Genomic DNA, 87,089 nt, shown 5'->3' with positions numbered 1-87,089 from the left:
TGTAGTTGGAGAAGGTCGAGGTGCCCATGTAGTGCAGGATCGGATCGCCATCGAGCGTGGAGAAGCGCGACGAACCGTCGGGCATCAGGCCCTGGCCCTGGGTGACGCGGATCGACTGGCACAGGTTGGTCTTCGGGTTGAGGCAGTATTCGCAGGTCCGGCATTCGGGCGTGTAGAGCGGAATGACATGGTCGCCCGGCTTCAGCGTGGTCACGCCGGGTCCGACTTCCACGACGACGCCGGCGCCTTCATGGCCGAGGATCGCCGGGAACAGCCCTTCCGGGTCGGCACCCGAAAGCGTGAATTCATCGGTATGGCAGATACCTGTGGCCTTTATCTCGACCAGAACTTCAAAAGCCTTGGGGCCTTCCAGCCTGACTGTGGTGACCTCAAGCGGTTTGCCCGCTGCGACTGCGATGGCTGCGCGTGTTTCCATTACGACCTCCGGCAATATGACTAAATGAGTGAATCTCGGAATCGGTCCCTGTGATAGACCAGACGCCCAGCCGAGGAAAGTCGCCTTGCCGCAAATTCGCATGCCGTCGTAGCGGGAAAATCGGCGCCGGGAGCGACCGGCCGCCGCATGTCGCAAATAGGCTATCTTGCGACTGAAAACCGTCATGCGATACCGCCCCGCCTTGAAATGATACCGCCAACGGACAGCGGCGCGCACCTTGTTTTATGGATTCGACCGCTCTACCGCCGAATGGTTCGGATCGTCTGCCGGAAAAAGACCGGTCGCCGGTCCGTTTTCTCGATGCTCGGGGCGTTGCTGCATGGCGCGATATTCATTTCTGGAACTGGCGAAAAACGCGTTTTCCGCCCACAAGAACTGGGGCCGCCAATGGCGCGCGCCAGAGCCCAAGGCCGAATACGACATCGTCATCGTCGGTGCCGGGGGGCACGGTCTGGCCACGGCCTATTACCTGGCACGCGAACACGGCCTGAAGAACATCGCGGTTCTCGACAAGGGCTGGCTCGGTGGAGGCAACACGGGCCGCAACACCACCATCGTGCGCTCCAACTATCTCTGGGAAGAAAGTGCGGCGCTCTACCAGCACGCACTCGACCTTTGGGAAGGCCTGTCCCAGGAACTGAACTACAACGTCATGTACTCCCAGCGCGGCGTCATGATGCTGGCGCACACGGTTCACGACATTCAGGTGTTCAAACGCCACATCCACGCCAATCGCCTCGCCGGCGTCCAGAATGAATGGCTATCGCCTGAGGAAGCGCGGGATTATTGCCCGCCCCTCAACATTCAGAAGAACATCCGCTATCCCGTCATGGGCGCGGCCCTCCAGCGGGTCGGCGGCACGGCCCGCCATGACGCGGTCGCCTGGGGCTATGCCCGCGGCGCCGACAGCCTCGGGGTCGACATTATCCAGAATTGCGCGGTGACCGGCATTCGCCGGGGCGCGGATGGCGCGGTCGAAGGTGTCGAAACTGCCAAGGGCTTCATCAAAGCGAAGAAGGTCGGAGTCGTGGCGGCCGGCCACACCTCCGTGCTGATGGAAATGGCCGGTGTCCGGGTCCCCCTGGAATCGAACCCGCTTCAGGCGCTCGTCTCCGAGCCGGTCAAGCCCGCCTTCCCCTGCGTGGTCATGTCCAACACCATCCACGCCTATATCTCCCAGTCGGACAAGGGCGAACTGGTGATCGGCGCAGGCACGGACCAGTTCGTTTCCTACAGCCAGACCGGCGGCATCCACATCACCACCCACACCATCGACGCCATCTGCGAGCTGTTTCCCATGTTCCGGCGCATGCGCATGCTGCGCAACTGGGGCGGCATCGTCGATGTGACGCCGGACCGTTCGCCGATCATTGGCAAGACGCCGGTACCGGGGCTCTACGTCAATTGCGGCTGGGGCACGGGCGGCTTCAAGGCAACGCCCGGCTCGGGTCACGTCTTCGCACACACCATCGCGAAGGACGAACCACATCCGATCAATGCACCTTTCACCCTCGACCGGTTCCGCACCGGCCGGCTGATCGACGAGGCGGCAGCCGCCGCCGTGGCGCACTAGGAGAGATCATGGCACATGAAGCCGTAAACCTTGCGGATCGGCTCTCCACCTTTTCCGAGTTGTGGACGCCCAAGATCGTCAGCGCCTTCAACGGCCATGACGTGATGGTGGTCAAGGTGAACGGGGAGTTCGTCTGGCACTCCCACCCCGACACGGACGACCTGTTCTTCGTGCTCTCCGGCAGGCTCACCATCCAGATGCGCGACGGCGATGTCACCCTGGGCCCGGGCGAACTCTACGTGGTACCGAAAGGCGTCGAGCACTGCCCGAAGGCGGAAGAAGAAACCCATCTCATCATCATCGAACCGGCGGGCACCCCCAACACGGGTGATCCGGACACCGCCGCCGTGAAGACGACCATTTAAGGCCACCGCCATGCTGTTGATCCAATGCCCCTATTGCGGTGTCGAACGCCCGGAACTGGAATTCCACTGCGGCGGCGAGGCCCATATTGCCCGCCCGGAAGATCCGTCGACCCAGACCGACCAGCAGTGGGCAGAGTTCCTCTACATGCGCACCAACACCAAGGGGATCTACGCCGAACGCTGGCGCCATATTCATGGCTGCGGCCGGTTCTTCAACGCGGTCCGGGACACGGTCTCCGACAAGTTCCTGAAGATCTACAAGGCCGGAGAGCCGATGCCCGATCTGTCCTCCCTTGAGAAGGAGGCAGGTCAATGAACCAGCCTTTCCGCACCGAAAAAGGCGGACTGATCGACCGCGACCGAAAGATCTCCTTCACCTTCGACGGCGAACGTCTTGAAGGCTACGAAGGCGACACACTCGCCTCGGCCCTGCTTGCCAACGGCGTCCATCTGGTCGGCCGATCGTTCAAGTACCACCGCCCGCGCGGCATTCTGACGGCAGGATCGGAGGAACCGAACGCGCTGGTCGGCGTCTACCGCAAAGGCGACCAGACCCCGAACCTGCGCGCCACCCAGGTCGAGCTCTATGAGGGCCTCGAGGCCATCAGCCAGAACCGCTTCCCGTCACTCTCCTTCGACGTCGGCGCGGTCAACGACCTGCTGTCGCCGCTGTTTCCTTCCGGCTTTTACTACAAGACCTTCATGTGGCCGAAGGCCTTCTGGGACCGGGTCTATGAACCGGTGATCCGCGCGGCCGCAGGCCTCGGCAAACCGCCGAAGAACCCGGACCACGACCGCTACGCCAACCTCTATGCCCATTGCGACGTATTGGTAATCGGCGCGGGTCCCGCCGGTCTCGCCGCCGCCCTCGCCGCTTCTGAAACCGGCGCACGGGTGATCCTCTGCGACGAGCAGGCATGCCTCGGCGGATCGCTGCTGAGCGAAACCGCTGCCACCATCGACGGCAAGCAGCCGGCGGACTGGGCGGAAGATACGGTCACAGAACTGGCCGCAAGGGACAACGTCACCCTGCTGCCGCGCACCACCGCGTTCGGATATTACGCCCAGAATTTCGTGGCGCTGGCCGAGCGGGTCACCGATCACATCGCCGATCCCGACCCGGCCCTGCCGCGCGAACGCTTGTGGCAGGTGCGCGCGAAGGAGGTCGTGATCGCCGCCGGCAGCATCGAGCGGCCCATGGTGTTTCCCGAAAACGACCGGCCCGGCATCCTCATGGCCGGCGCGGCCCGCACCTACCTCAACCGCTACGGCGTCAAGGCCGGACAGAAGGTGCTGGTGACGACCGCCTGCGACACCGCCTGGCAGGCCGCCTTCGATCTCGCCGATAACGGCGTCGAAATCGCCGCCATCGCAGATACCCGCAAGATCGTTCCCGAAGCCCTGGTGACCATTGCCGAAGCGCGCAACATCAAGGTGCGCACAGGCTGCGTCGTCACCGGTACGAACGGCCGCAAGCGTGTCTCCGGCGCGCTGCTCGGCCACGTTTCCAGCACCGGAGCCGTCAGCTCCGCCGGTGACGTGACCTGCGACGCGCTCCTGATGTCCGGCGGCTGGACCCCGACCGTCAGCCTCTATTCCCAGTCCCGCGGCAAGGTCGTCTGGGACGAGGCGAACGGAAACTTCCTTCCCGGCGCCCATCCCCAGAACGAACGCTCCGCCGGCGCCTGCCGGGGGCTTTACGGTTTGAACGCGGTGCTTGGAGACGGGTATGCGGCCGGGGAAGACGCCGCGAAATCCGCAACAGGAAAAAGCGCGAAGCTCACCTATGCGGTCGCGACCGGGGCCCATGCCGGCGAAGGCGGCACCCTCGGAGACCTGCCGCACGATCGTGATGCCTCCCGCGTCAAGGCCTTCGTCGACTATCAGAACGACGTCACCGCCAAGGACGTGAAGCTGGCCGTGCGGGAAGGCATGCATTCCATCGAGCACATCAAGCGCTACACCACCACCGGCATGGCGACCGACCAGGGGCGCCTGTCGAACATGAACGCGTTGGCGATTGCCTCCAGCGCCCTGGACAAGCCCCTGCCGCAGGTGGGTCTGACCACCTTCCGCCAGCCGTTCACACCGACCACCTTCGGCACCTTCGCCACATCATCGCGCGGCGACTTCTTCGATCCCGTCCGCAAGACGCCGTCCCACCAGTGGGCGGTCGACAATGACGTCGTCTTCGAGGACGTCGGCCAGTGGAAACGGTCGCGCTATTTCCCCAAGGACGGCGAGGACATGCATGCGGCCATTGCCCGCGAATGTCAGGTCGTACGGGAAAAGGTCGGGCTCTTCGACGGCTCGACCCTGGGCAAGATCGAGGTCGTCGGCCCGGATGCGGCGGAATTCCTGGAGCGGATGTACACCAACCCGTGGAAGGGTCTGAAACCCGGCCGCTGCCGTTATGGCCTGATGCTCAACGATGCCGGCTTCATCATCGACGACGGCGTGATCGGCCGGATCGCCGAAGACCGGTTCCATGTGACGACGACGACCGGCGGCGCCGCCTACGTCTTCGCCACCATGGAAGACTATCTGCAGACCGAGTGGCCGGATCTCGACGTCTGGGTCACCTCGACCACCGAGCAATATGCGGTCATCGCCCTGCAGGGGCCGCTCGCCCGCGATGCCATCGCACCGTTCATCTCCGGAATAGACCTGTCGCCGGAGGCCTTCCCGCACATGAGCGTGGCGACCGGCACCTTCTCCGGCGTGCCCTGCCGCCTGTTCCGGATTTCCTTCACCGGTGAGATCGGCTTTGAAATCAACGTGCCGCGCCGCCACGGCACCATGGTCTGGGAGACCATGGCCGCGGAAATCGAAAAGCTCGGCGGGGTCGTCTACGGCACGGAAACCATGCACGTACTGCGCGCCGAAAAGGGCTACATCATCGTCGGGCAGGAAACCGACGGCACCGTCACCCCGGACGATGTCGGCATGAGCTGGGCAATCGGCAAGAAGAAGTTCGATTTCGTCGGCAAGCGCGGGCTCGCGCGGCCCGATCTCGTCGCCGAAGGCCGCAAGCAGCTTGTCGGCCTGCTCACCAAGGATCCGCGCGTCGTTCTGGAAGAAGGCGCCCAGGTCACCAAGGTGCCGGATCCGGCAAAGGGCACGTCCGCGGAAGGCCATGTGACCTCCGCCTATCACAGCCCGGCCGCCGGCCGTTCCATCGCGCTTGCCATGGTCAAGGACGGCCGCGCGCTTCATGGAAAAACACTTTACATTCCCATGCCCGGCGGCGCGATCGAGGTCGAAGTGACCGAACCCGTCTTTGTCGACAAGGAAGGAGGCCGCCTCAATGGCTAATCCCCTCTACCAGCCCGATGCAGCCGAAGAACCGGTTCTGGGCCTTGGATCCGTTTCGATCTTGCGAGCCGCTCCGCTCGGACGTCTCTCCTTCCGGGGACGCACGGCGGCGCAAGAGGTGGCCGGCAAAGCCCTCGGTTTCGACCTGCCGAAACAGCCGCTCACAGCAGCCACTGGCCCGGACCGCGCCGCACTCTGGCTCGGACCCGACGAGTGGCTGCTGCTGTCTTCAGAGGACGGCTTCGACGCGCTGCATACGGTCCTGACTGAGAAAATCGGCGACGAAGCGCATGCGCTCGTCGATATTTCCCACCGTCAGGACGCGGTAATCGTCACGGGCGAAAAGGCGGAATGGCTGTTGAATTCCGGTATTCCGATCGACCTGGCGACCGGCGCCTTTCCGGTCGGCATGGTGACACGCACCCTCTTCCACAAAGCACCCGTCATGCTCTGGCGCATTGGCCTTGACAGCTTCATCGTAGAGGCTTGGGGATCGTTCATGGACTATGTCTCAGGCCTGCTCAAGGAGGCCGCACGGGAGCTGTAAAGCTTTCAAAAGCTTGTCCACTCGGAGCGATCGTTTCGGGCACGCGTGGCCGCGATTCTGGAAATGCGTTCTGGTCTCCATAGGCAAATCAGAAATCGACGGAGATCATGTATCCCGCTCCGCGTCTTCGCGGATTGGCAGCTGTGGCACGATAGGCCAACGTACAAAAATTAGAGTTATAGCCAACCGGAAGCTCAACGCCCTGGCTTGCGATCAGTTGCACCTGCAAGACGGAGTTTGGCACGTAACTTTCCGAAAACGGCACATACCGCACAGACCAGACCGGTTCCATGAGAAAAGATGAGACTGGCGATGCAATCGCCTGCCAGCCGTTCTTTATGCCCCCCAAAGAAAAATGCTCAGGCATAACGTCGGCACTCCCGAAGTAAGGATCGGTTTATTTCATATACGCCTCGCCTTGATGCTTGATGTTTTCTTGCATGGGGTACGCACTCTCACAACCACAACAAAAAAATGCATACCCTAATGACATAAATCACAATACACTATATTTACACGATTAAAATACTTTTTTAAATCCAAGGTTGCATAATTCATATTTAATACTATTTTTACCGTACGTCGGAATTATATTGCTCTCCATTTATTCTGAAAAATATCGAATTTTAATCGAAATCCGTGCTGTATATTGGTTTTTTGTTATATTTATTGACGAATTATACGTATTGTTACTTATAAAAATCCAACATCCACGCCTAACACAACCGCTTCCGGAGCACCCCCACCTCAAGAAGGTTCGATACACCGAAATTTAAATTGAGAAAAATGAGACTCCATCGATATTGGATATAATATTTGGAAAATAATTTGACCTTCTGCAAACAAATCAAAATATACTTCTGAAGCTATATTAAATTAAAATAATATTAATATTAGTATATTTTCGCTATTCTATTTGTTTAATCGAGAAACAGTTGAAATATTTATTCATGCAGTCAGACCTGAGCGGGAAATGCTTGAAAAGCGTGTTCAGGAGCAAAGCTTGCTTCAATCGGCACACCTAAGGCCGCTCAAGCGGCCTGCAGCGCCTCATGTAAAGGCGCAGACAGAGATGTTCCGGAGAGCCATCGAGGACTTACATTCGGTTGCGGAATGCAAGTTGCAACCATCCGGCGGCTTCAATCATACAGACAACAGCCCGCCGAATTTGCTTCAGATTTCAGATCGGAAAATTCCGATTGTCACCGGACGTTAATTGCAAGCAGGTAGAGCTTGAAAACTCCTGTTCCTGCTTGTCAAATTCGGACCCTGTTGAAGATCGGTTCCTACAATATCCAGAAAAGTATCGGACTGGACGCGCGCAGGCGGCCTAGGCCTAGCCTCCTAGTTCCCGAGCGTGAAAGCGATCGACCTGGGAAGGGTCCGCCACCGGTACGTCTTCACCCAGACGTCGGTTGCCGCGTCATCGAACGAAAAGCCGGACCGGCTTCCCAGTGACTTGTCCGAAATGGCTTTCAGCGTCTCACCGAACAGCCCTTTGGTATCCGCCCCCCGGCTGCCCTCCTCCTCGCCAAAGCAATTTTCGATCTGCCCCTCCAGATTGAAGCTCTCCGTATTCCGGCGCACCTTGCTCGCAATGAAATAGACGCGGTCGTACCCGGCAGAATACTGGTTGTTCGGCGGACAATCGGAACAAACCACCGTTGGCGCGCCGACCGGCTGCTTCCGGTCGCTGCCATCGACCAGTTCGTACTTTGGATGAATGCAGTATTGCGCGTCGATATGGATCCGGTTGAGGTCCAGCGCGTCCTCGAACTTGCCTTGGGCCGTGAACTGAAGCATGTCGCACTGCTTGAGATCCTGCCCGCTTTGCAGGGGCACGGACTTGCTCGGGTCCATTTTCCGGTAAGCCGCCCGGCACTCCCGCTTTGCCGAGATCTTGCGCCCCGGCGGCGCCAGGACACGGATATCGCTGGAGGAGAGATTGGCTTCGATTTCAAGCGGCGCCTCGCTCAGAAGCGAAGGTTCGGTTTCCAGGGAATCCATCGCCTTGGCGAACAGTTCCGCTTTCAGGATACGAAGGAGCACGGCAGAAAGCTTTTGCCGGTTTTCCGGATAAGGCTCGACGAGCTCGAAAGACAAGCCCGCGGGCTCCCGCTCGATATGCGCCTGGGGACCGAACCACAGCGTCTTGCCGTCCAGAAGAACCTGCACGTCATAGGTCCCCTCCACCTGTTCACCCGCAATACCCGCGCGTTTCGCAACCTCCTGCAAGGTTGATTGGACCAGCGCCGCCACGGGGGTATCAGTTGCGACCGGCGCGCCGGTCCTGAAATCGAGAACCGGCGAAAAGCGGATGATCATATCCATTGGACGGGCAACGATTTCACCGAACCGTGCATTCTCCGGAAGATTGCCTTCTGCTTCGCAGAGTTCCTGTGACGTCGGCTGGCAACTTTCCGCGACAGGACGAAGGTAAGCGACCCGTGGCTCGGCCTCTTCGACCTGGGCAAACCCCAGGAAGGTCCGTTTCGTCAGATCGCCGTCCAAAAGGCCGATCAGGGTTCCCGGCCGGATGCCCTGGATCAGTCCGCCATCGATTTCATCGCCGTTGACCAGAAAGCGATGGACGCCTGCGCTCATCTCTCCGCCGAAGACAGCCCCATCAATCAGATTTCCCTCCCAGGACGGGGTCTGCATCCCCATCTGGCCCAGCTCGGGATCATTGTTGATGTCGCTGAGCATTGCCTGAAACAACTGGCGATAGGAAAGGTCCGGATTCTGTTCGAGGCGGCGCAGAAGCACGGAGGTGAACAGACCGTACCAGCCCTCGTCGCCTTTCGCGGTGCCCTTGCTGAAGTCGATCTCCCGGGCGACCTCCGTGGAGCGGGCCGCATAAAAGGCAAGATAGTTTCCCATCTCGCCCGACTGTGCGACCGGCGCATCGAACGGCTCCATGTCCCGTTTCCGGCTGCCCGAGCGAACCGAGGTATCAATGCCGAATACGTCCGGTGTCACATTCCGGCTGAGAGAATAGCTGGAGGCGTCGCGCATGCCGCTTCCCGAATGGCAGCTGTCGAGAACGAACCACACATCCGCCCCCTTGCGCCGCAACGCGGTAACAATCTCACCGATCTCATCGTCGACCAGGGCATTGGGGACCTGGTTGGCGCCCTGCTCGGGCTTCCCGATATCGGAGGGAAGGAAGATCTCGTCCAGGCCATCGCGTTCGTCGTTGTTCATATCCAACTGGCGCGACCCGTGCCCGCTCATGTGGATATAGATGAAGTCCCCTTTGCCTGCGTCTTCCGCAAGCTTCCTGAAGCCTTCCAGAATATTCTGCCGCGTGGCCTTGTGTTGATGGTCCAGGCTGTCCTGATAGATCCGAACATCCGTGACACCGCGTTTCTTCAAAAGCGCGGCTATCGCTTCGATGTCGTTCCTGGGGCCTTTGAGATCGGGAATGCCGAAACTGTTGTCGTAGTCGAAGGCCCCCACGAGCATCGCCCGCGTCTCTGCGCTGGCGCTCACCGTCAGCAGAAGCGAGATGAAGATACCGGCAATCACAGTCCAGCGCATATAGAGGTCCCCGTTGCATTGGTTTCAATCATGCGGCGAATGATCGAGCGAATGGCAAATTATCGTTGTTCAACAGAAACATGTAGAGTTGCCACCCTTGGAGTCTAACGTCTATTCTGCCGCTAGGTCAAAGTTTGATACGGGTTTGTTTCATGCATTTTCTTGTCTATCCGCTTTCCCTGTTGATGCTGATTGCGAGCCTGACCGTGTCTCTGGCGCAAGCGCCCGTGCCGGATACCGGAACCGGTGCTTTCAATCCCCTCGTATTCGGACTGCAGCTCGCTCAGGAACCGGATCCACAGCAACGGCTGCAGCTCATCGACGGCGCCCTGGACCGGCTGCAGGCGCAAACCGATCCGGATCCCAAGGTCGTCCTCGACCTGCTTCAGGAAAAAGTCGACCTGTTGCTGGAACTCGGCAAAACCGGGGAAGCCGCCGGGCTGCTGGCCGGCATGGCGTCCTTCGCCGACAAGAACCGGGACGCCCTGGATGTGAACATCGCCGCCTTGCTGCACAAGGCCGCGGAACTGAACGAGCAAAACGGCAACCTCCGCCAGGCTTCCAGGCTCCTGGAACAGGAACTGGAAGAACGCCGGTCGGGAATGCAGTTCGGCGAAACCGTTGCCCGCGTCATGAACGACCTCGCCCGCGTCGCTCAGAAACGCGGAAACACCAAGGCGTTCCAGCAGTACACGACGTCGGCGGAAACCGTTCTGACGATGGATGGGCCAGGCGCACCCGGCGGCACCAAGGCGGCCAACAATGAAGGCGGCTTCCGGGAAGTGGAGATCTATTACGCCACGGACCGGGCGCGTTCCGGGAGCAGCGATCCGGGCGAATACTACGGCTATGACCGTGGTCAGCTCGAATATGGCGTCGTCACCGTCTCCATCCCGGACATTCACGTGCCCGGAGCCATCGAGGCCCCCTCCATCTGGCGACTGGAATTCGGCCCGGACGCCAGCAAGCACGTGATGGTCCAGAGGGTCGAACCGAAGGACGTGTCCGCCTTTTACGCCAGGATGAACGAGGATCTGGAAAAGCATTCCAGCAAGGAAGCCTTTGTCTTCATCCACGGCTACAATGTCACCTTCGACGCCGCCGCCAAGCGAGCCGGCCAGCTTGCCTATGACATGAACTACGCCGGCCTGCCGATCCTCTATTCCTGGCCATCCGCCGGAAAGACCACCCGTTATATCGGGGATGAGGCGGTGGTCCGGCTCAGCGGCCGCCGCCTTGCCAGGTTCCTGGAGGAGCTCCGACAGAAATCCGGCGCCGAAACCATCCACATCGTCGCCCACTCCATGGGGAACCGGGCGCTGACGGACGCGCTTGAGATCCTGGCACTCAAGAACACCGGAACACCCGCCGAACTGCCGCTGTTCGGTCAGATCTTCTTTGCGGCCCCCGACGTGGACGCAGACCTGTTTGCGGAAATGGCAAAGACGTTCCATCCGGTCGCCCAACGCCTCACCCTTTACACGTCCGAAGAGGACTGGGCCTTGAAGACTTCGAAGGAACTGCACGGCAGCGCCACGCGCGCAGGCCTCGGCGGCGACAAGCAACTGGCCTCCAGCGACTTCGACACGATCGACATGACCGGGCTGGGAACAGACATGCTGTCCCATTCCTATTTTGCCGACGACAGTTCCGCGCTTGCCGACATGCTGGCCCTGCTGTGGCGCAATCCCGCCCCCGGCAAGCGGTGCGGTCTTGCGCCTCACAAGAGCGACGGCGACAAGCCGACGACCTGGCGCTACATGAAGGACGTCTGCCACGACCGCGATCTGCTGGCACTTCTGGCGCAGCTGAGAGGCTATCCTCATCCGGATCCGGCCACGATCCGGAAAGTCGTCGAAGCGAATGTTTCCGACAAGGACCAGATCAGCCAATGGGAGACCCTTTTGCTCGGCATGACCGGGCAATAGCGGTCGGATCCATTTTCCGAAAAACCAGGCTTCAGGGGACGTCAGCCAGTGCCTTCCGCCAAATTCGCATCGATGCTCGTGGTGAAAGCGCTGGTGGTTCTGGCCGCACTCCTGCCTGTATGCATATCGGCGGCCAGTACTCAGGAGGCCGCCGCCGACAAATTCGTCTATATCGGGTCGGTGCCCCACGAACACATGTCGGTAAGGGCGCTGGCCTTCGATCCGGACGATGCCTTTTTATGGGCGCAAACCGCCTACGGCCTGTCGGCGACGCGCGTTTCCAGGTTTTCGATCGCCTCCGGAACGGAGACGTTCAGCTTCGCGCTCGATGCCGAACTTGCCGGCCCGCCTGTCCTTTTCGACATGGACTCCGGATCTATCGTCCGCCGTGACACCAAAGGCTTTGAGCGGATAGCACTTGATACCGGAAAGAGATTGTGGCGCTACGATACGAAAGAGCCGTTTGACGGCTTCAGCACCCCCGTTTTGTCCTCAAACGGAAAACGGGCTCTCCATGTTCAATTGGCCGATGAATTTGCAACGCTGTTCGACCTGGAAAAGCAGGAACCGATCCGGGTTTACGACAGCCAGAAACTGCAGCCCGATCTGGCATCCTATCTGTCGGGTTTCCATGCGCCTGCCGTCAGCAGCGGCGACGGACGCCACACCCTTGCGACGTTTGACACCCTTTATCTTTTCTCCGTTGCCGGTGACGTCATCTGGAAGCACAAGGAAGACGAGATAGTAAGCTCTGCCCGCCTCAGCCACGACGGGCTCCGGCTGGTCACCGGGCCGCATAAACGGGAAGACGGCTCCGAATATCTCGCCCTTCGCGAGATCGAAAACGGCAACATCTCCGAGCGCTTCTATGTCGCAGAGCTTGACGATTTTCTGTTGTCCCGCGACGGCCGGTTTCTTCTCGCCCTGGACCGGAAGAAGTCTCGGATACAGGTCTGGAACCTCGACGTCCCTTCGTCCGCCCTGACCTACGAGGGCGGCCGGAAGCGCATCGGGTCCGCAGCCTTTTCAGACGACGGTGAGCGGCTCGTGCTTGCCCTGGAACGCAGTGACGGCCGACAGGGCGAATTCGCCTTTTTCGAACTGGGCGGCACACCGCCGGATGCTCTGCCTGATGAAGAGGAAAGCCGGCGTCTGGTGACCAACACAGGGCATTCCGCCCTGGTCACCGCCAGCACGGTCTCTCCCGACGGCCTTCTGATGGCCTCCGGCGACAGCGAAGGATATCTGTGGCTGTGGCATGTTCCGACCCGCCGCGCCATTCGCGGGAACGCCCTGCCCGGCCAGTCGATCAGCGACCTCACCTTCCTGGACAGCAAAACCGCGCTGATCGCGGGCTCTCAAGGGATCTATCTCTGGGACGCCACCACGGGCAAATTATCGCCCTTCGACCCGGTGGAGTATAACCGGCTGCCGGTCGCGAAGTTTCAAAAGGCGGGCGATTTCATCTGGTTCTGGGACAATGCCGATATCGCGGTGCTCGACCGGAAAAACGAGCGGCTGCGTTTCGAGAGCATCGGGTTTCATAGCGATTACGGCAGTCTGATCGAAACGCTTCGCGTGAGCCCGGACGGCCGCGAATTCGCCGTTGCGGCCAGTAACGACGATGTTTACCGCTTCGATGCACAGACCGGCCAGTTCCTTGAGCGCCTTCAGGGCCAGACGGGCGAGATCTTCAAACTCGCCTATGGCGCGGACGGAAAGGAACTGTTCGCCGTCCTGTCAGAGGATGAGCCGGCCGGGGGCAAGAAACAGCACATCGTCGCCTGGCGGCTCTCCGGGCCAGACGCGGCAACCGGCAGCTCGAGCCTCCTTTACAAGACCGCCATCGGCGATGAATTTCTCTCCGACATCTGGCTCGCGACCGACGGACACCATCTGGTGGTCACAGGCGGCAACGAGAAATACTGGCTTGTCGATCCTCTGACCGGTGACATCGCGGCAGAGCGCCGCTGGTTTCCGGCGGAAGCCGGCCTGAAGGCGATATACGGCGTCAAAATCAAACCGGTTCCAGGCTCGTCCCGGGCGATTGTCCAGGCAGGTGCCCTGCCCTTTCAGCTCAGCGCCATCGACTTTGACAGGGGCGAATGGATCGGGGCTTTTCGTACCGAAGTCAGTCCATTCCAGGCGGTCCGGTTCTCGAAGGACGGCAAGAGCCTGATGTTCAATGCTCCGGGCTACGTCCACCTCTGGTCGCTGGAAGAAGGCAGGGAGGTCAAGCGTCTGACGAACCTCTCCCGCAATCCCGCCTTCGACAACCTCGCGCCGGACGAACGGGGACTTCTCACCCTCGACTATCAACAAGGCGCTTCAAACAACGCCCTTGCAACCGATATCAGGTTCTGGAATCCCCGTGTCGGGAACCGGACGGTCATGACGATCCCGACCACGGTCCAGGATCCGTCCAACGGCCGTTTCGCAATGAACGCACCCCAAAAGGTCCGCTTCTCCAACAGCGGCAATCACATATCGTTTCTGGGAAGCGGTTTTCTGGCGGTCTGGGATATCAAAAGCGGTGCGACGAGACTGACTGCTTACGATGCGTTTCCCGTGGCCGGTGACGGCATCCTGTTTTCTCCCGATGACCGTCTGGCGACCGCCCCGCTGGAAATGGCGGACGACGGGTTCGCGCGCCTGGCGACCTGGGATCTGGAAACCGGTCAGGAACTGTGGCGTACAAAGCTCCCGGTGAAGGTAACAGCGTCTGTCAGCTATATGTCGAATACGGATACGCTCCTGGTCGGCGATCAACTGGGCGGTGTCTTGTGGACCTACAACGCCCGCACCGGCGAACAGCTCGGAGAAATCGACCTGCGGCGGTACGGACAGCCCGTCCGCGTCGCAAATGCGGGCACAGGCAAGGCGGATCTCATCGCCTCAAGCTGGCTCGGCCACGCAGCTTTGGCCAGGTCTGACGATCCGGATCAGGTCATCGAGTTCGCCGGCCAGGCGCAGATTATCGCGGCGGCCTATTCCAACGACGAAACATGGCTTGCGACCGGCGACGACAGGAACCATGTGGTCCTTCGGGACGCTGAGACCGGAGAAGAGCTCGCCCGGTTTGCCGCCCAGGCCGCCCGGGGCAACACCATCAGCTTTTCCCCCGACGATTCCCTGCTTGCCGTGGTCGAGACCGACGGGTCGGCCACTTTGTGGAACACGCTCACGGGCGAAAAGCTCGTGAAGATGATGTCCCTGCAGGAGGACGGCGGATGGCTGACCGTAGCGCCGGACGGGCGCTATGATGCGAGCGATCCGGGCGATGTGGCTGCCCTTTCCTGGGTGCGCAAAAGCGACCCGCTGACGCCCTTGCCCGTCTCCGTGTTCTACCGGGACTACTACGAACCGCGCCTTCTGCCCCGCCTGCTCGCCCTCGACGATTTTCCGGAAATCAGGGACATTGCCGACATCAATATCCATGTTCCGGGAGTGACAATCGACAAAGTGGCCGAAACGGCGCGCGGTCTCCTCTCGGTCACGGTGTCGGTCGAAGAGACCATGCGAGACATCGCCGATGGCGGCTTCTCGCTGAAACTGTTCCGCGACCGCCAGCTTGTCGGCCAGTTCCCGGATCCTTTCGGCCAGGAACACGGGACAAGCGTTCAATCGGACAAAGCCGGAAAGTCCCTGATCACCTTTTCGGGAATCAAACTGCCGCTCTCCGATAAAGCCGATGATATCCGGACTTTTTCCGCCTACGCCTTCAATGCCGATGGTGTGAAGGGAGAACGGGTCTCGTTCAGCTATCGCTACAACGCGGAAACCGGCGTCCGGACGCCCAGAGCCTATGTGTTGACCATAGGCGTGAACGCCTATCAGAACCCGGCCTGGAACCTGCGCTATGCGGTCGCCGACGCGGATGCCTTGCGCTCGACATTGGCCTCAAAGCTCGGATCTGAAACGGCGCAGAGCTACAAGGACATCGTTCCGATCGCACTCGTTGCATCCGGAGACGACGGCCGGCCGGTGACGGCGACACGCAAGCACATCAAGGCCGTCATCGATGTTCTGGCCGGCCGCACCGCGGACCCGGACGTGCTGGCGGAGATCGACGGCGCGCAAGAGCTGCGTGCCGTGAACCCGGAGGATCTGGTGGTGCTGACCTTTTCCGGACACGGCTATGCCAATCCGGACGGCAATTTCCATCTCTTTCCCTGGGATATCGGCGCGGGCAACGATCGTTCGCTGACACCTGAGCTTCTGGACCGGACGATCACAAGTGCGACCCTTGCCGACTGGCTATACGCCATGGACGCAGGCCGCACGGTGATCATCATCGATGCCTGTAACTCAGCCGCCGTCGTTGAAGCCAACGGCTTCAAACCCGGTCCGATGAACAGCCGGAGCCTCGGACAGCTCGCCTATGACAAGGGAATGCAGATCATCACCGCGAGCCAGGCGGAAAACGTCGCGCTGGAAAGCGAGCTGGTGCAGCACGGCCTGCTCACCTACGCCCTGGTCTCCGAGGGGCTTGAGAACCTGGAAGCCGATTTCCAGCCCGCCGACGGGCAGATCACCCTTTCGGAGTGGCTGGAATATGGAACCGGGCGGGTGCCTGACCTCTACCGTCAGGTCCGCGAGGGGCAATTGGAACCCCTCACCAAAGGCGCCGTCGATCTGGGCACGATCATCCGCTACGACGACGAGGATGCCAACGTCCAGCGGCCGAGCCTGTTCGACTTCCTGCAACGGCGATCCGATATCGTCATCGAGACGAGTTCCAACGCACGCCCCTGACGCGACCGGGGCGGCGCCGAGACGTCAGGGCTGGGGAAACGCCGGCCCAATCATACGGGGATATACTTATTTAAGGACTGTGTGCTTGCCTTGGATTGAAGATCGAACCTTGGGAAGCCGATGTCCAACCCTGTTCCGGCGCACAAGATCAGGCTCTCCGAACTCCTCGGAGCCCTCAGTCATGCCCTGGATATCACCGAAGGCCAGCCGCGCGGGCATTGTGTCCGGTGCTGCTGGATCGGCTTTCACATCGGCAAGGCCTATGGCCTCGATGACGCGCAACTCGTCGATCTGTACTACACGATCCTGCTGAAAGACCTTGGCTGTTCAAGCAACGCAGCCCGGATCTGCCAGCTCTATCTGGCCGACGACATTTCCCTCAAACAGGACTTCAAGCTCATCAGCGGCAGCCTGTCGGAGGCCCTGCGGTTCGTTCTGTCCCATACAGGGCTTCAGTCCGGGCTTGCAGAACGGTTCCGCGCGATCATCAACATCCTTCAGAACGGAGGCGAGATCACTCGCGAGCTGATCGAGACCCGCTGTCACCGGGGCGCCGACATTGCCCGGCAGATGCATTTCTCTCAGGCTGTCTGCGACGGCATCTACCGCCTGGACGAACATTGGGACGGCAGCGGCAAGCCGGATGGAATTTCAGGAGATGACATCCCGGTCTTTTCCCGGATTGCCCTTCTGGCGCAGGTCATCGATGTCTTCCGGACCAACGCCGGCCCCGAGGCCGCCATCCGGGAAGCTCGTGCGCGCGCGAACACCTGGTTCGATCCCCGCTTGACGGATTGTTTCGAAAGAGCCGCGCGCGAGCCGGGCTTCTGGCAGGTCCTCCAAAGCGAGGACCTCGCCGCGCAGGTGTATGATCTGGAGCCGGCGCGGCTGGTTCGGACCGTGGACGAAGACCAGCTTGACGACATCGCCGCCGGCTTTGCCCAGGTCATTGATTCCAAAAGCCCCTATACGGCCGGTCACAGCGAGCGAGTCACCCTGTTCGCCGATCTGATCGCGGAACAGCTCGGCTACAGCGAGCCGGATCGCAGGAAGCTGAAACGCGCAGCCCTTCTTCACGATATCGGCAAGCTCGGCGTCAGCAACATGGTCCTCGACAAACCGGGAAAGCTGGACGATGACGAGTGGCGGGCCATTCGCCAGCATCCGGTCTTTTCCGACCAGATCCTGTCGCAGGTTTCGGCATTTGCGGATCTCAGTCCGATCGCACGCGGCCATCACGAACGGCTCGACGGCAAGGGCTACCCGGACGGGCTGTCGGGAAATGAAATTGGCATGGAAACCCGGATCGTCACCACGGCGGATATTTTCGATGCCTTGACCGCCGACCGTCCCTACCGGGCGGCCATGCCCATCGAGAAGGCTCTGAACATCATGAGTGGAGACCTCGGCACCGCGATCGACGAAACCTGCCTCGATGGACTGCGCGCGGCGCTTGAAAAACTGGGACGCATGCAGGCCGCATGACGCCCCGCCACACCTTCCCGTATCCGTTTCACGCATCTTCGTCTTGATCCCTTAACCTTTCGCGGGGCAAATTCGGAACATGCTGAAGATCGGTTCCTACAATATCCAGAAAAGTATCGGGCTGGACGCGCGCCGGCGGCCGGAGCGCACGCTCAGGGTCATTTCCGAAATGAATTGCGACGTGATCGCTCTGCAGGAGGTGGACAAGCGCTTCGGACCGCGCGAAGCCACCCTCCGACCAGAAATGATTGCGGAACTGACCGACTATAAGCCGGTCCCCCTGGCCATCCGCGAAGGCAGCATCGGCTGGCACGGCAACGCCATTCTGGTGCGCCGCTCCATCGGCATCATCGACTTCCGGCGGCTGGAGCTGCCGACACTGGAACCGCGTGGCGCGGTGATGGCGGATCTGAAGATCAACGGACAGCAGATCCGCGTGGCCGCCATGCATCTGAGCGTCGTTGCGACCTTCCGCAAGCGTCAGATTGCGTCGGTCATGGCCCAACTTCACTCCCGTCCCTACGACCTGCCCACGATTCTGGTCGGCGACCTCAACGAATGGTGGGATACGGCCAAGAGCCTGAAGATGTTCAACCCGCATTTTCAGGTTACGACACCGGGACGCAGCTTCCCCTCGCCCATGCCGGTCGCAAGCCTCGACAGGATTATCACCAGCCCGGAATTTGCCGTTCAGAACACCGGTGTGCACCGGTCCGATACCGCCAGAATCGCTTCCGATCACCTGCCTGTGTGGGCAAGCCTCCTGCTCGAGCACAAGGCGCGCCCGACCACATCCGCGGATGAAGCGACCACGGTCTGACTTTTCCGGCCGTTTACCTGTCCACACACACGCCCCATCGACCGTCGGGCGGACATGCGCGCTGCAAATTTCCGAAAGGCTGTTTTTCCGAGAAACGGGAACAGGCCTCTTTTGTCGTGCAGAATTATCAGTTACGCTACCATCGGGAGAATAATCGGGAATTAAAGACAGAGTATGCAGGATTTTGCGCACAGCTTCACCCTGGCCGGCGAGTTGATCGTCAGTGGCAACGAAGACTTGGCCGAAATTGTAACGCTGTCCCTGCGCGTGACTGCGACTGCGCTCGGCATTTCCGCGCTGATCGGACTGCCTTTTGGTGCAATCCTTGCTGTTTCCCGCTTTCCCGGACGCGGCGCGATTACCGTGCTTGCCAATGCACTCATGGGCCTGCCGCCAGTGGTGGTCGGCCTGATGGTCTACATGCTGCTGTCGAACGCGGGGCCGCTCGGCCCCCTGCAGCTGCTTTATACGCCGACGGCGATGATCATCGCACAGGCGGTCCTGATCACCCCGATCATCATCGCCCTGACCCGCCAGGTCATTGCCGATCTGAACGCGGAATATGCCGACACCTTCCACTCGCTCGTCGTCCCCTGGCACACGGCAGTCGGCGCGCTTTTATGGGATGCCCGCTTTTCCCTGATCACCGTGCTGCTTGCCGGGTTCGGCCGCGCGGTGGCGGAAGTCGGCGCGGTCATGATTGTCGGCGGCAACATCAACCACGTGACCCGGATGATGACCACGGCGATTGCGCTGGAAACATCGCGCGGCGACCTGGCACTGGCCCTCGCCCTCGGAATGATCCTGCTGCTGATCGCCCTGGCGGTGAACGGCGCCGTCGCGCTTCTGCGCGGGACGGAACGGAGTGCGGCCCATGCATGAAGTCGTCAGCATGACCGCCCATTCCGAATTCCGCTTGAAAGCCGCGCCCTCTCCAATGCCGCTGCAAGTTCGCAACCTGACCTTTGCCACGGACAAGACGGAAATACTCAAGGGCATTGACCTGGATCTCTCCACCGATCGCCTCACCGTCCTGATGGGTCCGAACGGCGCCGGCAAAAGCGTGCTTCTGCGCCTGCTGCACGGCCTGCTTCAACCGACCAACGGGGACGTCAGGTGGTCGGGTCAGCCGTTGACGAAGTCCATACGCAAGGACCAGGCGCTTGTATTCCAGAAACCGGTGCTGCTGCGCCGCTCGGTCAAAGCAAATCTGAATTTCGCCCTGGGACTGCGCAAAGTCCCGGACCGGACGGCCCGGCTGAAGGAAGCGCTCGCGGACCTTGGCCTTGATGCACTTGCCAAACGCCCGGCGCGGGTCCTGTCCGGTGGGGAACAGCAACGACTGGCCCTTGCCCGTGCGCTGATCCTGAAACCCAAGGTCCTGATGCTGGACGAACCGACGGCCAATCTCGACCCGGCCTCCACCTTGCTCATCGAACAGGCGATCTCCAAGGTCCGGAGAGCTGGCGTAAAGGTCATCATGATCACCCACGCGCCGCACCAGGCCCGCCGCCTCGCTGAAGAGATCGTCTTCCTCCATGCCGGACGGATCGCCGAGCATACGCCGGCGAAAGCCTTCTTCGACCGGCCGGAATCCGCTGCTGCCCGCGCCTATCTGGCCGGCGAGATCCTGATTTAACAATTCATAAGGGAGAGAACAGACATGAGCCTTTTCAAACGCCTGGCCGCCGGGGTTCTGGCCATAGGCCTGACCGCCGGAGCCAGTGTCGCCGCACTTGCCGCTGACACTTTCATCGTCGTCCAGTCGACCACCTCGACCCAGAACTCCGGCCTGCTCGACTACATTCTGCCAATGTTCAAGAACAAGTCCGGCATTGAGGTCCGCGTCGTGGCGGTCGGAACCGGCCAGGCGTTGAAGAATGCCGCAAACGGCGACGGTGACGTTCTGCTCGTCCACGCCAAACCGGCCGAGGAGAAATTCGTCGCCGACGGCTTGGGCGTGAAGCGCTTCGACGTCATGTACAACGACTTCGTCATCGTCGGACCGAAGAACGATCCGGCCGGCATCAAGGGCATGACCGATGCCACCGCAGCGCTGAAGAAGATCGCGGACAGCGAAGCCATCTTCGCGTCCCGCGGCGATGACAGCGGCACCCACAAGAAGGAACGCGCCCTTTGGAAGCAGGCCGATATCGACCCGACCGCTGCCTCCGGCGCCTGGTACCGGGAAACCGGCTCGGGCATGGGCGCCACGCTGAACGCTGCTGCCGGCATGGGCGCCTACACCATGTCGGACCGTGCGACCTGGCTTGCCTTCAAGAACAAGGATGCGCTTGAAATCCTGGCCCAGGGCGACGATCGCCTGTTCAACCAGTACGGCGTCATCCTGGTCAATCCGGAAAAGCATCCGAACGTGAAGGCCGAGGCCGGTCAGGAATTTATCGACTGGCTGATCGGAGCGGAAGGACAGAAGGCGATCGCTTCCTACAAGGTCGGCGGCGAACAGCTGTTCTTCCCGAACGCCAGCGGGTCCGCCTCCAACTGATCGGGCGCGGGTTGATCGCACCGCAGAAAACCGAAACGGGGGCACAAGCCCCCGTTCTTCATGTCTAAAACGATGGACGCAAGGATCAGCCCATCAGGGGCCGCAGGACGAAGAACAGCACGCTCGACAGGACCGCAGCGGCCGGCACCGTGACGACCCAGGCTGCAACGATCGTCATGAAATGAGCCCGGCGCACCAGCATGCGCCGGTTCTGCTCTTCCCGGTTCCGGACCGGACGCACCCTTTTTTCCTTGAGCTCGTTGTTCTTGTTCAAAAAATCCATCCGGCGTTTTGAACGCTCCGTGTACCATTCCCGGAAGAAGCCGACACCGAAGACCGCGCCGACGGCAATATGGGTGGAACTGACGGGCAGTCCGAGTCCGGAGGCAACGATCACGGTGATCGCCGCAGACAGGGCGACGCAATAGGCCCGCATCGGATTGAGCTTCGTAATCTGCTGGCCGACCATGTTGATCAACTTCGGTCCGAACAGCAGAAGCCCGAAAGAGATCCCGAGCGCGCCGACCGCCATCACCCACAAGGGAATGGCGACTTTCGAGACAACCTCGCCAAGCGCGGCCGTATGCACGACGGCAGCCAGCGGTCCGACCGCATTGGCGACATCGTTCGCGCCATGGGCGAAAGACAGAAGGGCTGCCGAACAGATCAGCGGTAGCGAGAACAACTTGCGCAGGGACTGGTTCCGGTTTTCAAGTCCCTCCGACTGCATGCGGATGAGCGGCCGGACCGCTGCCCAGGTAACAAGGCCGATGGCCAGGCCCCCGGCCAACGCCTGCGGCAAGCTGATCTTGACCAGATGCTTCAGCCCTTTCATCGCCAGATAGGCCGCAAAACAACCGGTCATGATCGCGATCAGAACCGGAACCCAGCGCCTTGCAGCCGCGATCTTGTCGTCCTGATAAATGATGAAGGTCTTGATGATGGCCAGAAAGAAGGCGGCGATCAAACCGCCCAGTAAGGGAGAGATGACCCAGCTCGCGACAATACCGCCCATTGTCGGCCAGTTGACCGAGGAAATCCCGGCAGCCGCGATCCCCGCTCCCATGACGCCGCCGACGATCGAGTGGGTCGTTGAGACCGGTGCGCCGAGCCAGGTCGCCAGATTGATCCACAGGGCCGAAGACACCAGAGCCGCCATCATTGCCGCCATGAAGACCGCAGGATCGTTGACCATTTCCGGGTTGATGATCCCTTTGGAAATCGTTCCGACCACATCGCCGCCAGCGATCAGCGCACCCGCGCTTTCAAACAACGCCGCGATAATGAGGGCCGTCACCATGGTCATGGCGCGGGACCCCACGGCGGGGCCGACGTTGTTCGCCACGTCGTTGGCGCCGATATTGAGCGCCATATAAGCGCCGATGGCTGCGGCAGCCATGATAACCGCCGCTCCATGGGTGCCGGTCATATAGATACCGGCTACGGCACCCGACAGAATAATAAAGAGAAAGGCAAATCCGGGAGCGGCGAGCCCGCGACCGACATTTGTGGTAGCCTCCTCGATATAGGTGAACTTATCGAGATCCTTGTCGAGGGTCGGCTTCTTGTAGCTCTTGTGAACGTCCATGCACCTCGTTCCCGGGCTTTGGGCCTCCGGGCCCAAGAGCCCGCTCGTTCGCAGGATGCAGGGATAAACAAATACTGCCAGAAATCAATTCCGTCGGCGCGCCGATCCATAGATTTCTTAGCCATCTAACAGAGAACGGGTCTGCCTATTGATAATTTGGACAAGTAGAACGCTCAACGACGTTTGAATTCTGCCTCAAGCCTTTTCAAAATCCGGTGCAATCCCGGCTCGTCGGTCATTTCAATCGCCTTTGAGACCGGCACCCAAGCGATATCCCTTTGACCGTTTTCCGGGAAGTCCGCGAGTTGTTCCTCGGCCTTGATCAGGTAAACATCGACGCGGGTCCGTAGATTCAATCCGCCGTCCATCCCCTTGTGGGACCGGAAATGGGCGAACGGTTTGTTTTCAGCCGACCCGACAACACCCGCCTCTTCATAGGCTTCCGTCGCTGCGGTCTCATGGCCGGCTTCCTTCAGCTCCGGCCAGCCCTTGGGCAGGATCCATCGTCCGGTTCCGCGGGACGTCACCAACAGAACTTCCAGTCCTTTCCGCGACTTCCGATAGCATAGGGCAGCGATCTGAAGTCGAGGCGGCCGCTTGAAAATGCCGACGAGGGTCTGCAGGAATATCGATACTGGGGGCGATGTAAGAGCTGTTGTCGTCATCCGGGTCTATATGGAATCAAGCTAAGGAATTTCACGTAGTGTGCATACGCCCTGTAGAGGAGCATGTCTAGAAATAAGTGCACAATGTGCGCATTTTGTGAAATCTTGCCAGATTTTTATGGGAATGATCATCGATGGGATCTTTAGCCGGCTGTCCCGATAATTGCGACGTGCCCCGCAGACCAGGACCCCGGCCAGACCTCCGCCGAACCGCCGCGAAGGTTTCGTAGTTTCTCTACCGGAACCCGTGCAAGCAGGAACGGCTCCTCGCCTTTCTCCCCTCCGGTCGGAGCGATTTCGCCGCCGATACCGGTGAAGCCCAACTCTTCCTCGCAGGGCAGAAACAGGGATGTGCCGGAAACGTTGGTCAGCATTTGAGTTGTGCCCTTGGCCGCACCGACAGTCCCGCAGACGGCGACAGCCGTCATCAGTTCCACCGCACGCGCCTTCGCGCAGCCGAAGACCCGGTGATAGCCGGAGAGCTTTTCCGTCATCGACGGCACCAGCAGCAGATCGAGCTTTTCCGGAGCCAGCAGGCTGGAGAGCGCAGGCATCTCCACGTCGAGGCAGATCAGGATCGCCATTTTCAGACCGTCGAGATCGAAAGTCTTCAGGGTTGTTCCGGGCGTCAGCTGCCAGCTCTCCTCGTCCTGCTCGCCGGGTGTCAGGGACAGTTTATCCTGCCGGATTTCCCGGCCGTCGACGGTCAGAAGAATGGCGGTGTTGGTATAACCGTCCGCACAGGCAACCGGCATGGAGCCGCAGAGGAGTGAAATACCGTGGCGCTCCGGCAAGGGCTTCAGCAACTCCAGCAGGTCCGACCCCGCCCTCGCGAGAAAGGCCATTTCCTCAGTTGCCGGTAAGCCTGCCGGTTTCCAGGCAAGCGCTGCCTCGATCGCGTATTCGGGAAACATGACGAGACGCGCGCCCTGACGGGCAGCTTCCACCATTTTGTCCTCGATATGCGCAGCGAAAGCCGCTGGCGACGCGGGCGCGAAGCCGAGATTGAGCGCACACAAGGCGATGGTGTAGTCCTGCATCGAACGAAGCTCCGGGTAAGGTGAAACGGGTTCCACCTCTGCCCGATATTTCAGGACACGTAAAGAGGATGCTCTAGGCTCCGCGGCTGAGCCAGAGCGCCATCAGCGAGGCCAGCGCGCCGAGAAAGGCCGCCTGCACTGCTGCCATCTGACGGTTGCCCGGCAAGGCCTCCAGCTTTGTGGTTGCCCTGACCTTCCGCAGACCGGCAAGCGCCCGGTCGCTGGATTGTTCGATTTCGATGAAAAGGTTCTTCAGCTCTTCCTGAGCGTGCATGTAAGCCCCCGGCGATTCCTTCTGCCTTCGAGAAGGCTAGGCCGGGGACGTTGCCAATTGGTTAACGGCGATTAAGCATAATTAACAAGGCGATCAGATCCGGACCTTTTGCGGGTCCGCGACGTCGAGGATGCGAAGCTGCACCTTCGGACTGCCCTGCCAGGTATCGATGGACAACGTTCCGGCCACATGCAGGTTCCGGCCCCGTCCCTCCAGCAGCACCTTGCCATGCGGCTTGTCATCCGCCTTGAAGGAGATCGCCTTGAGAGTTGTTCCGTCCGGCGCGGCAATGCTTGCACGCACATGCCCCTTGCCGACAACATCGGCAAAGGCGACGCGGTGGGCAGGAAAGGCGAACACCGGCTCCGGATGCCCGGCACCGAACGGTCCTGCTCGTTCCAGTTTTTCCATCAGGTCCAGCGTGGCTCCGGCCGCCGTCAGCGCGCCGTCAATCTTCAGATCGCGTTTCGACGCGGCATCTTCCACATCCTCAGCCAGCGTTTCGTTGAAATAAGCGGTCAGATCCTCGAGCTTGTCGCGCATGACCGTCAGGCCGGCCGCCATCGCATGGCCACCGCCCTTTTCCAGGAGCTTGAGGTCGACCGCCTGGCGCACGGCCTTGCCGAGGTCGACCCCCTGGATCGACCGACCGGAGCCGGTCCCCTTACCTGTTTCGTCGAAGGCGATGGCGAAAGCAGGCCGGCGGTGGGCCTCCTTCAAACGGGAAGCGATCAGTCCGACGATACCCGGATGCCAGTCCTCGGAGCCGGTGATCAGCACCGCCGGGTCGCTCCGATCGAGCGCGATAACGGCTTGGGCACCGGCCTGTTCCAGCATCACCGCTTCCATGGCCTGGCGTTCGGTATTGAGCTGATCGAGCCGCGCGGCAATCTCGCGGGCCTCGAATCCGTCCTCGCAGGTCAAAAGCCGCGCACCCAGCGCCGCGTCGCCGATCCGGCCGCCGGCGTTGATCCGGGGACCAATCAGAAAGCCCAGATGATACGGTGCAGGCTTTCCTGCCACCCGCGCCGCATCGGCGAGCGAAGCCAGTCCCGGATTGAGCCGCTTGTGCATGACCGCAAGGCCGCGGGTGACATAGGCGCGGTTGAGACCTTTCAGCGGCACCACATCGCACACGGTGCCGAGAGCGACCAGGTCCAGCAGCCCCATCAGGTCCGGTTCGCCCCGTCCCTGGAAGCCATGCCCCTGGAAAAAGCCCCGCCGTCGGAGTTCCCGGTTCAAGCCGACCAGGAACAGAAACGTGACGCCGACCGCAGCCAGATGCCCCTGCCCCGACAGATCGTCCTGCCGGTTCGGGTTTACCAGCGCCCGAACCTCGGGCAGTTCCTCGCCGACCTGGTGATGATCGATGACGACCACTTCAAGGCCCAGCTTTTTGGAGACCTCGAAGGCCTCGAAGGAGGTGCTGCCGCAATCGACCGTGACAAGCAGTCCCGCCCCGCCTTCCTTGAGTGCCTCGATGGCGGGACCATTGGGCCCGTAGCCCTCGATGATCCGGTCCGGAATATGGATGACCGGATCGAGCCCCAGCCAGCGCAGGTATTTGGCGAGGATGGCAGAAGACGTCGCCCCGTCCACGTCGTAGTCGCCGAAGATCGCGATCTTCGTGCCGCTTTGCACCGCATCGGCCAAACGGGCGACGGCAGCATCCATGTCGACCAGCAGGGATGGATCCGGCATCAGCAGCTTCAGCGAGGGAGCCAGGAAATCTTCCGCCCCTTCCGGCTCCACGCCGCGTGCCGCCATGACCCGCGCCAAAACGTCCGGCACGCCGAGCCGCTGGGCGATCGTCATGGCATTGAGCGCCTGCGCCTGGTCGAGCCGTTCGCGCCACGCGTTGTCGTTGGCCGAACGGGCAACACCCAGAACGAGACGGCCCGAACCGTCACTGCCGGTCGGGCCGTTCATGGGATCTTCTTTCCTGTCGGGAGCAATCCGCCCAACATCAATTGCCTGTCCTCAATCGAGGTGGAATTTTTCCAGCTGGTTGTGCTGCGCCTTCAGATAACGCACGGTGCCGGTAGAAGAGCGCATGACGACCGTATGGGTCGTGATGCAGTTCCGGCCGAAGCGCACGCCCTGCAGCATGTTGCCGTCGGTCACGCCGGTTGCGGCGAACAGCACGTCCGGGCCCGCCATTTCCTCAAGGGTGAACTTGCGGGAAATGTCGTCGATGCCCATGCGATGGGCGCGTTCCACCTGCTCGTCACGGGTGATGACGAGACGGGTCTGCATCTGGCCGCCGATGCAACGCAGCGCGGCCGCCGCAAGAACGCCTTCCGGCGCCCCGCCGATACCCGCATAGATGTCGATGCCGGTTTCATCCGGATCGGTGGTATGGATCACACCGGCCACGTCGCCGTCGCCGATCAGGCGGATGGCGGCACCGGTTGCGCGAATGTCCTCGATCAGGCGGGCATGACGCGGACGGTCGAGCACGCAGGCCGTGACCTCGTTGATCTTCACGCCCTTTTCCTTGGCCACCGCGGCCAGGTTTTCGGCGATCGGTGCGTCCAGATCGATCAGGCCGGCCGGATAGCCGGGTCCGATGGCGATCTTGTCCATGTAGCTGTCCGGCGCGTTCAGAAGATCACCGGCCGGCGCCATGGCGATCACGGCGAGCGAATTCGGCAGGTTCTTGGCGCAGATGGTGGTGCCTTCCAGCGGATCCAGCGCGATATCGACCTTCGGGCCCTTCTTTGTGCCAACGTTCTCGCCGATATAGAGCATCGGTGCTTCGTCGCGTTCGCCTTCGCCGATAACGACGGTGCCATCGATCGGCAGGCGGTTCAATTCGCGCCGCATGGCATCCACCGCAGCCTGATCGGCCGCCATCTCGTCACCGTGGCCGCGCAGGCGCGCAGCCGAAACCGCGGCACGTTCGGCAACGCGTGCCAGTTCAAGCGTCAGAATACGATCCAGCGCAGCGCTTCCGGCAGCATCAGTTTTCGACATCAAAATCTCCAGTCCCTCTGTCCCTAAGGGCGCGCTCGAAGCGCCAGCCCGCATAAAGCAATCGTTATTTCAGCTTTTCGATGCGGATCATCTGCGGCTTGTCGGCGACCACGCCCTTCGACATAATCACTTCAAGCGCCTCTTTAACCGCAACTTCGGTCGTTTCATAGGTAATAAGTATGACAGGCTGAGGTGCGACCTCCCCGGCAGTATGATCTTCATCGCCTGGCGCCGGATGGCGACGCTGAACGATCGACTCAAGCGAAATCCCCGCATCGGCCATGCAACGCGCGATTTCGGCAAAGGCTCCCGGCCGGTCGTAAACCGACAGGCGCATATAGTAACCGCCCTCATGCAGGCGCATGCGGGCGCGCTTGTATTCCTTCAGATCCTTCGCCGGCATCCCGAGAACCGGAGTTTCGTCGCCGCGGGCAATATCCGCGATATCGGCGACGACGGAGGATGCGGTCGCATCGCCGCCGGCGCCCGGGCCGACAAGAACGATTTCACCGACGAAGTCGCCGTCGATGGCCACCGCGTTCAAAACGCCGTCGATACGGGCGATGGCGGAGGATTTCGGCACCATCGTCGGATGTACCCGCTGCTCGATACCGGTATCTGTCCGCTGGGCCACGCCCAGCAGCTTGATCCGGTAACCGAGTTCGTCCGCGGCCTGGATATCGGCCGTGGTAATGGAAGTTATGCCTTCCATGTAGATATTGTCGTCGGCGATTTCCGTGCCGAAGGCCAGGCTGGTGAGGATGGCGAGCTTGTGCGCCGTATCATTGCCTTCAATGTCGAAGGTTGGGTCCGCCTCGGCGTACCCGAGCCGCTGAGCATCGGCGAGACATTTCTCGAAGCTGATGCCTTCGGCTTCCATCCGCGTCAGGATATAATTGCAGGTCCCGTTCAGGATGCCGTAGATGCGCGACACCTCGTTGCCGGACATGGATTCGCGGAGCGTCTTGACTATCGGAATACCCCCGGCCACCGCGGCCTCGTAATTCAGGCAGACGTCATGTTCCTCGGCAAGCTTCGCCAGGTCCACGCCGTGGCGGGCAAGCAACGCCTTGTTGGCCGTCACCACGTGCTTGCCATTGGCAAGGGCTGTGCGGACGCTGACTTCCGCCGGCCCGCTGTCGCCGCCGATCAGTTCGACGAAGACATCGATATCGGCCTTTTCCGCCATTTCCACTGCATCGGTAAACCAGTCGAGGTCGGAAACGTCGATCCCCCGGTCGCGGCTCTTGTCGCGCGCGCACACGGCGGTCACTTTCACCGCACGACCGCTCTTGCGGCCAATCATGTCCCCATGCTTGGCGAGCAGCCGGACCACGGAAGCTCCTACGGTTCCAAGGCCGGCGACCCCGACTTTCAAAGCATCTGCCATATTTTAGGAATTCCAGTTCGTATCAGAAATCAGCGGGAAGCCCCGAGCGGGACCACGTTTTGCAATGTTTCGTCCGCGGTTTCAAGGAACCGGCGAATATTCCGCGCAGCCTGACGCAGGCGCTGCTCATTCTCGACGAGACCGATGCGGACGAAATCGTCTCCGTATTCGCCGAACCCGATGCCCGGCGCAACGGCGACTTCCGCCTTTTCCAGAAGAAGCTTGGAAAACTCCAGACTGCCGAGGGAACGGAATTTTTCCGGGATCGGCGCCCAGATGAACATGCTGGCGTCCGGCGCCGGGATCTCCCAACCGGCGCGCGAGAAGGAATCGATCACCACGTCGCGACGCTTCTTGTAGATCGCCCGCGTTTCGACAATGCAATCGTCCGGCCCGTTGAGTGCCGCCGCCGCTGCGACTTGGATCGGCGTGAACGCGCCGTAGTCAAGATAGGACTTCACCCTGGCCAGGGCTGCGATCAGGCGCTCGTTGCCGACCGCAAAGCCCATGCGCCACCCCGGCATGGAGAAAGTCTTGGACAGCGAGGTGAATTCCGCGGTCACGTCCATGGCGCCCGGAACCTGGAGCACCGACGGCGGCGGCGTGTCGGTGAAATAGATCTCCGAATAAGCCAGATCCGACAGGATGAAGATCTCGTGCTTGCGCGCGAAAGCGACGATATCCCTATAGAAATCCAGATCCGCGCAATAGGCGGTCGGGTTCGCCGGATAACACAGGATGATCGCGATCGGCTTGGGCACCGAATGTATGACGGCGCGCTCCAGGGCGTGGAACACGTCGGGACCCGGCTCGGCCGGGATCGCCCGGATCGCGGCGCCGGCCATCAGGAAGCCGAAGGTGTGGATCGGGTAGCTGGGATTGGGGGCCAGCACCACGTCACCCGGCGCGGTGATCGCCTGGGCCATGTTGGCAAACCCTTCCTTGGAACCCAGCGTGGCGACCACTTGGCTGTCCGGATCGAGCTTCACGCCGAACCGTCGGCCGTAATAGGCCGCCTGCGCCTTGCGAAGACCGGGAATACCCTTGGAGGCGGAATAGCGATGGGTACGCGGGTTCTGAACGGTTTCCGTCAGTTTTTCGACGATGTGCTGCGGCGTCGGCAGGTCCGGATTGCCCATGCCGAGATCGATGATGTCCGCCCCCGCCGCGCGCGCCTTCGCCTTGAGCCGGTTGACCTGTTCAAACACATAAGGCGGAAGCCGCCGTGTCTTGTGAAATTCCTCCATGGCGCGGGTCCTCGTGGTCCTCAACTCTCATCGTTTCTGCCTGGCCGGCAAACGGACTGCCGTTCGGCTGCGCTCTTTTAGCAGCATGATTTCAGTTCCGCATCCGCCTAATAGCGGTAGCCGGCTAATTTTGCGCAGCATTTGCGCCGGAAATCTCCGATAGTGCGGTATTGCCGTGGGTCGCCTGAATCCGCTTCAGCTCGGCAACGGACGTCGAAAGCGAACGCCCCTGTCCATCCTGATTGGTAAGCGCAAGCGCCTTCAGATGTTCCATGGTCGCTGCCCGTTCTTCTTCTTCGCTCAAAGTCGAACCTCCGGCCTCCGCGGCTCTTGCCGCGGTCACTGACGTCGGCTGTGCCGGTCGATCCCGCTGAACGGAAGGCTCAGCCCACTCGGTTTCCGCATTCAGGGCACCGACAAGCGATGTTTCGTCGCTCATGGCGCACCCGGACACAAAGCCTCCCAGACAGAAGCAAAACACCACCGATTGCCAGGTCACCTGCAATTCCTATTCGACGTCACGGCACTATGTATGTCATAAATGACTGATAATGCCGGGGACCGGCGCAAGCAATCGTTCATTGCGCCAACAAAAAGATAAGTTCGGAGGATACGCGCGCAGATGGCCGACGACCGCCAGCATCCCATGCTGCAGTATATCATCAACAACCCCGAAGCCTTTGCCCAGAACCTCGCCAAGACGCTCGAAAATGCCGGAAAGGCACTGGCCGCCTACATCGAGCCGCGCGAGAAGGGCGAGATCAAGCACGACTCCACGGACGAGTTGACGGGCGTCATCAAGACGCTTGCCCAGGTGAGTGAATACTGGATCTCCGATCCGCAGCGCGCGGTTGAGGCCCAGTCGCGCCTTTGGTCCGGCTATATCGAGCTTTGGAATTCGTCGCTGAAGCGGATGATGGGCGAAACCGTGGCGCCCGCCGTCACCGCGCCGCCGCGCGACAAGCGCTTCGCCGATCCGGACTGGAACGAAAACCAGTTTTTCGACTTCATCAAGCAGCTCTACCTGATTACCAGCAAATGGGCCGAGGACATGGTGCTGGAGGCGGAGGAGCTCGATGAGCACACCCGCCACAAGGCCGAGTTCTACGTCAAGCAGATCTCCAACGCGATTTCGCCGTCGAACTTCGTCCTGACCAACCCGGAGCTCCTGCGCCTGACCCTGGAGAGCAATGGCGAGAACCTGGTCAAGGGCATGCAGCACCTGATGGAGGACATCAAGGCCGGCCGCGGCGACGTGAGGATCCGCCAGACAGACCCGACCAAGTTCGAGCTCGGCGTCAATATCGGCACCACCCCCGGCAAGGTGATCGCGGAAAACGACGTCTGCCAGGTGATCCAGTACTCACCGACGACGGACGAGGTCCTGAAGCGGCCGCTGATGATCGTGCCGCCCTGGATCAACAAGTTCTACATCCTCGACCTGACCCCGGAAAAATCCTTCATAAAATGGGCGGTCGACCAGGGTCACACGGTATTCGTGATTTCCTGGGTCAATCCGGATGAGCGCCAGGCGCAAAAGAGCTTCGAGCACTACATGAAGGAAGGCATCCTCAACACGCTCGATATCATCAAGCGCGCCACCCGGCAGGAGGAAGTCAACGCCATCGGCTATTGCGTCGGCGGTACGCTGCTCGCCGTCACCCTCGCCTACATGGCCGCCAAGGGCGACGAGCGGATCAAGACGGCGACCTTCTTCACCACCCAGGTCGATTTCACCCATGCCGGCGATCTGAAGGTCTTCGTCGACGAGGAGCAGATCCAGGTCCTGGAAAAGCGGATGGCCGAGCGCGGCTATCTGGACGGCAGCAAGATGGCCTCCGCCTTCAACATGCTACGGTCCAACGACCTGATCTGGTCCTATGTGGTCAACAACTATCTTAAGGGTCAGGACCCTTTCCCGTTCGACCTGCTCTACTGGAATTCCGACAGCACCCGCATGCCCGCGGCCAACCATTCGTTCTACCTGCGCAACTGCTACCTGGAAAACAAGCTGTCCAAGGGTGAAATGGTGATCGATAACCAGAAGCTCGATCTGAAGAAGGTCAAGATTCCGATCTACAATCTCGCCACCCGCGAGGACCATATCGCGCCGCCCAGGTCGGTTTTCGTCGGCTCGGGCTGCTTCGGCGGTCCGGTGGAATACGTTCTGTCCGGTTCCGGGCATATCGCAGGCGTCGTCAATCCGCCTGCCAAGGGCAAGTACCAGTACTGGACCAATGGAAAACCGCAAGGCTCGCTCGAGGACTGGCTCGCCAAGGCGAAAGAGACACCCGGCTCCTGGTGGCCCAATTGGGACGCCTGGATTCGCAAGCAGGACGACACCCTGGCCAAGGCCAGGAAGCCCGGTGCCTATCGCATGAAAATACTCGGTGATGCGCCGGGAAGTTACGTCGCAAGACGGGTCTGAGACCTTGTTCCGGCCTGCGCGGCCAGTTTGCTTTCCAGCTGTGCGGCGGAAACGGGACGCCCGAGATAGAAGCCCTGGACCTTGTTACAGCCGATGGATTTCAGAAAATCCAGTTGCTCGGCCGTTTCAACCCCCTCCGCCACCACATCGAGATCCAGGACCTGGCCGAGAGAGACGATCGTCCGGGCAATACCGCGCGATTTTTCGTCGAATGACGTCTTTTCGATAAACGCCCGGTCGATCTTGAGCCGGTTCAGCGGAAACTCGCTGAGGGCACTCAGACTCGAATAGCCGGTGCCGAAATCGTCGATGGCCAGCCCGACGCCAAGCGCTCGAAGCTGCTCCATGACCTGGACGGCGTAGAACTTGTCCTGGATCAGATGGCTTTCGGTTATCTCCAGTTCGAGGAACCGCGGCTGCAGGCCGCTGCTTTCCAGAGCCTTCAGCACATCGGCGGTCCAGCTCGCATCCCGGAACTGGCGCGCGGAAACATTGACCCCGACGGTCTCGATTTCATAACCGGCATCCAGCCAGGATTTGATCTGCCGGCAGGCTTCGTTCAGCACCCAACGCCCCAGCAGCTTGATACTGCCCGCATCCTCCGCAAGGGGAATGAACTGTCCGGGCATCATCCGGCCGAAATCGGGATGTTCCCACCTCACCAGCGCCTCGACACCACAGATCCGGCCGGAGGAAAGGTCCAGTTGGGGCTGGTATTCGAGCACGAACTCGTTGCGTTCGATACCGCAGCGCAGATCCTCCAGCAGGCGCATCCTGGACGGCCCGTCCGAGGACATGCTGTCCTCGTAATAGCAGAACGTGTCCCGGCCGGATTCCTTTGCCTGGTACATGGCATTGTCGGCCCAAACCAGCAAATCGTCGGATACGACACCGTCCTCGGGACACCGCGCAATTCCCATGCTGCAGGTGACATGAAACGCCTGTTCATCGCAATGGATGGGAAGCGCGACAAGCCGGCCGATCTCGCACAGCAGCGCGTCCAGCCCGCATTGTTCTGACCGCTCCCCCTGTATGACGATGACGAATTCGTCTCCGCCAAAGCGGATGACCTTGTCATCGGGAGCAAGACAGTCCCGGATCCGTTCGGAAACGGTTTTCAGCACCATGTCGCCGACCGCATGGCCGAAGCAGTCGTTGACGGTCTTGAACCGGTCGATATCGAGGAAAATCAGGGCGAACCGGTCCCCGTCGGACGAAATAAGCCGATCGAGCTGAAACGTGAAATCCCGACGGTTCGGCAGCCCCGTCAAACTGTCGTGATGGGCGATGTAGCGGATCTGCGCCTCACTCCGGTAGCGCTCGATCGCAATGGATGCAATTCGGGTCGTGTCCCGGATGAGACTGCGCTCACGATCGCCGGGCGCGGCGGCGCTCCCCGTATACATGGCGAAAGTGCCGAGCACCTTGCCATCGGGAGAGAAGATCGGCGTGGACCAGCAGGAGCGCAGACCGAACGGAAGCGCTACTTCCTTGTAATCCGCCCACAGGGGATCCGTTGCGATGTCTTCCACGATCACCGTCTTGCCGAAAAACGCCGCGGTGCCGCAGGAGCCGGCAACCGGACCGATCTCGGCGCCGTCGATCGCCTGCGTGTAGGCCATTGGCAGAGAGGGAGCAGCGCCATGGCGCAAATGAACGCCGTCTTCATCGAGCAGAAGGATGGAGCCCCAAACACCGAAAAGCTGGGATTCCATGAGGGTAACGAGATTTTCCAGGATTTCCGGCAGTGGGGCGCCGGCAGCGATCATTTCCAGAATCCGGCTGTGCCCCTTGACCAGATCCTCAGCCTGGCGCCGGACCGATACGTCCCTGCAGATCCCAAAAACTCCGACGATCTCGCCGGAAGCCGACCGCAAGGGAAATTTGGAGGACGCAAGCCACCGGCGACGGCCGTCCTTGAGAAAGACAAACTCCTCGTAGTCGACCTTCGGCTTGCCTGTGCGCATGATTTCCTGCTCGTCGGCATGGAATTTTTCGGCAAGCGCCTTCGGGTGCAGATCGAAATCCGACTTCCCCAGAAGATCCTCCGGAGACGCGACTCCCATGTCGGCGGCAACGGTCCTGTTCGCCATCACGAAACGGGACTGGCGATCCTTGATGAAAAGATAGTCTGAAACCTGGTCGAAGGTCCTTCGTAACCAGCCATCTTCCAGCATCATCCGGTCGAACGGAATTTCAGGTGCGGCAACTTGTCCGTCGGCCGGCTGGATCCGGGCGATAAAATCGCTGATGATCATATCGGCATGATCGTGCCTGCCGCGATCTGGGAAGGCTCTCCTCATGGGAATGAGGCCTCCTGGAAGTTGTCACATATGTTCGATTTCGCAGAAGTTTAGGTCTGCAAACATTTATATCAGGATAACATGGTAAGATTTATGGATCCGCACTTTGGCCGAGGCGTGATCCATGAAAGCCGATTATAACCTTGCGCATTACGGAGCGAAACATTTGGCGTTTCATCACAAGGATTCCCATGTCGGAAATTGCGATAAACAGACAGAAGCGTTAAGTTGAGCCTCCGGCACGACAACGGAGCGGATAATCCGAACCAACGCAATGAAGCAGGCGCAACAGATCCCCATGCCTCGCCCGAGGCAATATCAGACAATGCCTGCCGGACAGATCAGGGCGCTCGGCATGTCCCCGAAAGTCTGGAACCGCCACGCGTCTCCGCTCAGCGTCTACTCGCGTATGGCGACGCTTCCCCTGCTGCTTCTGGCAATCTGGAGCCACGTCTGGATCGGCGCCGGCCTTGCCGCACTTGCCACGGGCCTTGTGGTCATCTGGCTCTGGCTCAATCCGCGCCTGTTTTCTCCGCCCTCCTATCTGGGTTCCTGGGCCGCCAAGGCCACCCTTGGCGAACGCATCTGGCTCAACCGGATGCTGGTTCCGATCCCGCAGGAAGATGCCAACAAGGCTCTGCTGCTCTCCGTGGTTGCCGGCGTCGGTTTTATCGTCGCCGTTCTCGGCGCCGTGGAAACACACTTGTGGCTGACGCTCTCGGGAACGATCGTCACCTATGCCGGAAAGCTGGTGTTTCTGGACCGAATGGTGGCCCTCTACGAACGCATGCACGATGCACACCCGCTCTACCGGTTCTGGACGTCTGTTCCGGACAATGACAACAGGCAGCGGCGCAAGAACACGTGCGGCTTGCAGATGTAGTGCCTCGCAAGCGTCGCGACATCACGTCTCCTTTATCGCTCGCCCGGTCGGTGGCATGATAGGCGCATAAGATTGAGGCAGGCGGACCCTCTCCCATGGCAGGCGTGACGGCCCTTCTGAAAGCGATGTTTCAGAACCGGTTCCGCACCGGGCTTTTCCTGGTTCTCGGCACCCTTCTCATCTTTCTTCTAGCGCGCGGACCGCAGCAACAGGCCGCAGAAACCGTAGACCCGGCGAACCCCGGCGTCACCGTTCACGTCTTCTATGCGCCCGGATGCCCACACTGCCGCAAGGAACTGGCCTTCCTGGACAGGATCAAGCCCGACTATCCCGAACTCCACCTTGTCACGCATAACATCAATCTGGACGAGGAGCTGGACCTGATGGTCCGCTTCATGCGGGACCACGGCCTGCCGACCGATCGGATCGGCACACCGCTGCTGTTTATCGGCGACAAGCATCTGCTCGGCTTCCATGAGGCGGAAACGACCGGCGCCCTTATCGAGATGTGGATCCGGCAGGCCCTTTACGGAACGGAAAACTCCGAAGCCGTCGCCGGACCGCCCCCCGGCAAGGAAAAGCTGAATTTGCCGGTCATCGGCCAGATCGACCCGTTCAAACTGTCCCTGCCCGCCCTGGCCGTCGTGCTCGGCGTGATGGACGGCTTCAACCCTTGCGCCATGTGGGTGCTGGTCTATCTGATTTCGCTGATCATCGGGATAAAGGACCGGTCCCGGATCTACATCCTGATCGGTACCTTCCTGTTCGCCTCAGGCGTCCTTTATTTCCTGTTCATGACCGCCTGGCTGAACGTGTTTCTGCTCCTCGGCTATATCCATGCGCTGACGGTGCTCATCGGACTGGCGGCCATCTATTTCGGCGCCCTTAGTCTGGAGGAATTTGTCCGGAGCGGCGGCCAGCTGGTCTGCGCGGTCGGGGATCTCGACAGCCGTCAGAAGACACGGATGAAAATCCGCCATCTGGTTACCTCGCCATTGGGTCTTGCGAGTTTCGCCGGCATCGTCGGCCTGGCCTTTGCGGTGAACTCGATCGAGTTCATATGCTCCTCCGCCATGCCCGCCCTGTTCACCCATGTGCTGTCGGTCGCGGATCTTTCGGCTCTCTCCTACTATCTCTATATCCTGCTCTACGTACTGTCCTTCATGCTGGACGACCTGATCATCTTTCTCGCCGCCGCCTTTGCCGTCGACCGGTTCGCGGGCGAGAAATACGCCGGGTTCTGCAAGTTTGCCGGCGGTCTCCTGATGATCGGACTGGGCGGTCTTCTCGCGTTTTATCCGCAGTTGCTGCGCTAGGCCGTACCCCTTCCAAAATGCTGAATGCCTGCTGAACGGCCGGTTCAAGACCGGTTCAAGAGCCCCCGCCTATTGTTGCTCCCGTCAACACGACATTGATTTCAACAAACTGATTTGGAGTATTCAAAATGAAAAAGATTGCACTTGTCGCAGCCACAGCCCTGATCGGCGGCCTTGTCTCCCTCTCCGCACCGGCTCTGGCCAGCAGCAACGGCGGTGGATCGGAAGACGCCTGCGCGGGCCAGACCTGGCCGAACCTGTCCGACGACTGCATCAAGCAGATTGTCACCGATATCTGCAAGGCCGGCGGCGGCGGCGACACCTGCGACGAAAGCGCGTCTTCTTCCGCGCGGACGACCAAACTGGCGCCGCGCATCACGAAGCAGCAGTTCGAGCGCTACCAGCCGAAACGGGCCCGTTAAACGCCTGCCGCATTCCCCCTGGACGAAGGGCGAGGCCTCTACGGAGCCTCGCCTTTTGTCGTTAGTGCTCCTGCTTCGCGCGCCGCTCGGCCAGAAGGCCGATATAGGTGAGCGCCACGGACGCGCCGGCAATCGAGGTAATGTCCGCATGATCATAGGCAGGTGCCACCTCGACCACATCTCCACCGACGAAATCGATCCGGCCCAGCCCGCGCAGGATGGCCAGCGCCTCTCGCGACGACAGCCCGCCGGAGACCGGCGTGCCCGTGCCCGGCGCAAAGGCCGGGTCGAGGCAGTCGATGTCGAAGGTCATGTAGGCCGGCCCAACGCCGGTGCGGGCCTCGATCTTCTCGATCACCCCCTGGATACCGAGCGTGTCGATGTCGTAGCCATGGATGATCTCAATGCCGAACGTGTCGGGCGCATGGGTGCGGATGCCGATTTGAATGGACCGTTCCGGATCGATGATGCCGTCGCGAACCGCCCGGCCGACGAAACTGCCGTGGTCGATCCTCCCGCCGTCGTCGTCCCACGTGTCCTGATGGGCATCGAACTGGACGAGCGCCAGCGGGCCGAACTTCGCCGCATGCGCCTTGAGCAGCGGCCAGGTGACGAAGTGATCGCCGCCGATGGAAAAGAGATGGGTGTCCGCGTCGAGGATCTCGGTCGCCTGCCGCTCGATATGGCCGGGAATTTCCGCATGGAGGCCGTAATCGAAAACGCAGTCGCCGTAGTCGACGGCCGCAAGCGTCTCGAACGGATCGATATGGAACGGATATTGCGGATCGCCGCAGAAGATCGCCGATGCCCTACGCACCCCCTGCGGACCGAATCGCGCGCCCGGCCTATTGGAGACGGCCGCATCGAAGGGAATGCCCCAGACAGCCAGATCGACGCCGTTCAGATCGCGACTATACCGGCGGCGCATGAAACTCAGCGCGCCGGCAAATGTCGGCTCATGGGAGCCGCCTTTCAGCGATTTCCCCAGAAAGGCGTTGTCGATCGGAAGCGGGTATTTCGTATCCATCGATAGCTCCACAGGTCCGGATACTTCAGGTTCCCAAGCCGTAGCCCGTTTGCGAGATCCGGACAAGCCGTTAGACGGCTCGCCCGCGCCTACCCGCCAAAGATACCAGAAGGGCCGCCGCGGCCATGACGGCAAGGATCAGACAGGTGCCGGCAAAGGTCTCCCCGAACCCCACGCTTTGGGCAATCGGGGTGCTGACCAGGGGCGATATGAGCTGTCCTGAAAACATGCCCGTGGTGATGATGCCGGACACGAACCCTCGGCGCCAGGCAGGCGCCGCCCTGAGCGCCTGAATGATGAAATTCGGCATGACCAGCGCATAGCCGCCGCCGATCGAGGCGGTTGCCGGCACAAGCAACTGCGACGCCGTGCCCGCCGACAGCAGGCCGAAGCCCAGGGCCATCAACGCATATCCGAGTGCGTAGGTAAGGGCGAGCCCCAGCGTGGCAAGGATCCGGCTGTGCGCCAGCGCCACGAATCCTCCGGTCAGTGTCAGAGTTCCGAGTGCGGTCGCCGTCCAGGATGCGCTGTCCAGTCCCAGGGACTCCGTGAAGAACGGAAGCTGGGTCGGCATCATGAAAAACAGCATGACCGTTGCCAGCGTCAGCGCCGTCACGCCGGATATGCCAAGCCCCCACCTGTCACGACCTGCCTCCGGCCGGTCCTGCGGCCGGGACGCATGCGCCGCGCGTATCGGCTCCCGGGTCACGGCTATCCACGCAACGGGTAGGCACAGGGCGGCAAGACCGTAGACGGTAAACGGCAAGCGCGGCGACACACCTGCCAGCATGCCGGCAAGCACGATAAAGAAAAAGCCGCCGAAATTGGTCGCCGCCACCTGCCAGCTCAGGAACGTACTGCGCCGGTCTCCGTAAAAATAGTCGCCAATCAGGGCCGTCTGCGCGGTGGTCACGACCGCAACTGCGACGCCGAGAACGAGACGGCTCCCCAGGATCGACGGCAAGTCGGGAAGATAGAGCCCAGAGGTCCCGGCAAGGACAAACAGCACAATCCCGGAAAGAAGAAGAGGCCGGCGGCCGAAGCGGTCCGCCAGAAGCCCCGCCACCGGCGCGAGCAGGATCACCGACAGCGAAGGAGCCGGAACGAGCAGCCGGGTCAAAAGCCCCGCGTGGGCCGTCGCGGCGAAACTCGCCGCCAGCCCCGCAAGCGCGGGACTGATCGTGGCATTCGCCATGATCTTCAAGGTACCGACCATCAGCAGAGCCACGGCGCGCAAATCGCGCCAAAGGGGTATGGAAGCAGTTATTTCTGAACCGGACACGAGCGGTCTCTCCTCTTGTGAAAAACGCGAAGTTTGACTAGCCTACAAATTCAGGTCGACTTGAGGTCAAGAAATGAAATTGCTCGATATTTCCGAGGTTGCAGCGCTGAGCGGAACGAAGGCTTCGGCCTTGCGTTACTACGAGGAACAAGGCCTGATCGCCTCGGCGGGCAGGCGCGGATTGAAGCGTCTGTTCGAGCCGGAAGTTCTTCAGCAGCTCGCCTTCATCACGCTCGGAAAATCCGCCGGTTTCTCGCTGGAGGAAATCGCCGCCATGCTCGGCCCTGGAGGCACGCCGCGCGTTTCGCGGGAAAAGCTTCACGCCAGGGCCGACGAACTTGATCAGCAGATAAGGAGACTGACCCATCTCAGGGATGCCATCCGCCATGTCGCGGACTGCCCCCACCGCTCCCATATGGACTGTCCAAAATTCCGCCGTCTGCTCGACCTGGGGACCCGACGAAAGAAAATCCGTACGAAGACAGCTCCAAGAGCGCTTCAGGCATAAAAAAACCCGCTGGATCGCTCCGGCGGGTTTCTTGAACTTGGAACCAGTAAGTCCAGCGATTAACGCTTGGAGAACTGGAACGACCGACGAGCCTTGCGCTTACCGAACTTCTTACGTTCGACGACGCGGCTGTCGCGGGTCAGGAAGCCGTTCTTCTTCAGAACGCCACGCAGTTCCGGCTCGTAATAGGTCAGAGCCTTGGAAATGCCGTGACGCACCGCGCCGGCCTGGCCGGAGAGACCGCCGCCGGTCACGGTGGCGATGATGTCGTACTGGCCGTCGCGCTCGGTGAGCATGATCGGCTGACGCAGGACCATCTGCAGGACCGGACGAGCGAAATACTCGGTCATGTCCTTCTTGTTGACGATGATCTTGCCGGTGCCGGGCTTTACCCAGACGCGTGCGATGGCGTCCTTACGCTTGCCGGTGGCATAGGCGCGGCCAAGAGAGTCCAGTTTCTGGACATGGACCGGCGCTTCGGGGGCAGCGGTTTCGACAGCGCCACCCAGTTCTTCCAGGGATTGCAGCTCAGCCATATTCAAGCCCTCTTGCCGTCGTTCTTGTCGTTGAGGCTCTTGACGTCGACCAGGACCGGCGACTGAGCTTCATGCGGATGGTTCGGACCAGCGTAGACCTTGAGGTTCTTCAGCTGCTTGTTGGTCAGCGGACCGCCCGGCATCATGCGCTGCACGGCCTTTTCCAGGACGCGCTCCGGGAACTTGCCTTCGATGATGGCGCGCGCGGTGCGCTCCTTGATGCCGCCCGGATGGCCGGTGTGCCAGTAGTACTTCTTGTTGTCGTACTTGCGGCCGGTGAACACCACCTTGTCGGCGTTGACGACGACAATGTTGTCACCGCAATCGACATGCGGCGTGAAGGTCGGCAGATGCTTGCCGCGCAGATGGTAGGCGATGTAGGCAGCCAGACGGCCGACGACCATGCCTTCCGCGTCGATCAAGATCCACTTTTTCTCGACCTCAGCCGGCTTGGCAGAGAAGGTCTTCATGAGTTTGATCCGTTCTTGGTCTTGAAACAAAAAAGCCCGGCGCGCCTGTTTGAAGGCGACGGACGGACTTTCACATTCGTCGGCGCAGCTTATACGCCGGCACAAAAAGCCGGTCAAGCACGTTTATTCGGAAAATGACCGTATTTTTCGATTAAAAACAATGAGTTATAAAAAAGGTATTATATTACCTCATCTCAGCGCTTTAACCTCCGGCACAACGGCATTGTATGCTGACGTCGTCAGCGAAAAAAACCGGCGCCCATTTCCCCACACTCAGCAAAAGCCGTTACAGCCAGCTGCACTGTCTCGGAACGTTTCGTGATTTGGATCCACCGACACACCTTATCTTGCGGCCGCAGGAGTGCCGGCCCGTCTTTACTTGCCTATAGTCAATATTCTCGCTCGTCCAAATTGAGTAGCTCGCTTTGGTAGCACTGCTTGGGCATTGAGCGGCATCAACACTCGAAACACCAAAAACAATCACTGCAAATGATGCAACAATATAGCAGACAAATTTACGCATAAAGCACCCCATGATAAATTTTTAACCTCACTCTGACAAGATTATACAAAATAATATATCATATTCAATAAATAAATTTTCATAATATCGGTTCAATTATTTTATAATAAAAATAATCACAAAAGTAGAAATATTACATACTCTCACAGCAGCTGCAATGAATAAGCTACCGTTGCGTGGGTGACATAGTCCCCCTCCCCTCGTCGCCGGTCCCCTATCCGGTTACCAAAAACTGATTTCCGGACTTCAAAATCTTACCACCCAAAAAGTCGCCTTCTCAATGAAGATTCCGCTTGCCGGAATGCCACCGAGAGGAGGAGAATGTGCCTGCCGAACCGGATGAGCCGTGCGGCGGAATTCAGGTTCCCGACCCCTTGTGACGGAACCCACGCATCCGCCTGAAGGCCCCGGCCGGGAGCTTGGCGCGAAGGCATATCGCGTATCGGGCATTTGCCCTTTGTGGACCCTCAAAAAAATGGTTTCCGCTTCTCCCGTCCTGTCCCTCGTGGAGGCAGGCGCCGCCTTTGCGGCCGTTATTCTCCTGTATCTCATCCTCAGCGAAGTCTACCGGTCGACCCGTCTCCCGGCCTGGATGAACGGCGACGTGGTGCCCCAACTCCTCTGCGTCGTATTGACCGGCGCGGTAGTCGGCATCTTGATCGGTATCTTCACGGCCGCCATGGGACTGCCGTTCGGCACCATGAGCGACGCCGCCCTGGCAGCCGGCATTCTCGCCGGAGGTGCGGTCACGGCTTGTGTCCTGATGCGGGTGATCCGCAGCGCAATCCATCTGCGCCATCAGGCCTGACGCTTTGGGCTGATCCGGACTTAGCGCGGCGGCACCGAATAGGTTGCCGTCGCGTGGGCGACGTATTCCTCTTCGCCCTCCCCGCCGATGCCGCATTCGGTGACCGCCAGCCGCTTGCCGAGCTTCAGAAGCTTGCAGGTGGCGACGAGATCGCCCGGCTCCGGCTTGCGCAGGAAATTGATGTTGAGGTTGGTGGTGACCGCTAGCGCCACCGGGCCGATATGGGCCAGGATCACCACATAGGCGGCAAGATCGGCAAGCGCCATCATCGACGGACCGGATACCGTGCCGCCAGGGCGCAGGTGCATCTCGTTGGCCGACAGGCGGACGACCGCCTCGCCCGGAAAAATCGCGTCGATGGCATAGACCCGCCCGCCCGCATGGATCTGCGGGAATTCCCGGTCCAGAAATTCCGATATCTCCTCGACACTCATCACCGGCTGCATTCATCCCTCCCGCTCGGAACACGGTCCCGGTTCCGCTTTGCTTTTGCAATTTCCATTTACGTAAACGTCAACCACAGAGGAATGCAAGCGCGAACGTGGCTGGCCACGGATCGTGCTGCCCGGACCGGGGCGGAACCGAGCTTGTGCTCACCGGCCGTGACCGAGATCCGCCAGAAGTTTCTTCGCCCGTGCCTGTTCCCGCTCCACCGCGGCCTCGAACACCGGGCCGTAACCACGCATGTCGAGCGGGGTCTTGAGCAGGGCCGCGACGGACTCCCGGTTTTCATCACCCGTTTTGGCGATCGTCTCCAGCACCCCTTCGTACCAGGAGATCAGGCTGCGGTTCAGCCGCCGTTCGTTCGTGTGGCCAAAGGGATCGGCCCAGGTGCCGCGCAGTCCCTTCAGACCTGCAAGCACCTTGAACGCAGGCCGGATCCACGGACCGAAGGCGCGTTTGTTCGGCCGGCCACGGGCATCCTTGCCGAACGGCAGCAGCGGCGGGGCGAGGTGGTAGCGGACCTTGAAATCGCCGGAGAAGGTTTTCGCCAGTTCCTCGTCGAAGCCCATGGACGTGTGCAGCCGGGCGACTTCGTATTCGTCCTTGTAGGCCATCAGCTTGAACAGCGCCTTGGCGGCGATGGCCGTCAGGTCGTCGGGCATGGCTGCACGGAAGGCCTCGATGGTGTTCCGGTAGCGCTCCGCATAGGCCGCATTCTGATAGCCGGTGAGGAACGCCGCCCGCTCGGCGATCAGATCATCAAGACCGGGCTCTTCTTCTTCCGGCAGGTTCAAATAAGGCTGCAACGCTTCCGGGTCTGCCGCCAGCAGCCGGCCGATGGCGAGCGCGCGGCGGTTCTTTTCGATCTGGACCCCGTTGAGCTCCACGGCCCGGTCCAGTGCCTGCCAGCTCACCGGCACCAGCCCCTGCTGCCAGGCAAAGCCGAGCATGATGATATTGGCGAAAACCTGCTCGCCCAGCAGTTCCTCCGCGATCCGGTTGGCATCGATCGCCGCGACGTTGTCGCGACCGACCGAGGCGCGGATCGCCGCCTCGCGGGTGCCGACCTTGAGATCCGCGTCACGCCGCAGAACCAGGTCGCCGGTCGGCATTTCCGCCGTGTTGAGCGCGACCTTCGTTCCCTGCCGGTAAAGGGTCGATGCCTTGGGCGAGGAACTGACGACGATATCGCAGCCGATCACCGCATCCGCCGCGCCCTGCTCGATGCGGACCTGATGGATGTCCTCAGGCGCTGCCGCCAGTCGGACATAGCCGAGCACCGTACCGAATTTCTGCGCGAAGCCGGTGAAGTCGAGCACGCTGGACCCAAGCCCTTCCAGGTGGGCGGCCATGGTGACGAGCGCGCTGACGGTCACGATACCGGTTCCGCCGACGCCGGCCACCAGCAGGTCGAACGGCTCGTCGAGCACCGCCATCTCCGGTTCCGGCAGACCGGTGGCGAGCTTCAGCGGGTCCAGTCCGGGCGCCTCATGGACGGCGCGTTCGCCCCCTTCCACGGTGACGAAGCTCGGGCAGAAACCGTTGAGGCAGGAAAAGTCCTTGTTGCAGGTCGACAGATTGATCTTGCGCTTGCGCCCGAAGCGGGTTTCACGCGGCTCGACGCTGAGGCAGTTGCTTTCCAGCGAACAGTCGCCGCAGCCTTCGCACACCAGCGGATTGATATAGGCGAAGCGCTTCGGGTCTTCCATCTTGCCGCGCTTGCGCCGCCGGCGCTTTTCCGTGGCGCAGGTCTGCTCGTAGATCAGAACGCTGACGCCCTTCACCTCGCGCAGTTCCCGCTGCAGCGGGTCCAGATCGGCCCGGTCGTGGAAGGTGGTGCCGAAGGGGAAATCGGAGCCGTCGAATTTGGAAATGTCGTCGGAGGCGACCGCGATCCGCTCCACGCCTTCCGCCCGGCAAGCCTGGGCGATGCCCGCGACGCTGACGGGCCCATCCACCGGCTGGCCGCCGGTCATGGCGACCGCGTCATTGTAGAGGATCTTGTAGGTGATATTGGCGTTTGCCGCGACCGCCTGGCGGATGGCGAGCGAGCCGGAATGGTACCAGGTGCCCTCGCCCAGGTTCTGGAACATGTGCCGGCCGCCGTTATAGATCCCGCGCACGGCAATCGGCACGCCCTCGCCGCCCATCTGGGCATAGCCGTCGGTGCTGCGGTCCATCCAGCTGGCCATCACGTGACAGCCGATGCCCGACGCCGCCCGGCTGCCTTCCGGCAGCTTGGTGGAGGTGTTGTGCGGGCAGCCGGAGCAGAAATAGGGCGTGCGCGTCGCGCCTTCCGTGTTGAGAACGATCTTCTGCGGTGCCAGGAGTGCGCGCGCCTTGTCCGGCAGCGCCTCGCCGGGAAAGAACCGGTCCAGCCGTTCGGCAACGATGGGAACGAGCGTCAGCGGCTCCAGTTCGCCGGTCCAGGGCACAAGGTCGCGGGTCGCGGCCGCGTCGTGCTTGCCGACCATCTTCTCCGGTTTATCCCCCGGCCAGTCGTAGAAATATTCCTTGAACTGGCTTTCGATGATGCCGCGCTTTTCCTCAACGACGAGGACTTCCCTTTTGCCGCGCACGAAGTCGAGCGCATCGCGCCGCGCCAGCGGCCAGACCATGCCCACCTTGTAGATGTCGATGCCGAGTTCCCGGCATTTGGCCTCGTTCAGACCGAGCAGGCGCAGCGCCTCCATCAGGTCCAGATGCCCCTTGCCGGTGGTGACGATACCGAACTGCGCGTCCGGCACCTCGTAAATGTGCCGGTCGATCGGATTGGCCTCAACGAAAGCTTCCACCGCCCGTAATTTATGGCCGATACGGGTCTCGATCTCCACGCTAGGCAGATCCGCGCGGCGTACATGCAGTCCGCCTGGGGGAAAATCGAACTCCGGGATAACGAATTGCCTGTCGGGTTTCAGCTCCACCGAGCGGCCGGATTCCACCGTCTCCGAAATCGCCTTGAAGCCCACCCACGTGCCGGAAAAGCGCGACAGGGCAAGGCCGTATTCGCCGAATTCCAGATATTCCTCGACCGAAGCCGGGTTCAGCGTCGGCATGAACCAGGTCATAAAGGCCACGTCCGACTGATGCGGCATGGACGAGGACACGCAGCCGTGGTCGTCGCCGGCCACCACCAGGACGCCGCCTTTCGGCGCCGAGCCATAAGCATTGCCGTGGCGCAGCGCATCGCCGGAGCGGTCGACCCCCGGCCCCTTGCCGTACCACATGGAATAGACGCCCTCGACCTCGCAATCCGGGTCGAGCACCGCCTGCTGTGCACCGAGAACGGCGGTCGCCCCAAGGTCCTCGTTGACCGCGGGCATGAAGGTGATCCGGTCCTGTTTCAGCTTCGCCCGGTTGCGCCACAGTTCCAGGTCGAGCCCGCCGAGTGGCGATCCCCGGTAACCGGAAACGAACCCCGCGGTGTTCAGTCCCTGGTCCCGGTCGCGGCGCGCCTGATCGAACATGATACGCGCAAGCGCCTGGGTCCCTGTCAGGAACACCCGACCTTCGCTGCGCTCGAACCGATCGCTAAGCCGGTAATCGGCAATCTGGCTGTGACGCTGGAGCATGACGGCCCTCTCCTTTTCTCTCTCCGGTATATTTTGCCAGATGAAAAGCGGAAAAAGGTTCCAGAAAGGGCGAAGAACCGATAGGAGATGGACGAATTATCCGATTGATATCCCGAATACGGAAATATTGACCAAATGGATCTGGACGACCGCGACCGCCGCCTGCTGGCGCTCCTGCAGGAGGATTGCCGCATCCCCAACGCGGAGCTTGCCGAAAAAGTCGGCATGTCACCGTCGGCCTGCTGGCGTCGGGTGCGCGCGCTGGAACAGGCAGGCGTCATCGAACGCTACAGCGCCATCCTGCAGCCGAAACAGCTTGGGATGGGCTTCCACGCCATCGTTCACGTCCAGCTTGCCCGCCACGACCCGGACGCCATCGCCGCCTTCATCCGCGCCGTCGCCGGCCGCCGGGAGGTCCAGGACTGCCACGCGACAACGGGCCAGGCCGACTATCACCTGCGCGTGGTCTGCACTGACATCGACGCCTACAACCGCTTCCTCGACGATTTCCTGTTCCGCCTGCCGGCGGTGAGAGGCGCGCAAACCAACGTCGTCCTGAAAGAAATCAAACGGGCACCGTCGGTGGCGCTTTGACACAAGAGCAGGTCTGTTCCGGGTATCGCCGTCCTCCCCCAATCGGCTATAAGACCGGAAAGACAGAAACTTCAGGGAGCAAATCCATGTCCGACGCAGCAGCCGCTTCCAGCAGCCCGGCCGAAAGGCCGCTTCTCTCGACCCTGTTGCACGAGGGCGTCTACCGGATCGTGATGCAGCGTCCGGAGCGGATGAACGCGCTGTCCCGGGAAATGATGACCGCCTTGTCGGAAGAATTGGCCAGGGCTGAGGAAAACAAGGATGTCCGCGTGATCCTGCTCGGCGCCGAAGGCAAGGTTTTCTGCGCCGGCCACGACCTGAAGGAACTGACCGCCGCCCGCGCCGAGGCCGACCGCGGCCGCGGCACCTACGAAAAAATCATGCGCCAGTGCTCGGCCCTGATGCAGCAGATCGTGCGCCATCCCAAGCCGGTGATCGCCGTCGTCACCGGTGTCGCCACCGCCGCCGGCTGCCAGCTGGTCGCCTCCTGTGATCTGGCGATCGCCACCGACACGGCGACCTTCTGCACGCCGGGTGTCAACATCGGCCTGTTCTGCTCCACCCCCATGGTGGCCCTGTCGCGCAATGTCTCGCGCAAGCAGGCCATGGAGATGCTGCTCACCGGCGAGAGCATCGATGCGTCGACCGCCAAGGACTTTGGACTGATCAACCGCATCGTGCCGGCCGACTACCTGGAACAGGTGGTGCAGAAATACGCCGAAACCATTGCCTCGAAATCCGCCTATACGGTCAAGGTCGGCAAGGAAGCCTTCTACCGGCAGCTCGAAATGCCGCTGTCGGAAGCTTACGATCATGCCGCAAATGTCATGGTGGAAAACATGATGGCCCGCGACGCGGAAGAAGGCATCGGTGCCTTCCTGCAGAAGCGCAAGCCGGAATGGACCGACAGCTAGGACTGCGTACCCAATCCATGAACCACGATCAGTATTCCGACGCCTACATCAAGGGCATCCTCGATGAGGTGAAGACCGTCGCCATGGTCGGTGCCAGTGCCAACAACGTGCGGCCCTCCTATTTCGTCCTGAAATATCTGCTGGCGAAGGGTTATGACGTCTGGCCGATCAATCCCGGCATTGCCGGCAAGGAGATTCTGGGCCAGACCGTTTACGCCGCGCTTGACGATCTTTCAGAGATCCCGGACATGGTCGACATCTTCCGCAATTCAGACGCCGCCGGAGCGATCGTCGACGATATTCTCAAGTCAGGCCGCCTGCCGAAAGCGATCTGGATGCAGCTCACCGTCCGCAATGACGAAGCAGCCAAAAAGGCGGAGGATGCGGGCATCAAGGTGGTCATGGACCGCTGCCCGAAGATCGAATACGGCCGGCTTTCCGGGGAAATCGGTTGGGCCGGGGTGAACTCCCGGACCCTGTCGGCAAAACGCCCGACGCTGAAAAGCGGATTTCAGCACAGAGGGTTGAAACCCGGCGGCAAGTCATAAAGCCCGCAATGGCCGGGGGGATCTCCGGACCTGGAAACCCGGACCGGTTCGCGCACCTTTTGAAAAAAAGTGAGACACAACCAAAAAGTGGAGTTTCAACCTATAGGTTTCCTTTGACGCTAACGTGAGCTTCGGCCAGTATGCGCGCAAATCACAAGAGCGGAGGCTATCATGAGCGAAGGAATACCCGGATTTTCGACACTGGCGATCCATGCAGGCGCGCAGCCTGATCCGGCGACCGGTGCCCGCGCAACACCTATTTATCAGACGACGTCCTTTGTTTTCGACGATGTCGATCACGCTGCCTCGCTCTTCGGCCTGCAGGCCTTCGGCAACATCTACACCCGCATCACCAACCCGACGACGGCCGTACTTGAAGAACGGGTGGCGGCTCTCGAAGGCGGCACGGCCGCCCTTGCCACGGCCTCGGGCCATTCCGCCCAGCTTCTGTGCTTCCACTCCATGATGCAGCCGGGCGACAACATCGTTGCCGCGAACAAGCTCTACGGCGGCTCGATCAATCAGCTCAATCACTCCTTCAAGAGTTTCGGCTGGGAAGTCAAATGGGCCGACCCTGCCAACCTCTCCAGTTTCGAGGCGGCGGTTGACGCCAATACCAAGGCGATCTTCATCGAAAGCCTCGCCAACCCGGGCGGCATCATCGTCGATATCGAGGGTATCGCCCAGATCGCCAAGGCAAAGCGGATTCCGCTTGTGGTCGACAACACCATGGCGACGCCCTACCTCTGCCGGCCGATCGAACACGGCGCCGACATCGTGCTTCATTCGCTCACCAAGTTCATGGGCGGCCACGGCAACTCCATGGGCGGCATCATTGTCGACGGCGGCACCTTCGACTGGTCCGCGGACGACCGTTATCCGCTCCTGTCCACGCCGCGCCCGGAATATCAGGGCATCGTGCTGCACGAGACCTTCGGCAACTTCGCTTTTGCCATTGCCTGCCGGGTCCTCGGCCTGCGCGATCTCGGGCCGGCAATCTCGCCGTTCAATTCCTTCATGATCCTGACCGGCATCGAAACCCTGCCGCTCCGGATGCAGCGCCATTGCGACAACGCCAAGAAGGTCGCCTTGCACCTGGCGTCCCATCCGAAGGTCAGTTGGGTGTCCTACGCCGCCCTTCCGGACGACAAGCACCATGAGCTGCAGAAAAAATACATGCCCAAGGGCGCGGGCGCGGTCTTTACCTTCGGCGTGGAAGGCGGCTATGACACGGGCGTGAAGCTCGTCTCCAACGTGGAGCTGTTCTCGCACCTTGCCAACATCGGCGACACCCGCAGCCTGATCATCCACCCGGCTTCCACCACCCACCGCCAGCTCTCCGACGAGCAGAAGACGGCGGCAGGCGCCGGCCCGGACGTGGTCCGCATCTCCGTCGGACTGGAAGACGCGGAAGACATCATCGCCGATCTCGATCAGGCCCTGAATTCCTGATCGAAGCGCCCCTTGAAAAACGAAAAGCCCGCCGGTTTCGGCGGGCTTTTTTAATTGTCGGCTGAAAGCCTTCGATCACGCCTGCACCGGATAACTGCCCCTGAGCGAAGCCAGATAGTCGACGGCGCCTGCCAGCACGATGACCGCGAAGGCCTGATGGGTCAGCGCGATATCGAGCGGCACTTGGTAGAGCAACGTCAGGATGCCGAACACCACCTGAAGCAGGACAAATCCGGCCAGATGATACGCAGGACGCCGGACCCGGTTCGACGTGGAAACCCGACGCGTCTTTATGACGAGGTAGATGACCGCAGCGATCAGGACATAGGCCGTCATGCGGTGCTGGAACTGAACGGTCATCACGTTCTCGAAGAAGTTCAGCCAGGCCGGCGTCATGGCAAAGAGGCCGTGCGGAACGATCTGCCCGTCCATCAGCGGCCAGGTGTTGAACGTCAGCCCGGCATTCAGCCCGGCGACGAGACCTCCGAGGAAAATCTGCAGGAATACCAATGTCAGAACCGCACGGCCGGTCCCGGAAAGAGCGGCCTGTTCGTCAGCCGCGGCGCCCTCACGCGGCTTCAAGCGCCGCGCGATCATGAACAGATAGGCGAAGATGAAACAGGCAATCGTCAGATGGATGGCAAGCCGATACTGGCTCACATCGGTCCGGTCGACAAGGCCGGAAGCCACCATCCACCAGCCGATCGCCCCCTGCAGCCCTCCTAGAAACAGGCCGAATACCAATCTGGGTTTAAGCCAGGGTTCGATCTGGCCGCGTGCCCAGAAAACCACCATGGGCACGAAAAAGACAACGCCGATCAGGCGCCCGAGCAGCCGGTGCGACCATTCCCACCAGAAGATGAACTTGAACTCTTCCAGCGACATGCCCTTGTTGATGAGCTTGTATTCCGGAATCTGCTGGTACTTCTCGAACTCTTCCTGCCATTCCGCATGGTTGAGCGGCGGAATGACGCCGTGGATCGGCTTCCATTCTGTGATCGACAGGCCCGATTCCGTCAGCCGCGTCGCGCCGCCCACAACCACCATCGCCAGAACGAGAAGGCAGATCAGGTAGAGCCACCACCGGACCATCGCGCGATTGCGGCGGATTGCCATGTCATCTGCCGAAAAGCCGGCGAAGGAGGTAAGAGACGCAGTCATGAAAAATCCCGGATTTGACCTTTGACCGGTGGAGATATAGGTGCAGACGGGCTGCGGCAAGCCACCGCAGCGAATTGCGACACTCTAACGCTTCTGAAGCGGCATCCAAAAAGGTCAGCAGGAATGGTTCCCTCTTTCCGGAAATTCGTCGGCATGGTCGCCCTGGTGATCTTCGTGGTCGTCTATGCCCTGGTCGCCATGGTGATCGGCGACATGACCCTTCAGCAAGCATCGGTGCCGGTTAAGCTGGTCTATTTCGCGATTGCCGGGCTGATCTGGGTCATCCCCGCCGGAGCGATCATCTGGTGGATGCAGAAGCCCGACAGGGCGAAAGGCTGATATCTAGCGCAACCACTTCAGGGATTTGTAAAGCGCGAACGGCGCGCCGGTCAGATACTGGTCGATGACATAGCCGTCCTGGAAATGCCCGTTCAGGGACACGCGCGGCAACATCATCGGATCCCGGGCATTCACCGATTTCAGAACGCCGGGGAATGTGGTCACCGCTGAACTGAAACCGTAATCCCTCAGCAGCGCGGCATCGCGCGCGCTCGCCGCCCGGGCATTTCCGTATGGATAGGCAAAATGCTTGGGCCGTCGGCCGAGTTCCTGCTCCAGCCGGACAACACCCTTGTCGATGTCCTGGAGAGCCACGGTTTCGTCCAGCCGGGCGATTGCGAAATGATTATGGGTGTGGGCACCGATGGTCACCAGCGGATCGCTCGCCAGTTGCCGCACTTCGTCCCAGGTCATCATCAGGCTATCGGCAAGGCCGGCCAGGTCGAAATCGTATTTTTCCGCCAGTCGGCGGATAATCACCCTTTGCTCGGCCTCACTGACCTCCTGGGTCAGGAATGCGCACATCTTGTTGTAGCAAAGGTATTTTTCTTCTGCCGTCCGGCAGGAAATGCCCGCGCCACCGTCATCCCCGGTCAAGTGGATTTCGTCATTTCCGGCGATGATCCTCTCAAGCGCGGACCACCAGATTTCCGCGGTCCGGTCGATCAGCCCGCTGGCCACGTACACAATAAACGGCGCGTTCAGCTCCTTCAGCAGCGGATAGGCAACCTCAAGATTGTCCCGGTAGCCATCGTCGAAGGTCAGTACCGCATAGCGCTTGCGGCCGTAGCCCGACTTCAACAGGTCGACAGCCTCGTCGATCGAGATGATCTCATAGCCATTGCCGCGGATATGGGCGACGGCCTTGCGCAGGAAGTCCGGTTCGATTTCCAGGTGGCTGTTCGGCTGAAACGGATCGAAGCTGGCCGGCTTGACCCGATGCAGCATGAAAATCGCGCCGCATCCCTGGGTTATGGGCGCCATCGCCTGTCCCAGGCCGCTCCGCTGCAGGACCTGAAACGCAGCCTTGAATAGCTTTTTGCGAACGCCCATTAAAAGTTCAAACTCCACTGCTGTCGGGCTCAGAAGCTAGCCACTTTTTCTTTATTATTTGTTGCTATTAGTGCGGATGAAGTCATTGCATCCGCTGGTATTCTCATGGCCGTACAGTCCGCATCCGATTATAAGTTCTCAAGCGCAGGCACGTTTAAAGCCATGGCGCCGGCTTCCGAAATGTCCCGCGCGGCCTTCACAACCGAAGGTTACGACGTCACGATCTACCGGGATATGGAAAAAGCCGCGCCCGCCTGGCTTGCGCTTGAAGAACGTGCGAACGGTCTGCCCTATCAGCGCTTTGGGTGGATCGAGGCCTGGCATGCAGCCGTAGGCAGAGACCGGCAGATCGAACCGGTTCTGGTCATCGCCCGGCTTTACAATGCCTTTGCCTTTGCCCTTCCCCTGGGCCTTGAACACAGACGCGGCTGCAAGGCGCTTACCTTTCTGGGACAGGAAAACACCAACCAGAACACCGGCCTGTGGAACCCGGACTGTTATGCTTCGATCCCGGTCGACACGATGACCGCCATCCTGGAGGAAGTCTGCCATCTCGCCGGCGCCGATCTGCTCCATCTGGCCAATATTCCGCAAACCTGGAACAACCGGCCCTCTCCGCTCCTGCTGAAAGAACGGACGGACAGTCCAAGTCCGTTCTTCGCTGGCAGACTCAACAATGATTTCGACGGTCTTTTCCGTTCCAATTTCAGCAACAAATCCGCCAAGAAGCTGATCCGCAAGCAGCGCCGGCTTGAGGCGGCGGGAAGCTTCCGCGTGTTCCGGGCAGAAACCGAGGAAGACATCCGGCGAGGCCTGGAAGCGTTTTTCGCGCAACGCGCCAAACGGGAAGCCGATGCCGGCATTCCGAGCGGGTTCACCACACCGAAAAAACGTCAGTTTCTGGAAAGACTGGCCGGGCTCCACCCGGACAAGGGTCCGCTGACCGCCGACACGCAGATCACCGTCTGGGCCCTGGAGGCCGGTGATGCCATCCGCGCAACCTATCTGACCCTTCACCAGGGCAGCCGCCTGATCTGTTACTCAACTTCGATTTCCCACGACGAACTGGTCAGCCAGAGCCCGGGGGTCGTGCTGTTGAAGAACATCATCGAGCACGCGTGTGCAGATCCGAAGATAGACATTCTGGATCTCGGGCTGGGCGACGAGACCTACAAGCACCCCTGGTCGGAACCGTTGCCGCTCAGTGACAGTTTCCTGGCCGTTACCGCCAGGGGATGGATGAGCCTGCAGGCTAGTAAGGCAAAACAGTTCGCCAAGGCCAAAATCCGCAATTCTGAAACGTTGTGGCAGCTCGTCCGCAAACTCCGGCAGTTTGTCAGCAAATTGGGCAGCTAAGCGCCACTCCGGTTATCAGGCCGCCCTGCCGGCACCTCTCCGGGACCTCTTCCGTGGGACCTTGCTGTCGGCAGGCGGTATGACCTCCACCGGCGCTCCGGTGTTGCGCGCCAGCAGGCTGGCCGCGCTGTCAAGCTCCCGTCCATAATCCCTTCCGGCCGACGTCACCAGTATCTTGTCGGCAAGGCCCAGCAGCCTCGCGCTGGCCAGCGAGCCATCGATGGTCCCAAGATTGACCACGACCGTGTCATAGGTCCGGAATACCGCCTCCAGCGCCTTGCCGAACCGCGCGCTTCTTGCCGAACGGTCATCGATCGGCAAACGGCCTGCCTCGATAATGTGAACCCCGGATTCCGGATCGCGGTAAATGACTTTCGAAAAGGCGCTGACACCGGCGACCAGATCGGAAAAGCCTGGAGCCGCACGCGGATCGTCCACTTCGGGAAACACTTCCAGGAACAGCACGGTATCACCGGCACCGGACGCCCTGCGCGCCAAATCCAGAGCAAGCGCCTGCGACGCTCCCGCGTCGTCGACACTCAGAACCACAGTCCGGCCGTCAGTCGGGTTCGCCGCATCCGGCATTCCGGCCGGCGTGGCATCCCATTCGTCGTCAGAATCCGTATCCGGCACCCAATCCGGAGCAATGTCCCGGTCATAGTCAGCGCGCTGACGGGCCCCTGTCGGGCCTGAATTACGGCTCACCCGGGACCGACGGCCAGCGGGCTTCTCTTCTTCTGCTTGCGACTCAGGCTCCACCTTTGCGGCCGGCGGCGCATCGAAACCCGAGAAACTGCCGGTCATGGAATAGGCAGACGGTCCGCCGGCTTCGTAGCGGCTGTTCCAGTTTGCGCCCGGCATTTGCACCTGCGTCGGCCGCATCGGAGCTCCCCCCTCCTCTGCGATCGGATAAAGGACATTTCCGGACAGGAACTCGCCCAGGATCACGTAGGCACAGCCGAGAACGAAGGTCACGAGAGCCGAGATAATTGTGATCGCCAACACTTTGGGCGCATAAGGTTCAACCGGAATGCTGGCGCGGGAGATGATGCGGGCGTCGGCGGGAAGCGCCTGAGCCCTGAGACGCATATCCGCTTCGCGGAAACTGGACACGAGCGTATCAAGCTGTGATGCCTTCGCATTGGCCTCACGCTCCAGTTCGCTGAGCTTGACCTGGTCGGCGTTGGAGCTGGCCGCCTCGGTTTTCAATTCGTTCAGCCGTTTTTCCAGGGCAGCCGCCTGTTGGCTTGACACCTTGGCATCGTTCTCCAGGCCCGCCAGAACCTTGCGCACTTCAGCGCGGATCTGCTTCTTGTAACCGGCAAGCTGCGAATTCAGCGCCTTCAGCTGCGGATGGTTCGGCAACAACGTTATGGAAAGTTCCGCGATCTTCGACTGAATGGCGACTTCCTGTTCCCGGAGCCGCTGGATCAGCAGGGAATTCAGGACATCACTGGCCGTATCGAGCGAACCGCCCGAGTTCAGCAGGCCGCGAAGCAGATCCGCCTTGGCCTGCGCTTCGGCTTTTTCGGCCTGAGCCGCGGAATACTTGCTGCTGATATCAGCCAGCTGCTGTTGGTTGAGTGTGAGATTGTCCTTGCCCACCAGAAGATCCGCGCGAGAACGATAGTCGGCCACCGCCTTGCGCGCTGCCTGCACTTCCCGCTGCAACTGCTGTATCTGCGGCTCCATGGCAGTTGCCGCGACTTCCGTGGTTTCCCGCTTCACGCTCGCCTGAAGGGTGATATATTCGTCCAGGATCGTGTTGGCCACAGCAGCTGCCAATTCCGGATCCTCCGCAGAATATTCAACCGCGATCACGCGCGACCCCTCGAGACGGTAGATCTCCAGGTTCTCATAATAATGTTTGAGAACTTTCTCCTCCACGGAAGACCGGGACGTATCGGAAGAAAGCCCGATCAGGGAGAAAATATCATCGAGAGAGGACCCGGTAATGGCCGCCTTGAACTCCGGCACCCCGGCCAGATCCAGGCGTTTGGCGACCCGCCGCGCCAGATCGGCCGACATCAGAAGCTGCACCTGACTGGAAATCCCTTCGGCATCGAGAAGCGCCCGCTCCTCCTCCACACCCCGTGTAGCCCCGGGAAATTTGCCGTCCGTGCTTTCAATAAGGACCTTCGCTTCGCCTTTATATTTTGACGGGACCATTTGAAGCGCCAGGAAAAAGACACCGCCCACGATCAGGACAAGAGGCAGCAGCCATCTGAGTGCCGCTCCGATTGCCTGCATCAGACGGCTCAGATCGAGGGCCATATCATCGGAAGAAACCGGCTGGCGGGTCGCATTCATTGTCAAAACTCCGAACTAATGATCGGATAATGACGAATCAGGGTAAGCGTTCGGTTAAAAGCCGCACCGATACGGCGAGTCAAACGTTAATTCCTTCCTCCGCTGTTTTTGCAATGCATATTAACGGTGTTTGCTCTCTTCACGCACCATTAACCATGACTTGGGATGTTGGGTAAGTGTGTTAGGAGATTCGTTGATGCTGATGAGAGCATTCCTGATTCTGGTGCTTTGTACAGGGCTCGCCGCCTGCAGCGGTTACAGGCGTCCGCCTTCGGCGTTTCATGAAACGCTCACAATGCCCTACCAACTCGATTCCAGCGACAGGCTGCGCATTATCGTTTTCGGGCAGACGGATCTTTCAAACACCTATACCGTTGATCAGGCAGGATATATTTCGTTCCCGCTGATCGGAAATGTTGCTGTGCGAGGCAAAACGCAGACGGAACTCGCCAACCTGATCGCGCAAAAACTCCGTCAGGGATATCTGCGTGATCCGGATGTTTCGGTTGAGGTCGACAGCTATCGGCCGATCTTCATCATGGGTGAAGTGCAAAACGCGGGCCAATATAACTTCGTCGCCGGCATGACCGTCCAGAATGCGATCGCCACAGCGGGCGGTTTCAGCAGCCGTGCCCGTCAACAGGACGTCGACATTACCCGTCAGGTTAACGGTGAAATTATAAACGGACGTGTTCCCATTTCGGACCCGATCCGTCCCGGAGACACGATTTACGTCCGCGAGCGCTACTTCTGACCCGACGGCGAATTAACCGCGGACTCATCTCCCTGTCGTAAGGTGCTGCTTATCGGCTTCACGGGCTCAAAGAGGCCCGGAGGCTCGAACAGGGAGCATGTACCATGACAACCGATCCGCTCCGGATCATTCACTGCGTGCGTTCGCCGATCGGCGGCATCTTTCGCCACATCATGGACCTGGCCACGACCCAGTCCGAAGCCGGTCATCAGGTCGGCGTGATTTGCGACAGCACCACGGGAAGTGATTTCGACAATGCCCTCGTGGAGGCGCTGCGGCCCAAACTCGCTTTGGGTGTCGCCCGGTTCCCCATGCAGCGCCAACTGACGTTCCAGGACATGGCAGCGACCTGGAACATCTACAAGTACATCCGGGACATGAAACCCGATGTCCTCCACGGCCACGGCGCCAAAGGCGGCGCCTATGCACGCATCATCGGGACCCTGCTCCGCCTGAAGGGGCAGAATGTCACCCGGATCTACTGTCCGCACGGCGGCAGCCTGCATTACGACCCCCACCGCCTGGAAGGCCGTGTCTACCACGGCATCGAAAATCTGCTGGCACGGTTTACCGACGGCCTCGTCTTCGTTTCCGACTACGAATATGCGGCATTCGAAACCAAGGTAGGTCACCCCAAAGCGCTGGCCCGCGTCGTCTATAATGGACTGCAGCCGGAGGAATTTACGCCGATTACGGAAAATCCGGACGCCTCCGACTTTCTCTATATCGGCATGCTGCGCGACCTGAAGGGTACGGACCTGTTCATCGAGGCCCTTTACAACATCCGCCTCAAGACCGGCACCGCACCCACGGCCGAAATCGTCGGCGAAGGACCGGACGAGGAGCGCTACCGGGCCATGGTCGAGCGTTTTGGGCTCAGCGACAAGGTGACCTTCCACGGCGCCCTGCCCGCCCGTGATGCCTTCAAGATGGCCAAATGCGTCGTCGTGCCTTCGCGCGCGGAAGCCATGCCCTACATCATTCTGGAAACGGTGGCCGCAAAACGTCCCCTGATCGCTACCCGTGTCGGCGGTATTCCGGAAATCTTCGGCCGCTTCGCCTCACGCCTGATCGAGCCAGGCCATATCGGCAAACTGACCATGGCGATGGAAAGCGCAATGGAATCTCCGGCCGAGCTCCAGATCGCTGCGGAAGGTTTGCGAACCTGCCTGGCGGAAACCTTTTCTGTTGAGTTGATGAGCGACCGGATCACCACTCTCTATCAGGAACTGCGCGGGGTCCTGCCGCCCGAAACCATTGCGGCCAAATCCTCTTCCCGTGCCGCTCCGATCACCGGCACACAATCCGTTCTTGCCAGATCGAGAAACCAGTAATGAGAATCGCGGCCATGAAAACAAGAGGCCGTAATCCGGCACACAAGAAGGCCTCCCAAACCCCGGACCTCCGTCAGAGGTTGACCGATGGCCTGCACCATCTGCAGGAAACCAGTGACGCCACATCCTTTGTTGAGGATGAACGTCAGGAGGGCGATACCGAGGGCTTGTCCCGGGAAGCGCTGGAGATCGCCGCCTCTCTGGACGACGACGGCATTTCGGTGCCCGTCCTCACCGGATCCGTGCGCGCGATCGACATGGGGCTCATTCTGCTGAGCGCCGTGGCCGCCTCCCACACCGTTGCCGGTGCGACCACCCTTGGTCTGGCGCATTTTATCGCAATGGGCATTTCGGTCGTCTTCGCCTTTGCCTTTTTCCAGGCATCCGACACCTATCAGGTTTCGGTCATGGGCCGCGGAATGTCACAGATCGGCCGTGTCGCGGCGAGCTGGACGATGGTGTTCGTCATGCTGGCCGTGATCCGATTCACCACCGGTTTCGGGGCAGATATCTCTCTGCAATGGGCCGGGGGCTGGTTCGTTTCCTCCCTCGCGGGCTTGATCTGTGTCCGTCTCGTCGTCTCCGCTCTGGTCCGCCGTTGGAGGACCAACGGACGGCTGGAACGGCGGGCCATCATCGTCGGTGGCGGAACTGCAGCGGCGGAACTGATCCACGATCTGGAAACCCAGGCCGACAGCGATATCCGCATTTGCGGTATTTTCGACGACCGGGCCAATGATCGCTCCCCGCCGGTCGTTGCCGGCTATCCCAAACTGGGCAACATCAACGCACTGGTCGAATTCGGCCGCCTGGCGCGGATCGACATGCTGATCGTCTGCATTCCGCTTCGCGCCGAAAAGCGCGTTCTGGAACTCCTGCGCAAACTGTGGATCCTGCCGGTCGATATCCGCCTGTCGGCACACACCGACAAGGTGCGCTTCCGCAATCGCGGCACATCCTTCATCGGCACCGTGCCGTTCGTCGACGTGATCGAGAAACCGATCACAGACTGGGACATGGTCGCAAAGCGGGTGTTCGACATTGTCTTTGCCAGCCTGGCATTTCTTGCCCTCTTCCCGGTGATGATCGCAACCGCCATCGCAATCAAGCTGGAGAGCAAGGGCCCGGTCCTGTTCCGGCAGAAGCGCTACGGTTTCAACAATGAAATCATCGAAGTGCTTAAGTTCCGGTCGATGTACCAGGAAATGGCCGACCCGGAGGCGAAAAAGGTCGTGACGAAGAACGATACCCGCGTAACCCGAGTCGGTCGTTTCATCCGCAAAACCTCGATCGACGAACTGCCGCAGCTCTTCAACGTCCTGGCCGGCAGTCTGTCCCTGGTCGGCCCGCGTCCGCACGCCGTCAACGCCCATACCGACAACAAGACCTGGGACGATGTGGTCGATGGCTACTTCGCCCGTCACAAGGTGAAACCCGGTGTCACCGGCTGGGCCCAGATCAACGGGTGGCGCGGCGAAGTCGACACGCCGGAGAAAATCCAGAAACGTGTCGACTGCGATGTCTACTACATCGAGAACTGGTCGATCCTGTTCGATCTCAAGATCCTGTTCCTGACGCCGTTCCGGCTTCTGAATTCGGAAAACGCATATTGAGCGCAGGGTCGGCCGCATTCGGGCAGACGGCCGCCCCTCATCCCCATTTCGCACTGAGCACGAAAAGCATCGGCAACGGCGCCTTGTGGCTTGCCGCCTTCCTGTCCGGCTTCGTGATCCGCGAACCGGCGCCTTACGAACTTTATATGGCCGGGCTGCTGGTCATCTGGCTTGCCTGCGGCTTGAAGCTGCGGCGGGAATTCGGACCACTGGTCATTTGCATGATGCTCTATTCCGCCGGCGGCATCGCATCCGTGCCGCTCGCCCGCGAATTCGATGTAGCCGTCATGTATATGGCGGTTTCAGTTTTCCTGGCGATCACGTCGATCTTCTACGCCGCAATCCTCGCAGACGATCCGCAGCGCTACAGGACGATAGAGAGCGGCTTGCTGGCGAGTTCGGTTTTCGTCGCCTTTATCGGGGTCGCAGGCTACTTCCACCTGTTTCCCGGTGCAGATTACTTCACACTCTACGATCGCGCCCGCGGCACCTTTCAGGACCCCAACGTGTTCGGCCCGTTCCTGGCCCTGCCATCCATGCTGCTCATCCAGCGGCTGTTTTTCGGCAGGCTGAAGGACAATATACTGACGCTTTTGATGCTGACCGTTCTGCTGCTCGGGGTCTTCCTCAGTTTTTCCCGTGGCGCATGGGGCGTTCTGGTCGCAGCCTCCCTCGTCGTCTATCTGCTGGCGCTGATCACGGAACGCGGACCGGTGAAGCGCTTGAGATTGCTGATCCTGGGTGCGCTCGGCGTTCTGGCCGTTCTGGCTCTGATCGCCGCCGTCCTGTCGATCGACAGCGTTGCCGACATGTTTCAGCAGCGCGCCAAGCTCGAACAGCCTTATGACGCCGCACGGCTCGGACGCTTCGCGCGATACTCGTTCGGCTTCCAGATGGTCATGGAACATCCCCTCGGGCTCGGCCCCCTGGAGTTCAACAAGTACTTTCCCGAGGATGAGCACAACGTCTATCTGAAAGGCTTCACCACCTATGGCTGGCTCGGCGGGACGGTCTATATCGTCTTGGTCTTCTGGACGCTGGCGTCCCTGTTTCCGCTGTTGTTCAAGCATCGTCCCTGGACGCCGTTCCTCCACTGCGTCTTCGCCGTGCTTTTTTCCCATGTGATCCTGAGCGCCATCATCGACACGGATCACTGGCGCCACGTCTATATGCTCTACGGCATTGCCTGGGGTTTGATTGCCGCCGACAAGCTGGAGCGAAAACGGATGGCAAAGACGAAACCGAAAGCGAATCCAAATACTCTGGGCACAATCTCCGCATGGTACCAAACAAGCGCCTTGCGCAGCTCTCCTGAAAGAGATAGGTAAGGCGCGTTCGGGCAGTAGCGCAGCCTGGTAGCGCACTTCACTGGGGGTGAAGGGGTCGTCGGTTCAAATCCGGCCTGCCCGACCAACAAATCAAGACATCGAAAATTCCAGGCAATAAATGGCGACCGACCCCGCCAGCCCCGCGGACCACCCGGATCCGGTTGGCACCGTTCACCGGCCTTCAGTCGTCGTCGGTGGACACATCCTCAAGATAGCCGATGGCTTCATCGATCTTGTCCTTGAGCGACAGGGACATCGGACCACCGACGCTTTTCAATGTGGTCAGCAGTTCCCTGGCCTTCCGCCGGTCTTCATTCGTTACGGGATTTTCCGGTGAGGTGTATTTCTCGACTTGCTCGAGTTTGTCCCTGCCATAAATCGCCAGGAACAATGCATATTCGGCTTCCTTGAAGGCGCCGTAGGCTTCGGTCCCAAGCATCCCGCCGATTGAGGAGACGAACCTTCCGTCGTTCCGGGGATAAATTCTCAAAGGGACGTAGCAGATCCAGCATTCTTCGCCTTCATCCCAACGCCAATTTTCTTGATTGCCCTTGAGTTCCTTTGGCATTGGCCTCCCCTCTTATAATTTCATATATCCTAAAATTTGGCCCCTTTCCGGTCAAATTAATTATCGGTTTTCCAAGATATCCTTCTGGAAATACTGGTAATTATTATTAATGCTTCTGCCTTCGCCCACGCCAAAGGAAAAGAATCGCAAATTACAAGCTTGCCCTGAGACACATCCAATTCGATAAATACCATTCTAGGGAAATTCCTGCAGAATAATACACAAAAAAAGCCCTCACCCGGGCCCTCTGCTTAGTACACGCTTAGAAAAGAAGATGTAACAACCATAAATCGAAACGATTCGCGGTAGAATCACCCGGATATGGCGACAAACCGGCGGATCGATCTCATCGCGAATACCGCGATACTGACTCCGACCAGTGTCACCGGCCAGAATGCAGAATAAACAGCAGCAAAGATGACCTTTGCCGCTCCACCTTTTCCGCTTTCGATCATTTCCGAAACGGAAAGAATGAAAAAAACCAGCCCCGCAGCCACGTAGATAATTATGGCTGCGATCAGAATGACAAGCATGCCCACCCACTCTGCCTCACACCATGACGGGAAAATCCTTCATGGTTAACGAAAGAGTAGCACGGCATCTCTTCCCCAACAAGGAAAGCGACCAAACCATCCAAAGCCTGGTAACGAGGCGACGGAAAGGTTGCCGCTTCAGATATCGCCCGATGCTCTACCTTTCCGGTTCTCGGGCTGAAGAGAAGAGAAACTCAGCGGGCCTGATCCAGAACGCGCTTGCATTCCAGAAGTTCAAACAGTGTCGCTTGAAGACGGCGGACGTCATCCTTGGACAAAGCCTTGGACGCGCCCGCCGCTCCTTCGCCCTCCTTTTCAGGACGAAACCGTTCCATGAAACGCAAACCACCGGACTTGGCCGGCTCCGCATTCCGGACATGTGTATCGGCGAGGACGTCTTTCGGCAGGGGGGCCTCGCCCTCCGTGGGCTCGATCGTTCCGACATCCGCCGGGATCAGTTTTTCCGGCGGCCCGGGCTGTTCCGCTTGCGCATTGACATTGGAACTGTCCTGGACTGCAGCCTGCTGCATCACCGGAACCGGGATCGCGTCCTCTTTCCAGATCTGCATCACGAAACGTGCGCCCTGTTCCTTCAGGATTCGCTGCACACCCTTGATCGTATAACCTTCGCCATAAAGCAGATGGCGGATACCGCGCAGGAGCTCGACATCATCGGGCCTGTAATACCGACGGCCGCCTCCGCGCTTCAGGGGCTTGATCTGGGAAAACCGGGTTTCCCAGAAACGAAGCACGTGCTGCGGCAGATCCAGATCATCCGCAACTTCGCTGATCGTTCGAAAAGCGTCGGGGCTTTTATCCTGAGAGCTCATGCCGCCTTATACATCAATCAGGAGGACGATGAGCCCGTCAATGCGTCGTTTATCCGCTGCTTCAACACGTTACTTGGCTTGAAAACCATGACGCGGCGCGGCGATATCGGCACTTCCTCTCCCGTCTTGGGGTTTCTGCCGATCCGTTCGCCTTTGGATCGGACCACGAAGGATCCGAAAGACGACAGCTTGACCGATTCTCCCTTCAACAGACATTCGGAGATTTCGGAGAGAACCCGCTCGACCAGTTCAGAAGATTCCGTTCGGGAAAGACCGACTTTCTGATAGACCGCCTCGCATAGGTCGGCGCGGGTGATAGTCCTGCTACCCATAACCCCTCCTCGAAACGCCAGTGATCTGGCTGATTTTGCAACGGAACTTGCTGTAAGGTCCTACGGTATTGCGTCCCAATGGAACGGTCAACACCAGTCTTTCGATCGGTGCAATTACCGATACTGGCTTGTCCGGGACTGGACTACCAGCGCAAAAGGACGGAACCCCAGGTAAATCCGCCGCCCATGGCCTCCAGAAGCACCAGATCCCCGCGCTTTACCCGCCCGTCCCGCACAGCCGTATCAAGAGCAAGCGGGATCGATGCGGCCGATGTATTGCCGTGCCTGTCGACGGTCGTCACGACCTTTTCCGGCGCAATACCGAGCTTCTTTGCGCTGGCATCGATGATCCGCTTGTTTGCCTGATGGGGTATAAACCAGGACAGGTCGTCCGCCGTCGTTCCGGTTTCGTTAAACGCGTCCTCGATCACATCGGTGATCATGCCGACCGCATGCTTGAAGACCTCGCGGCCCTCCATGCGCAGATGACCAGTGGTCTGCGTCGCGGACGGGCCGCCGTCCACATAAAGCTTGTCCTTATGGCGGCCGTCGGAACGAAGGTGTGAGGTCAGAACGCCCCGATCGGCGATATCTCCCGCCCCTTCCGTCGCTTCGACGACAACCGCCCCGGCGCCGTCGCCGAACAGTACACAGGTGGTCCGGTCGTTCCAGTCCAGGATCCGCGAGAATGTCTCCGCTCCGATGACGAGCACCCGCTTCGACATGCCGGAACGAATATAGGCATCCGCTGTTGTCAGCGCATAAACGAAGCCGGAGCACACCGCATGGACGTCGAATGCGGCTCCGTGATGGATGCCCAGGCCGGCCTGAACCGTTACCGCCGTTGCGGGAAACGTGTAATCGGGCGTTGCCGTTGCCAGAATGATGGTATCGATGTCCTGAGCATCCATACCCGCATTCTCAAGGGCTGCGCGCGCAGCATTAAGGGCAAGGTCGGAAGTCATCTCGCCTTCGGCTGCAATATGGCGCTGCCTGATTCCAGTCCTCTGAACGATCCAGTCGTCGGAGGTATCCACCATCCTGGAAAGTTCTGCATTGGTCAGGCATTTGGCCGGCAGATAGCTGCCGCAGCCGATTACGGTCGAACGGATTACGCTCACAAATCACCTTCCGAATTAGCCGCGGCGTCCGCAAACCGGCCGCGATGATAATGCACCAGATCCTGAGCGATCTTATGCAGCAGTTCGTTGCGCACCATGTCATAGGCAAGGTCGATGGCCGCCGCATAACCCTCGGCATCCGTGCCCCCATGGCTCTTGATAACGATGCCGTTCAGGCCAAGGAAGACCCCGCCGTTCACCTTGCGCGGATCCATCTTGTCCCGAAGCCGGTCAAACGCGCTCTTGGCGAACAGATAGCCGATCTTCGACATGAATGTTCTGTTCATGGCCGAACGCAGGTAGCCGGCGATCTGCTTCGCCGTGCCCTCCGCGGTCTTCAGCGCGATATTCCCTGCGAACCCTTCGGTCACGACGACATCGACGGTTCCCTTGCCGATATCGTCGCCCTCGACGAATCCCGCATATGTCAGCTTTCTGAGCTTGGTGTCCCGCAGAAGCCGCCCCGCGGTGCGCACCTCTTCCAGCCCCTTGACTTCCTCGACGCCGATATTCAGCAGTCCCACCGTCGGGCTTTCAAGGCCCTGCAGGGCCCGCGCCATGGCGCCCCCCAGAATCGCGAAGTCGATCAGTTGCTGCGCATCCGCCCCGATCGTCGCACCGACATCGAGGACAACGGACTCGCCGCGCGCCGTCGGCCAGATCGCCGCGATCGCAGGCCGCTCGATATTGGCCATCGTTCTCAGGCAGAACTTGGACATCGCCATCAGCGCGCCGGTGTTGCCGGCGGATACGGCCACGGCCGAGTCGCCGCTTTTGACCGCCTCTATCGCACGCCACATGCTGGAGCGCCACCGTCCCTGGCGCAGGGCCTGGCTCGGCTTGGCATCCATGGCGACCGATACGTCGCAGTGATGAAAGGTCGAAGCGTCCCGCACCCGCGGATACTTTTCCAGAAGCGGCAAGACCACATTCTCATTGCCATAGAGCAGAAAGCGAATGTCGGGATGGCGGACAAGCGCGATTTCCGCGCCGGGGATGACAACCTCCGCGCCGGAATCACCGCCCATAACATCGAGGGATATTGGAATGGTTTTCGCCATCGACCGGGTCTTTTGAAGCTCTCTCCAGGCAGGGCTTTGAGAAAGCCATCGCCCGTTTCTCCCTGCCGCAAGGTCGGCAGGGCAATCAAACGCACGCGAACATAACCGTTTCCAACCGCGTGACAACCGTTAATTTACGAGGACTGCTCCGGGTCCTGCTTGAGTTTTGCGAGCGCCGCGAACGGAGACGGCTTGTCTTCCAACTCGCTGCTGTCAGTTTCCTCATCCCGTTCGAACACGGCCCCCGGCTTGCGCGGAAACGGATCGATGCTCAACGCCAGTTGTTCGCAAACCAGCGCTCCCAGATCGATCACGCCATCCACCATCACATCCGGCGGATCGAGCGTTTCGAGCTCGATTTCGATCTCACCCTCCTCATTCAGATCGCGCGGGCGGCGCGGGCGGCTGGATACGGGCTCGAACGTCCGATCGATGTCTTCCGAAAGTTCCTGCTCGAACGGTTCCAATGTGACCACGCACTGTTGTGTAATGGATGCCTCGAGCTTGCCGACCACACGAACGCCCGCCTTGCGCCAGGGTTTCAGAGTCAGTTCCGCGCAAAGCCTGCCGATATCCACACAGCCGTTTGCCTCCGCAATCCGCTTCAGCGCCGCCGTGTCGGGCTCGATCACGACCGTCTCCTCCCGGTCGCCCAAACGCTCTGCATTCACCTTGTGGGAAAAAGGAAATTTATCGCCTGTCATCAATCTTGTCCGTCATTTCGGCCGGGCGCCAGTTCTTCGTCAGGCGCAAAGGCAGCCGGAACCGGCCAGTCCAGCTTGCCCGTCATCAGCTCGGCCGTGTCCTGGGCAGCGAGCGCCTTTGCGGCCGCCAACATATAATGCGCCAGCGCACGTTCCGCGACCGGATCCGGCGCATCGGTATAAATATTGCGGCTGAGCGCTTGGGAAAGGCCGTCGACATCATCATTCGACAGACAGGGCGCATAGGCATCCGCCCGGCCGTAGAACGCCTCCCCCATCGCCTTGACCTTCTTTGGAACCCGGGTATCGGTCACCCCCATCTCGCGCAGGCTCGCATCCATATCATGGAAGAACAGGTCGAATACGTTTTGCGAGAACTCGGAAACCGTCTTGTTTTCGCCCGCAAGTCTTTGAAACAATACAACTGCATGGGCAACTATCAGGTCAAACCGTCCATCCAGCGTATCGGGCACACGGTAATCGGTATAAAACACCGGCTGCCGCGCTTGAGCCACGATCTCGTCATAGGTCTTGTGCTCGCCTTCGCGCGGACGCCGGCGAAAAAGGCCGAAAATCATGGTGGTCTCCGGATCCCGTTCAAATCGATTGGACACAAACTTGTATTGCCATGTGCCCTATCCCACGATAGGGACTTTGCCAAGAAACGAAATTGAAGAAAGCACCGCAAGGCTTGCCGCGTCGGGAAAACGGACCGGCCTACAGGAAGACAAGAGACGAGTATGACGATAAAGGCCCATGCCCTGATTATTCCGCTTCTGATCAGCCTGCCGCTGGGCGGCTGTTTCACGACCTCCTATACCCACGGCCATGTCGTGAACTCCGACATGCTGAACCAGGTGCAGGTCGGATCCAGCAAGGAGCAGGTGGAACTGGTGCTGGGATCGCCCTCGACCACGTCCAGCCTGAACGGCGACGCCTATTACTATATCTCCCAGGTCACCGAAACCACGGCCTTCATGGCGCCTGACATCGTCGAACAGCGGGTCGTAGCCGTCTATTTCGACAAGGACGGCTATGTCCGGGATATCGCGAATTACGGCCTCCAGGACGGCAAGATCATCGACCTGATCACCCGCAAGACCCGCACCGGCGGCACGGATTACGGCTTCCTCAGCCAGATCCTGAAGGGCGCCACGAACCCGAGTCTCGGTCTCTAGGCCCTCTTCCATCCGGAACAAAAAAGCCCCGCCAACCGGCGGGGCTTTCTGTTTTGCCTTGGATGACCTGATCAGTGATGCGCCAGCACCGCGAGCAGCAGCAGCGCCACGATGTTGGTGATCTTGATCATCGGGTTGACCGCCGGACCGGCCGTATCCTTGTAAGGATCGCCGACAGTATCGCCGGTCACCGAAGCCTTGTGGGCCTCTGACCCCTTTTCGTGCTTGACGCCGTCCTTGTCGATGAAGCCGTCCTCGAAGGACTTCTTGGCATTATCCCAGGCCCCGCCACCGGCGGTCATGGAGATTGCCACGAACAGGCCGGTCACGATCACGCCGAGCAACATGGCGCCAACCGCCGCGAAGGCATCGGCCGGCGTCGCCACGGCGCGCACCACGAAGAACACGACGATCGGCGACAGAACCGGCAACAGGGACGGAATGATCATTTCCTTGATCGCCGCCCGTGTCAGCATGTCGACCGCCCGGCCGTAGTCAGGACGCTCCGTGCCCTGCATGATGCCCGGCTTTTCCTTGAACTGACGCCGAACCTCCTCGACCACGGATCCCGCCGCCCGGCCAACGGCCGTCATGGAAATACCGCCGAAGAGATAAGGCAGCAGGCCGCCGAAGAGCAGCCCCGCAACCACGTAAGGGTTGGAGAGGTTGAACAGCGTTTCAACGTTGATACCGTAGAAGACCGAACCTTCCCCTGCCGTAGACGAGAAGAACTTCAGGTCTTCCGTATAGGCAGCAAACAGCACCAGCGCACCGAGACCGGCGGAACCGATGGCATAGCCCTTGGTCACGGCCTTGGTGGTGTTGCCGACCGCATCAAGCGCATCCGTCGTGGACCGGACTTCTGCAGGAAGGTCCGCCATTTCGGCGATACCGCCGGCGTTGTCGGTCACCGGTCCGAAGGCATCGAGCGCGACGACCATGCCGGCCAGCGCCAGCATCGTGGACACGGCGATCGCAATGCCGAACAGACCTGCCAGCGCGTGCGCGACCAGAATACCGGCAATGATGATCAGTGCCGGAAGCGCCGTTGCCTCAAGCGAGATCGCCAGCCCCTGGATCACGTTGGTGCCGTGTCCGGTCACCGATGCCTGGGCGATGGACTTTACAGGGCGGAAATTGGTGCCCGTGTAATATTCCGTTACCCAGATGATCAGACCGGTCACGATCAGACCGACAAGACCGCAGTAGAACAGGTGCCGCGCGGTGAAGACCGTGCCGCCCGATGTCTCATAACTCGTGTCGAAGCCGAGCCAGAAGAAGGTGATAATAAACAGCGCGACCGCGGACAGGACTGCCGTCGCGATGAAACCCTTGTAAAGCGCCCCCATGATGGAGTTGTTCGAGCCGAGCTTCACGAAGAAGGTGCCGATGATGGATGTCACCACGCAACTCGCGCCGATCACCATCGGCAGCAGCATCAGATCGATAGCCGCACCACCGGTGAAGAAGATCGACGCCAGAACCATGGTGGCGACCACGGTCACCGCGTAGGTTTCGAACAGGTCGGCCGCCATGCCGGCGCAGTCCCCGACATTGTCGCCCACGTTATCGGCAATCGTCGCCGGATTGCGCGGATCGTCTTCGGGAATACCGGCTTCGACCTTGCCGACCAGATCACCGCCGACGTCCGCCCCCTTGGTGAAGATGCCGCCGCCGAGACGGGCGAAGATCGATATGAGCGAAGCCCCGAAGCCGAGGGCAACGAGGGCGTCGATCACCGCACGGTCCGTCGGCGCATGGCCCATCGGTCCTGTCAGGATCACGAAATAGACCGCGACACCGAGCAGTGCGAGGCCGGCGACGAGAAGACCGGTCACGGCGCCGGACTTGAACGCGATCTCAAGCCCCGCCCCCAGGCTCTGGCTTGCCGCCTGCGCGGTCCGCACATTGGCGCGCACGGATACCATCATGCCGATGAAACCCGCAGCCCCGGAGAGCACCGCGCCAATCAGGAAGCCAAAGGCCGCCGCTGCGGACAGCAACAGCCAGGCAATAACGAAGACCACGGCTCCCACGATGGCAATTGTTGTGTACTGGCGGGTGAGATAGGCCTGCGCCCCTTCCTGGATTGCCCCGGCAATCTCCCGCATGCGTTCCGTGCCGGCATCCGCTGCCATCACGGATTGGATCGCCCAGGCCCCGTATGCCAATGACAGCAGACCACAGACGATGATAACGATCATTATCTCGTTCATAATTCCTCCCAATTGTGCAGCAGGCCGTTTGTCTTTTTGTTTTTCGGCCAGCCCAAAACAGCGCCACATGGATGCGGCGCGTCAATGGTCCACACGATAGCAACAGATCGGCAACAGCCGTCAAGTTACTCTTAGGGATTACACACACTTGCCTTTAGGGCAGAATACGGTGCACTGCAGCAATTTCGTCGGAATTTATTTTGACTTTTCTGATCCGGTTGTCAGACCGCAACATGCTTCTTCTCGTGGAAGACCAGCCAGCCGAGGAGCACGGCACACAGGACGACGAAGGGGAAGACCAGCCAGTTCACGGTTGCCCAACCGAAATGGTTCAGCAGCGCACCGGAAGAAAAGGACGCAAAGGCCACACATCCGAAGACCAGAAAATCATTGGTCGCCTGCACCATGTTGCGTTCCTCGGAACGGTAAGTATCCGTCAGCATGGCGGTAGCGCCGATGAAACCGAAGTTCCAGCCGAGACCGAGCAGGATGAGCGCGCTCCAGAAATGAACAAGCTCCACGCCCATGAGCGCGATGATGGCACAGCCGCCCAGCAGGGCCAGACCGATGCTCACGATCCGTTCCTTGCCGAAACGGGCAATAAGGTTGCCGGTAAAGAAGCTCGGGCCGAACATGGCAAGCACGTGCCACTGAATGCCGAGCGCCGCGTCGGTTGACGACAGGCCGCAACCGATCATCGCAAGCGGCGTTGCCGTCATGACAAGGCTCATCAGGGCATAGGAGCAGATGCCGCATGCGGCGGCCACGATGAAGCGGGGCTGCGCCATGATCGTTCGGATCGGCCGCCCGCCGTGTGTCCCACCCGGCGCCCTCACCGGCGTCGGGATCTTGATAAAGGCGACCAAGACCAAGGCGACAAGGGAAAGCCCGGCCTGCGCCAGATAGGTGCCGGCAAAGAGGATCGGCGAGAACAGGTCCTTGGTGGCGATCACCGTCTGCGGACCGACGACGCCTGCAAGGACGCCCCCGGCCAGCACCCAGGAAATCGCCTTCGGCTTGAACGCGTCGCTGGCCGTATCGGCCGCGGCGAAGCGGAATTGCTGGACGAAGGCGCCGACAAACCCGCTGCCGCCACAGGCGACGATGAACAGCGGGAAATTGCCCCGGAATACCGCGAACGACGCAAGCAGGGCCGCGAAGATACCGAATGCAGAGGCCCCCATGAAGCCGGCCCGCCGCCCGAAGCGACGCATGATGGCCCCTGCGGGCAGGGTTCCGATGGCCGTTCCAAGAACGAAGGCGGAGACCGGCACGGTTGCCAGCGACTTGTCGCTGCCCAGAAGACTGCTGCCGATCAGCGACCCGGTGGCGATCACGATGGAGGCGGATGCGCCTCCCAGCGCCTGGGCGAAGGCGAGCAAGAGGGCATTGCGCTTGGCAAGCCGGTCATCGATGAAACCATGGGAAGCGGCGGCGGCAGTGGCAGACATGTCTGTTCCTGAGAGTACGAACGTCATTTTCAGAGAGCTGACATGCCTACACGAGCGCGCCCGGTTTGACAGCCCCTAATTTCAAGGCCCCGCAACTAGAAGCATTATTTGGCGAGCCGAAAACATCCCGGCCGCGACATCCAGACACCATGCGGCCGGGCGCAAACCTGCCTTTCCCTTCATGTGACAGGGACGAACAGCCCCCATCTCAGGTTCCGCCTCCGTGCCGTTGCGATGAGAACGACCGTCGTCAGCCCGAGAAGCAAGAGTTCGGCGACGGGCGTGGCGATCCAGATCCCCTGTTCGCCGAACGCAAGCGGAAGCAGAAAGATCATGGGTATGACGAAGGCATAGGGCTTGGCCAGCCCCAGCACCGCTGCCCGTCCCGCATCGCCGATGGACTGGAAATACATGGCGATCATGACCAACGGGCCCGAGATGAAATACATCGCCGTCATCACCGGCAGGATCCGCACCACTTCACTGACCACCTGCCGATCATCGACAAAGGCAAAGCCGATCGGTTCGGCAAAAAGGACGAGCGCGCATTCCGCTGCGATGCAGTATACAAACGCGATCATCAGCCCCAGGCGAAGACTGCTATTGGAGCGCGTCCAGGCCTCAGCGCCGTAATTGTTGCCCACGATCGCCTGCAATGCCTGGGAAAGTCCCAGAAGCGGCAGGAAGACGAAGGTCATGATCCGCGTGATGATGCCATAGGCCGACACCGTCGCCTGATAGCTGCCACCGCCGCTCAGCTGCAGCGCGGCGATGATCGAGGCGGAAACCAGGGCAATACCCATGAAATTCAGGCTTTGCGGTGCGCCAAGCGCCAGAATCCGCTGCCAGCCCATCAAAGGACTATGGTGCAGCAACGCGCCCGGCCTCAGCTGCGTCCGTCCCAATACGCGAAAGACGACAATGATCGACAGGGCCAGGGCCTGCGCCAGAGCCGTGCCGTAAGCAGAGCCTGCGACACCCATCTCCATGACAACGATCAGCACGTAGGTGAAGCCGATATTGGCCAGCGAGATGAGCAGACTCATGGCAGCCATGAAGCCGGTGCGTCCCTCAATACGCAGCGCATCGACATTGACCGCCATCACGAAGAAAACCGGTGACGACAGCACCAGGATCCGCAGATAGACATATCCAAGATGTTCCAGAACCGGCGACCCGTCGGCGGCAAGCCGCGTCACCGCCCCTCCGAAAACCAGGAACAGCACGATCAGGCAGCACGACACTGCGAGGGCGAGCCCATGGGCTCCTGCGAAAACCGACCTCGCCTCATCGAAATGGCCGGCCCCGAGCCTGCGGGAGAGAATGCTCGACATTCCGCTGCCGACGAGGGTTGCGAGCGCAATGATGATCATGAAGAAGGGAAACATCAGGGTCACCGCCCCGAGCGCCTCCGGCCCGACGAAAACGCCGAGAAAGACGGCGTCGATCACGGCCTGAAGGCCGTTCATGCTCATGACGAAGATGATGGGAAGGGCCGTCTTGGCGTAAATGGCGCCAAGCGGTCCATGGGTGAACGCGTTCCGGTTTGCGGCGTCGGACGACATGCCGAAATCCTCTGTCTCACATTCCTGGAGATCCAGGCATCGCCGGGATCTGAGGGTGCCCGCATTGCCCCGTAGGAACGAAAGGTTTCGGGGATGTCGTTCTGAAACAGGCTTTACCTCGGACTTGCGAGCGGCCGGTGCCTGTAACCACCGTTTTCGAATATCAGACGCGCGGTTTCATTGGCAAGCCGCTTGCCGCAATCAAACGCCATAACCTGCAAGCAGATGCTCAAAAATGCCGGAACCCGGCAGACGAGGATCGGACCGGCGAACCGCCGCTTTCCAGTTCGACTTTGCCGCCGCCGTTCCTGACTTCGCCGATCCGGGTCACAGGACAGTCGGCCGCCTTCGCGCCAACCTCGAAAGCGGCTGCCGAAACTTCTGGAACGCATGCCAGGATCTCGTAATCATCGCCGCCGCCGAGCAACCCGGTGAAATCCCCGGGGCTTACGTCCCGGATCTTTGCCAGCGCCGATGATACCGGCACGAGGTCGAGATCGATCCTCAGGTCGACCGCGGATGCGTCGGCAATGTGCTGCGCATCGGCGAAGAGTCCGTCGGAAACATCCATCGCTGCATGGGCATGGTCACTCAACGCGCCTGCCAGATCCACCCGCGGACGCGGCAGCAGATAGCGGTCGAGGATGTGCGCCAGGTCATAGTCGTTCAGGCCGTATCGGCCAGCAAATCCGCTGTCGAGACGCGCTTTCAGACCCGCCGCGCCGTCGCCGATGGTGCCGGACACATAAAGTATATCCCCTGCCCGCGCGCCATTGCGCCGAACCGCGCTTGCCTGCGGCACTTCGCCGATCGCCGTGACCGATATCTGCAGACCATCGCCTGACTTGATCGTGTCGCCGCCCCAAAGCACCAGGCCAAAGGCGGCTTGATCTGCCGCGAGACCTGCGCAGAACCGTTCCAGCCAGTCCGCGGTCCAGTCGACGGCAAGCCCGAGACCGAGCAGGTAACCTCTCGGTCGGGCACCCTTTGCAGCAAGATCGGAGAGATTGACCCGTAGCGCCTTCCGTGCGATCGCGTCCGGCGGATCGCTTGCGAAAAAATGCACGTCGGCAGCGAGCATGTCCTTCGTCAGAACCAGGTCATATCCCGGCCGGGGCGTGAAGACTGCGGCGTCATCGGCAAGACCGAGACTTCCGGAATCTGTGGCAAGCGGCGCGAAGAAGCGCTTGATCAGCTCGAATTCATGCGGCCGGTCACCGGCCATGCTCAGGCCTCGCTTTCGCCGGCCTTCGGCGCGTCGAATTCGGCCTTGCGAAGATCATGTGCCAGCCGGTCGAGAACACCATTCACCAGTCCGGGCTCGTCGTCCTCGAAGAAGGCCTTCGCCACATCGATATATTCGGAAATGATGACACGCGCAGGCACGTCCTTGCGCCGCAGCAGCTCGTAGGAACCACAGCGCAGGATCGCTCTGAGCAGGCTGTCGATCCGTTTCAGCGGCCAGTCTTCCACAAGTGCGGTATGAATGAACGGATCCAGGAATTTCTGGTCCTCGACCACACCCTTGACGATGTCCGTGAACCACTGTTCGTCCGCTTCACGGTACTGTTCGCCGTCAAGCTCCTTGCCCAGACGAAATGTCGTGAATTCGCTGATCACATCGGCCAGCGACACTTCGCCGACGTCCATCTGGTAGAGAGCCTGCACAGCACCCAGACGCGCCGCACCACGCTTGTTCGCGGGACGGCTCGTCTTGGCAGTCGATTGCGGCTTCGGTTGATCGACCTTGTCGGTCATCGGTTAAACTCCAAGCCTTTCGCGCAGGGCGATCATCGCAAGCGCAGCCTCCGCCGCCGTTCCGCCCTTGTTCTTCTGGTCCACCTTCGCCCGAGCCCAGGCCTGTTCGGCGTTTTCTACGGTCAGGATACCGTTACCGACGGCAAGGTCCGCATCGACAGTCAGGTCCATGATCACCCGCGCGGATTCGTTGGCGACAATGTCGTAATGGGAGGTCTCGCCGCGAATGACGCAGCCGAGGAGCACAAAGCCGTCATAAAGCGGTCCCTCGTTTTCCATTGCCGTCAGCACCATGGAAAGAGCTGCCGGAATTTCCAGAACGCCCGGTACGGAGATCCGCTCGTATTCGCCGCCGGCGGTCTCGATCGCCTTGATCGCACCTTCAACGAGTGCGTCCGCGATTTCCCCGTAGAAACGGGCTTCGATAATCAGCAGCTTAGGGTCTGAGCTCATGGATCCATTCTTCTTGTCTTGAGGGCCGCGACAGGAACCATGTCTGTCCCGATTTGTCTACCCCTGATATGCCGATGAAACACTGCATGGCCGGGACATATCGAAGATACCGTTACATAAGAATTTGCGGCGCTGTTATGACGGCCTGGCGTATTCCGCAAGACGCGCAGCATATCGCGCCATCATGTCGACTTCCAGATTGACGAAATCGCCCTCCTTCCGCTCGCTCCATGTGGTGACGGCGAGCGTGTGCGGAATCAGGAAAACCGAAAACAGGCGGCCCTCGACCTCGTTGACCGTAAGTGACGTGCCGTCCAGCGCGACGGAGCCTTTCCTGGCGATGAAGGGAGCGAATTCCTCCGGCGCCTCGAACTGGAAATAGACCGAGTCGTCATGATCTTCCCGCTTGACGATCCTTGCCCGCCCGTCGACGTGACCGAGGACAAGGTGGCCACCGAGTTCGTCTCCGATGGCAAGCGACCGCTCCAGATTGAGCATCATGCCTGCCGCCCAGTCCGATGCCGTGGTCAGCGCCAGTGTTTCGGACGCCGACTCCACCTCGAACCAGTTGCCTTGTCCATCCGTCCCCTTGGCCGTCACCGTATGGCAGGGCCCGCCGCAAGCGATGGAGGCGCCGATGTCGATGCCGTCGGGATCATAGGCCGTGCGAATCCGGGTCCGGATGCCGGCCGGGATCTTGGTGACGCTCAGGATCTCGCCGAGATCGGTAACGATTCCAGTAAACATGTCAGGCTTCCCGTCTTTCAGGCATCCCGCCTGCTCAGATAGATATATCGGTCGTCTTCCAGATAACCGGCACCGACCCGTGCGAACCTGGGATCTTTGAGGACCGTTTCAAGATCCCGGCCGGAGAGCGCTGGTATGCCGCCTTCGCCGACGTCCACCGCGCCGGTCACGACGCACAGGTCATCGACAAGATCCGCATCCAGGAACGCATTCGCGATCCGCGACCCGCCTTCCACCATCAGCCGGGTGACGCCGCGGGCACTCAAGGCACTGACAACAACCGACGGATGGATGCGGCCGTCATCGGTCGGAACACGGATCACCAGCACGCCGGCATCGGAAAGCTCTTTCAGGCGCTCCGGATCAGCGTCATTGCCGCAGACCAGCCAGACCGGCACATCGGCGGCGGTCCGGACCAGTTTCGACTTGAGCGGCAATTGGGCCCTGGCATCGACGATCACCCGGACCGGAGAGCGCTCTGCCATGCCCGGCAACCGGCAGGTCAGTTGCGGATCGTCGGCGAGTGCCGTGCCGATCCCCACCAGGATCGCATCATAGGTCGCCCGGTAACCGTGGACCATGCGCATGGACAGCGCGCCGGAAATACGGACCTGTCCCGCCCCTTCCCGGCCGATAAAGCCATCGCGCGATACGGCGAGTTTCAGGAACACATGCGGCCGGTGACTCGTAATGCGCAGGGTGAAGCCGTGATAAAGGCGCCGGCAGGCTTCCTCGTGGACCCCGACGACGACCTCTATACCCGCTTCCTGCAGCATCCGGACCCCACGTCCGGCCACACGCGGGTTCGGATCGAGCATGCCGATGACGACCCGTTTGATGCCGGCCTCGACAAGCGCCAGGGAACAAGGAGGAGTTCGGCCGTAATGCGAGCACGGCTCCAGTGTCACGTAACAGGTCGCTCCACGCGCCTTGTCGCCAGCGCTTCCGAGCGCGTTGACCTCCGCATGAGGCCCGCCCGGCTTCGAGGTCCGTCCCCGGCCGACGAGAACCGGCACGCCGTCCTCGTTTTCCGCAACGATCAGGGCCGCAACCGGTGGGTTAGGCCAGACCACACCCAATCCCCGGCGCGCATAACGCTGGGCGGCAGCCATGTATCTGAGGTCGAGGTCGGTGGCCGATGGCATGAAACGGACTGCTTTGCTTTCGTTGCCGCCGGAAATCAGCTCTCGTCGAGCATCTGCTGCTCCGGACCGCTCAATTCGTCCAGAAGCGCCTCGAAGTCCTTGGCCTCGCGGAAGTTCTTGTAGACGGAAGCGAAACGGACGTAGGCCACGTCATCGATGCCCTTGAGGCCTTCCATGACGTGATTTCCGATCGTTTCCGCGGTGATGTCGCTTTCCCCGGAGCTCTCCAGTTGCCGGACGATGCCGCTCACCATGCGCTCGATCCGCTCCGGCTCGACCGGACGCTTGCGCACCGCGATCTGCACCGAGCGCATCAGCTTTTCCCGGTCGAAGGGGACCCGCCGGCCGGACCGTTTCAGGACCATGAGTTCGCGCAGCTGCACCCGCTCGAACGTGGTAAAGCGGCCGGCGCAGGTGTTGCACACCCGGCGCCGGCGAATGGCCGTGTTGTCCTCGGTCGGGCGGGAATCCTTGACCTGGGTTTCGTCACCCCCGCAATAGGGACACCGCATCTTCGAAAGCTCCCTGCCGGTTCAACCGGCCCTCAAGATAGCCTCAGTAAATCGGGAACCGGGCCGTCAGAGCCTCGACTTTCGCCTTGACCGCCGCTTCCACCGCCGCGTTGCCCTCTTCACTGTTCGCCGCCTTCAGGCCGTCGAGCACTTCGGTGATCAGCATGCCGATCTCGCGGAACTCGGCAACGCCGAAACCGCGGGTGGTGCCGGCCGGCGTACCCAGACGGACACCGGAGGTCACGAAAGGCTTTTCCGGATCGAACGGAATACCGTTCTTGTTACAGGTGATGTTCGCCCGGCCGAGCGAGGCTTCCGCCTTCTTGCCGGTGGCGTTCTTCGGGCGCAAATCAACCAGCATCAGATGGTTGTCCGTTCCGCCGGAGACAATATCGAGGCCCTGCTCCTGCAGGGTCGCAGCCAGTGCCTTGGCGTTGTCGACTACGCTCTTCGCATAGGCCTTGAATTCCGGCTGCAGCGCTTCGCCGAAAGCCACCGCCTTCGCGGCGATCACATGCATCAGCGGTCCGCCCTGAAGACCGGGGAAAACCGCCGAATTGATCTTCTTGGCGATGTCCTCGTCATTGGACAGGATCATGCCGCCGCGTGGACCGCGCAGGGATTTGTGGGTCGTGGTGGTGACCACATGGGCATGCGGGATCGGCGACGGATGCACGCCACCGGCCACCAGACCCGCGATATGCGCCATGTCGACCATCAGGTAGGCGCCGATGGAATCGGCGATTTCCCGGAATCGCTTCCAGTCCCAGATCCGCGAATAGGCGGTTCCACCGGCCAGAATCAGCTTGGGTTTGTGCTCATGCGCACTCCGCTCGATTTCGTCCATGTCGAGCAGGTGATCTTCCTTACGCACGCCGTAGGAGACCACGTTGAACCACTTGCCGGACATGTTGACCGGAGAGCCGTGGGTCAGGTGCCCGCCGGAATTGAGGTCGAGACCCATGAAGGTGTCGCCCGGCTGCAGCAGCGCCAGGAACACCGCCTGGTTCATCTGGCTGCCGGAGTTCGGCTGGACGTTGGCGAAGTTGCAGTCGAACAGCTGCTTGGCGCGCTCGATGGCCAGCGTTTCGGCCACGTCCACGAACTGGCAGCCGCCGTAGTAGCGCTTGCCCGGATAGCCCTCGGCATACTTGTTGGTCATGATCGAGCCCTGGGCTTCCAGGACCGCACGGGAAACGATGTTCTCCGAAGCGATCAGCTCGATTTCGTGCCTCTGCCGTCCGAGCTCATTTTCGATGGCGCCGAAAATATCCGGGTCGGTCTCTGCAAGGCTGCGGGTAAAGAATGCCGAGTGGGAAGCTTGGCCGGCCGCGGAATCTGTCAAGGACATCGCACCATCCTTTTCTGGTAGAATTCTGATTGCCGGATCTCTCTCCGGCCCCGGTCCGTTCGTCCGCCCTGCGGCCGCACGTCCCGTGCAGGCGTGGACCTAGCATAGCGACAGGCGCGAACCAAGGGCTACAGCGACGCCAAATTTCACAAAACTGACACCGGGCCTGCCCAACAACAGAAATTTGCGCTCAGTCTGGTGTCATGCGCCGCTTTCCTGCTCCAGGCGCCTTTGCAGCTTGCGCACGGCCACACGCTTCAAATCTTCCTGAGAGACGGTAATCGGACCGAAAACCACGACCTCGACCCCTGTATCCGCATGAATGGCGGTCATCTTGACCTGCCGTCCTATCTGCTGGATTTCAAGATAGATCTCGCCGGAAGGCGGCGTACCGCGACTCATCTGCGTCTCTCCGCTGACAGTGTGACCTCAAAAGGCCACTGTCTGCCCAGCCAAGCAAGTGGAAATGAAGTGGCGGTTTATCAGAGGCGCGCCTGCGCATCGGTGCCGGCAGCCGTACCTGTCGTACCGTAGAGGTCGTCGCGATTGTAGATATCCTCGCGAAAATTCACCACACCTTGCGCGTTGGCCCAGGCCGTGATGTAGGTCAGGTAAAGCGGGATCTTACTCTTCAGCTTCACGTCTTCGCGTTCACCGACCCGGATGACCTGATCGACCTTGGACCGGTTCCAGTCCGGCGTGGTCGACTGCAACAGCCAGGTCACGAGTTCGCGCACGTTCTGAACGCGGACACAGCCGGAGGAATGGAAGCGGTAGTCAGAACCGAAAAGGGTCTTCGACGGCGTATCGTGAAGATAGACCTGATACTTGTTGTGGAAGTTGATCCGGACATGGCCAAGCGAGTTTTCCGCACCCGGTTCCTGACGGAACTGGTACTGGGTCGCTTCCTCCGTGTTCCAGTCGATCTGCTGCCAGGCCAGCTCATTGTCTTTCCAGTCGAAGATGCGGATCTTGTTCCGGGCCAGATATTCCGGGTCTTCCTTCATCTTCGGGATCAGGTCCTTGCGGATGATGGAAACCGGAACGGTCCAATACGGATTGAAGTTGAGCTCGTAGATTTCGCTGTTCAGGATCGGCGTCTGCCGGTCGATCTTGCCGACGACCGCGGTATGGCGCGAACGGACGCGACCGTTTTCCACCGCTTCGATTTCGGCAGCAGGAATGTTGACCATCACGTAGCGGTCGCCAAGAAAGCCCGACATGGAACGCAGACGCACCAGATTGGTTTCAAGCTGGCGCAGGCGCACATCCGCTGGAACATTGAGCGCGACGATGGTGGATTCACCCAGAACGCCGTCGGCCAACAGGCCATGACGCAGCTGGAACCGGCGCAAGGCGGCATCCACATAGGAATCGAAGGTGTCCGACATGCCGGCCTTCTGTTCCAGATCGTCAGAAGCGATCAGGCGGCGGCGAAGTTCAACGACCCGCGCATCCCGCGCACCGATCCGAAGGGCCTTGCCGCTGGACACGCGGCCCCACCCGCCCTGCTGGACGATGCGGGAATAACGATCGATCGCCATTGCGATATAGTCCGCCGTTTCCGGCGACAGGGTCGGCTCTGCGCTGTCCAGGGAATTGAGGCTTTCCATGGTGGCCTGGAACCGGTCCTGCCATTCCACGGGCTGGCTTTGATGACGAACGGCATCAAGCGGGCTTTGCGCCACGGCAGCCGTATTGAAGGCGGCGAACGACAAGGCAAGAAGCCCTATGGCTTGTACCGGCCGCTTTACCGCCTTTAACATGAAACCGTCGGCGTTCCCGAAGGATGCTGTCATTACCAACCCCATTGCGTCACTGTGATCTCAAATACGGTCTATCTTGTAGCCCTGACCGGATCCTGTAATTCCACACCTGAACCAGCGCCTTAGCCAAAACCCAAGGCCAATTTATGGCCGTTATGATTAACAAATTACAGGTTTTGGCCCAATCAAAGGCCTGCGCACTCCGGAATTCGCATTTCGAAGTCGAAAATATATCTGGCTATCGACTGAAAAAGGCAAATCCTGGCGCGATTTCCTTTTATCGCACATAGGCATCCCATTGTGTCCAGAACATGTCGACCGGCAAACCTGGCAGCGACATGAACATTTCGTGAGGTCGCTTGCGGCACAATTGCCTCTCAAAAACGAGAACGCCGCCCCGGCGAGCCGGAGCGGCGTTTAAAAGAGCAATTGGCGTTGGCGCCGCTCAGAGCCGATAGAGGATCTGGTCGGTCCAGAAACGCTCCAGCCGGCGCAGGGATTTGTTCAGGGTAACGAAATCCTCGGTACCGATTTCCCCGACCTGCTCGACGGAAAGAACGTGACGCTCGTAAAGATCATTCACGATGCGCGCGACTTCCTGTCCCTTTTCCGTCAGGCTGACACGCACCGAACGGCGGTCCATGCGGGAACGCTGATGGTGAATATAGCCGGTTTCAACCAGTTTTTTCAGGTTGTAGGACACGTTCGAGCCGAGATAGTAGCCGCGGGTCCGCAACTCGCCTGCGGTCAATTCGGCGTCGCCGATATTGAACAGAAGCAAAGCCTGCACACTGTTCACATCGGACCGGCCCATACGATCGAACTCGTCCTTGATGACATCAAGCAGTCGTCTGTGCAGTCGCTCAACAAGGGTCAGGGCCTCAAGATAAAGCGGTTTGATTTCCGCTTCCTCTTCCCCCTGAACCACTGCGTCGACTGCCCTTGTAGCCGTGATCATTTGTTTGCGCCTCTTTATTCATTACCTGTCGCGAGGTGGATATTTTTCCCACCTTGTAAACAAAGGTACAGCAGCGCTTCTAAAATCCGCTTAAGAGACACGCTGAATCATCCGTTAATTCTTTAAGGACGATTCTCAACACCTTGAAAGTTTTGATTAATCATGATCCCCGCAGATATTTGACGATAGCCGAGAAGTCCAGCGCCTCGCCACCTGAATTACAGAACATGGAATAGAGCGCCGAAGCTTCCGCGCCGAGCGGCGTGGACGCGCCGGATGTGCTGGCTGCCTCCTGTGCCAGCTTCAGGTCCTTCAGCATCATGGCTGCCGCGAAGCCCGGCTGATAATCCCGGTTCGCCGGCGAGCTCGGCAACGGACCCGGTACCGGACAATAGGACGTCAATGCCCAGCACTGGCCGGAGGCGGTGGAGGAAATGTCGAAGAGCTTCTGCGCATCGAGGCCGAGCCGTTCGGCAAGAACGAATGCCTCGCTGACCGCGATCATGGAAATGCCGAGCACCATGTTGTTGCAGATCTTGGCGGCCTGCCCGGTTCCGGAATCGCCGGCATGAACGATGGTCTTGCCCATGATGTCCAGATAGGGCTTGGCCTGTTCGTAGGCCGCGGCGGGCCCGCCGACCATGAAGGTCAGGGTTCCGGCCGTCGCACCGCCCACGCCGCCGGAGACCGGCGCGTCGACCATCAGCATGCCCCGCTCGGCAGCGGCCGCGGCGACAGCGCGAGCGCTTTCAACGTCGATGGTCGAGGAATCGATCATCAGCGTCCCCGGCTTCGCGTTATCGAAAATGCCGTCCGCGTCCATATAGACCTTGCGCACGTGGGCACCGGCCGGAAGCATGGTCACAATGACATCGCACGCCGCGGCGAGTTCCGGGACGCTTTTGACACAGGACCCGCCTGCATCCTCGAACGCCGCCAGCGCGCCTTCCGACAGATCGAAGCCCAGGACCTCATGTCCGGCCTTCATCAGGTTGACCGCCATCGGTCCGCCCATGTTGCCGAGGCCGATAAATCCGATCTTCTTTGTCATGACAACTCCTCCCGACTTGTCCAGTAGCCGGTCCGCCCATTGCGTCCGACATATCCATTGTCTTTAGAAACGATGTGATCCTGCGCCCCTGAAAGCCGGCCCCGGCCGCACCGGGACTAACGTGCGCGATTTTCCCGCTCCATCAGGTACGTGAGAAGCAGATATCCCGCGATCGTCAGAAGATAGAATGAAATCTCATAGGGCCGGCGGCCGTAGATATCGGAGAACAGGGTGTGCATGACGATCTGGCTGCCGGCGCGGAACAACCACATGACCGTGCCCCAGGACACCGCCAGCCAGAGCCCGATGGCCGCGACAAGGTCGAGCACACCGAAGAAGACGGTCGCCGACTGCCATGCCAGCGGCATGTCCCAGAACCAGACATCGCGCCAGGGCGTGATCCCGATGATCCGCGCCCAGTGGATCAGCCCGCCCCCAAGCAACAGGACCGCAATCGCGCGCAGATACCACACCAGAATGGTGCTCCACGGCGGTCTCGAACTCATGATGGCATGAAGGTTTGCGAGCATTTCGGTCCTGTTCAGTCCTGTTTATTCAAGAGGAAGATCCCCTGTGGCCGGTTCCTCGAAATAGGGTGCAAGAACGGTCTCGTCGATCCGGTCCAGCCGGTCCGGCTGCCATTTCGGCGCCTGATCCTTGTCGACCAGAAGCGCCCTCACCCCTTCGAAGAAATCATGTCCCTCAAGGATCTTTGTAACGATCCGGTATTCCAAGCGCATGCAGCCGCTAAAGTCCAGCCTTGCCCCTCGTCGCATCTGTTCAAAAGCCAGATGAACGCTGGTCGGTGACTTGGCGCGGATACCGGCCGCGACCTTCTGCCCCCAGGGATCCTCGCAAGCATCGAGCCGGTCCATCACCTCCACAACGCTCGCAGCGGAAAAGATGTTTTCGATCAGCTCCGCCCTCGCCATCAGCTCAGACGGCTCCGCGTCGACATGGAAGTCCCGAAGTGTCGCATCGATATCATCGGACGTCTCCAGCGCTTTCATCAGAACCAGAAGTTTCTGGCGGGAGGTCGTGTGGGTCAGGACACCCGTTTCCAGCGCGTCCCCCTGTTTCAGGCGTCCGGCACTCAGGGCACAATAGGTCCCGGTTTCCTTTGGCATGCGCGGCAGGAACCAGGTTCCGCCCACATCCGGAAAGAAGCCGATCCCCGTTTCCGGCATGGCGAACATGGTGTTTTCGGTGCCGACCCGGTGGCTGCCATGCACCGAGACGCCGACGCCGCCCCCCATGACGATGCCGTCGATCAGAGAGATATAGGGCTTGGGATAGGTCTTGATCTGCGCGTTGAGCAGGTATTCGTCGTGGAAAAAGTCCGCCAGGCCGGTTTCGCCCGCCATTTTCGCGTCATAGATGCTGCGGATGTCGCCGCCGGCGCAAAAGGCCTTCTCCCCTTCCCCACGGATGACCACGTGCCGGATGCGGTCGTCACCGGCCCAATCCGTCAGCTGACGGGCCATTTCCGTCACCATACCGTGGTTCAGGGCATTGAGGGCCTTCGGCCGGTTCAGCGTGATGAAGCCCGCCGCCCCGCGCTGTTCAAACAAGATATCGTCGGTCACGTCCGTCCCCGGTTTGAATGATCGGAAAGTGATTCTCGGTCCTTCAGAAGATCAGTCCTTCAGGAGATCTCTGGCGATAATCAGCCGCATGATCTCGTTGGTGCCTTCAAGGATCTGGTGCACACGCACGTCGCGCAGGTAACGCTCGATCGGATAGTCGCGCAGATACCCGTAGCCGCCATGAAGCTGCAGCGCCTCGTTGACCACCTTGAAACCGGTGTCGGTCGCAAGGCGTTTGGCCATGGCCGCGGTCGTCGTTGCGGTCGGGGCCTTGGCATCCACCAGCATGGCCGCCTTGTGCAGGAAGAGCCGGGCGGCCTCCAGTTCGGTCGCCATGTCGGCAAGGCGGAACTGCAGCGCCTGGAACTCGGCAATCGCGCGACCGAACTGCTTGCGGTCTTTCATGTAGGCGATGGTGCGCTCGAGGCAGGTCTGGGCGGCGCCGATAGAACAGGCACCGATATTCAGCCGGCCGCCGTCGAGACCGGCCATGGCGATCTTGAAGCCCTCGCCTTCCGCACCGACACGGTTGGTCTTCGGGATCCGGCAGTCCTGGAAATTCACCTGAGCGGTCGGCTGGCTCTTCCAGCCGAGCTTGACCTCCTGGGCGCCGAAACTCAGGCCCGGTGTATCCTTTTCCACCACGACGCAACTGATGCCTTTGGGGCCATCGCCGCCGGTGCGCACCATGACCACATAGACATCGCTGACACCGCCGCCGGAAATGAAGGCCTTGGAGCCGTTCAGGACATAATGGTCGCCGTCGTCCGTCGCTTTCGTACGCAGGGAAGCGGCATCGGACCCGGCCCCCGGCTCGGTCAGGCAATAGCTGGCGAACTTTGTCATGGTGCAGAGGTCGGGCAGATATGTCCGCCGCAATTCCTCGCTGCCATACGTGTCGATCATCCAGGCGGCCATGTTGTGGATTGAGATATAGGCCGCCGTCGACGTACAGCCCTTGGCGAGTTCCTCGAAGATGATCGCCGCATCCGTTCGCGACAGGCCCGAGCCGCCGACATCCTCGCGCACGTAGATTCCGCCGAAACCCAGTTCCGCCGCCTTGCGCAGGGTATCGACCGGGAAAAGACTGTTCTCGTCCCATTCGCGCGCATAAGGCTCCATTTCATCGCGGGCAAAGGCTGCCGCCATGTCCTGAAAGGCGCGTTGATCTTCAGTGAGGGAAAAATCCATGACCTGTCCTCCCGAGCCCTGCCATTGCAGGATAAAGTCTTGGCTTCCAATGCTGAACGGGACTTATCGAGTTTTGACGTAAACGTCAATAAAGCGCATTTTCATAAGCGTTTATCGTTATTTTACATCATGTTGGATCGCACCCGATCCCATGATAGGGTCTCGGGGAGTCAGGCAATGTATCATGCATGCTCCACCTGATTGCAGGCCCCCATCACAGGATTCCAGAAAGATGTCGTCTTCCACCCGCACCCCGTCCATCACCAGTTCCGACATGGATGAGATCCTCGGCGGCCGCCGCATGCGCCGCAACCGGCGCGCGGACTGGTCCAGGCGCCTGGTGCGGGAGACCGTGCTGACCACCAACGACCTGATCTGGCCGATCTTCGTCGTCGAAGGCGCCGGCATCCGCCAGCCCGTCCCCTCCATGCCCGGCGTGGAGCGGCTTTCCGTCGACGAGGCGGTGAAGGATGCGGTCAAGGCGGAAAGCCTCGGCATCCCGGCCATCGCCCTGTTCCCCTATACCGATCCGGCCCTGCGCGATCCGACGGGCTCCGAAGCGCTCAATCCGGACAATCTGGTGTGCCAGACCTGCCGCGCGATCAAGAAGGAAGGCCTCAATGTCGGCCTGATGACCGACGTGGCCCTTGATCCTTATACCAGCCACGGCCACGACGGCCTGATGGAGGGCGAGACGATCCTCAACGACGAGACGGTCGACCAGCTCTGCCGCCAGGCCCTCAACCAGGCGGAAGCCGGCGCCGACATCATCGGACCGTCCGACATGATGGACGGCCGCGTCGCCGCCATCCGCCAGGCCATGGACACCAACAATTTCCGCGATGTCCAGATCATGTCCTACGCGGCCAAATACGCCTCGGCTTTCTACGGTCCGTTCCGCGACGCAGTCGGCACCAACGCCACCCTGATCGGCGACAAGCGCACCTACCAGATGGATGCAACCAATACGGACGAAGCCCTCCGCGAGGCGGAACAGGATATCGCCGAAGGCGCCGACATGATCATGGTCAAGCCCGGCATGCCCTATCTCGACATCCTGTGGCGGCTGAAGGACACGTTCCGCATGCCGACCTACGCTTATCAGGTCTCCGGCGAATTCGCGATGATCGAGGCGGCGGGCGCCAACGGCTGGATCGACCGTGACCGCGCCATGATCGAAAGCCTGTTGGCGTTCAAGCGCGCCGGCGCCGACGGTATCCTGACCTATTTCGCGCCTCAGGTAGCCTCTCTCCTGGCCCGGTC

Annotated in this window: 76 protein-coding genes and 1 tRNA gene (1 of these 77 only partly in view); 31 read left to right on the top strand and 46 right to left on the bottom strand. The window is 60.5% G+C overall.

Translation table 11 applies throughout. The features are described 5' to 3' along the window. Positions 1 to 436 (bottom strand): alcohol dehydrogenase catalytic domain-containing protein (locus ACN0SO_RS24600; RefSeq protein WP_417682111.1); only part of this gene is annotated, 436 nt, incomplete at its 3' end. Between the two features lie 340 nt (positions 437 to 776). Between ACN0SO_RS24600 and ACN0SO_RS24595 the strand changes: the two genes are divergently transcribed. From ACN0SO_RS24595 to ACN0SO_RS24575, 5 genes are read left to right on the top strand one after another with little or no spacing between them, the layout of a single operon-like run. Next, positions 777 to 2,030, top strand: a complete 1,254-nt coding sequence (locus ACN0SO_RS24595; RefSeq protein ID WP_417682109.1) for a sarcosine oxidase subunit beta family protein — start codon at positions 777 to 779, stop codon at positions 2,028 to 2,030. 8 nt (positions 2,031 to 2,038) lie between these two features. Beyond that, the gene (locus tag ACN0SO_RS24590) at positions 2,039 to 2,395 is read left to right on the top strand and encodes a cupin domain-containing protein (RefSeq protein ID WP_417682107.1); all 357 of its coding nucleotides are present in this window, start codon (positions 2,039 to 2,041) and stop codon (positions 2,393 to 2,395) included. 10 nt (positions 2,396 to 2,405) lie between these two features. After that, complete coding sequence (locus ACN0SO_RS24585; protein ID WP_417682105.1) at positions 2,406 to 2,711, top strand: sarcosine oxidase subunit delta; 306 nt, start codon at positions 2,406 to 2,408, stop codon at positions 2,709 to 2,711. Then, positions 2,708 to 5,710 (top strand): sarcosine oxidase subunit alpha family protein, encoded by a 3,003-nt coding sequence (locus ACN0SO_RS24580; RefSeq protein ID WP_417682103.1) that lies wholly within the window; start codon positions 2,708 to 2,710, stop codon positions 5,708 to 5,710. The genes ACN0SO_RS24585 and ACN0SO_RS24580 overlap by 4 nt, the downstream gene beginning before the upstream one ends. Next, positions 5,703 to 6,257 carry a sarcosine oxidase subunit gamma gene (locus tag ACN0SO_RS24575; protein WP_417682101.1) on the top strand — a complete coding sequence of 185 codons (555 nt, stop codon included), beginning with the start codon at positions 5,703 to 5,705 and terminating at the stop codon, positions 6,255 to 6,257. Before ACN0SO_RS24580 ends, ACN0SO_RS24575 begins: the two co-directional genes overlap by 8 nt. 1,344 nt (positions 6,258 to 7,601) lie before the next feature. Here the strand turns inward: ACN0SO_RS24575 and ACN0SO_RS24570 are convergent. Then, positions 7,602 to 9,797 carry a caspase family protein gene (locus tag ACN0SO_RS24570; RefSeq protein ID WP_417682099.1) on the bottom strand — a complete coding sequence of 732 codons (2,196 nt, stop codon included), beginning with the start codon at positions 9,795 to 9,797 and terminating at the stop codon, positions 7,602 to 7,604. Positions 9,798 to 9,949: 152 nt separating this feature from the next. On the opposite strand from ACN0SO_RS24570, the gene ACN0SO_RS24565 reads away from it, so the two are divergent. The 7 genes from ACN0SO_RS24565 (at position 9,950) to ACN0SO_RS24535 (ending at position 21,291) form a co-directional block, all read left to right on the top strand. Then, positions 9,950 to 11,725 carry an alpha/beta hydrolase gene (locus ACN0SO_RS24565; protein WP_417682098.1) on the top strand — a complete coding sequence of 592 codons (1,776 nt, stop codon included), beginning with the start codon at positions 9,950 to 9,952 and terminating at the stop codon, positions 11,723 to 11,725. Positions 11,726 to 11,773: 48 nt separating this feature from the next. Beyond that, positions 11,774 to 16,480, top strand: coding sequence for a PQQ-binding-like beta-propeller repeat protein (locus ACN0SO_RS24560; RefSeq protein ID WP_417682096.1), 4,707 nt, complete (start codon positions 11,774 to 11,776; stop codon positions 16,478 to 16,480). Between the two features lie 120 nt (positions 16,481 to 16,600). Then, on the top strand, positions 16,601 to 17,965 hold the full coding sequence (locus ACN0SO_RS24555; protein ID WP_417682086.1) for an HD-GYP domain-containing protein: 1,365 nt from the start codon (positions 16,601 to 16,603) through the stop codon (positions 17,963 to 17,965). A gap of 79 nt (positions 17,966 to 18,044) precedes the next feature. Further along, positions 18,045 to 18,785 carry an endonuclease/exonuclease/phosphatase family protein gene (locus tag ACN0SO_RS24550; RefSeq protein WP_417682084.1) on the top strand — a complete coding sequence of 247 codons (741 nt, stop codon included), beginning with the start codon at positions 18,045 to 18,047 and terminating at the stop codon, positions 18,783 to 18,785. 174 nt (positions 18,786 to 18,959) lie between these two features. Further along, positions 18,960 to 19,667 (top strand): ABC transporter permease, encoded by a 708-nt coding sequence (locus tag ACN0SO_RS24545; protein ID WP_417682082.1) that lies wholly within the window; start codon positions 18,960 to 18,962, stop codon positions 19,665 to 19,667. Continuing rightward, the gene (locus ACN0SO_RS24540) at positions 19,660 to 20,424 is read left to right on the top strand and encodes an ATP-binding cassette domain-containing protein (RefSeq protein ID WP_417682080.1); all 765 of its coding nucleotides are present in this window, start codon (positions 19,660 to 19,662) and stop codon (positions 20,422 to 20,424) included. The genes ACN0SO_RS24545 and ACN0SO_RS24540 overlap by 8 nt, the downstream gene beginning before the upstream one ends. 24 nt (positions 20,425 to 20,448) lie before the next feature. Beyond that, on the top strand, positions 20,449 to 21,291 hold the full coding sequence (locus tag ACN0SO_RS24535; protein WP_417682078.1) for a substrate-binding domain-containing protein: 843 nt from the start codon (positions 20,449 to 20,451) through the stop codon (positions 21,289 to 21,291). An 85-nt stretch (positions 21,292 to 21,376) separates the two neighbouring features. On the opposite strand, the gene ACN0SO_RS24530 is transcribed toward ACN0SO_RS24535, so the two are convergent. The 9 genes from ACN0SO_RS24530 to ACN0SO_RS24490 form a co-directional block, all read right to left on the bottom strand. Further along, positions 21,377 to 22,879: an inorganic phosphate transporter gene (locus tag ACN0SO_RS24530; RefSeq protein WP_417682076.1), complete on the bottom strand. Its 1,503-nt coding sequence runs from the start codon at positions 22,877 to 22,879 to the stop codon at positions 21,377 to 21,379. Between the two features lie 173 nt (positions 22,880 to 23,052). Then, entirely contained in the window at positions 23,053 to 23,544 is a 492-nt protein-coding gene (locus tag ACN0SO_RS24525; RefSeq protein WP_417682074.1) for an NUDIX hydrolase, read from the bottom strand. A gap of 143 nt (positions 23,545 to 23,687) precedes the next feature. After that, positions 23,688 to 24,584, bottom strand: a complete 897-nt coding sequence (locus ACN0SO_RS24520) for a nitrilase-related carbon-nitrogen hydrolase (protein ID WP_417682072.1) — start codon at positions 24,582 to 24,584, stop codon at positions 23,688 to 23,690. A gap of 73 nt (positions 24,585 to 24,657) precedes the next feature. Continuing rightward, positions 24,658 to 24,858: a hypothetical protein gene (locus tag ACN0SO_RS24515; RefSeq protein WP_417682070.1), complete on the bottom strand. Its 201-nt coding sequence runs from the start codon at positions 24,856 to 24,858 to the stop codon at positions 24,658 to 24,660. Positions 24,859 to 24,951: 93 nt separating this feature from the next. After that, the gene (gene recJ / locus ACN0SO_RS24510; protein ID WP_417682068.1) at positions 24,952 to 26,787 is read right to left on the bottom strand and encodes a single-stranded-DNA-specific exonuclease RecJ; all 1,836 of its coding nucleotides are present in this window, start codon (positions 26,785 to 26,787) and stop codon (positions 24,952 to 24,954) included. Positions 26,788 to 26,838: 51 nt separating this feature from the next. Further along, complete coding sequence (gene glpX / locus ACN0SO_RS24505; protein WP_417682067.1) at positions 26,839 to 27,834, bottom strand: class II fructose-bisphosphatase; 996 nt, start codon at positions 27,832 to 27,834, stop codon at positions 26,839 to 26,841. 64 nt (positions 27,835 to 27,898) lie between these two features. Continuing rightward, positions 27,899 to 29,224: a homoserine dehydrogenase gene (locus ACN0SO_RS24500; RefSeq protein ID WP_417682065.1), complete on the bottom strand. Its 1,326-nt coding sequence runs from the start codon at positions 29,222 to 29,224 to the stop codon at positions 27,899 to 27,901. Between the two features lie 29 nt (positions 29,225 to 29,253). Further along, entirely contained in the window at positions 29,254 to 30,471 is a 1,218-nt protein-coding gene (locus ACN0SO_RS24495) for an LL-diaminopimelate aminotransferase (protein WP_417682063.1), read from the bottom strand. Between the two features lie 124 nt (positions 30,472 to 30,595). Continuing rightward, entirely contained in the window at positions 30,596 to 30,910 is a 315-nt protein-coding gene (locus ACN0SO_RS24490; RefSeq protein ID WP_417682061.1) for a hypothetical protein, read from the bottom strand. Positions 30,911 to 31,093: 183 nt separating this feature from the next. Here ACN0SO_RS24490 and ACN0SO_RS24485 point away from each other — a divergent pair, with 183 nt between their 5' ends. Continuing rightward, a complete protein-coding gene (locus tag ACN0SO_RS24485) occupies positions 31,094 to 32,899 on the top strand; it encodes a PHA/PHB synthase family protein (protein ID WP_417682059.1) in 1,806 nt (601 codons plus the stop codon). Here the strand turns inward: ACN0SO_RS24485 and ACN0SO_RS24480 are convergent. Then, complete coding sequence (locus tag ACN0SO_RS24480) at positions 32,878 to 35,202, bottom strand: putative bifunctional diguanylate cyclase/phosphodiesterase (protein WP_417682057.1); 2,325 nt, start codon at positions 35,200 to 35,202, stop codon at positions 32,878 to 32,880. The genes ACN0SO_RS24485 and ACN0SO_RS24480 overlap by 22 nt on opposite strands. Before the next feature lie 355 nt (positions 35,203 to 35,557). On the opposite strand from ACN0SO_RS24480, the gene ACN0SO_RS24475 reads away from it, so the two are divergent. From ACN0SO_RS24475 to ACN0SO_RS24465, 3 genes are all read left to right on the top strand, one after another. After that, the gene (locus ACN0SO_RS24475; protein ID WP_417682055.1) at positions 35,558 to 36,085 is read left to right on the top strand and encodes a DUF6653 family protein; all 528 of its coding nucleotides are present in this window, start codon (positions 35,558 to 35,560) and stop codon (positions 36,083 to 36,085) included. Positions 36,086 to 36,180: 95 nt separating this feature from the next. Further along, entirely contained in the window at positions 36,181 to 37,401 is a 1,221-nt protein-coding gene (locus tag ACN0SO_RS24470; protein WP_417682053.1) for a glutaredoxin family protein, read from the top strand. Between the two features lie 128 nt (positions 37,402 to 37,529). Beyond that, a complete protein-coding gene (locus ACN0SO_RS24465) occupies positions 37,530 to 37,823 on the top strand; it encodes a hypothetical protein (RefSeq protein WP_417682051.1) in 294 nt (97 codons plus the stop codon). Between the two features lie 61 nt (positions 37,824 to 37,884). Here the strand turns inward: ACN0SO_RS24465 and speB are convergent, their stop codons facing one another. Both speB and ACN0SO_RS24455 read right to left on the bottom strand, forming a co-directional pair. Beyond that, positions 37,885 to 38,850 (bottom strand): agmatinase, encoded by a 966-nt coding sequence (speB, locus tag ACN0SO_RS24460; protein WP_417682049.1) that lies wholly within the window; start codon positions 38,848 to 38,850, stop codon positions 37,885 to 37,887. A 70-nt stretch (positions 38,851 to 38,920) separates the two neighbouring features. Beyond that, positions 38,921 to 40,132: an MFS transporter gene (locus ACN0SO_RS24455; RefSeq protein WP_417682047.1), complete on the bottom strand. Its 1,212-nt coding sequence runs from the start codon at positions 40,130 to 40,132 to the stop codon at positions 38,921 to 38,923. Between the two features lie 73 nt (positions 40,133 to 40,205). On the opposite strand from ACN0SO_RS24455, the gene ACN0SO_RS24450 reads away from it, so the two are divergent. Then, positions 40,206 to 40,640, top strand: a complete 435-nt coding sequence (locus tag ACN0SO_RS24450; RefSeq protein ID WP_417682045.1) for a helix-turn-helix domain-containing protein — start codon at positions 40,206 to 40,208, stop codon at positions 40,638 to 40,640. Positions 40,641 to 40,699: 59 nt separating this feature from the next. Here ACN0SO_RS24450 and rpsI read toward each other — a convergent pair whose 3' ends face one another. Together rpsI and rplM are read right to left on the bottom strand one after the other, a co-directional pair. Continuing rightward, on the bottom strand, positions 40,700 to 41,176 hold the full coding sequence (gene rpsI / locus ACN0SO_RS24445; protein ID WP_417682043.1) for a 30S ribosomal protein S9: 477 nt from the start codon (positions 41,174 to 41,176) through the stop codon (positions 40,700 to 40,702). A 2-nt stretch (positions 41,177 to 41,178) separates the two neighbouring features. After that, positions 41,179 to 41,646, bottom strand: coding sequence for a 50S ribosomal protein L13 (rplM, locus tag ACN0SO_RS24440; protein ID WP_346913945.1), 468 nt, complete (start codon positions 41,644 to 41,646; stop codon positions 41,179 to 41,181). Between the two features lie 998 nt (positions 41,647 to 42,644). Here rplM and ACN0SO_RS24435 point away from each other — a divergent pair. Continuing rightward, positions 42,645 to 42,977, top strand: a complete 333-nt coding sequence (locus ACN0SO_RS24435; protein WP_417682042.1) for a hypothetical protein — start codon at positions 42,645 to 42,647, stop codon at positions 42,975 to 42,977. Positions 42,978 to 42,997: 20 nt separating this feature from the next. Here ACN0SO_RS24435 and ACN0SO_RS24430 read toward each other — a convergent pair whose 3' ends face one another. Further along, positions 42,998 to 43,423, bottom strand: a complete 426-nt coding sequence (locus tag ACN0SO_RS24430) for a PaaI family thioesterase (RefSeq protein ID WP_417682040.1) — start codon at positions 43,421 to 43,423, stop codon at positions 42,998 to 43,000. 147 nt (positions 43,424 to 43,570) lie between these two features. Then, positions 43,571 to 46,993: an indolepyruvate ferredoxin oxidoreductase family protein gene (locus tag ACN0SO_RS24425; protein WP_417682038.1), complete on the bottom strand. Its 3,423-nt coding sequence runs from the start codon at positions 46,991 to 46,993 to the stop codon at positions 43,571 to 43,573. A 135-nt stretch (positions 46,994 to 47,128) separates the two neighbouring features. On the opposite strand from ACN0SO_RS24425, the gene ACN0SO_RS24420 reads away from it, so the two are divergent. The 4 genes from ACN0SO_RS24420 (at position 47,129) to ACN0SO_RS24405 (ending at position 50,501) form a co-directional block, all read left to right on the top strand. Next, complete coding sequence (locus ACN0SO_RS24420) at positions 47,129 to 47,587, top strand: Lrp/AsnC family transcriptional regulator (RefSeq protein WP_417682036.1); 459 nt, start codon at positions 47,129 to 47,131, stop codon at positions 47,585 to 47,587. 86 nt (positions 47,588 to 47,673) lie between these two features. Beyond that, positions 47,674 to 48,501: an enoyl-CoA hydratase gene (locus ACN0SO_RS24415; RefSeq protein WP_417682034.1), complete on the top strand. Its 828-nt coding sequence runs from the start codon at positions 47,674 to 47,676 to the stop codon at positions 48,499 to 48,501. A gap of 17 nt (positions 48,502 to 48,518) precedes the next feature. Further along, a complete protein-coding gene (locus ACN0SO_RS24410) occupies positions 48,519 to 49,049 on the top strand; it encodes a CoA-binding protein (RefSeq protein WP_417682121.1) in 531 nt (176 codons plus the stop codon). 171 nt (positions 49,050 to 49,220) lie between these two features. After that, positions 49,221 to 50,501 carry an O-acetylhomoserine aminocarboxypropyltransferase gene (locus tag ACN0SO_RS24405; protein WP_417682032.1) on the top strand — a complete coding sequence of 427 codons (1,281 nt, stop codon included), beginning with the start codon at positions 49,221 to 49,223 and terminating at the stop codon, positions 50,499 to 50,501. A 75-nt stretch (positions 50,502 to 50,576) separates the two neighbouring features. Here ACN0SO_RS24405 and ACN0SO_RS24400 read toward each other — a convergent pair whose 3' ends face one another. Next, complete coding sequence (locus tag ACN0SO_RS24400) at positions 50,577 to 51,662, bottom strand: COX15/CtaA family protein (RefSeq protein ID WP_417682030.1); 1,086 nt, start codon at positions 51,660 to 51,662, stop codon at positions 50,577 to 50,579. 123 nt (positions 51,663 to 51,785) lie between these two features. Here ACN0SO_RS24400 and ACN0SO_RS24395 point away from each other — a divergent pair, with 123 nt between their 5' ends. Further along, positions 51,786 to 52,001 (top strand): DUF2842 domain-containing protein, encoded by a 216-nt coding sequence (locus ACN0SO_RS24395; RefSeq protein WP_417682028.1) that lies wholly within the window; start codon positions 51,786 to 51,788, stop codon positions 51,999 to 52,001. Positions 52,002 to 52,004: 3 nt separating this feature from the next. Here the strand turns inward: ACN0SO_RS24395 and ACN0SO_RS24390 are convergent, their stop codons facing one another. After that, positions 52,005 to 53,054 carry a polysaccharide deacetylase family protein gene (locus ACN0SO_RS24390; RefSeq protein WP_417682026.1) on the bottom strand — a complete coding sequence of 350 codons (1,050 nt, stop codon included), beginning with the start codon at positions 53,052 to 53,054 and terminating at the stop codon, positions 52,005 to 52,007. 162 nt (positions 53,055 to 53,216) lie between these two features. Between ACN0SO_RS24390 and ACN0SO_RS24385 the strand changes: the two genes are divergently transcribed. Then, on the top strand, positions 53,217 to 54,410 hold the full coding sequence (locus ACN0SO_RS24385; protein ID WP_417682024.1) for a GNAT family N-acetyltransferase: 1,194 nt from the start codon (positions 53,217 to 53,219) through the stop codon (positions 54,408 to 54,410). A 15-nt stretch (positions 54,411 to 54,425) separates the two neighbouring features. On the opposite strand, the gene ACN0SO_RS24380 is transcribed toward ACN0SO_RS24385, so the two are convergent. After that, positions 54,426 to 56,720 carry a succinoglycan transporter gene (locus ACN0SO_RS24380; protein ID WP_417682022.1) on the bottom strand — a complete coding sequence of 765 codons (2,295 nt, stop codon included), beginning with the start codon at positions 56,718 to 56,720 and terminating at the stop codon, positions 54,426 to 54,428. 196 nt (positions 56,721 to 56,916) lie between these two features. On the opposite strand from ACN0SO_RS24380, the gene ACN0SO_RS24375 reads away from it, so the two are divergent. The 5 genes from ACN0SO_RS24375 to ACN0SO_RS24355 all read left to right on the top strand — a co-directional run bounded on the left by ACN0SO_RS24375 (position 56,917) and on the right by ACN0SO_RS24355 (position 61,834). Further along, positions 56,917 to 57,474 (top strand): polysaccharide biosynthesis/export family protein, encoded by a 558-nt coding sequence (locus ACN0SO_RS24375; protein WP_417682020.1) that lies wholly within the window; start codon positions 56,917 to 56,919, stop codon positions 57,472 to 57,474. 104 nt (positions 57,475 to 57,578) lie between these two features. After that, entirely contained in the window at positions 57,579 to 58,808 is a 1,230-nt protein-coding gene (locus tag ACN0SO_RS24370) for a glycosyltransferase (protein WP_417682018.1), read from the top strand. Between the two features lie 14 nt (positions 58,809 to 58,822). Then, positions 58,823 to 60,421: an undecaprenyl-phosphate glucose phosphotransferase gene (locus ACN0SO_RS24365; protein WP_417682016.1), complete on the top strand. Its 1,599-nt coding sequence runs from the start codon at positions 58,823 to 58,825 to the stop codon at positions 60,419 to 60,421. Continuing rightward, the gene (locus tag ACN0SO_RS24360; protein WP_417682014.1) at positions 60,418 to 61,749 is read left to right on the top strand and encodes an O-antigen ligase family protein; all 1,332 of its coding nucleotides are present in this window, start codon (positions 60,418 to 60,420) and stop codon (positions 61,747 to 61,749) included. The genes ACN0SO_RS24365 and ACN0SO_RS24360 overlap by 4 nt, the downstream gene beginning before the upstream one ends. Before the next feature lie 8 nt (positions 61,750 to 61,757). Then, positions 61,758 to 61,834, top strand: a tRNA-Pro gene (locus ACN0SO_RS24355). A gap of 96 nt (positions 61,835 to 61,930) precedes the next feature. Here ACN0SO_RS24355 and ACN0SO_RS24350 read toward each other — a convergent pair. The 8 genes from ACN0SO_RS24350 to ACN0SO_RS24315 all read right to left on the bottom strand — a co-directional run bounded on the left by ACN0SO_RS24350 (position 61,931) and on the right by ACN0SO_RS24315 (position 67,476). Beyond that, entirely contained in the window at positions 61,931 to 62,188 is a 258-nt protein-coding gene (locus ACN0SO_RS24350) for a hypothetical protein (protein ID WP_417682012.1), read from the bottom strand. A 440-nt stretch (positions 62,189 to 62,628) separates the two neighbouring features. After that, positions 62,629 to 62,850, bottom strand: coding sequence for a hypothetical protein (locus tag ACN0SO_RS24345; RefSeq protein WP_417682010.1), 222 nt, complete (start codon positions 62,848 to 62,850; stop codon positions 62,629 to 62,631). A gap of 194 nt (positions 62,851 to 63,044) precedes the next feature. Next, on the bottom strand, positions 63,045 to 63,680 hold the full coding sequence (locus tag ACN0SO_RS24340; protein WP_417682008.1) for a MerR family transcriptional regulator: 636 nt from the start codon (positions 63,678 to 63,680) through the stop codon (positions 63,045 to 63,047). A 17-nt stretch (positions 63,681 to 63,697) separates the two neighbouring features. Further along, positions 63,698 to 64,012 (bottom strand): integration host factor subunit alpha, encoded by a 315-nt coding sequence (locus ACN0SO_RS24335; protein WP_346896042.1) that lies wholly within the window; start codon positions 64,010 to 64,012, stop codon positions 63,698 to 63,700. 143 nt (positions 64,013 to 64,155) lie between these two features. Continuing rightward, on the bottom strand, positions 64,156 to 65,133 hold the full coding sequence (locus tag ACN0SO_RS24330) for a beta-ketoacyl-ACP synthase III (protein ID WP_417682006.1): 978 nt from the start codon (positions 65,131 to 65,133) through the stop codon (positions 64,156 to 64,158). Beyond that, positions 65,130 to 66,194 carry a phosphate acyltransferase PlsX gene (plsX, locus tag ACN0SO_RS24325; protein WP_417682004.1) on the bottom strand — a complete coding sequence of 355 codons (1,065 nt, stop codon included), beginning with the start codon at positions 66,192 to 66,194 and terminating at the stop codon, positions 65,130 to 65,132. Before plsX ends, ACN0SO_RS24330 begins: the two co-directional genes overlap by 4 nt. Before the next feature lie 134 nt (positions 66,195 to 66,328). Next, positions 66,329 to 66,898, bottom strand: coding sequence for a YceD family protein (locus ACN0SO_RS24320; RefSeq protein ID WP_417682002.1), 570 nt, complete (start codon positions 66,896 to 66,898; stop codon positions 66,329 to 66,331). After that, complete coding sequence (locus ACN0SO_RS24315) at positions 66,898 to 67,476, bottom strand: ubiquinol-cytochrome C chaperone family protein (RefSeq protein ID WP_417682000.1); 579 nt, start codon at positions 67,474 to 67,476, stop codon at positions 66,898 to 66,900. The genes ACN0SO_RS24320 and ACN0SO_RS24315 overlap by 1 nt, the downstream gene beginning before the upstream one ends. Positions 67,477 to 67,638: 162 nt before the next feature. On the opposite strand from ACN0SO_RS24315, the gene ACN0SO_RS24310 reads away from it, so the two are divergent. Then, positions 67,639 to 68,076, top strand: a complete 438-nt coding sequence (locus ACN0SO_RS24310; RefSeq protein WP_346896032.1) for an outer membrane protein assembly factor BamE — start codon at positions 67,639 to 67,641, stop codon at positions 68,074 to 68,076. Between the two features lie 71 nt (positions 68,077 to 68,147). Here ACN0SO_RS24310 and ACN0SO_RS24305 read toward each other — a convergent pair whose 3' ends face one another. The 17 genes from ACN0SO_RS24305 to ACN0SO_RS24225 all read right to left on the bottom strand — a co-directional run bounded on the left by ACN0SO_RS24305 (position 68,148) and on the right by ACN0SO_RS24225 (position 85,826). After that, complete coding sequence (locus ACN0SO_RS24305; protein WP_417681998.1) at positions 68,148 to 70,292, bottom strand: sodium-translocating pyrophosphatase; 2,145 nt, start codon at positions 70,290 to 70,292, stop codon at positions 68,148 to 68,150. Positions 70,293 to 70,513: 221 nt separating this feature from the next. Beyond that, positions 70,514 to 71,743: an MFS transporter gene (locus tag ACN0SO_RS24300; protein ID WP_417681996.1), complete on the bottom strand. Its 1,230-nt coding sequence runs from the start codon at positions 71,741 to 71,743 to the stop codon at positions 70,514 to 70,516. A 179-nt stretch (positions 71,744 to 71,922) separates the two neighbouring features. Beyond that, the gene (locus ACN0SO_RS24295) at positions 71,923 to 73,308 is read right to left on the bottom strand and encodes an MATE family efflux transporter (protein ID WP_417681994.1); all 1,386 of its coding nucleotides are present in this window, start codon (positions 73,306 to 73,308) and stop codon (positions 71,923 to 71,925) included. A 229-nt stretch (positions 73,309 to 73,537) separates the two neighbouring features. Then, positions 73,538 to 74,533, bottom strand: coding sequence for a thiamine-phosphate kinase (thiL, locus tag ACN0SO_RS24290; RefSeq protein WP_417681992.1), 996 nt, complete (start codon positions 74,531 to 74,533; stop codon positions 73,538 to 73,540). A 2-nt stretch (positions 74,534 to 74,535) separates the two neighbouring features. Next, a complete protein-coding gene (gene nusB, locus ACN0SO_RS24285; protein ID WP_417681990.1) occupies positions 74,536 to 75,066 on the bottom strand; it encodes a transcription antitermination factor NusB in 531 nt (176 codons plus the stop codon). A gap of 3 nt (positions 75,067 to 75,069) precedes the next feature. After that, positions 75,070 to 75,519, bottom strand: a complete 450-nt coding sequence (gene ribH / locus ACN0SO_RS24280; RefSeq protein WP_417681989.1) for a 6,7-dimethyl-8-ribityllumazine synthase — start codon at positions 75,517 to 75,519, stop codon at positions 75,070 to 75,072. Between the two features lie 135 nt (positions 75,520 to 75,654). Further along, entirely contained in the window at positions 75,655 to 76,266 is a 612-nt protein-coding gene (locus ACN0SO_RS24275) for a riboflavin synthase (protein ID WP_417681987.1), read from the bottom strand. Between the two features lie 17 nt (positions 76,267 to 76,283). Continuing rightward, positions 76,284 to 77,411: a bifunctional diaminohydroxyphosphoribosylaminopyrimidine deaminase/5-amino-6-(5-phosphoribosylamino)uracil reductase RibD gene (gene ribD / locus ACN0SO_RS24270; protein ID WP_417681985.1), complete on the bottom strand. Its 1,128-nt coding sequence runs from the start codon at positions 77,409 to 77,411 to the stop codon at positions 76,284 to 76,286. 35 nt (positions 77,412 to 77,446) lie between these two features. Further along, positions 77,447 to 77,923 carry a transcriptional regulator NrdR gene (gene nrdR / locus ACN0SO_RS24265; protein ID WP_346896014.1) on the bottom strand — a complete coding sequence of 159 codons (477 nt, stop codon included), beginning with the start codon at positions 77,921 to 77,923 and terminating at the stop codon, positions 77,447 to 77,449. 43 nt (positions 77,924 to 77,966) lie between these two features. Beyond that, entirely contained in the window at positions 77,967 to 79,274 is a 1,308-nt protein-coding gene (gene glyA, locus ACN0SO_RS24260; protein ID WP_417681983.1) for a serine hydroxymethyltransferase, read from the bottom strand. Positions 79,275 to 79,475: 201 nt separating this feature from the next. After that, positions 79,476 to 79,676, bottom strand: a complete 201-nt coding sequence (locus tag ACN0SO_RS24255) for a DUF6898 family protein (protein WP_417681981.1) — start codon at positions 79,674 to 79,676, stop codon at positions 79,476 to 79,478. Between the two features lie 80 nt (positions 79,677 to 79,756). Beyond that, positions 79,757 to 81,073 carry a L,D-transpeptidase family protein gene (locus ACN0SO_RS24250; RefSeq protein WP_417681979.1) on the bottom strand — a complete coding sequence of 439 codons (1,317 nt, stop codon included), beginning with the start codon at positions 81,071 to 81,073 and terminating at the stop codon, positions 79,757 to 79,759. A 412-nt stretch (positions 81,074 to 81,485) separates the two neighbouring features. Beyond that, entirely contained in the window at positions 81,486 to 81,998 is a 513-nt protein-coding gene (gene ldtR / locus ACN0SO_RS24245; protein WP_346896006.1) for a transcriptional regulator LdtR, read from the bottom strand. Positions 81,999 to 82,158: 160 nt separating this feature from the next. Then, entirely contained in the window at positions 82,159 to 83,103 is a 945-nt protein-coding gene (gene mmsB, locus ACN0SO_RS24240) for a 3-hydroxyisobutyrate dehydrogenase (RefSeq protein WP_417682119.1), read from the bottom strand. 62 nt (positions 83,104 to 83,165) lie between these two features. Beyond that, positions 83,166 to 83,555: a DUF6163 family protein gene (locus ACN0SO_RS24235; RefSeq protein WP_346896002.1), complete on the bottom strand. Its 390-nt coding sequence runs from the start codon at positions 83,553 to 83,555 to the stop codon at positions 83,166 to 83,168. 45 nt (positions 83,556 to 83,600) lie between these two features. Continuing rightward, positions 83,601 to 84,635, bottom strand: a complete 1,035-nt coding sequence (locus ACN0SO_RS24230; protein WP_417681976.1) for an enoyl-CoA hydratase/isomerase family protein — start codon at positions 84,633 to 84,635, stop codon at positions 83,601 to 83,603. 51 nt (positions 84,636 to 84,686) lie between these two features. Beyond that, positions 84,687 to 85,826: an acyl-CoA dehydrogenase family protein gene (locus ACN0SO_RS24225; protein WP_417681974.1), complete on the bottom strand. Its 1,140-nt coding sequence runs from the start codon at positions 85,824 to 85,826 to the stop codon at positions 84,687 to 84,689. 232 nt (positions 85,827 to 86,058) lie between these two features. On the opposite strand from ACN0SO_RS24225, the gene hemB reads away from it, so the two are divergent. Then, a protein-coding gene (hemB, locus tag ACN0SO_RS24220) for a porphobilinogen synthase (protein ID WP_417681972.1) crosses the window boundary here: on the top strand, positions 86,059 to 87,089 show its 5' portion. The gene runs 7 nt beyond the window's last position; the window shows 1,031 of its 1,038 coding nt (coding positions 1-1,031); it begins with the start codon at positions 86,059 to 86,061; the stop codon falls past the right edge of the window.

Source organism: Roseibium sp. (assembly GCF_048260565.1).
GTDB lineage: Bacteria > Pseudomonadota > Alphaproteobacteria > Rhizobiales > Stappiaceae > Roseibium.
Note: the sequence above shows the minus strand (reverse complement) of the source record. Positions and strands in the feature narration are given on the sequence as shown.

Bases quoted from the DNA above. Each gene is read 5' to 3' on its own strand.
- rplM (WP_346913945.1), bottom strand. From the start codon at position 41,646: ATGAAGACCTTCTCTGCCAAGCCGGCTGAGGTCGAGAAAAAGTGGATC.
- ACN0SO_RS24575 (WP_417682101.1), top strand. From the start codon at position 5,703: ATGGCTAATCCCCTCTACCAGCCCGATGCAGCCGAAGAACCGGTTCTG.
- ACN0SO_RS24570 (WP_417682099.1), bottom strand. From the start codon at position 9,797: ATGCGCTGGACTGTGATTGCCGGTATCTTCATCTCGCTTCTGCTGACG.
- ACN0SO_RS24275 (WP_417681987.1), bottom strand. From the start codon at position 76,266: ATGTTTACTGGAATCGTTACCGATCTCGGCGAGATCCTGAGCGTCACC.
- ACN0SO_RS24435 (WP_417682042.1), top strand. From the start codon at position 42,645: ATGGTTTCCGCTTCTCCCGTCCTGTCCCTCGTGGAGGCAGGCGCCGCC.
- ACN0SO_RS24340 (WP_417682008.1), bottom strand. From the start codon at position 63,680: ATGAGCTCTCAGGATAAAAGCCCCGACGCTTTTCGAACGATCAGCGAA.
- glyA (WP_417681983.1), bottom strand. From the start codon at position 79,274: ATGTCCTTGACAGATTCCGCGGCCGGCCAAGCTTCCCACTCGGCATTC.
- speB (WP_417682049.1), bottom strand. From the start codon at position 38,850: ATGGATACGAAATACCCGCTTCCGATCGACAACGCCTTTCTGGGGAAA.
- ACN0SO_RS24335 (WP_346896042.1), bottom strand. From the start codon at position 64,012: ATGGGTAGCAGGACTATCACCCGCGCCGACCTATGCGAGGCGGTCTAT.
- recJ (WP_417682068.1), bottom strand. From the start codon at position 26,787: ATGAACGGCCCGACCGGCAGTGACGGTTCGGGCCGTCTCGTTCTGGGT.
- ACN0SO_RS24250 (WP_417681979.1), bottom strand. From the start codon at position 81,073: ATGACAGCATCCTTCGGGAACGCCGACGGTTTCATGTTAAAGGCGGTA.
- ACN0SO_RS24520 (WP_417682072.1), bottom strand. From the start codon at position 24,584: ATGCAGGACTACACCATCGCCTTGTGTGCGCTCAATCTCGGCTTCGCG.
- ACN0SO_RS24450 (WP_417682045.1), top strand. From the start codon at position 40,206: ATGAAATTGCTCGATATTTCCGAGGTTGCAGCGCTGAGCGGAACGAAG.
- ACN0SO_RS24375 (WP_417682020.1), top strand. From the start codon at position 56,917: ATGCTGATGAGAGCATTCCTGATTCTGGTGCTTTGTACAGGGCTCGCC.
- ACN0SO_RS24425 (WP_417682038.1), bottom strand. From the start codon at position 46,993: ATGCTCCAGCGTCACAGCCAGATTGCCGATTACCGGCTTAGCGATCGG.
- ACN0SO_RS24255 (WP_417681981.1), bottom strand. From the start codon at position 79,676: ATGAGTCGCGGTACGCCGCCTTCCGGCGAGATCTATCTTGAAATCCAG.
- ACN0SO_RS24235 (WP_346896002.1), bottom strand. From the start codon at position 83,555: ATGAGTTCGAGACCGCCGTGGAGCACCATTCTGGTGTGGTATCTGCGC.
- ldtR (WP_346896006.1), bottom strand. From the start codon at position 81,998: ATGATCACGGCTACAAGGGCAGTCGACGCAGTGGTTCAGGGGGAAGAG.
- ACN0SO_RS24390 (WP_417682026.1), bottom strand. From the start codon at position 53,054: ATGGGCGTTCGCAAAAAGCTATTCAAGGCTGCGTTTCAGGTCCTGCAG.
- ACN0SO_RS24395 (WP_417682028.1), top strand. From the start codon at position 51,786: ATGGTTCCCTCTTTCCGGAAATTCGTCGGCATGGTCGCCCTGGTGATC.
- ACN0SO_RS24535 (WP_417682078.1), top strand. From the start codon at position 20,449: ATGAGCCTTTTCAAACGCCTGGCCGCCGGGGTTCTGGCCATAGGCCTG.
- ACN0SO_RS24485 (WP_417682059.1), top strand. From the start codon at position 31,094: ATGGCCGACGACCGCCAGCATCCCATGCTGCAGTATATCATCAACAAC.
- ACN0SO_RS24480 (WP_417682057.1), bottom strand. From the start codon at position 35,202: ATGAGGAGAGCCTTCCCAGATCGCGGCAGGCACGATCATGCCGATATG.
- ACN0SO_RS24475 (WP_417682055.1), top strand. From the start codon at position 35,558: ATGTCCCCGAAAGTCTGGAACCGCCACGCGTCTCCGCTCAGCGTCTAC.
- ACN0SO_RS24380 (WP_417682022.1), bottom strand. From the start codon at position 56,720: ATGAATGCGACCCGCCAGCCGGTTTCTTCCGATGATATGGCCCTCGAT.
- ACN0SO_RS24565 (WP_417682098.1), top strand. From the start codon at position 9,950: ATGCATTTTCTTGTCTATCCGCTTTCCCTGTTGATGCTGATTGCGAGC.
- ACN0SO_RS24320 (WP_417682002.1), bottom strand. From the start codon at position 66,898: ATGACAGGCGATAAATTTCCTTTTTCCCACAAGGTGAATGCAGAGCGT.
- rpsI (WP_417682043.1), bottom strand. From the start codon at position 41,176: ATGGCTGAGCTGCAATCCCTGGAAGAACTGGGTGGCGCTGTCGAAACC.
- ACN0SO_RS24225 (WP_417681974.1), bottom strand. From the start codon at position 85,826: ATGGATTTTTCCCTCACTGAAGATCAACGCGCCTTTCAGGACATGGCG.
- ACN0SO_RS24345 (WP_417682010.1), bottom strand. From the start codon at position 62,850: ATGCTTGTCATTCTGATCGCAGCCATAATTATCTACGTGGCTGCGGGG.
- ACN0SO_RS24315 (WP_417682000.1), bottom strand. From the start codon at position 67,476: ATGATTTTCGGCCTTTTTCGCCGGCGTCCGCGCGAAGGCGAGCACAAG.
- ACN0SO_RS24365 (WP_417682016.1), top strand. From the start codon at position 58,823: ATGAAAACAAGAGGCCGTAATCCGGCACACAAGAAGGCCTCCCAAACC.
- ACN0SO_RS24305 (WP_417681998.1), bottom strand. From the start codon at position 70,292: ATGAACGAGATAATGATCGTTATCATCGTCTGTGGTCTGCTGTCATTG.
- ACN0SO_RS24580 (WP_417682103.1), top strand. From the start codon at position 2,708: ATGAACCAGCCTTTCCGCACCGAAAAAGGCGGACTGATCGACCGCGAC.
- ACN0SO_RS24550 (WP_417682084.1), top strand. From the start codon at position 18,045: ATGCTGAAGATCGGTTCCTACAATATCCAGAAAAGTATCGGGCTGGAC.
- plsX (WP_417682004.1), bottom strand. From the start codon at position 66,194: ATGGCGAAAACCATTCCAATATCCCTCGATGTTATGGGCGGTGATTCC.
- ACN0SO_RS24400 (WP_417682030.1), bottom strand. From the start codon at position 51,662: ATGACTGCGTCTCTTACCTCCTTCGCCGGCTTTTCGGCAGATGACATG.
- ACN0SO_RS24350 (WP_417682012.1), bottom strand. From the start codon at position 62,188: ATGCTTGGGACCGAAGCCTACGGCGCCTTCAAGGAAGCCGAATATGCA.
- ACN0SO_RS24405 (WP_417682032.1), top strand. From the start codon at position 49,221: ATGAGCGAAGGAATACCCGGATTTTCGACACTGGCGATCCATGCAGGC.
- thiL (WP_417681992.1), bottom strand. From the start codon at position 74,533: ATGGCCGGTGACCGGCCGCATGAATTCGAGCTGATCAAGCGCTTCTTC.
- ribH (WP_417681989.1), bottom strand. From the start codon at position 75,519: ATGAGCTCAGACCCTAAGCTGCTGATTATCGAAGCCCGTTTCTACGGG.
- ACN0SO_RS24370 (WP_417682018.1), top strand. From the start codon at position 57,579: ATGACAACCGATCCGCTCCGGATCATTCACTGCGTGCGTTCGCCGATC.
- ACN0SO_RS24465 (WP_417682051.1), top strand. From the start codon at position 37,530: ATGAAAAAGATTGCACTTGTCGCAGCCACAGCCCTGATCGGCGGCCTT.
- nusB (WP_417681990.1), bottom strand. From the start codon at position 75,066: ATGACCGACAAGGTCGATCAACCGAAGCCGCAATCGACTGCCAAGACG.
- ACN0SO_RS24490 (WP_417682061.1), bottom strand. From the start codon at position 30,910: ATGAGCGACGAAACATCGCTTGTCGGTGCCCTGAATGCGGAAACCGAG.
- ACN0SO_RS24555 (WP_417682086.1), top strand. From the start codon at position 16,601: ATGTCCAACCCTGTTCCGGCGCACAAGATCAGGCTCTCCGAACTCCTC.
- ACN0SO_RS24310 (WP_346896032.1), top strand. From the start codon at position 67,639: ATGACGATAAAGGCCCATGCCCTGATTATTCCGCTTCTGATCAGCCTG.
- ribD (WP_417681985.1), bottom strand. From the start codon at position 77,411: ATGCCATCGGCCACCGACCTCGACCTCAGATACATGGCTGCCGCCCAG.
- ACN0SO_RS24530 (WP_417682076.1), bottom strand. From the start codon at position 22,879: ATGGACGTTCACAAGAGCTACAAGAAGCCGACCCTCGACAAGGATCTC.
- glpX (WP_417682067.1), bottom strand. From the start codon at position 27,834: ATGTCGAAAACTGATGCTGCCGGAAGCGCTGCGCTGGATCGTATTCTG.
- ACN0SO_RS24430 (WP_417682040.1), bottom strand. From the start codon at position 43,423: ATGCAGCCGGTGATGAGTGTCGAGGAGATATCGGAATTTCTGGACCGG.
- ACN0SO_RS24545 (WP_417682082.1), top strand. From the start codon at position 18,960: ATGCAGGATTTTGCGCACAGCTTCACCCTGGCCGGCGAGTTGATCGTC.
- ACN0SO_RS24385 (WP_417682024.1), top strand. From the start codon at position 53,217: ATGGCGCCGGCTTCCGAAATGTCCCGCGCGGCCTTCACAACCGAAGGT.
- ACN0SO_RS24415 (WP_417682034.1), top strand. From the start codon at position 47,674: ATGTCCGACGCAGCAGCCGCTTCCAGCAGCCCGGCCGAAAGGCCGCTT.
- ACN0SO_RS24420 (WP_417682036.1), top strand. From the start codon at position 47,129: ATGGATCTGGACGACCGCGACCGCCGCCTGCTGGCGCTCCTGCAGGAG.
- nrdR (WP_346896014.1), bottom strand. From the start codon at position 77,923: ATGCGGTGTCCCTATTGCGGGGGTGACGAAACCCAGGTCAAGGATTCC.
- ACN0SO_RS24300 (WP_417681996.1), bottom strand. From the start codon at position 71,743: ATGTCTGCCACTGCCGCCGCCGCTTCCCATGGTTTCATCGATGACCGG.
- ACN0SO_RS24590 (WP_417682107.1), top strand. From the start codon at position 2,039: ATGGCACATGAAGCCGTAAACCTTGCGGATCGGCTCTCCACCTTTTCC.
- ACN0SO_RS24470 (WP_417682053.1), top strand. From the start codon at position 36,181: ATGGCAGGCGTGACGGCCCTTCTGAAAGCGATGTTTCAGAACCGGTTC.
- ACN0SO_RS24595 (WP_417682109.1), top strand. From the start codon at position 777: ATGGCGCGATATTCATTTCTGGAACTGGCGAAAAACGCGTTTTCCGCC.
- ACN0SO_RS24525 (WP_417682074.1), bottom strand. From the start codon at position 23,544: ATGACGACAACAGCTCTTACATCGCCCCCAGTATCGATATTCCTGCAG.
- ACN0SO_RS24515 (WP_417682070.1), bottom strand. From the start codon at position 24,858: ATGCACGCTCAGGAAGAGCTGAAGAACCTTTTCATCGAAATCGAACAA.
- ACN0SO_RS24295 (WP_417681994.1), bottom strand. From the start codon at position 73,308: ATGTCGTCCGACGCCGCAAACCGGAACGCGTTCACCCATGGACCGCTT.
- ACN0SO_RS24540 (WP_417682080.1), top strand. From the start codon at position 19,660: ATGCATGAAGTCGTCAGCATGACCGCCCATTCCGAATTCCGCTTGAAA.
- ACN0SO_RS24495 (WP_417682063.1), bottom strand. From the start codon at position 30,471: ATGGAGGAATTTCACAAGACACGGCGGCTTCCGCCTTATGTGTTTGAA.
- ACN0SO_RS24410 (WP_417682121.1), top strand. From the start codon at position 48,519: ATGAACCACGATCAGTATTCCGACGCCTACATCAAGGGCATCCTCGAT.
- ACN0SO_RS24500 (WP_417682065.1), bottom strand. From the start codon at position 29,224: ATGGCAGATGCTTTGAAAGTCGGGGTCGCCGGCCTTGGAACCGTAGGA.
- ACN0SO_RS24585 (WP_417682105.1), top strand. From the start codon at position 2,406: ATGCTGTTGATCCAATGCCCCTATTGCGGTGTCGAACGCCCGGAACTG.